This window comes from Pseudomonas sp. stari2 (genome assembly GCF_040760005.1).
Classification (GTDB): domain Bacteria; phylum Pseudomonadota; class Gammaproteobacteria; order Pseudomonadales; family Pseudomonadaceae; genus Aquipseudomonas.
Window position 1 is genome coordinate 2,978,495 of record NZ_CP099760.1, and the last position, 115,343, is coordinate 3,093,837.

The 115,343-nt window shown below is 61.7% G+C and carries 103 protein-coding genes, 1 tRNA gene and 1 pseudogene (2 of these 105 running past the window's edge); 52 read left to right on the forward strand and 53 right to left on the reverse strand.

Features of this window, described 5'->3' with window-relative positions; genetic code table 11:
• A protein-coding gene (locus tag NH234_RS13450; RefSeq protein ID WP_367256961.1) for an ABC transporter substrate-binding protein crosses the window boundary here: on the forward strand, positions 1-471 show its final stretch. It extends 729 nt beyond the left edge of the window; 471 of the gene's 1,200 nt are visible here — the last part of the coding sequence; its start codon lies off the left edge, out of view; it ends in the stop codon at positions 469-471.
• On the forward strand, positions 471-1,235 hold the full coding sequence (locus NH234_RS13455; protein ID WP_367256963.1) for an ABC transporter permease: 765 nt from the start codon (positions 471-473) through the stop codon (positions 1,233-1,235). Before NH234_RS13450 ends, NH234_RS13455 begins: the two co-directional genes overlap by 1 nt.
• Before the next feature lie 80 nt (positions 1,236-1,315).
• Here NH234_RS13455 and NH234_RS13460 read toward each other — a convergent pair whose 3' ends face one another.
• A complete protein-coding gene (locus NH234_RS13460; RefSeq protein ID WP_367256964.1) occupies positions 1,316-2,347 on the reverse strand; it encodes an NAD(P)-dependent alcohol dehydrogenase in 1,032 nt (343 codons plus the stop codon).
• A 51-nt stretch (positions 2,348-2,398) separates the two neighbouring features.
• Positions 2,399-2,644 (reverse strand): hypothetical protein, encoded by a 246-nt coding sequence (locus NH234_RS13465; RefSeq protein WP_085734015.1) that lies wholly within the window; start codon positions 2,642-2,644, stop codon positions 2,399-2,401.
• Between the two features lie 163 nt (positions 2,645-2,807).
• Here NH234_RS13465 and NH234_RS13470 point away from each other — a divergent pair, with 163 nt between their 5' ends.
• The 3 genes from NH234_RS13470 to NH234_RS13480 all read left to right on the forward strand — a co-directional run bounded on the left by NH234_RS13470 (position 2,808) and on the right by NH234_RS13480 (position 4,427).
• Positions 2,808-3,452: an ATPase gene (locus tag NH234_RS13470; RefSeq protein ID WP_085734016.1), complete on the forward strand. Its 645-nt coding sequence runs from the start codon at positions 2,808-2,810 to the stop codon at positions 3,450-3,452.
• Positions 3,453-3,537: 85 nt separating this feature from the next.
• A complete protein-coding gene (locus NH234_RS13475) occupies positions 3,538-3,879 on the forward strand; it encodes a hypothetical protein (protein WP_085734017.1) in 342 nt (113 codons plus the stop codon).
• A gap of 155 nt (positions 3,880-4,034) precedes the next feature.
• Complete coding sequence (locus NH234_RS13480) at positions 4,035-4,427, forward strand: DUF1801 domain-containing protein (protein WP_085734018.1); 393 nt, start codon at positions 4,035-4,037, stop codon at positions 4,425-4,427.
• Positions 4,428-4,477: 50 nt separating this feature from the next.
• Here the strand turns inward: NH234_RS13480 and NH234_RS13485 are convergent.
• The 5 genes from NH234_RS13485 to NH234_RS13505 all read right to left on the reverse strand — a co-directional run bounded on the left by NH234_RS13485 (position 4,478) and on the right by NH234_RS13505 (position 7,791).
• A tRNA-Gln gene (locus NH234_RS13485) sits at positions 4,478-4,552 on the reverse strand.
• 199 nt (positions 4,553-4,751) lie between these two features.
• Entirely contained in the window at positions 4,752-6,215 is a 1,464-nt protein-coding gene (locus tag NH234_RS13490; protein WP_367256967.1) for a GDL motif peptide-associated radical SAM/SPASM maturase, read from the reverse strand.
• 102 nt (positions 6,216-6,317) lie between these two features.
• Positions 6,318-6,896: a DUF1842 domain-containing protein gene (locus NH234_RS13495; RefSeq protein WP_085734020.1), complete on the reverse strand. Its 579-nt coding sequence runs from the start codon at positions 6,894-6,896 to the stop codon at positions 6,318-6,320.
• Positions 6,897-6,938: 42 nt separating this feature from the next.
• On the reverse strand, positions 6,939-7,571 hold the full coding sequence (locus NH234_RS13500) for a DUF1842 domain-containing protein (RefSeq protein WP_085708430.1): 633 nt from the start codon (positions 7,569-7,571) through the stop codon (positions 6,939-6,941).
• A 34-nt stretch (positions 7,572-7,605) separates the two neighbouring features.
• Complete coding sequence (locus NH234_RS13505; RefSeq protein WP_085708738.1) at positions 7,606-7,791, reverse strand: DUF1843 domain-containing protein; 186 nt, start codon at positions 7,789-7,791, stop codon at positions 7,606-7,608.
• Positions 7,792-8,350: 559 nt separating this feature from the next.
• Here NH234_RS13505 and NH234_RS13510 point away from each other — a divergent pair.
• Positions 8,351-9,268, forward strand: a complete 918-nt coding sequence (locus NH234_RS13510) for a LysR substrate-binding domain-containing protein (RefSeq protein WP_085734021.1) — start codon at positions 8,351-8,353, stop codon at positions 9,266-9,268.
• Positions 9,269-9,307: 39 nt separating this feature from the next.
• On the opposite strand, the gene leuD is transcribed toward NH234_RS13510, so the two are convergent.
• From leuD to NH234_RS13560, 10 genes and pseudogenes are all read right to left on the reverse strand, one after another.
• Positions 9,308-9,916: a 3-isopropylmalate dehydratase small subunit gene (gene leuD / locus NH234_RS13515; RefSeq protein WP_085734022.1), complete on the reverse strand. Its 609-nt coding sequence runs from the start codon at positions 9,914-9,916 to the stop codon at positions 9,308-9,310.
• A gap of 3 nt (positions 9,917-9,919) precedes the next feature.
• Positions 9,920-11,340 (reverse strand): annotated as a pseudogene (leuC, locus tag NH234_RS13520) (3-isopropylmalate dehydratase large subunit).
• Between the two features lie 116 nt (positions 11,341-11,456).
• Positions 11,457-11,582, reverse strand: coding sequence for a hypothetical protein (locus tag NH234_RS13525; RefSeq protein WP_367256969.1), 126 nt, complete (start codon positions 11,580-11,582; stop codon positions 11,457-11,459).
• A gap of 134 nt (positions 11,583-11,716) precedes the next feature.
• The gene (locus tag NH234_RS13530) at positions 11,717-13,357 is read right to left on the reverse strand and encodes a BatD family protein (protein ID WP_367256971.1); all 1,641 of its coding nucleotides are present in this window, start codon (positions 13,355-13,357) and stop codon (positions 11,717-11,719) included.
• Entirely contained in the window at positions 13,354-15,090 is a 1,737-nt protein-coding gene (locus tag NH234_RS13535; protein WP_367256972.1) for a tetratricopeptide repeat protein, read from the reverse strand. The genes NH234_RS13530 and NH234_RS13535 overlap by 4 nt, the downstream gene beginning before the upstream one ends.
• Entirely contained in the window at positions 15,087-16,166 is a 1,080-nt protein-coding gene (locus NH234_RS13540; RefSeq protein ID WP_085734026.1) for a VWA domain-containing protein, read from the reverse strand. The genes NH234_RS13535 and NH234_RS13540 overlap by 4 nt, the downstream gene beginning before the upstream one ends.
• The gene (locus NH234_RS13545) at positions 16,159-16,656 is read right to left on the reverse strand and encodes a DUF4381 domain-containing protein (protein ID WP_085734027.1); all 498 of its coding nucleotides are present in this window, start codon (positions 16,654-16,656) and stop codon (positions 16,159-16,161) included. Before NH234_RS13545 ends, NH234_RS13540 begins: the two co-directional genes overlap by 8 nt.
• Positions 16,653-17,597, reverse strand: coding sequence for a DUF58 domain-containing protein (locus NH234_RS13550; RefSeq protein ID WP_085734028.1), 945 nt, complete (start codon positions 17,595-17,597; stop codon positions 16,653-16,655). Before NH234_RS13550 ends, NH234_RS13545 begins: the two co-directional genes overlap by 4 nt.
• A 5-nt stretch (positions 17,598-17,602) precedes the next feature.
• The gene (locus NH234_RS13555; RefSeq protein WP_007913915.1) at positions 17,603-18,562 is read right to left on the reverse strand and encodes a MoxR family ATPase; all 960 of its coding nucleotides are present in this window, start codon (positions 18,560-18,562) and stop codon (positions 17,603-17,605) included.
• Positions 18,563-18,773: 211 nt separating this feature from the next.
• Positions 18,774-19,127: a hypothetical protein gene (locus NH234_RS13560; protein ID WP_085711311.1), complete on the reverse strand. Its 354-nt coding sequence runs from the start codon at positions 19,125-19,127 to the stop codon at positions 18,774-18,776.
• Between the two features lie 504 nt (positions 19,128-19,631).
• Here NH234_RS13560 and NH234_RS13565 point away from each other — a divergent pair.
• Positions 19,632-24,518: an NAD-glutamate dehydrogenase gene (locus NH234_RS13565; protein WP_367256975.1), complete on the forward strand. Its 4,887-nt coding sequence runs from the start codon at positions 19,632-19,634 to the stop codon at positions 24,516-24,518.
• Positions 24,519-24,588: 70 nt separating this feature from the next.
• Here the strand turns inward: NH234_RS13565 and NH234_RS13570 are convergent, their stop codons facing one another.
• The 4 genes from NH234_RS13570 to NH234_RS13585 form a co-directional block, all read right to left on the reverse strand.
• A complete protein-coding gene (locus tag NH234_RS13570; RefSeq protein ID WP_114883578.1) occupies positions 24,589-25,302 on the reverse strand; it encodes an ATPase in 714 nt (237 codons plus the stop codon).
• A gap of 241 nt (positions 25,303-25,543) precedes the next feature.
• Positions 25,544-25,945, reverse strand: a complete 402-nt coding sequence (locus tag NH234_RS13575; RefSeq protein WP_367256978.1) for a cupin domain-containing protein — start codon at positions 25,943-25,945, stop codon at positions 25,544-25,546.
• Between the two features lie 185 nt (positions 25,946-26,130).
• A complete protein-coding gene (locus NH234_RS13580) occupies positions 26,131-26,424 on the reverse strand; it encodes a putative quinol monooxygenase (RefSeq protein ID WP_085711307.1) in 294 nt (97 codons plus the stop codon).
• A gap of 123 nt (positions 26,425-26,547) precedes the next feature.
• Entirely contained in the window at positions 26,548-27,981 is a 1,434-nt protein-coding gene (locus NH234_RS13585; protein WP_367256980.1) for a PLP-dependent aminotransferase family protein, read from the reverse strand.
• A 206-nt stretch (positions 27,982-28,187) separates the two neighbouring features.
• Here NH234_RS13585 and NH234_RS13590 point away from each other — a divergent pair, with 206 nt between their 5' ends.
• Positions 28,188-28,628, forward strand: a complete 441-nt coding sequence (locus NH234_RS13590) for a carboxymuconolactone decarboxylase family protein (protein ID WP_085734033.1) — start codon at positions 28,188-28,190, stop codon at positions 28,626-28,628.
• 9 nt (positions 28,629-28,637) lie between these two features.
• Here the strand turns inward: NH234_RS13590 and NH234_RS13595 are convergent, their stop codons facing one another.
• Complete coding sequence (locus NH234_RS13595; protein ID WP_367256982.1) at positions 28,638-28,952, reverse strand: hypothetical protein; 315 nt, start codon at positions 28,950-28,952, stop codon at positions 28,638-28,640.
• A 150-nt stretch (positions 28,953-29,102) separates the two neighbouring features.
• On the opposite strand from NH234_RS13595, the gene NH234_RS13600 reads away from it, so the two are divergent.
• From NH234_RS13600 to NH234_RS13610, 3 genes are read left to right on the forward strand one after another with little or no spacing between them, the layout of a single operon-like run.
• Positions 29,103-29,822, forward strand: a complete 720-nt coding sequence (locus tag NH234_RS13600) for an STN domain-containing protein (RefSeq protein WP_367256984.1) — start codon at positions 29,103-29,105, stop codon at positions 29,820-29,822.
• On the forward strand, positions 29,819-30,370 hold the full coding sequence (locus tag NH234_RS13605; protein WP_085690346.1) for an RNA polymerase sigma factor: 552 nt from the start codon (positions 29,819-29,821) through the stop codon (positions 30,368-30,370). Before NH234_RS13600 ends, NH234_RS13605 begins: the two co-directional genes overlap by 4 nt.
• Positions 30,371-30,403: 33 nt before the next feature.
• Complete coding sequence (locus tag NH234_RS13610; protein ID WP_367257169.1) at positions 30,404-31,342, forward strand: DUF4880 domain-containing protein; 939 nt, start codon at positions 30,404-30,406, stop codon at positions 31,340-31,342.
• A 141-nt stretch (positions 31,343-31,483) separates the two neighbouring features.
• On the opposite strand, the gene NH234_RS13615 is transcribed toward NH234_RS13610, so the two are convergent.
• Positions 31,484-32,092 (reverse strand): prepilin-type N-terminal cleavage/methylation domain-containing protein, encoded by a 609-nt coding sequence (locus NH234_RS13615; protein WP_367256987.1) that lies wholly within the window; start codon positions 32,090-32,092, stop codon positions 31,484-31,486.
• Complete coding sequence (gene gspH / locus NH234_RS13620; RefSeq protein WP_367256988.1) at positions 32,089-32,541, reverse strand: type II secretion system minor pseudopilin GspH; 453 nt, start codon at positions 32,539-32,541, stop codon at positions 32,089-32,091. Before gspH ends, NH234_RS13615 begins: the two co-directional genes overlap by 4 nt.
• A gap of 133 nt (positions 32,542-32,674) precedes the next feature.
• Between gspH and NH234_RS13625 the strand changes: the two genes are divergently transcribed.
• The 3 genes from NH234_RS13625 (at position 32,675) to NH234_RS13635 (ending at position 35,255) form a co-directional block, all read left to right on the forward strand.
• The gene (locus NH234_RS13625; RefSeq protein ID WP_367256990.1) at positions 32,675-33,106 is read left to right on the forward strand and encodes a type II secretion system protein N; all 432 of its coding nucleotides are present in this window, start codon (positions 32,675-32,677) and stop codon (positions 33,104-33,106) included.
• Positions 33,107-33,374: 268 nt separating this feature from the next.
• Positions 33,375-34,427: a hypothetical protein gene (locus tag NH234_RS13630; RefSeq protein WP_367256992.1), complete on the forward strand. Its 1,053-nt coding sequence runs from the start codon at positions 33,375-33,377 to the stop codon at positions 34,425-34,427.
• A gap of 138 nt (positions 34,428-34,565) precedes the next feature.
• Positions 34,566-35,255: a DUF4145 domain-containing protein gene (locus tag NH234_RS13635; protein ID WP_367256994.1), complete on the forward strand. Its 690-nt coding sequence runs from the start codon at positions 34,566-34,568 to the stop codon at positions 35,253-35,255.
• Between the two features lies 1 nt (position 35,256).
• Here NH234_RS13635 and NH234_RS13640 read toward each other — a convergent pair whose 3' ends face one another.
• Positions 35,257-35,466, reverse strand: a complete 210-nt coding sequence (locus NH234_RS13640) for a hypothetical protein (protein ID WP_367256996.1) — start codon at positions 35,464-35,466, stop codon at positions 35,257-35,259.
• Positions 35,467-35,941: 475 nt separating this feature from the next.
• Here NH234_RS13640 and NH234_RS13645 point away from each other — a divergent pair, with 475 nt between their 5' ends.
• Entirely contained in the window at positions 35,942-36,328 is a 387-nt protein-coding gene (locus tag NH234_RS13645) for a hypothetical protein (protein ID WP_367256998.1), read from the forward strand.
• A gap of 85 nt (positions 36,329-36,413) precedes the next feature.
• Here NH234_RS13645 and NH234_RS13650 read toward each other — a convergent pair whose 3' ends face one another.
• The 3 genes from NH234_RS13650 to NH234_RS13660 all read right to left on the reverse strand — a co-directional run bounded on the left by NH234_RS13650 (position 36,414) and on the right by NH234_RS13660 (position 37,706).
• Positions 36,414-36,824, reverse strand: coding sequence for a hypothetical protein (locus tag NH234_RS13650; RefSeq protein ID WP_367257000.1), 411 nt, complete (start codon positions 36,822-36,824; stop codon positions 36,414-36,416).
• The gene (locus NH234_RS13655; protein ID WP_367257001.1) at positions 36,821-37,294 is read right to left on the reverse strand and encodes a hypothetical protein; all 474 of its coding nucleotides are present in this window, start codon (positions 37,292-37,294) and stop codon (positions 36,821-36,823) included. Before NH234_RS13655 ends, NH234_RS13650 begins: the two co-directional genes overlap by 4 nt.
• Positions 37,295-37,433: 139 nt before the next feature.
• Positions 37,434-37,706: a hypothetical protein gene (locus NH234_RS13660; protein ID WP_085730687.1), complete on the reverse strand. Its 273-nt coding sequence runs from the start codon at positions 37,704-37,706 to the stop codon at positions 37,434-37,436.
• A gap of 375 nt (positions 37,707-38,081) precedes the next feature.
• Between NH234_RS13660 and NH234_RS13665 the strand changes: the two genes are divergently transcribed.
• On the forward strand, positions 38,082-38,369 hold the full coding sequence (locus tag NH234_RS13665; RefSeq protein WP_367257003.1) for a hypothetical protein: 288 nt from the start codon (positions 38,082-38,084) through the stop codon (positions 38,367-38,369).
• Between the two features lie 86 nt (positions 38,370-38,455).
• Here the strand turns inward: NH234_RS13665 and NH234_RS13670 are convergent, their stop codons facing one another.
• Together NH234_RS13670 and gspI are read right to left on the reverse strand one after the other, a co-directional pair.
• Positions 38,456-38,818: a hypothetical protein gene (locus tag NH234_RS13670; RefSeq protein WP_011333718.1), complete on the reverse strand. Its 363-nt coding sequence runs from the start codon at positions 38,816-38,818 to the stop codon at positions 38,456-38,458.
• A 968-nt stretch (positions 38,819-39,786) separates the two neighbouring features.
• Positions 39,787-40,167, reverse strand: a complete 381-nt coding sequence (gspI, locus tag NH234_RS13675) for a type II secretion system minor pseudopilin GspI (RefSeq protein WP_039768915.1) — start codon at positions 40,165-40,167, stop codon at positions 39,787-39,789.
• Positions 40,168-40,313: 146 nt separating this feature from the next.
• Here gspI and gspG point away from each other — a divergent pair, with 146 nt between their 5' ends.
• The 9 genes from gspG (at position 40,314) to NH234_RS13720 (ending at position 62,531) form a co-directional block, all read left to right on the forward strand.
• Positions 40,314-40,772, forward strand: coding sequence for a type II secretion system major pseudopilin GspG (gspG, locus tag NH234_RS13680; protein WP_367257006.1), 459 nt, complete (start codon positions 40,314-40,316; stop codon positions 40,770-40,772).
• An 8-nt stretch (positions 40,773-40,780) separates the two neighbouring features.
• Positions 40,781-41,734 carry a type II secretion system minor pseudopilin GspK gene (gene gspK, locus NH234_RS13685; protein WP_305832720.1) on the forward strand — a complete coding sequence of 318 codons (954 nt, stop codon included), beginning with the start codon at positions 40,781-40,783 and terminating at the stop codon, positions 41,732-41,734.
• Positions 41,731-42,876 (forward strand): type II secretion system protein GspL, encoded by a 1,146-nt coding sequence (gene gspL, locus NH234_RS13690; protein ID WP_367257008.1) that lies wholly within the window; start codon positions 41,731-41,733, stop codon positions 42,874-42,876. Before gspK ends, gspL begins: the two co-directional genes overlap by 4 nt.
• Positions 42,869-43,414 carry a type II secretion system protein GspM gene (gene gspM, locus NH234_RS13695; RefSeq protein WP_367257009.1) on the forward strand — a complete coding sequence of 182 codons (546 nt, stop codon included), beginning with the start codon at positions 42,869-42,871 and terminating at the stop codon, positions 43,412-43,414. The genes gspL and gspM overlap by 8 nt, the downstream gene beginning before the upstream one ends.
• Entirely contained in the window at positions 43,411-45,762 is a 2,352-nt protein-coding gene (gene gspD / locus NH234_RS13700) for a type II secretion system secretin GspD (protein WP_367257011.1), read from the forward strand. The genes gspM and gspD overlap by 4 nt, the downstream gene beginning before the upstream one ends.
• Positions 45,759-47,165 (forward strand): type II secretion system ATPase GspE, encoded by a 1,407-nt coding sequence (gspE, locus tag NH234_RS13705; RefSeq protein ID WP_367257013.1) that lies wholly within the window; start codon positions 45,759-45,761, stop codon positions 47,163-47,165. The genes gspD and gspE overlap by 4 nt, the downstream gene beginning before the upstream one ends.
• Positions 47,165-48,376 carry a type II secretion system inner membrane protein GspF gene (gene gspF, locus NH234_RS13710; RefSeq protein WP_085646838.1) on the forward strand — a complete coding sequence of 404 codons (1,212 nt, stop codon included), beginning with the start codon at positions 47,165-47,167 and terminating at the stop codon, positions 48,374-48,376. Before gspE ends, gspF begins: the two co-directional genes overlap by 1 nt.
• Before the next feature lie 347 nt (positions 48,377-48,723).
• Positions 48,724-49,833 (forward strand): substrate-binding domain-containing protein, encoded by a 1,110-nt coding sequence (locus NH234_RS13715; RefSeq protein WP_085683943.1) that lies wholly within the window; start codon positions 48,724-48,726, stop codon positions 49,831-49,833.
• 197 nt (positions 49,834-50,030) lie between these two features.
• Positions 50,031-62,531, forward strand: a complete 12,501-nt coding sequence (locus tag NH234_RS13720; protein WP_367257016.1) for a filamentous haemagglutinin family protein — start codon at positions 50,031-50,033, stop codon at positions 62,529-62,531.
• Between the two features lie 48 nt (positions 62,532-62,579).
• On the opposite strand, the gene NH234_RS13725 is transcribed toward NH234_RS13720, so the two are convergent.
• The 3 genes from NH234_RS13725 to NH234_RS13735 all read right to left on the reverse strand — a co-directional run bounded on the left by NH234_RS13725 (position 62,580) and on the right by NH234_RS13735 (position 64,250).
• Positions 62,580-62,873, reverse strand: a complete 294-nt coding sequence (locus NH234_RS13725; protein WP_367257171.1) for a type II toxin-antitoxin system RelE/ParE family toxin — start codon at positions 62,871-62,873, stop codon at positions 62,580-62,582.
• Positions 62,854-63,048 carry a stability determinant gene (locus NH234_RS13730; protein ID WP_085730699.1) on the reverse strand — a complete coding sequence of 65 codons (195 nt, stop codon included), beginning with the start codon at positions 63,046-63,048 and terminating at the stop codon, positions 62,854-62,856. The genes NH234_RS13725 and NH234_RS13730 overlap by 20 nt, the downstream gene beginning before the upstream one ends.
• Positions 63,049-63,302: 254 nt before the next feature.
• Positions 63,303-64,250, reverse strand: coding sequence for a transporter (locus tag NH234_RS13735; protein WP_367257018.1), 948 nt, complete (start codon positions 64,248-64,250; stop codon positions 63,303-63,305).
• 211 nt (positions 64,251-64,461) lie between these two features.
• Between NH234_RS13735 and NH234_RS13740 the strand changes: the two genes are divergently transcribed.
• From NH234_RS13740 to NH234_RS13790, 11 genes are all read left to right on the forward strand, one after another.
• Positions 64,462-65,496, forward strand: coding sequence for an AraC family transcriptional regulator (locus tag NH234_RS13740; protein WP_085730701.1), 1,035 nt, complete (start codon positions 64,462-64,464; stop codon positions 65,494-65,496).
• A gap of 56 nt (positions 65,497-65,552) precedes the next feature.
• On the forward strand, positions 65,553-66,440 hold the full coding sequence (locus NH234_RS13745; protein ID WP_367257020.1) for a Dyp-type peroxidase: 888 nt from the start codon (positions 65,553-65,555) through the stop codon (positions 66,438-66,440).
• A 9-nt stretch (positions 66,441-66,449) separates the two neighbouring features.
• Positions 66,450-67,418, forward strand: a complete 969-nt coding sequence (locus NH234_RS13750; RefSeq protein WP_367257022.1) for a Gfo/Idh/MocA family protein — start codon at positions 66,450-66,452, stop codon at positions 67,416-67,418.
• Between the two features lie 95 nt (positions 67,419-67,513).
• Entirely contained in the window at positions 67,514-68,260 is a 747-nt protein-coding gene (locus NH234_RS13755) for a GntR family transcriptional regulator (protein WP_085730704.1), read from the forward strand.
• 1 nt (position 68,261) lies between these two features.
• A complete protein-coding gene (locus tag NH234_RS13760; protein ID WP_367257024.1) occupies positions 68,262-69,992 on the forward strand; it encodes a fumarate reductase/succinate dehydrogenase flavoprotein subunit in 1,731 nt (576 codons plus the stop codon).
• A gap of 25 nt (positions 69,993-70,017) precedes the next feature.
• Entirely contained in the window at positions 70,018-70,263 is a 246-nt protein-coding gene (locus NH234_RS13765) for a ferredoxin family protein (RefSeq protein ID WP_007959413.1), read from the forward strand.
• Between the two features lie 111 nt (positions 70,264-70,374).
• Positions 70,375-71,778, forward strand: a complete 1,404-nt coding sequence (locus NH234_RS13770; protein ID WP_367257026.1) for an ABC transporter substrate-binding protein — start codon at positions 70,375-70,377, stop codon at positions 71,776-71,778.
• A 2-nt stretch (positions 71,779-71,780) separates the two neighbouring features.
• Positions 71,781-72,563: an ABC transporter permease gene (locus tag NH234_RS13775; protein WP_085730707.1), complete on the forward strand. Its 783-nt coding sequence runs from the start codon at positions 71,781-71,783 to the stop codon at positions 72,561-72,563.
• The gene (locus NH234_RS13780) at positions 72,563-73,411 is read left to right on the forward strand and encodes an ABC transporter ATP-binding protein (RefSeq protein WP_085730708.1); all 849 of its coding nucleotides are present in this window, start codon (positions 72,563-72,565) and stop codon (positions 73,409-73,411) included. Before NH234_RS13775 ends, NH234_RS13780 begins: the two co-directional genes overlap by 1 nt.
• The gene (locus NH234_RS13785; RefSeq protein WP_367257029.1) at positions 73,408-74,370 is read left to right on the forward strand and encodes a HEAT repeat domain-containing protein; all 963 of its coding nucleotides are present in this window, start codon (positions 73,408-73,410) and stop codon (positions 74,368-74,370) included. The genes NH234_RS13780 and NH234_RS13785 overlap by 4 nt, the downstream gene beginning before the upstream one ends.
• Complete coding sequence (locus tag NH234_RS13790) at positions 74,367-74,645, forward strand: DUF971 domain-containing protein (protein ID WP_085730710.1); 279 nt, start codon at positions 74,367-74,369, stop codon at positions 74,643-74,645. The genes NH234_RS13785 and NH234_RS13790 overlap by 4 nt, the downstream gene beginning before the upstream one ends.
• Before the next feature lie 22 nt (positions 74,646-74,667).
• Here the strand turns inward: NH234_RS13790 and NH234_RS13795 are convergent, their stop codons facing one another.
• Both NH234_RS13795 and NH234_RS13800 read right to left on the reverse strand, forming a co-directional pair.
• Positions 74,668-75,405 (reverse strand): TorF family putative porin, encoded by a 738-nt coding sequence (locus NH234_RS13795; protein ID WP_367257031.1) that lies wholly within the window; start codon positions 75,403-75,405, stop codon positions 74,668-74,670.
• Between the two features lie 102 nt (positions 75,406-75,507).
• Positions 75,508-77,262 carry an amidohydrolase gene (locus NH234_RS13800; RefSeq protein WP_367257033.1) on the reverse strand — a complete coding sequence of 585 codons (1,755 nt, stop codon included), beginning with the start codon at positions 77,260-77,262 and terminating at the stop codon, positions 75,508-75,510.
• A 103-nt stretch (positions 77,263-77,365) separates the two neighbouring features.
• Between NH234_RS13800 and NH234_RS13805 the strand changes: the two genes are divergently transcribed.
• From NH234_RS13805 to NH234_RS13840, 8 genes are all read left to right on the forward strand, one after another.
• Positions 77,366-78,283: a LysR substrate-binding domain-containing protein gene (locus NH234_RS13805; protein ID WP_367257035.1), complete on the forward strand. Its 918-nt coding sequence runs from the start codon at positions 77,366-77,368 to the stop codon at positions 78,281-78,283.
• A gap of 38 nt (positions 78,284-78,321) precedes the next feature.
• Positions 78,322-78,939 (forward strand): transcriptional repressor LexA, encoded by a 618-nt coding sequence (lexA, locus tag NH234_RS13810; protein ID WP_085730714.1) that lies wholly within the window; start codon positions 78,322-78,324, stop codon positions 78,937-78,939.
• Entirely contained in the window at positions 78,939-79,556 is a 618-nt protein-coding gene (gene imuA / locus NH234_RS13815) for a translesion DNA synthesis-associated protein ImuA (protein ID WP_367257037.1), read from the forward strand. Before lexA ends, imuA begins: the two co-directional genes overlap by 1 nt.
• Before the next feature lie 7 nt (positions 79,557-79,563).
• Positions 79,564-80,979 carry a DNA polymerase Y family protein gene (locus tag NH234_RS13820; RefSeq protein ID WP_085730716.1) on the forward strand — a complete coding sequence of 472 codons (1,416 nt, stop codon included), beginning with the start codon at positions 79,564-79,566 and terminating at the stop codon, positions 80,977-80,979.
• Positions 80,955-84,053 carry an error-prone DNA polymerase gene (locus tag NH234_RS13825; RefSeq protein ID WP_367257039.1) on the forward strand — a complete coding sequence of 1,033 codons (3,099 nt, stop codon included), beginning with the start codon at positions 80,955-80,957 and terminating at the stop codon, positions 84,051-84,053. The genes NH234_RS13820 and NH234_RS13825 overlap by 25 nt, the downstream gene beginning before the upstream one ends.
• A 150-nt stretch (positions 84,054-84,203) precedes the next feature.
• Positions 84,204-84,890 carry a CsgG/HfaB family protein gene (locus NH234_RS13830; RefSeq protein WP_367257173.1) on the forward strand — a complete coding sequence of 229 codons (687 nt, stop codon included), beginning with the start codon at positions 84,204-84,206 and terminating at the stop codon, positions 84,888-84,890.
• A gap of 29 nt (positions 84,891-84,919) precedes the next feature.
• Positions 84,920-85,282: a DUF4810 domain-containing protein gene (locus NH234_RS13835; RefSeq protein WP_085710128.1), complete on the forward strand. Its 363-nt coding sequence runs from the start codon at positions 84,920-84,922 to the stop codon at positions 85,280-85,282.
• On the forward strand, positions 85,279-85,938 hold the full coding sequence (locus NH234_RS13840; protein WP_367257041.1) for a DUF799 domain-containing protein: 660 nt from the start codon (positions 85,279-85,281) through the stop codon (positions 85,936-85,938). The genes NH234_RS13835 and NH234_RS13840 overlap by 4 nt, the downstream gene beginning before the upstream one ends.
• Positions 85,939-85,976: 38 nt before the next feature.
• Here NH234_RS13840 and NH234_RS13845 read toward each other — a convergent pair whose 3' ends face one another.
• The 7 genes from NH234_RS13845 to NH234_RS13875 all read right to left on the reverse strand — a co-directional run bounded on the left by NH234_RS13845 (position 85,977) and on the right by NH234_RS13875 (position 93,271).
• Entirely contained in the window at positions 85,977-86,636 is a 660-nt protein-coding gene (locus NH234_RS13845; protein WP_367257043.1) for a flavin reductase family protein, read from the reverse strand.
• 11 nt (positions 86,637-86,647) lie between these two features.
• A complete protein-coding gene (locus NH234_RS13850; RefSeq protein ID WP_367257045.1) occupies positions 86,648-88,135 on the reverse strand; it encodes an amidohydrolase family protein in 1,488 nt (495 codons plus the stop codon).
• Positions 88,132-89,328, reverse strand: coding sequence for an amidohydrolase family protein (locus tag NH234_RS13855; RefSeq protein ID WP_085730720.1), 1,197 nt, complete (start codon positions 89,326-89,328; stop codon positions 88,132-88,134). Before NH234_RS13855 ends, NH234_RS13850 begins: the two co-directional genes overlap by 4 nt.
• A gap of 85 nt (positions 89,329-89,413) precedes the next feature.
• On the reverse strand, positions 89,414-90,466 hold the full coding sequence (locus tag NH234_RS13860) for an extracellular solute-binding protein (RefSeq protein WP_085730721.1): 1,053 nt from the start codon (positions 90,464-90,466) through the stop codon (positions 89,414-89,416).
• 15 nt (positions 90,467-90,481) lie between these two features.
• A complete protein-coding gene (locus NH234_RS13865) occupies positions 90,482-91,270 on the reverse strand; it encodes an ABC transporter permease (RefSeq protein WP_085695903.1) in 789 nt (262 codons plus the stop codon).
• Positions 91,267-92,184: an ABC transporter permease gene (locus NH234_RS13870; RefSeq protein WP_367257048.1), complete on the reverse strand. Its 918-nt coding sequence runs from the start codon at positions 92,182-92,184 to the stop codon at positions 91,267-91,269. Before NH234_RS13870 ends, NH234_RS13865 begins: the two co-directional genes overlap by 4 nt.
• 1 nt (position 92,185) lies before the next feature.
• Positions 92,186-93,271 carry an ABC transporter ATP-binding protein gene (locus NH234_RS13875; protein ID WP_085730723.1) on the reverse strand — a complete coding sequence of 362 codons (1,086 nt, stop codon included), beginning with the start codon at positions 93,269-93,271 and terminating at the stop codon, positions 92,186-92,188.
• A 140-nt stretch (positions 93,272-93,411) separates the two neighbouring features.
• Between NH234_RS13875 and NH234_RS13880 the strand changes: the two genes are divergently transcribed.
• From NH234_RS13880 to NH234_RS13890, 3 genes are all read left to right on the forward strand, one after another.
• A complete protein-coding gene (locus tag NH234_RS13880) occupies positions 93,412-94,101 on the forward strand; it encodes a GntR family transcriptional regulator (RefSeq protein ID WP_085710119.1) in 690 nt (229 codons plus the stop codon).
• A gap of 131 nt (positions 94,102-94,232) precedes the next feature.
• A complete protein-coding gene (locus NH234_RS13885) occupies positions 94,233-96,344 on the forward strand; it encodes a PAS domain-containing hybrid sensor histidine kinase/response regulator (protein WP_085730724.1) in 2,112 nt (703 codons plus the stop codon).
• Positions 96,345-96,373: 29 nt separating this feature from the next.
• Positions 96,374-99,007, forward strand: a complete 2,634-nt coding sequence (locus NH234_RS13890; RefSeq protein WP_367257050.1) for an excinuclease ABC subunit A — start codon at positions 96,374-96,376, stop codon at positions 99,005-99,007.
• A 70-nt stretch (positions 99,008-99,077) separates the two neighbouring features.
• Here the strand turns inward: NH234_RS13890 and NH234_RS13895 are convergent, their stop codons facing one another.
• The 7 genes from NH234_RS13895 to NH234_RS13925 form a co-directional block, all read right to left on the reverse strand.
• Positions 99,078-101,021 (reverse strand): response regulator, encoded by a 1,944-nt coding sequence (locus NH234_RS13895; protein ID WP_085730726.1) that lies wholly within the window; start codon positions 101,019-101,021, stop codon positions 99,078-99,080.
• Positions 101,011-101,886: an ATP-binding protein gene (locus NH234_RS13900; RefSeq protein ID WP_085730727.1), complete on the reverse strand. Its 876-nt coding sequence runs from the start codon at positions 101,884-101,886 to the stop codon at positions 101,011-101,013. Before NH234_RS13900 ends, NH234_RS13895 begins: the two co-directional genes overlap by 11 nt.
• Positions 101,879-102,889 carry an ATP-binding protein gene (locus tag NH234_RS13905; RefSeq protein WP_367257174.1) on the reverse strand — a complete coding sequence of 337 codons (1,011 nt, stop codon included), beginning with the start codon at positions 102,887-102,889 and terminating at the stop codon, positions 101,879-101,881. Before NH234_RS13905 ends, NH234_RS13900 begins: the two co-directional genes overlap by 8 nt.
• Positions 102,886-103,290, reverse strand: coding sequence for an ATP-binding protein (locus NH234_RS13910; RefSeq protein ID WP_367257053.1), 405 nt, complete (start codon positions 103,288-103,290; stop codon positions 102,886-102,888). The genes NH234_RS13905 and NH234_RS13910 overlap by 4 nt, the downstream gene beginning before the upstream one ends.
• Complete coding sequence (locus NH234_RS13915; protein WP_007959463.1) at positions 103,287-103,649, reverse strand: STAS domain-containing protein; 363 nt, start codon at positions 103,647-103,649, stop codon at positions 103,287-103,289. Before NH234_RS13915 ends, NH234_RS13910 begins: the two co-directional genes overlap by 4 nt.
• 3 nt (positions 103,650-103,652) lie before the next feature.
• Complete coding sequence (locus tag NH234_RS13920) at positions 103,653-104,504, reverse strand: STAS domain-containing protein (RefSeq protein WP_085730729.1); 852 nt, start codon at positions 104,502-104,504, stop codon at positions 103,653-103,655.
• A gap of 243 nt (positions 104,505-104,747) precedes the next feature.
• Positions 104,748-105,269, reverse strand: a complete 522-nt coding sequence (locus NH234_RS13925) for a DUF4142 domain-containing protein (RefSeq protein ID WP_367257055.1) — start codon at positions 105,267-105,269, stop codon at positions 104,748-104,750.
• Positions 105,270-105,473: 204 nt separating this feature from the next.
• On the opposite strand from NH234_RS13925, the gene NH234_RS13930 reads away from it, so the two are divergent.
• Together NH234_RS13930 and NH234_RS13935 are read left to right on the forward strand one after the other, a co-directional pair.
• Positions 105,474-105,716 (forward strand): DUF465 domain-containing protein, encoded by a 243-nt coding sequence (locus tag NH234_RS13930; protein WP_007959466.1) that lies wholly within the window; start codon positions 105,474-105,476, stop codon positions 105,714-105,716.
• A gap of 107 nt (positions 105,717-105,823) precedes the next feature.
• Positions 105,824-105,991 carry a hypothetical protein gene (locus tag NH234_RS13935; protein WP_367257057.1) on the forward strand — a complete coding sequence of 56 codons (168 nt, stop codon included), beginning with the start codon at positions 105,824-105,826 and terminating at the stop codon, positions 105,989-105,991.
• A gap of 77 nt (positions 105,992-106,068) precedes the next feature.
• On the opposite strand, the gene NH234_RS13940 is transcribed toward NH234_RS13935, so the two are convergent.
• The 4 genes from NH234_RS13940 to NH234_RS13955 all read right to left on the reverse strand — a co-directional run bounded on the left by NH234_RS13940 (position 106,069) and on the right by NH234_RS13955 (position 111,063).
• A complete protein-coding gene (locus NH234_RS13940; RefSeq protein ID WP_367257058.1) occupies positions 106,069-107,145 on the reverse strand; it encodes an SMP-30/gluconolactonase/LRE family protein in 1,077 nt (358 codons plus the stop codon).
• Entirely contained in the window at positions 107,142-108,287 is a 1,146-nt protein-coding gene (locus NH234_RS13945; RefSeq protein WP_367257060.1) for an SRPBCC family protein, read from the reverse strand. Before NH234_RS13945 ends, NH234_RS13940 begins: the two co-directional genes overlap by 4 nt.
• Before the next feature lie 109 nt (positions 108,288-108,396).
• Complete coding sequence (locus NH234_RS13950; protein WP_085731251.1) at positions 108,397-109,260, reverse strand: LysR family transcriptional regulator; 864 nt, start codon at positions 109,258-109,260, stop codon at positions 108,397-108,399.
• An 84-nt stretch (positions 109,261-109,344) separates the two neighbouring features.
• A complete protein-coding gene (locus NH234_RS13955) occupies positions 109,345-111,063 on the reverse strand; it encodes a hydrogenase maturation protein (RefSeq protein ID WP_367257062.1) in 1,719 nt (572 codons plus the stop codon).
• Between the two features lie 298 nt (positions 111,064-111,361).
• On the opposite strand from NH234_RS13955, the gene NH234_RS13960 reads away from it, so the two are divergent.
• The 3 genes from NH234_RS13960 to NH234_RS13970 all read left to right on the forward strand — a co-directional run.
• A complete protein-coding gene (locus NH234_RS13960) occupies positions 111,362-111,868 on the forward strand; it encodes a sigma-70 family RNA polymerase sigma factor (protein ID WP_367257064.1) in 507 nt (168 codons plus the stop codon).
• Positions 111,865-112,815: a FecR domain-containing protein gene (locus NH234_RS13965; RefSeq protein WP_367257066.1), complete on the forward strand. Its 951-nt coding sequence runs from the start codon at positions 111,865-111,867 to the stop codon at positions 112,813-112,815. The genes NH234_RS13960 and NH234_RS13965 overlap by 4 nt, the downstream gene beginning before the upstream one ends.
• 91 nt (positions 112,816-112,906) lie before the next feature.
• A protein-coding gene (locus NH234_RS13970) for a TonB-dependent receptor (RefSeq protein WP_367257068.1) crosses the window boundary here: on the forward strand, positions 112,907-115,343 show its 5' portion. Its footprint extends 485 nt past the window's final position; 2,437 of the gene's 2,922 nt are visible here — the first part of the coding sequence; its start codon is at positions 112,907-112,909; its stop codon lies beyond the right edge, outside the window.

A 115,343-nucleotide genomic window follows, 5' to 3' on the forward strand; every position in this document is an offset into this window, starting at 1 on the left:
CAGGATCTGAACAACCGGCCCGAGTGGTCGCAGAAGGTGGTCAATGCCATCGTCAAGGCGCAGCTGTGGACCCGGGACAACCGCGCCGAAGCCGCGAAGCTGTTATCCAGGGACGGCGACAATCGCTATACACCTCACGCCCGGAGCGTATTGGACCGGGTACTGGCGCCGGCCACCGGGGAGCGCGAGCAGTACCTGGTCAGCGGTGCAATCCGGCACCGTCATTGGGATGAACAGCGTATCGACTTTCAACCTTACCCCTATCCCAGTTACACCGAAGAACTGATCAAACGCCTCAAGGACACGTTGATCGAGGGCGACAAAGGCTTCCTCGCCAATCTCGACCCGCAGCACACGGCCAGGGATCTGGTAGACGACCGCTTTGTGCGTAACGCCATCGCAGCGGTCGGCGGGATGAACGCGTTCGGTTTGCCCGAAGGCTTTGAGCGCAGCGAGGAGTTCAGTCTCTGATGAACAAACCGAGTTCACCCATCGCGCATGGGTTGTTGGGTGCGGCAGGATTGCTGGGGTTGTTATTGCTGTGGTGGCTGGGGGTGCATCTGGTCGGTGGGGGCGATGCTCTGGCAGTGCGTTTTTCTCCAGAGGCGACCTTTTCCAGTCTGTTTGAATTACTGGGGCGGGCCGAACTCTACGAGCATGTGCTCGTCAGCCTGAAACGGATCCTGGTCGGCTTGCTGCTGGCCTTGCTGATTGGCGTGCCGTTGGGGCTGCTGATCGGCAGCCACCGACACCTCGAGTCGGCCACCACACCGGCCTTTCAGTTCCTCAGAATGATCTCGCCATTGTCGTGGATGCCGGTGGTGGTGATGCTGATGGGGGTGGGCGACCAACCGATCTACTTTCTGCTGAGCTTCGCGGCGATCTGGCCGATTCTGCTCAACACTGCCGCCGGAGTACGGCAACTCGATCCTCGTTGGCTGCAACTGAGCCGCAGCCTCAGTGCGACTCGCTGGGAAACCTTGCGCAAAGTCATCCTGCCGGGTGTGATCGGCCATGTGTTGACTGGTGTGCGTTTGTCCATCGGTATTCTGTGGATCGTGCTGGTGCCGTGCGAAATGCTTGGTGTCAGTGCGGGGCTGGGGTACTTCATCCTCGATACGCGGGATCGACTGGCGTACTCGGAACTGATGGCGATGGTGCTGTTGATCGGTGTGCTCGGATTTGCCCTCGATGCGCTGGCTCGCGGGTTGCACCGACGCTGGGCGCCAGCTTGATATCCGTGCATGACACGTATGTGCTTGGTGGGTGCACGACAAAAAAAGGCGCGTGAGTTTTTCACTCACGCGCCTTTCATTCATTTGCTGGCGTTCAACACGATCCGATATCGCGCCTTGCCACTGCGCAAATGGTCAATGGCTTCGTTGACCTTGCTCATTGGGAATTCCTCGACCTGCGGCAGGATTTGATGCCGTGCGCAGAACTCCAGCATGGTCGCTGCCGTGCCGGGCGATCCAACCGGCGAGGCGGACAAGGATTTCTGCTGGGGAATCAGGTTGAATACATGCACCGGAATTGCATCGGGCACGATGCCGACGAAGTGCAACCGACCTTTGCCCCGCAGGGTGGCGAGCATGGCCGTCCAGTCAAGGTTGGCATTGGCGGTAATCAGCAGGAAGTCCAGAGTACCGGCAATCGCTTTCAAGGCATTGCTGTCGGTGGAAGCGACGACCTTGTGGGCGCCGAGGCGCTTGGCTTCGTCCTGTTTGCTCAGAGATGAGGTGAACGCCGTGACGTCGCAGCCCCAGGCATTGAGGAACCGCAGTGCCAGATGGCCGAGGCCGCCGATCCCGACGACACCCACCCTGTCCGTGGGTTTGATATCAAATTCGACGAGCGGGTTGAATACTGTGGAGCCTGCACAGAACAGCGGGCCGGCCAATGCCGGGTCGAGGTCTTTGGGCAGTGGCAGTGCCCAGGCCCAATGGGTGCGCAGGCGGTCGGCAAACCCGCCGTGACTGCCGATGATCGTGGGTTTGGCCGTGGCGCAAAGGTGATGCGAGCCTCCCATGCAGGAAGAGCAATGCATGCAGCTGCCCTTGTACCAGCCGATGCCAACCCGCTGGCCGACTTCGAGGCCGCGGACCTGCGGGCCTGCACGCACGATGCGGCCAACCACTTCGTGACCGGGAATGAACGGGTATTGGCTGATGCCCCAATCGTTGTCGATCAGCGACTGGTCGGAGTGACAGACGCCGCAGTATTCCACGGCGACTTCGACTTCTTCATCCCCGAGCGGGCCGGGATCGTAACTGTAACGCTCCAGCGGAGCGCCGGCCGAGGTGGCGGCCCAGCCGGTGAACGTCGTCGGTTCGGTGTTATTGCTCACAGGACACCTCCAGGTCTGGCGCTGCGGACGCAGCCTGAAGAGTCTAGCGTGTCATCGAGCGGGCGCTATCCAGGTGTCCAGCACGCGCCGGTCCAGTTCTTCCCAATCCGCCATGCCCAGCACGCGTGTGGTGTTGAGCCCGCGCAGATAACCACGTAACTGATAGGCCACGGCCCGCACGGTTTCGGAGTCGGCCGCGTCCTGACCCAGCACAGTCTCGTATTCGATGAGGTATTCAGCTACACGGTCGCGGAATTCGGGCAGGACGGCATCGCGGATCAGATCAAAGGTTCGCACGGAAAATCCTCATTTGTTTTCGTTGTGATCGAGTGTGCAGCAGTCTGCACGCTGCGCAACTATTGGTTCAAGTAATAGTGACCATCAAGAAACGCAAGTTCTGCTTTGTGGCCGACAGGCGGAAAATCGCCTCCATCGAAACGCAGCTCAAGGAATTTGCGCGATGAAGACTTTGACCCGACTGGCTTTGGTCGCCCTGCTGATGGGCGGGGTAGCCACCACTGCACCGACTTACGCAGCCGACGCCGGTACGTGCCATTTTCTTCCTATCGGCGGCGCCAGCAGCGGGCTGCAGCACTCGCAAACCGTGGGTGTGCTGTACAGCGAAAATACGCTGGAGAACCAGCAATACCTGGAGCGCTACCACGACGTGGCGGTGAACGGTGCCAAGGATGCGCTCGATGCGCGGATCCGCGAGGCCTTCGTCAACAGTTCCGACCCGGAACTGGCCATCGACTGGTTGATGAGCTCGCTGCAACAGCAGTTTCTCTCGGTGACGGTCTACGACAGCCTGGATCAACTGGTGCAGGCCCATCCGGACGTGGTGGTGATGCTCGACACCCACAACCGTCTGCTGACCCAGCGCAACAGTCAGGTCGAAGCGCGCTTCGCCGCACGTTTCTACGACGCCAACTTGCAATACATCGGCAAGGCCGAAGGTGCGGTGGAAAAACAGATGCCGTCGGTGTGGGTTCACAACAAGGCAGTGCCCGAGATTGCAGCCCAGATCGAAAAACAACGCGACCTGCAATTCAGCGCCTTGAAGCAGTTCGATGATTCGCTCAAGGCCCTGGTGAGTGCAGGCTGAACACTTTTATTAAAACTGCAACGGCCGCGCTCGTGACGCTGAACGTTGCTTGAGAACCGAACCTTTTATTTTCAGGATTTTATCCATGCGTGCCTTTTTTATCCCTGCCATGGCTTCTGCCACTTTGCTGCTGACCGCCTGCGCCTCCGCGCCGAATGACCCGACGCTGACCTTGCAGACGCACAAGACCCCGGCCCAGTACGCCGAATGCGTCGTGCCGAAATTGCAGGGTCATGCGATGAATCCGACGGTCTCCCAGACCCAGCGCAGCTACCGGATCGTGGTGCCGAGCAAGGTGTCGGCCGACAACGTGCTGGAAGCCTACAAGGCACAGGACGGTGGCAAGGTGTTTTTGTACGAGCGCCACTTGCTGGCTTCCAGTTTCATGCCGTCGAGTTTTGAACGGGCAGCCCAGGATTGTCTGTAACGCCTGACAGTCAACGTTTTTGACGATGCTCCTTTGGTTGGCCGCAACCAACCAATTTCTTTGCCCCGCACCTTGCGGGGCTTTTTTTTGCCCGGCGTTTCGGTCATTCGGCGCTACGCTGGAAAGCGAACAAGGTTTCTCGGGAGTAAGGGCCTATGAAGAAAAACAGCATCGACACAGAGGCGGAACAGCCTTCTGCGCTGATCGACGCCAGAATCGCTGAACTGAACGACTGGCGTGGCCAAAAACTGGCCGAGATTCGCGCGATCATTCACGAGGCCGACCCGCAGGTTGTCGAGGAGTGGAAGTGGCGGGGCGTTCCGGTCTGGTCCCACGGTGGCATCATTTGCACAGGGGAGACCTACAAGGCTGTAGTGAAAATGACCTTTGCCAAAGGTGCTGCGCTGGAGGACCCCTCGGGGTTGTTCAATGCCAGTCTGGACGGCAATACCCGGCGGGCGATTGATGTTCACGAACACGACGAGATCGATGCAAAGGCACTGAAAGCACTGGTGTGTTCGGCGATTACGTTGAATACAAGAAAATAATTTGCCGTTGAGGCAGAGATGAAACGGAGGAGGGTGAAACGAGGAAAAAATGGCAGGGGCGGCTGGATTCGAACCAACGCATGGCAGGATCAAAACCTGCTGCCTTACCGCTTGGCGACGCCCCTGTGGCTATTGCTGTCAGTCCGAGAGGACCTCTGCAACAGTGGGCGGCACTTTACCAGCGCTCTTGCATTCTGGGAACCCCTCAGACAAATAAATTTCATGGAAAACAGCTACTTATTTCTCGGAGCGGCCGAAGGGCCGGATTTTCAAGACGTCTCGGCGGTCCAGGCGCCAGAATCCTTCGGGCGCCTGGACCCGATTTCACACCAACGTACTCGGCGCCACCCCCAACAAACCCGTCAACGTGTTCATGATCGCCTGCTGACGGGCGCGGTCCGTCTGGTGCCTGGCCTCGGCGGCAGCGACGTCGGCGTGGCAGTGCGGGCAGATCGATTCGTGTGGGTGGATGTATTGCAGGCAGCTGCGGCACAGCGCCAGTTGCACAGGGATGCGTCCTTCCTCAGGCGCTTTCTGGCCCTGATTGACCCAGGCCAGCTTGATCACCTGGCCACTGTCGCTGACGCTGCTGACCTGCTCGCCGGTGTCGATGCGTTCGGTGATCAGGTCAAAGCGTCCGACAGCAAAAGAGCGCTGCGCCGCGTCTTCGATCTTGACGATGCGCTCGCGCAGTCCGCGTTTCTGCAATTCCAGGGTGCGGTAATGGCAGTATGGATTGTTGCCGGGTTTGCCCAGCAGCGAGTGCGATGTCCAGGTGCAGCCGCCCCGGCACACGTCGTTGTAATAGCAGCTGCGGCAATAGCCCCACAGGTCGTCGACCGAGCGCAGACGGCCGAAGTGAATGCCTTCGCTGTAATGCCAGATATCGTGCAGGCTCATGTTGCGCACGTTGCCGCCGGAGAAACCGACGGTCGCCAGTGACGGGCAGCCTTTCACCGTGCCGTCGGCTTCGAGCGCCAGTACGGTCTGACCCGCCGCGCAGCCGCTCCAGTGCACGCGTTCGTCACCGAAGCCACGCCACAAATGTTCGTAAGGGCCGTAGTAGCCGATGTTGTTGCCGACGTTCATCAACAGGCCGCGATCCACGCCTTCGCGGTACAGGCGCGCGAGCAGCGGCATCACTTCCAGCAATTGATAGGGTTGCAGCAGCAGTTCCGGGTGATCCACGGCATTGCCCATGGCCACGGTGATCTGGATCTGCCAGTGGGTGGCGCCGAGTTCGATGATGGTGTCCATCAACTCCGGCAAGTCAGGCAAGGTGGCCGCACCGATCTGGGTGTTGACGCTCACCGCCAGCCCGGACGCCTTGGCCCGGCGCAGGGTGTCGACCGCCTTGTCGAACGAACCGGGCACGTTACGCACCTTGTCGTGCAACGGCGCGAGCCCATCCAGAGAAATCCCGACTCCGTTGAGTCCTGCATCGACCGCTGCCTGCATCTTCGCCGGCGTCAGATTGCGCCCACCGGTCTGGATCGCGCAGTACATGCCGTGGTCGTGGATGGCCTGGATCAGTTGCGTCCAGTCCTTGCGCAAATAGGCTTCGCCGCCGATCAGGGTGATCTCGCGGGTGCCGAGGGCGGCGAGGGAATCGATGACATCGAGGCATTCACGGGTGTTGAGTTCATCGGGGCGTCGGTGCCCAGCGCGTGAGCCGCAATGCAGGCATTTGAGGTCGCAGGCCAGGGTGATTTCCCAGACCACGTGCACCGGCACGTAGCGTTTTAGATCGGTGTCACTGAGGTAGCGGGCAGGGCGGATGTCTGTCATGGGAGATCCTTGCGCACGATCCTGTGCGCGGCACGATTGGACTGACCTCGATTCGCTGCAGACCGGGCGGGGCCAGCAGTGACCTCGCCCGGGGCCTGCGGTTTAGCGTGCTTCCAGACGCGCGATTTCTGCGTTCAGTTGCTCAAGGGCACTGCGCAATGCGCCCTGATGGGCCAGTTGCTGTTCGCCCTGTTGCACCACGGTTTTCAGCTGCGCCAGATCGCCACTGGTTTGCGCCTGTTGCACGGCCACGGCGTAGAGCGGCTGGAAGTGACGCTCGTGGGGTTGCGGCTCGATGGTCGGCGCCTGATGCACGGCAACGTGCCTCACGTAATGCCACTGGCCGCCCTCGTTGTAACGGTAATCGACAAAGCCGCTGGTCCAGTCGTCGAGGATGCCCTTGAGGCTGAAGGTCTGCGCAATCTGGCTCAGCGGACCGCTCGGGCTGCCATCGAGGGTGAGAATGATGTAATTCTCGGTCGATGGGGTCAGCCGGGCTTCGGAATAGTCGCCCCAGACCCGGGCATGGAAATTGACCGGCGGCCAGGTGCTTTGAAAGACGCTGGCAGCGCCGCTGACTTTTTTACGCACGGTATCGACCACAAGGTCGAGGGTCAGGACTGGTGCGCCGAGCAAGGAATTACTGGCGATGAGGCGGGTATGAAAAAGTCCAATCGACATGGTGCTTACTCCCTTAAGTGAATGGCGGACTCAGTGGTCGAATCAGCGGGCCTGCAACTTGCTGATTTCGCTCTTGGCGGCGTCCAGTGCCTTTTGCAGTTGGGGTTGCTGATCCAGTTGCTGCTGGGCGAGCTTCGCCAGGTTTTTCATCTGGGCCAGGTCGCCGCTGGCGATGGCGCTCTGGATCGGTGCGGCATACAGCGGCAGGATCGGCGGATGCGGAAGAATCACCGGGCCGGGATGGAACGGCTGGAAGACATTCGAGGGCACCTCGACCAGATGGGCCGGCACGTTGTTCAGTTCGTGCCAGCGTTGCCCGTCGAAATACTCGTAATTGGCCACGCCCTCACGCCAGTCGGTGCCGACCACCAGCTGAATCTTGAAGTTCACGATGGAGTTGGAGCCGGGGCCGCCTTCATTGCCCTCGGCGGTAATCAGGATTTTACTGACACCGGGCTTCATGACCGTCAAGTAGGTGTATTCGCCCCAGACATCCGAATCGATGTCCAGCGGAGGATTGGTTGCCTGAGTGATGGCGGAGGTGCCGCTGACTTCATGCTGCGGTGTGGAAACCAGCAGGTTGAGCGCAAGGCTTTGGGCCCCCGGCTGACCCGTTCCGATCCGATAGCTCACGGGGAACAAGCCGACATTTTGTTGCTGAACTGAACCAGACATGTGAATTGCCTCCATTGCAATGTGGTTGATGGCCTTAGTGTTTTTCCAGACGGGAAACTTCTTTGGCCAGTTTTTCGTACGCGGTTTGCAGCTCCTTCGCTTCCGGCTTCGTTGAATCGCGCTGCTTCAACAAAGTCTTCATCTGTTGCAGATCGCCTCCCGTGATGGCGCTCTGGATGGCGACGCCGTAAGGCGGCATGTTGTGTTTTGAGCCAGTCATATCGAGGGTTTCCTCGTGGTGGTTGCCGAACATCCCCTTCAGGCGAGGGGCGTCTTTCCTGACAGGCAGGCGACAGCCAGCGGCAGGAAACACTGGCGACAGTGGTGCCTGGCGAGGTGAAGGCCTGATCCGTCCGGATCCGTCAAATCGTGGTGATTGAATGGGCGCCGATGCGACGCCGTGGGCGTCAGCCGAAACCGTCCGGTCTGCTGTCCGGCCTGCTGCTCGGAGTCGGGAGGCGCGTCTGCCGTGGCAGAGGGCAAGAGAAGTTCGCCTGTACGTTGGTCATCTTTCTGTCCTTGATAGAAAGCAACGAAACACAGGGATAGGTTGTTCACTCATCAAGAGTGCATTAACCCGCAAGCACAAAAACCATCCCTGATTTTTCTTCCAGTGCTGCTGATGGCGTTCGTCGAGAGACGATTGCCCAGTGGCCAGCATATCGCCAGCCACGCAACCCTAGCCCTGTTTACCGGGGCCTGCCAGAAAAAGCGCCGAACGGTCGTGGCCGCTGCTATCCTGCGCGAATCATGAAGCAGGCAGTGGATAAGCGCGCTGTATGAACACGAATCGTGACCAGTTTCCCTTGCCCGAAGACCTAAAGGTCTTCCTCACCGTCATCCGCAAAAACAGCTTCGCCAGCGCCGCCGACGAGTTGGGCTATTCGCCGGCGTACGTCAGCAAGCGCGTCGCAGTGCTCGAAACCACGCTTTCGACAAAACTGTTGCACCGCACCACCCGACGCATTGCACTGACCGACGACGGCGAGCGGGTGCGGATCTGGGCGGAGAAACTGCTGGGTGATTTCGATGATTTTCTCGGCGAGATTGCCCAGGCCCGGCACCAGCCGGCGGGTTCGCTGCACATTTGCAGCAGCTTCGGTTTCGGCCGCAATCACGTCGCGCCGGCGATCAGTGAACTGTCCCGAACGTGCCCGAAACTCGACATTCGGCTCGACGTGTTCGACCGCGTGGTCGATCTGGTGGGCGAGGGCTTTGATCTGGAAATTCTCGTCGGCGATGATCTGCCGGGCCAGCATCTGGCGCGCAAACTGGTGAGCAACCGGCGGGTGCTGTGCGCCACGCCGGGGTACCTCGAACGCCGGGGCACACCGCAATCGCTTGAAGACCTGAAAGACCACGATTGCCTGGTGCTCAAGGAGCGCAACAATTCATTCGGCATCTGGAACCTGACCCGCGACGGGCAAGAAGAATCGGTGCGGGTCAGCGGCCCGTTGTCCTCCAACAGTGGCGAAATCGTGATGGAGTGGGCCTTGAGCGGCGGCGGAATTCTGTTGCGCTCGATGTGGGACGTCAAACCGATGCTCGAACAGGGGCGGCTGGTGCAGGTGCTGGCGGATTACACCCAGAGCGCCAATGTCTGGGCGGTGTACCCCACACGGCTCAGCGAGTCGGCCAAGTTGCGGGTGTGTGTGGAGTTTCTCGAAGAGTATTTCCGCGACTTGTCCGTCGAATGAGAAACCGGGTGGTTCAGTGAGCCACCCGGTTTTTTGTGTTCAGCCCAGCCAGGGATTTTCCGCGAGATGGCGCGCTTCAAACGCGCGAATCTGCCCGGCCCGCTGCAGCGTCGTGCCGATGGCGTCCAGCCCCAGCAACAGTGACTGTTTGCGCAGTTCATCAATCTCGAAAGCGATCCGTGTTCCGTCTGCCAGTTCGATGGTCTGCTCGGGCAGGTTCACACGGACATGCGCGGTCGCCGGAACGCTGATGATGTCGGCAACTTTCTTGAACTGCGCGGCATCGAGCTGAATCGCCAACACGCCGTTGCGTTGACAGTTGTCGTAGAAGATCCCGGCAAACGTGGTGCCGATCAGTGCCCGGATCCCGACCTGCTTCAAACCCCACACCGCGTGCTCACGACTGGAGCCGCAACCAAAATTGGGGCCGGTCACCAGAAACGTGGCGTCCTGCCAGGCCGGTTGATTGAGTACGAAGTCAGGGTTGGGTTCGCCGGAGGCGAGAAAACGCACATCGAAAAACAGCCCCCGATCCAGACCCTGGCGATCAATACCCTTGAGGAACTGCTTGGGCATGATCACATCGGTGTCGATGTTGGCCGCCAGAAACGGCGCGGCGCTGCCGCTGATGGTGGTGAACGGTTGCATGGCTCAAACTCCTGGCGCGAAGGCGCGAACGTCAGTCAAATGTCCGGTAATGGCGGCTGCGGCGACCATTGCCGGGCTCATCAGGTGCGTGCGCGCCCCGGCGCCCTGACGACCTTCGAAGTTGCGATTGGTGCTGGACGCGCAGCGATCACCGGGCGCGAGCACGTCGTCGTTCATCGCCAGGCACATCGAGCAACCCGATTGCCGCCATTCGAAACCGGCGTCGCGAAAGATCTGCGCCAGCCCTTCGTCTTCCGCCTGATCGCGAACCTGCGTCGAGCCGGGCACGATCATCGCCCGCACGTGGGGCGCCACGTGCTTGCCGCGCACCACGCGGCAACGTCACGCAAGTCTTCGATCCGCGCATTGGTGCAGGAGCCGATAAAGGCGTGGCTGATGACCACTTCGCTCAGCGGCGTGCCGGGTGTCAGGCCCATGTAATCGAGGGCGCGTTGCAGGCCTTGGCGCAGAATCGGATCGGGCTGGCTGGCCGGATCCGGCACTCGCCCGCCGACCGGGGCGGCCTGATCCGGGCTGGTGCCCCAGGTGACCATCGGTTCCAGCGCCGAGACATCCAGGCTGACTTCACTGTCGAACACCGCGCCATGGTCGCTGTGCAAGGCTTTCCAGCGCTCGACCGCCTGCTCCCAGATTTCCCCTTTCGGTGCGCGCGGCTTGAGTTGCAGATAGGCGAAGACCTTGTCGTCCGGCGCCATGAACGCTCCGCGAGCGCCGGCCTCCACGGCCATGTTGCAGATGGTCATGCGTGCTTCGACGCTGAGATCGCTGATCGCCGGGCCGGTGAATTCGATGGCGTAACCGGTGGCCCCTGAAGCACCGATCTGCTCGATCAGCGCCATGATGATGTCTTTCGACGTGACGCCCGCACCCATCTCGCCGTTCACCGTCACCCGCATGGTCTTCAGGCGTTTGTAGACCAGGGTCTGCGTCGCCAGCAGGTGCTCGATTTCCGAGGTGCCGATGCCAAAACCGAAAGCGCCCAGTGCGCCGTAAGTGGTGGTGTGGCTGTCACCGGCCGCCACCACCATGCCCGGCAGAATGAAACCCTGTTCCGGCGCCACGACGTGTTCGATGCCCTGACGCTTGTCCAGCACATCGAAAAGCTCGATGCCAAAGTCGCGGCAGTTCTCTTCGAAATACGACACCTGCCGCGCACCGCCGGCGTCGGGCATGGTCGCGATGCGCATCGGCGCCGTGGGGTTCACATGATCGACCACCGCCAATGTCGCAGCGGGCCGCCAGACTTTGCGTCCGGCGTCGCGCAATCCGCTGAAGGCTTGCGGGCTGGTGTATTCGTTGGCGACCTGGCGGTCGATGTAAAGCAGCACGTGGCCCTGATCGTCGAGATCGCAGACGGTGTGGCTGTCGATGTGTTTCTGGTACAGGGTTCTGGGGCTGGGCATGGCGTTGGCTCTTTTCTGTCAGGGGCAAAAAACGGCTACTGACAGAATATTGATCGCAGAAACGGCATCAAGAGCGCTTTGGTGAAGTGGTTGAACACGGAATGTGAGTAATTGCCTCAAGCCTTGGCGCGCATTCCGCGCATCGGGTCGTCGAGCAATTCGAACTGTTCGGCCATGAAGTCGATCAGCATGCGCAGGGATGGCAGCATGCCGTGGTGGCTGGCGAACACTGTGTAGGTCATTTCCGTGCGCGGCGCCCGGTCCGGTTAATGGCGCGTTGGTTGTCGCGGTGAGGTCGATGTCTGCCAGCTCCGGAGCGGAGGGACGGATATCCGCGCCCTCTGCACTTCAGTGCAGACACTGACGATCAGCAGGCCTACTTCGGATAAAGCGGCGGCAACCCGCTATCGCCCACCGGATCCTGCACCCGCTCCGCCGTCGGAATCGTGCGAATCGCGCGCCACAAATCCTCACCCTGCCAATGCTGGCCGGTCTCGCTGTACAGCGCGCCGTTCAAACCGTCGAGTGCGTCGGACAGTGGCACGAAACGGGCGGCCATGTCGGCCAGGGTTTCCGGTTGCTGGCGGGCCCAGGCGTCGAGGGCCTGGCGGGTGGCCTGGGGGTCGTTGGCCTGGCTGGCACGTTTGATGTCGTCGAGCAGGGTGCGCGGACTCGGGCCGGTTTGCGCGGCGCGCAGGATTGCCGGTTGCCAGCGGGCGCGCCACCAGAGGCCGAAGCCGAGCAGGGTGGTGCAGGCCAGGATCAGCGTGCTGAGTTTCCACCACCACAGCGCTTCGCTGTCGGCGGTGTTGAAGGATTGCGCGCTGCCGGCCGGGGTGTCGACCTGCAGGCTCGGGTTGGTCACCACTTGCAGGGTGCGGGCCGGCAGGCTGGTGTGTTCCAGGTGATCTTCGAAGGTGTTCCACCACACCACGTCCACGGTCGGCAGTTCGATCGAACCGCTGCGGCTCGGCACCAGCGCTTCGCGTTCTTCACGGCTGCCGATCAGACCGCGCTCGCTGCTCTGGTTGTTGAGCACCGGTTGGTCCGGGTAGCGACGCAAGCCATTGGCTTCGGTGGCGGGCAGGGCGGGCAGTTGCGAACTGGCCAGGCCTTCGACCTTGAGGGTCAGGCTGCGGGTCAGGGAGTCGCCGACCTGGGTGTGATCCGGTTCCGGATTCCAGCTTTCGCTCAGGCTCAGGCTACGGGCCGGCAGCCACGGCGCGTCGGCCGGATAAGTGATGGGTTTGGGTTTGACCGTCAGCGGGATTTCCGTCGAGGTCACTCGTAACACTTTGCCCGGTTTCGGACCCTGTGCGTTGGCGTCCTTGGCAGGCTGGGTGTCCACCCGCGTGGCACTGAAGGTTTGCGGGGTGATGGTCAGCAAACCGCTGTGCTGCGGGAAGATCGCGTAGCGCATTTCGATCACGCCATGCCGCACGCCGTTGATGTCTTTTTCGTAGGTGCGTGTATCGCCCAGCTGTTCGACTCGTGCATCGGTGATCTGCAACGGGGTGACGCTGCTGTCGTCGTACAGCGACACCGAATGGTAGATGCGCAGGGTCAGGACGGCCTGGGCCTGCACATAGACGCTGGACTGGTCGAGGCTGGACTCGATGAACACCGGGTCGAGCACATTCTTTTCTTCGGTGACGTCGCTTTCCACCACCTGCACGGTGATCGGCTGGCTCTGGGTTTCGCCCAGTTTCAATGACGGAATTTCAACGCTGCCGTTCTGTTTTGGCAGCAGGGTGATGATCCAGCGGGTGGTGGCGCGGTTCTCGTTGTTGAGCGTGTTCAGTTGGTTGACCTGACGCGTGCCGCGCACTTCGAACAGCGGTTCGAGCGGGGTCAGATCAGGCTTGCCGAACTGTGTGACGTCGTTGGATTCGAGGGTGAGTTCCACCGTCTCGCCGGAGTTCAGGCGACTGCGATCCACACTGGCCGTCAGCTCGGCCGCCTGAGCGGTAGCCGTGCAGATCAGCAGGGGTAGCAAGAGAGCGGTGAAACGGGTCATCGAGTGTTTTCCTGATCCTGATGTTGTTGCTGTTCGTACCAGAATTTGCGTCGCAGCAATTCGCCCGGATCGTCCGGGATTTTGCCCAGCCATTGTTCCAGTGCCTGACGCTGCTCGCCTTCGAGGTTGTCCTCGCCGGGGCTAAGCGTCGGGGCCGTGTTCTGTTCCGCGTCCGGTGCGCTGTCCGGCAATTCATCGGGGCCCGGTTGCGGCGGGGTAGTCGGCGGCGGTTCGCTGGCTGACTCCGCAGGCTGGGCCTCACTTTGTGCGTCTTTCTTGATCGCCGGTGGCGGCGCAGTGGCGGGCGGTGGTTCGTCGCCCGGCATATTCTGCTGCGTCGGTTGCTTCTCGGGCTCGCTCGGCGGCGGAGTATTTTTCTGCTTGAGCAGGTTTTCCACCAGCGCCTTGTTGGTCAGCGCCGGGCGCAAGTCCGGCTGCAGCTCCAGGGCCTGTTCGTAGGCGTCGATGGCCGCTTCCAGCTCACCGCTTTTCGCCAGTGCGTTACCACGATTGTAGTGGGCGCGGGCATCGCTGCCCTCGGCGAAGCGCTCGGCGGCGCCACTGTAATCGCCGGCCTCGTACAACGCCAGCCCTTGCCATTGGTGGTCTTCGAAGTGTTGCGCAGCCTCGGCCGGACGCTTCTGTTTCAGCAGATGCAAACCCTGTTGGTCGGGGCGCAGCCACAGGTCTTCGAAATTGAAAGCGTAGCTCGGTTGCGGCAGACAGAAGAGCAGCGGCAGACAGAACAACCAGCCACGGCGCCCGGCGCACGCGGCCAGCAGCAACAACGGCAACAGCAGCCAGTAACCCTGATCGGCCCAAGTGTCGAGACGCAGGGTCTGGCCGTCATTGCGCAGGCTGCGCGGGCCATCGAGCAGGCCGAGGCTGCGCAGATCCGATTCATCCAGTCGTGCACTGTGGTACTCGCCGCCCACCGAATTGAGGAAGGCACCGAGGCCGGGGCTGTCGAGTTGCGGCACGCGGATCGCACCCTGGGCGTCCTTGAGGAAACTGCCGTCCTCCTGAGCAATCGGCGCGCCCTCGGCGGTGCCGATGCCAAGCATCAGCAATTGCGCCGATTGCCCGCTCAACGCATGACGAATGCCCTGGCGTTCTTCATCGGACAACGAAGAGCCGATCAGCAGAATACGTCCCTGGCCCAGCGCGCCTTGTTCCAGCAATGCCAGCGCCTTGCTCACCGCAAGATCAGCGCGATGGCCGCTCTCTGGCATCAGCGATGGTTTGAGGGCGTCGAGCAGATTGCGACTGGTCGCCAGATCATCCGACAGCGGCACCAGCGTGTGGGCGCTGCCGGCATAAACGACGATGGCGGTCTGCGCATCGCTGCGTGCTTTGAGCAGATCGAACAGTTTGCGCCGGCCCTGTTCCAGACGGGTCGGCGGCGAGTCGGTGGCGAGCATTTCCGGGGTCAGTTCCAGCACCACCACCAGCGGATCGGCCGGCTTCTGGCTGGTCTGTTCGACCCGTTCCCAGCTCGGTCCGAGCAGCGCCAGAATGGTCAGCAACCACGCGACACCCAACGCAACCCACGGCAACTTGCTGTCGCGACCGCTGCCGCCACTGAGCAATGCGGCATGGAACGCCGGCGGCAGAATCATCTGCCAGCGTCCGGCGCGTTTCTGCCGGTGCCAGAGCTGCCAGATCAACCAGCCGAGCAGCGGCAACAGCAGCAACCACCAAGGACGGAACCAGTGCGGCCAGAGGGCGATCATCGGCGCCTCCGCAGACGCAAACGCTTGAGGCGCTCGCGCCAGTCAGGCAGGGGGCTTTGCAGATACAGCTCCTTGGTGAACAGGCGTTGCAACGGGTTGTCCGGCCACAATTCGCGGGCGACCAGCAACATGCTCAACAGCAACGCAAGCGCCAGTGGCCATTGATACAAGGCCTGGGCCGGGCGCGCCTGGGTCGGTTGCTGGGCCACCGGTTCCAGTTGGTCGAGGGTGTCCTTGATCGCTTGCAGTTCCTTGCCGTCGCGGGCGCGGAAGTAGCGTCCGCCGGTAGCGTCGGCAATGGCCTTGAGCGCCGGCTCGTCGAGGTCGAGGGTCGGGTTACCGCCAAGCAGTGCCGTGGCACCACTTTCTTCCGGGTCGGCGCCGATGCCGATCGGATAGATTTTCACGCCTTCGTTGGCCGCCAGTTTTGCGGCGGTCAGCGGCTCGATCTCCCCGCCGTTGTTGGCACCGTCAGTCACCAGAATCAGCACGCGGCTCTGCGCCGGGCGCATGCGCAGGCGTTTGAGCGCCAGACCGATGGCGTCGCCAATCGCGGTGTTCTTGCCCGCGATGCCGATCCGCGCTTCGTCGAGCCACACGCGCACGGTGCGCCGGTCAAACGTCAGCGGTGCTTGCAGGTAAGCCTGGCTGCCGAACAGGATCAAACCGACCCGGTCGCCGTCGCGGCTTTCCAGGAAGTCACCGAGCAAATGCTGGACCAGCGACAGGCGACTGACATCTTCGTCGTTCCATTGCATGTCGGGGAAATCCATCGAGCCGGACACGTCCACCGCCACCAGCAGATCGCGACCGCTGGCGGCAATCGGCAGCGGCTCACCGAGCCATTGCGGGCGGGCGGCGGCGATCAGCAGCAACAACCACAGCAGCATGTACGGTGCTTGCTGACGCCAGGCCGGCAGATTGGCCCGGGCGCGGCGGCGGGCGAGGCCTTCGAGGTCACCGAGGAAACTCACCTTCAGCGCCGGCTCGCCGCTGTCCGCCACGGGCAGCACAAGGCGCATCAGCCACGGCAGTGGCAACAGCACAAAGATCCACGGCCAGGCGAACTCAAACATGCTTGCGGATCCACGTGTCGACGGCTTGCGTCAGGCCGGCGATGGCCTTGTCGTCGAGTTTGCATTCGGGCTTGTAGGCGCCTTCCACCAGCACCATCCAGCGAGTCAGGCCGGCGGCAGGGCAACGGTTGTCGAGGAACGCCAGCCATTTGCGCCCGTTGAGGGTGTGGCTCTGGCTGTAGGGGTAATGGTTGCGGCACAGGCGTTTTAGCAGGCCGTTCAGTTGTTGCAGCCAGGCGCCAGCCGGTGCGCCGTCATAGGGTTTGACCATTTGCGCCAGTTCGGCGAGCGCGGCAATGCGCACCGGATCGAGTGGGATCTCGGCGCGCACGACGGGTTTTTTCTTGATCGGAATGAAACGGCGCAGGCGCCACAACGCGTAGCCGATCAGTGGCAGCAGCAAAAGCAGCAGCCACCAGCCCGGCGCCGGCGGCCAGAAGGCAATCGGTGGTGGGGAAATCAGCGGTTGCAGTTGTTCGAGGCCGTTCATCGAACTTTCCCTGGGCGCTGCGGATTAAGGAATTCGCGCATCTGCTCGACCATTTCGCTCTGGGTGCTCAACGGCATCAGCAACACACGCAGCTTCTGCGCGAGCAATTCCCAGCGGGCGATGCGTGCTTCGGCCTGGGCGCGATAGGTCTGGCGCAGGTCGAAGTTGAGGGTGTCGAGTTCCAGTTGCGCGCCGCGTTCGGCAAATCTCAGCAGCCCGGCGGCGGGCAGGGCGTGATCCAGTGGATCGGACAGCGGCAGCATCAGCAGGTCGCAATGACGCGACAGCAGACTCAGTTGCTGCTCGGCGCTGTCGCTCAAGGCGCGCTCGTCACAGATGACGATCACCAGACTGCCCGGACGCAATACTTCACGGGCCCGGCGCAACGCGACACCAAACGCATCGCGATCGGGCTCCCGCTCACTGTGCAGCGACTGATTGACCTTCACCAGCCGATTGAGCAGTTGCAGCAGGCTCTGCTTGCTGCGGCGCGGCTTGATCTCGTAATGCTCGTTGTCGCCGAACACCAGCCCGCCGACCCGGTCGTTGTGGCCCAGCGCGGCCCAGCCGATCAGCGCCGCCGCTTGCGCCGCTAGCACCGATTTGAACATCAGCCCGGAACCGAAGAACAGCCGCGTGCTTTGCTCGACCATGATGAAAATCGGCCGCTCGCGTTCTTCATGGAACAGCTTGGTGTGCGGCTCCTGAGTCCGCGCAGTCACGCGCCAGTCGATGGTGCGTACATCGTCGCCAGCCTGATAGACCCGCACCTGATCAAAGTCGACGCCACGGCCGCGGAATTTCGAGTGATGCAGGCCGATCAGCGGGCTGCGCTGGCTCGGCGTGGAAAACAGCTGCACTTCGCGCACGCGGTGGCGCATCTCGATCAATTCGGCGAGGGAGATGCGGATACCGGGTTCGGACGGCAGGGAGGCGTTCATCGGGGTCAAGCGACGGCTACGACGTCGAGAATCCGTTGCACCACCCGATCCTGATCGATGCCGGCAGCTTCGGCCTCGAACGACAGAATGATGCGGTGACGCAACACGTCGAACAGCACAGCCTGGATGTCTTCCGGGCTGACGAAGTCGCGACCGGCCAGCCACGCGTGGGCGCGGGCGCAACGGTCGAGGGCGATGGAGCCGCGCGGGCTGGCGCCATAGGCGATCCACTCGGCCATTTCCGGGTCGAACTTGGCCGGGTTGCGTGTGGCCATGACCAATTGCACGAGGTATTCCTCCACGGCGTCCGCCATGTACAGACCGAGGATTTCCTTGCGTGCGGCGAAGATCGCCTGCTGGCTGACCCGGCGCTCGGGTTTGGTTTCGCCGTTCAGGGCTTCGCCCCGGGCCTGTTGCAGGATCCGGCGTTCGACAGCCGCGTCGGGGAAACCGATCTTCACGTGCATCAGGAAACGGTCGAGCTGCGCTTCCGGCAGCGGATAGGTGCCTTCCTGCTCAATCGGGTTCTGCGTGGCCATCACCAGAAACAGCGGCGACAGCTCGTAGGTGCTGCGCCCGACACTGACCTGACGCTCGGCCATGGCTTCGAGCAAGGCCGACTGGACCTTGGCCGGGGCACGGTTGATTTCGTCCGCCAGCACCAGGTTGTGGAAGATCGGGCCTTGCTGGAACACGAAACTGCCGGTTTCCGGGCGATAGATCTCGGTGCCGGTGATGTCGGCAGGCAAAAGGTCCGGGGTGAACTGGATGCGATGGAACTGGGCTTCGATGCCCTCGGCGAGCTCTTTGATCGCTTTGGTCTTGGCCAGGCCCGGAGCGCCCTCGACCAGCATGTGGCCGTCGGCGAGCAGGGCAATGAGCAAGCGCTCGATGAGTTTTTCCTGGCCGAGAATCTGCGTTGAAAGAAAGGTTCGCAGCGCCAGCAGCGCTTCACGATGTTCCATCGATGACTGTTCCTGGAAAGGGTGGCCACAGGCGTTCGGATAACGCCGGGGCAGGGGGCGTTACTTTAATCCATCGCAGGGGGTGGCGACTAACGGCATTTTGCGCAAAGTGCGGGAAATGACCGGGGCAATTGTTGGAATTTTGTAGGGTGGGGGAGGTGCGGTGTTCTTTCGGGCCCTTTCGTACGCGAAAGGGCCGGCCCAGAGACCCTCAAATCTGGCTGATAAAGGTGCCAGTACCGTCAAGAATGTTCTTCAGGGTTTCCTCGACCTCGGCCAGATCCACCATGTCCGGGTTATAGGTGATTTCCAGCACATCGTCGCCATTCAGCGCATCGGCATCCGCCGCGGCGATTTCGATCTTCAGCAGGGTTTTGGTCAGGGTGACTTTCACGCCGTCGAGGGTGGACGGTTCGCCATCCAGCGTGATCTCCAGCTCATCCTCGTCCGGATAGCGGCTCATCAGAAACATTTCGCCCTTGTCGCTGTGGCAGCAGAGCATGGCCATGTTGTCTTCTTCGTCGTCGCACGGGTTGACGATCAAAAGGGCGGTGGTCATTTGCATGGGAATTCCTGCCTCGGCGGGCTTGTTGGTCGCAATTGGGCGCGATTCTGCCAGCCTCCGGGAATTTCTGCATGTGAGAGTGTCAGAGGACGTGTCGTGAACGCGACGCAGGTCAATGGTCCATTCCTGGCACGCCTGTACCGTAAAACCGGGGATTCAGACCGGCGTTCTGCCCCATGAATGCTAGTGTTTACCGATGCGCCTGCCCGGGTTTACGTGCCAATGACCGAATATGTCGCAGCACCGCAAGCAGACACATTGTCGCACCCATTAAGCTGCGCAACGGATGAGCACCCGTAAAGACATTGTCGGTATGCCGCACAGTCGTTTTTGCAGATGCCCATTCATGGAAGGTGAATGTGACCTGAGTGTCTCGTCCAGCTTCACCCACCTGTCACCCTGTTTCCTCTGCCCGAGATTCAGGAACAGGGCGACGGAACGCCCCGAAAGGGGTTTTGCACGCGACGCTTTCCATCAATAACAAGCCCAAGCGGAGTACCACAGATGGCGTTCTTCACCGCAGCCAGCAAAGCCGACTTCCAGCACCAACTGCAAGCGGCACTGGCGCAGCACATCAGTGAACAGGCACTGCCACAAGTGGCGCTGTTCGCTGAACAATTCTTCGGCATCATTTCCCTGGACGAGCTGACCCAACGTCGCCTCTCCGACCTCGCTGGCTGTACTCTTTCTGCGTGGCGCCTGCTTGAGCGCTTCGATCACGCGCAACCGCAAGTGCGCGTCTACAACCCCGATTACGAACGTCACGGCTGGCAGTCGACCCACACCGCGGTCGAAGTGCTGCACCACGACCTGCCATTTCTGGTCGACTCGGTGCGCACCGAGCTGAACCGCCGCGGCTACAGCATCCACACCCTGCAGACCACCGTGCTCAGCGTACGTCGTGGCAGCAAGGGCGAGTTGCTGGAAATCCTGCCGAAGGGCACCACCGGCGAAGGCATCCTGCACGAGTCGCTGATGTACCTGGAAATCGACCGCTGCGCCAACGCGGCCGAACTGAATGTGCTGAGCAAGGAACTGGAACAGGTTCTGGGTGAAGTCCGCGTCGCGGTCGCCGATTTCGAGCCGATGAAGGCCAAGGTGCAGGAAATCCTCACCAAGCTCGATAACAGCGCATTCGCCGTCGATGCCGGCGAGAAGAACGAAATCAAGAGCTTCCTGGAATGGCTGGTGGGCAACCACTTCACCTTCCTCGGCTACGAAGAATTCACCGTGGTCGATCAGGCCGATGGCGGCCACATCGAATACGACCAGAATTCGTTCCTCGGCCTGACCAGGATGCTGCGCACCGGTCTGACCAACGAAGACCGCCACATCGAAGACTACGCCGTGAACTACCTGCGCGAACCGACGCTGCTGTCGTTCGCCAAGGCTGCACATCCGAGCCGCGTACACCGTCCGGCCTACCCGGATTACGTGTCGATCCGTGAAATCGACGCCGACGGCAAAGTCATCAAGGAACACCGCTTCATGGGCCTGTACACCTCGTCGGTGTATGGCGAAAGCGTACGTGTCATCCCGTTCATCCGCCGCAAGGTCGAGGAAATCGAGCGTCGCTCCGGCTTCCAGGCCAAGGCTCACCTGGGCAAGGAACTGGCCCAGGTTCTGGAAGTACTGCCGCGTGACGACCTGTTCCAGACCCCGGTCGACGAACTGTTCAGCACCGTGATGTCGATCGTGCAGATCCAGGAACGCAACAAGATCCGCGTGTTCCTGCGCAAAGACCCTTACGGTCGCTTCTGCTACTGCCTGGCCTACGTGCCGCGCGACATCTACTCCACCGAAGTCCGCCAGAAAATCCAGCAAGTGCTGATGGAGCGCCTGAAGGCGACCGACTGCGAGTTCTGGACCTTCTTCTCCGAGTCCGTGCTGGCCCGCGTGCAACTGATCCTGCGCGTCGATCCGAAAAACCGCATCGACATCGACCCGCTGCAACTGGAAAACGAAGTCATCCAGGCCTGCCGCAGCTGGCAGGACGACTACAACTCGCTGATCATCGAAAACTTTGGCGAAGCCAACGGCACCAACGTGCTGGCTGACTTCCCGAAAGGCTTCCCGGCTGGCTACCGCGAGCGTTTCGCTGCGCATTCGGCCGTGGTCGACATGCAGCACCTGCTCAACCTGAGCGAGAAGAAGCCGCTGGCCATGAGCTTCTACCAGCCGCTGGCCGCCGGCCCGCGCGAGCTGCACTGCAAGCTGTATCACGCCGATACCCCGCTGGCACTGTCCGACGTGCTGCCGATCCTGGAAAACCTCGGCCTGCGCGTGCTGGGTGAGTTCCCTTACCGCCTGCGTCACAACAACGGTCGCGAGTTCTGGATCCACGACTTCGCGTTCACCGCTGCCGAAGGCATGGACCTGGACATCCAGCAGCTCAATGACACCCTGCAGGACGCGTTCGTCCATATCGTGCGCGGCGATGCCGAGAACGATGCGTTCAACCGTCTGGTGCTGACCGCCGGCCTGCCATGGCGCGACGTCGCTCTGCTGCGTGCCTACGCGCGCTACCTGAAGCAGATTCGCCTGGGCTTCGACCTTGGCTACATCGCCAGCACCCTGAACAACCACACCGACATCGCTCGCGAACTGACCCGGTTGTTCAAGACCCGCTTCTACCTGGCGCGCAAGCTGGGCAGCGATGATCTGGACGACAAGCAACTGCGTCTGGAACAGGCAATCCTGACTGCACTGGACGACGTTCAAGTCCTCAACGAAGACCGCATCCTGCGTCGTTACCTGGACCTGATCAAAGCGACCCTGCGTACCAACTTCTACCAGACCGACGCCAACGGCCAGAACAAGTCGTACTTCAGCTTCAAGTTCAACCCGCACTTGATCCCTGAACTGCCGAAGCCGGTTCCGAAGTTCGAAATCTTCGTTTATTCGCCTCGTGTCGAAGGCGTGCACCTGCGCTTCGGCAACGTTGCTCGTGGTGGCCTGCGCTGGTCCGACCGTGAAGAAGACTTCCGTACCGAAGTCCTGGGCCTGGTAAAAGCCCAGCAAGTGAAGAACTCGGTCATCGTGCCGGTGGGTGCGAAGGGCGGCTTCCTGCCGCGTCGCCTGCCACTGGGCGGCAGCCGTGACGAGATCGCGGCCGAGGGCATCGCCTGCTACCGCATCTTCATCTCGGGCCTGCTGGACATCACCGACAACCTGAAGGACGGCAAACTGGTACCGCCGGTCAACGTCGTGCGTCATGACGACGATGACCCGTACCTGGTGGTCGCGGCGGACAAGGGCACTGCAACCTTCTCCGACATCGCCAACGGCATTGCCATCGACTACGGCTTCTGGCTGGGTGACGCGTTCGCGTCCGGTGGTTCGGCCGGTTACGACCACAAGAAGATGGGCATCACCGCCAAGGGCGCGTGGGTCGGCGTACAGCGCCACTTCCGCGAGCGCGGCATCAATGTCCAGGAAGACAGCGTGACTGTGGTCGGCATCGGCGACATGGCCGGCGACGTATTCGGTAACGGCCTGTTGATGTCCGACAAGCTGCAACTGGTTGCCGCGTTCAACCACATGCACATCTTTATCGATCCAAACCCGAACCCGGCGACCAGCTTCGTCGAGCGTCAGCGCATGTTCGACCTGCCGCGTTCGGCATGGTCCGACTACGACACCAGCATCATGTCCGAAGGCGGCGGTATCTTCTCGCGCAGCGCGAAGAGCATTGCCATCTCGCCACAGATGAAAGAGCGCTTCGACATCCAGGCCGACAAACTGACCCCGACCGAACTGCTGAACGCCTTGCTCAAGGCGCCGGTGGACCTGCTGTGGAACGGCGGTATCGGTACCTACGTCAAAGCCAGTAGCGAAAGCCACGCCGATGTCGGCGACAAGGCCAACGATGCACTGCGCGTGAACGGCAACGAGCTGCGCTGCAAGGTTGTGGGCGAGGGCGGTAACCTCGGCATGACTCAACTGGGTCGTGTGGAGTTCGGCCTGAATGGCGGCGGTTCCAACACCGACTTCATCGACAACGCCGGTGGCGTGGACTGCTCCGACCACGAAGTGAACATCAAGATCCTGCTGAACGAAGTGGTTCAGGCCGGCGACATGACAGGCAAGCAACGCGATCAGTTGCTGGCGAGCATGACCGACGAAGTCGGTGGTCTGGTGCTGGGCAACAACTACAAGCAGACCCAGGCCCTGTCCCTGGCGGCCCGCCGTGCCTACGAGCGTGCCGCCGAGTACAAGCGCCTGATGAGCGATCTGGAAGGCCGTGGCAAGCTGGACCGCGCCATCGAGTATCTGCCGACCGAGGAGCAGCTCACCGAGCGCGCCGCGACCGGCAAGGGCCTGACGCGTCCTGAGCTGTCGGTGCTGATCTCGTACAGCAAGATCGACCTCAAGCAGCAGCTGCTGGACTCGCTGGTGCCGGACGACGACTACCTGACCCGTGACATGGAAACCGCGTTCCCGCCGAGTCTGGTCAGCAAGTTCGCCGATGCCATGCGTCGTCACCGTCTGAAGCGCGAGATCGTCAGCACCCAGATCGCCAACGATCTGGTCAACCACATGGGCATCACCTTCGTTCAGCGACTCAAAGAGTCCACCGGCATGACCCCGGCGAACGTGGCGGGCGCTTACGTGATCGTGCGCGACATCTTCCACCTCCCGCACTGGTTCCGTCAGATCGAAGCGCTGGACTATCAGGTCTCCGCTGACGTGCAACTGGAGCTGATGGACGAGCTGATGCGTCTGGGCCGTCGCGCTACGCGCTGGTTCCTGCGTGCCCGTCGCAACGAGCAGAACGCTGCCCGTGACGTCGCGCATTTCGGTCCGCACCTGAAGGAGCTGGGCCTGAAGCTGGACGAACTGCTGAGCGGCGAAATCCGTGAAAACTGGCAGGAGCGTTATCAGGCTTACGTGGCTGCCGGTGTACCGGAACTGCTGGCGCGTATGGTGGCGGGGACTACCCACCTCTACACGCTGCTGCCGATCATCGAGGCTGCCGACGTGACTGGCCAGGACCCGGCCGAAGTGGCCAAGGCGTACTTCGCCGTGGGCAGCGCGCTGGACATCACCTGGTACATCTCGCAGATCAGCGCCTTGCCGGTTGAAAACAACTGGCAGGCCCTGGCCCGTGAAGCGTTCCGCGACGACGTCGACTGGCAGCAACGCGCGATCACCATCGCCGTTCTGCAAGCGGGCGGCGGCAACCTGGACGTCGAAGAGCGTCTGGGACTGTGGATGGCGCAACACGACGCGATGATCCAGCGCTGGCGCGCCATGCTGGTGGAAATCCGTGCCGCCAGCGGCACCGACTACGCCATGTACGCGGTGGCCAACCGTGAGCTGAACGACGTGGCGCTGAGCGGTCAGGCGGTTGTGCCTGCTGCGGCGACTGCGGAGCTTGAGCTTGCTTGAGTAGCCGTTGAATGAAAAAGCCCCTGCATTGTGAGATGCGGGGGCTTTTTTTTGCCTGATGGTTTTATCGTTACTGCAAGTTATGTCCTTGTTTGTTATCAAGCATCGACACTTTATCTGTCGGCCTGGTCAACAAATTACTGAGCGACTGGTCAAACTTCTGCAACGCCCTAACCTGAACTTCCTGCTGCTGATTAATATCCGCAACAATCTCCTCCGAACGCTTGAAGTCCGCCCACACCGGCGTCAACTCTTTCGCCTCGGACCCTTTGGCCGTCCCGATGTAATTGAACTTCCCGTCATAGAAGTCCGCACTCACATCGGCCTTGATGTCCGAACTGCGGGAAGTAATCAACTGGCTATGAGTATCGACGATCGCCACCACATCCGGATTGGCCGCACGTAGGCTTTGCATGTCCGGATACACCGTGACCGAGCCGAACTGGCGTTGCAGCGAGGCTTTCACCCAGTCCACGGCCATGTCCGGTTTCGAAGTGGCGACGTAGGCGTCATGGATCGGCTGCACCAATAAACTCTGGCCGAAACCGGTGCCGGCGTTGGCCTGATACTCACGCAGGTATTCGCGGTTGGTCTGGGTGCTCGGGCTGTAGACCACGCCCAGCGAGACACCGGGACCGCTTTTTACCTGAGCGGCGCTGCTGCGGCCGACAGGTTGGGTGAACAGTGTGTCGAGAGAGGAAACCGCTTTGGGGGCGGTAGGAACTGAACAGGCGGACAACGCTAAAACCGATATCGCCAAGGTACTGGCAAAGGCAAGTTTCATGGTGAGTCTCCCGTGAAGCAACTTCAGTCGGAAAGTCAGAGGTGTCGGGGTTGATTAAATGGAACCGGCGACAGTTGCCTCAGACTACTCCCGCGAAGCTGAAAACAACCTGACAATTTGCTGAATGACTGTCATGCAATAGTTTTATTGGCTGTAAGCGTTCTTGACTAATTGCCGCGAGAAATAAAAAAGGCGCAAATCAATAATTTGCGCCTTTTATTTATGGCTGGTTAAACAATCATCAGTTTTTCAATGGGATCAACACTTGCTCTTCCGGCGACAGCACCATGAACACCAGCAACTTCGCAGGTTTGGTTTTGCTGGCGTTTTTCGACACCAGATGTTCGGAACCGGCAGGTTCGTACCAGAACTGGCCCTTCTTGTAGGTGATCGCTTGTTCGCCTTTGACCTGGGAAGTCACTTCGCCTTCGAGCACATAGGCCATGGCAGTGCCGTCATGCTTGTGGGCGATGGAGGACTGGCCGGGTTTGTAGTCGACTTCGATCATCATGGCTTTTTTGCCGGGGACGTTTTTCAGCATCTGGTCCTGCAGGACCGAAACCTTCTCGGAAGCATCGTGGGCCATGACAGCGGCAGAAACAGACAGGGCGAGGGCGGCGGCGAAAATGGGCAGGAGTTTCATGGCGGGTCACCTGTGAAGTGGGGGAGTCGGCTTTCACAGTAGTCCGCGACGTGATGCATTCAAACGGCCAATATTCGGGAAGATCGGGTGACCAATCCGGATTCCCCACAAGCCAGAAAAACCACAGCCTTCGACAGCCTCACAGGTTTTCCCGAGGCTGCCGAAGGCTGCATTTTTCTTGAGTTTTAAACGATAGGAAATGAGTTGAAGTCGACGCTGTTAGCCAGCCGACTATCGATCAAGTCAATAAACCCCTGCGCCTCAGGCCGGTTGAAGTGCGCCTGCATCGCCGCCTCGGATTGCCAGCGAGCACTGACGGTCCAGCGGTGGCTGTCGTCAGGGCAACGGTCGACCAGATAGGAATCGCAGCCCGGCGTTTCGCGAAGGGTTTCGACGATCTTCTGCAACTGCCTGCCCAGCTCTTCGGAGCGGCCGGCCGCAGCCTGCACCTGTACGGTGTTGATCACTTCGTTGGACATTGCTCACACTCCTGAATCAGGCCGGACGAATCCTGCTCATTGAGGGATAACGCCTGTGCAGAATAGGCCTGCACCTCCGGATCACCAATAACCAATCGGCGGGTAATCCGTTAGACCAATCTATCAGGCGACCTGTTGCAGAATGTCGCGCAGGCGGTCCAGCGCAATATCGATATCCAGCGTCTCGATGGCGCCGAAACCGAAGTACATTCCGCTTCTGGCCGGCTGCTGGTAATAGAAGCCGTCGATGGCGTACAGCCCGACTTCGACCTTTTTCGCCAGTTCGATCACCAGCGGCAAGTCGATCGGCACGCGGCAAAACACTGCCATATGGAAGCCTGCGCTCGCCGGTACGGCCTCCAGCCACGGCGACAGGTCGGTGGCCATGCGCGCCAGGATCCGCTCGCGGCGCTGAGCGTAAACGGTGTGACAGCGGCGTATGTGCTTGAGCAGGCAGCCCTCGGCGATGAACTTGGCCAGCGCCCATTGCGGAAGGGTGGAGGCGTGCAGGTCGGTGAGCTGCTTGGCGCGGATCACCGCTTCGAGAATCGCCGGCGGCAGGATCGCGTAACCGAGGCGCAACTCTGGCAGCAGGGTCTTGGAGAAGGTGCCGACATAAGCGACGATGCCGCGCTGATCGAGGTTGTGCAGCGAATCCGTCGGCCGGCCCTCGTAGCGAAACTCGCTGTCATAGTCGTCTTCGATGATAATTGCGCCCAGCTCGTAGGCCCGGGCCAGCAAGGCCTCGCGCCGCGCGTGGCTCATCGGCATCCCCAGCGGGAACTGGTGCGATGGCGTCACATAGATCAACCGTGTGCCATCGGGGATCTGCTCGACCTGAATCCCTTCCGCATCCACCGGCACCCCGACCACGGTAGCGCCATGAGTGCCGAACAGCAGCCGCGCCGGCGGATAACCTGGATCTTCCATCGCCACCAGGCTGCCGGGGCGCAGCAGCACCCGTGCGATCAGGTCCAGCGCCTGCTGCGCGCCGTTGCACACCACGATGTCCTCGTCCTGGCAGTTCACGCCACGAGAAAACGCGATGTGCCGGGCAATTGCATTGCGCAGCGCCGGCAACCCTTCCGCCACGCTGTAAAAACCCTTGGAACCCGCCATTTGCCGCATGGCGTGGGAGACGCAGCGGCGCCAGTCATCGTGGGGGAACTGGCCCTTGCTGGTGGCGCCACCGATGAAGTCGTAGCGCAGCGAGCCTTCCAGCGTCGGGTGGCGCAGGAACACCGGCAGGTTGCACCAGCTCTCGATCACCTCGGAACTGGCCAGCTCGGAATGGCTTTGCTTGCGCTGCACCGGCGTCGAGCGGGCGTTGACGTAGGTGCCTTTGCCGATGACGCCGGTGAGGAAGTTTTCGTAAGTCAGCTGCGCGTAAGTATCGGAAATGGTCTTGCGCGAAATCCCCAGTTGCTCAGCGAGCAAGCGGCTCGGCGGCAGCTGCGTGCCGGCGGCCAGACGCCCGGACTCGATGGCGCCGCGCAGTTGCTGATACAACTGACCGGCCAGATCCTTGCGGCCGTTGATCACAACATGAAGTTCCATACCGACGGGGCTCCTGGGGGCGAATGAGGCTGATTGTGCGCCCGCCAGATTACTCCCGAATGCACGCGGGGCAGAAGTTGCGCGGAGTAAAAACCGGAAATTGGTCAAGGATCAGTGGTCTGCCGGTTTTCCGTGCAATTGGGGCTGTAATGCTGGTCGGCCAGCGCTTACCGTGAAATCACTCTTCTGCTGCCCGAGACCCGCCCATGTCCCCGCGTCTGGATTACTACAGCGCTTCACCCAAAGCCATGAAAGCGATGATTGCCCTGGAAGCGCTGACCAGCAGCCTGAGCATCGAGGCGCCGTTGCTGCACCTGATCAAGATCCGCGCCTCGCAACTCAACGGCTGCGCGTTCTGCACCGACATGCATTCGGTGGAAGCGCGGCGGGCAGGGGAGACGGAACGGCGGCTGTACGCCATCGCGGTCTGGCGTGACAGCGGCTTCTTCAACCTGCGCGAGCGGGCGGCGCTGGCCTGGACCGACGCGGTAACGCTGCTGGCGGAAAGTCATGTGCCGGATGACGTCTATGAGCAAGCGCGAACACAGTTCAACGAAGGCGAACTGGTGGACCTGACCATGGCCGTCAGCACCATCAGCAGCTGGAATCGCCTGGCGGTAAGTTTTCGGCAAGTCCCCAGTGACTGATCTACGAAACTAGTTCGGCGGCCGCTGCGGTTTCACCGACGTGCCAAACGCATTGCCCATCCGCGTACTGGTAGCCGCCGGCGTCGCCAGTCCCACCTGATTCGGCGGGCGCTTGTTGACCGGCACATTCATCGCTTCCTGATTCTTCTGCGCAGCCGCCGCGCCGTCGGGGTTGTTGCCCATCTGCTGGCTCAGACAGTCGTAATTCGGCGCCTTGTAAACGCCCACGCTCACCTCGACGCAACCCACTGCCTGCTCGGCCTGCACGCCGCCCGACAGGGTCAACAACAGCCCGCTCAGCGTCAATGTCCACAGTGATTTCATGTGTGCCTCCTGGCCGGCCCAAAGGGGCCGCTCTGGCTCAAGAGTCTAGTGCAACGGCGGCACCGATCCCGTGATGGTTTTTTTGCAGTGGCCGTCACACCAGATTCATAAACAGCCCTCAGGATGACGGTTTTCAGGGATACATCAGCCGTGCAGCGAGGCCGTGCCAGGGAGGATGTTGTGCGCTCAGCGCTCGTGCGCCAGCTCTGTCTGGGGCTGCTGCTTGGCTTGTTTCTGAGCCGTGCCAGCGCCGACCCGATGCCGGCATCGATGCGCATGACGCTGCACATCCCGGCCCAGGAACTGGCCCGCGCCCTCGATCAGTTCAGCCGCGCCACCGGCATGGCGGTGCTGGTCGACAGCCAGTTGAGTCGTGGTCGACGCTCGTTGGCGGTGGATGGCGAATTCACCGCCGCCGAAGCGTTGCGGCGGATGCTCGGTGGCAGCGGCTTGATGGCCAAGTACAGCCGCGACGACGCATTCACTTTGCAGGTGGCGCAAGTCGAGGACGTGCCGTTGCCGGCGGAGAAACCGACCTCCGCCAGCGCAGCGGTCAACCGCAGTTACGCCACGGCGGTGCAGGCGGCCATCGAGCGCAACCTGTGCCGTTCGCCGCTGACCCGGCCTGGCAGTTTTCGCGCGGTGTTACAGCTGTGGATCGGTCGCGACGGCGTGGTGCAGCACAACCGGTTGGTCACCACCACCGGCGATGTTCGGCGCGATGCAGCGCTGGTAGACAGTTTTCACACGCTCAAAATCGACCGGCCCACACCCGGCGCATTGCGCCAGCCAGTCACCTTGCTGTTGTTACCCGAATCGTCAGGAAAGCGCATGGAATGCACACAATGGGAAGGAGTTTCCGGGGGATGAAAGACGCCGGACAAAGTTCGATGGTCCAGCTGTTCCTGACGTCCTACGAGGACTTTCGGGTGCGCCTGCGACGCCGTCTCGGCTCGGAGGACCTGGCCAACGACGTGCTGCAAGAAACCTGGCTGCGGCTCGACCGCATGGAAGCGCCACCGAACCTGCTGCGGCCCAACGCCTACCTCTATCGCATGGCCCTGAACATCGCCGCCGACCGCCGCCAGGCCGATGCGCGGCTGCTCACCGGCAGCGAAGTTGAAGAACTGCTGCAAGTCAGCGACGAAGCGCTGGACCCGATGCGCGTGGTCGGCGGCCAGAAGGAAATCCAGTCGCTGCTCAGCGCCCTCTACGAACTGCCGGCCCGGCGCCGCCGGATCTTCATCGCCGCACGGCTGGAAGAAGCGCCGCACCTGGAAATCTCCCAGCGTTTTGGCATTTCCACGCGCATGGTCGAGAAGGAAATCAAGGCTGCACTCGGACACTGCGCGGCCAAACTGGAAAGAAAAGTGTTTCAGCGGTTCGGTCGCGGGGCCGGAAAACCGTCTAGTGAATGAAGCTCCCGATCAACCCGTCGAGTACCTGTGCGTTTGAACATCTTCCGTCTGACACCTGCCGAGCCCACGCCTGCCGAGCGTCTGCAAAGCGAAGCCCGCGACTGGCTGATCCTGCTGACCTCCGGCCGCGCCACGGTCGCCGACGCCCGAGCGCTGCGCCAGTGGTGCGCCCAAAGCCCCGAACACGCCCGCGCCTTCGAAGAGTGCAAGGCGTTGTGGCACCTGCTGCAACCGGCGGCGGAAGCGATGCAGGCGCCACGCCGGTTTGGACGACGGGCGTTTCTCGGCGGCGCGATTGCGGCGTCGGCGGCTTTCTTGCTGGTGCGCGGCACGATTCCGGGCGGGTTCTCCGGGCTCGGCGCGGATTACATCACTGAAGTCGGCCAGCAACGCCGGGTCGAACCGGCCGATGGTTTGAGCCTGGAACTGAACACCCAGACCCGCATCAACCAGCGTTCGGTAGATGAGGGCGTGCAAGGCTTTGAACTGGTCAGCGGCGAAGTCGAAGTGCAGACCGCACGCCTGCCGATGGCGATGCAGGCCGGTAGCGGCTGGTTGCGAGCGAGCAGGGCGCGGTTCAACCTGCGCAACCTCGATCAACAGGTGTGCGTGACGTGCCTGGATGGCGCGGTGGATGTGGAAGTCGAAGGTCGCAACCTGCGCCTGGAACCGGGCCAGCAACTGACCTACGACGCACAACGGGTCGGCAGCGTACAAAGCGTCGACACCGCCGCAGTGAGCAATTGGCGTCAGCAGGTGCTGGTGTTCAACGGCACGACCCTCAGCCAGATGATCGACGAGATCAACCGCTACCGCCCGGGCATGTTGCTGTTGCTCAACCGCGAACTCGGCCAGCGCCGCGTACAAGCACGTTTCTCCCTCGACCAACTGGCCGGCGTGGGCGCGCTGATTCGCGATGCCTACGGCGTCAAATGCACCGAGCTGCCGGGCGGCGTCGTAGTCCTCAGCTAACTGACGCAACCCCCACAAACACCCTAAAACCCTGTGGGAGCTGGCTTGCCAGCGATGGCGGCATGTCAGGCAATGATATGTTGGATGTGCAGGCCCCATCGCTGGCAAGCCAGCTCCCACAGGTTTTTGAGGAGGCAGGACTTACTGCAACGGCCCCATCACCTGCCGATACTTCTCCACCCCCTGCGGTGTCTGCCGGGTCAACCGTACCTCCAACCCCAACGGATCCTCCCGCCGATTTCCGCTCAACTGCCGCCACCCCTTGTCCATCTCCCAAACCCGCACCTGCAAATCACTCACCTCATTCAACACCGCCACCCCAGCGGTCGGCGCCGGCAACGGATACCGACTGCGCGCCGGCGCCACCGCGCGATACAACGTATCCCCCTTGAGCCACCAGCGCACCCGCTGCAACGCCCCCGGCTGATCCGCCGCACTGCGAATGATGTCCAGCCGAAACCCCTTGCTGTCACTGCTGCGCACCGTAAGCGCAGGCGGGGCCGTCGCCGGTTCATCCTCAGTGCCAACCTTCTTCGGCTCCGTCAACTCGATCCCGGCGCGCATCTCCACATCCCGCTGCATCTGATTCAACGCCCGCAACAGGCTATCGCTCTGCTCACCGCTGGCCTGCAAATGGCGGTCGGCGCGGGTGACACTGTCCAGCCCCTTCCAGGCAATCAGACTGACCACCGCCATCAACAGAATCGCGACCATCACCTCGATCAGCGTAAAACCTTGTTGTCTGTTCATTGCACGCTGATCCGGCCCGAAGCATCGCGCAGCACACTCAACCGATTGAGCCCGTCAGACAGCGTCAACTGCAGCGGCGGATTGATCCACTCCGCGTTCAGCACCACTTTCTGCTTCGGCTCCACCCGCACCTCCAGCTTCGGACTCTGCCACGGGCGCGGCCGCAACTGCGGGTCCCGCTCGAAATGATCAAAGCCCTTGCCACTGTCACTGCGCCGACTGAACCGAAACCCCTTGCCATCGCTCAACCACGCAATCGGCCGACCGTCGGCGCGGGCCTCGGCCTGAGCAATCTGCAGCAACTGCGCCACGCGCTCGGCGTCCTTGCGCAGCAACTGCAACGGATCGGGCTTGATACTCAAACTGATCGCTGCACTGGCGATGCCGATGATCACCAGCACCACCATCAACTCGATCAACGTAAAACCCTGCTGCCTGCCCCGGTTCATCGAATGCGCACTCCCTTGCGTCCAGCCCCGTCCCAAAAAACCATCCTGCACGGCCAACATGTAAGGCGTGTGAAATAAAACCGTGAGAATTGCCGCGTAGTCTGGTCACCGGGACTAAAAGGAGATTCAGCCCATGAGATTCACCGCACGCTTTTCACCCCCCCAAATCATCCAGGCCGCCGCACTGCTGGCCGCCCTGGCCGGCATCGCCACATGGTCATCCCTGCTCCTGACCACCGCCGAATCCCACACCCCGGCGGCCACGCCGCAACTGCTCGCGGCGCGCAGCGACAATCCGGCGTTGCAATGGTTCTCCAACCGCACGGCGCCGGTGGAGATCAAGGTGAGTGGGGTGATGGCGGGGAGCCGCGGGGCGGTGGCGATCCTCAGCCTCAACGACGGACCGCCGAGGAGTTTTTTGCAGGGGGAGCGGGTGAGTCCTGGGGTGAAGTTGGTGGCGGTGGAGGGGGATGGGGTGGTGATTGAGCAGGGTGGGGAGAGGGTAAGGTTGGGGGTGGAGAGGTTGGGGGATGGGGTGGAGATGCCTGGGTTGGTGAGGCCGTAACTTTATAGAGGGAGCGTGACTTTGGCGTTTCAGTCGGTTGGTGGGTAATGGATCGGCGGGGATGTACTTTACCGCTCTCGGCCAAAAGCGGCCGGTCGTGAATCGCAGCTTCAGGCTAGAGGTGGCTCGCATGGTAGCTGTAGGCTATCATCGATTGGGTTCACAATAATGAACTGTTCAGCCACAGTAGAAGGTGTCGTCGGACTTAACACTTTACTTTGTCTCCAGTCAAATAATCTAAAAACTAATTTTCAGAGGCAATCAAACAATGTTGAACGATGGATTGAATGTAGTAATATCAGGAGATAACTCTGAAAATCAATATGTACAAGTGCCTATAAAGAAAAAAGACTTCGGTGAGTTTATTACCAACTTACTCGGACAGCCTGAAAATATTAGTGGTGTAACGGCAGGAACCTTCGAAGCTTCTCACGAGTGGTTAGTTCATTTGCATTACCTAATTGATCAGCGAATAAAACAACAGTCCTCAAGCGCTCTTGTCGATTTTTCAGCAAAACTAAAATATGACAAAGGGCCGGATCGAAAAATAACAACGATTGATGGGTTGCTTCACTTTAATGAGGCAAAGATTGTTTCAACTAAAAGTATCTCAATTACATGGACGTACCTTGTCAGCTTTCCCAACAAGCCAGCCCCCGAAAAGCAAGAGATTTCAGTTCAGCTTATTACAGAAAGAACTGCAAGCTTAAGCTCTGAGCTTCCGCTTGTTGGTCGAACTATAACGACCTCCACGGGGATAGCTAAGTTTTCGGTATCTCACACTGAGCGAACTTGGGGCGACGATATCGCTTCTTTGTTGGAACGTGAAATAGATACTATTTTTGAAGCGGAAACATGGTTTTCTAGAATTGCTGGATACTCTGTGTTTGTCGTGGCTCTGAGCATGCTGGCTATAGGTATTTTCTTACCTGACTATATTGAGCAGCTCATAAGAGAAAAAGAAGTAGCTGATATTTTTTTAAGTGTTATGCCGGCTGGGGTTGCGCCGGAATCACTTACAATGAATGAGAAGTTAAATCTTGTCATTAAGCTATTGGATCCAACTAATAAGCTTTTTACTGGTCAGGGTTGGTATAAGGGAGTTTCTTTTATTGCCGGAATAGGCTTGTCGGTTGCGACGTTGATAATATTCTCTAGGGAAAATCCTTCGTTTATTTTAATGACTAAGAAGGATAGAGAGGTCGCTTCAAAGCTTAAGGTGTCTAATAATAGGCACTTTATAAAACAAATTGCCTCTTACGCTTTAGCTGTGTCTGCAGGCGTTGTGGGGAATTATGCTTACTACTATTTAAACCTGTAGTAAAGGGGTAGGCCGAAGCTTTGTTAGGTAAGAATAAACCCAAAAAAGGGGATGGATTTATTTTTCGAGAATAGATCAATCCCCTTTGTTTCTATGAAGCAAGCTTTAATATAGGGAATCACAGAATGGAAGCCAGTGATGAATAAATTCGTTCCTCCAGAATTCACCAAAGCTAGCTATAACTGCCCTCATTGCCATGCCTTCGCCGGTATGTCTTGGGAAATGTTGACTACTGCTGGGTTCACTACCCCCACCGGCTTTATTTCCGCGCAATGTCACAGCTGCAGAAAAAGAAACATCTGGCGCTCAAGCGTGATTGATAAAGATTCCTCCCTTACGCTATCAAACATTCTTCGGGCAGACATGGTTTATCCACTTTCAGTGAGCGCAGCACCTGCTCACCCGCAAATGCCAGAGTTGATAAGGGATGACTTTGAGGAAGCCCGCCAGATTGCATCGATCTCGCCCCGCTCAGCTGCTGCTCTGCTAAGACTATGTCTAGAAAAGCTCTGTCAACACCTTACAGGCACAACCAATAAGATAGATACGCAGATTGCTGATCTCGTAGAAAAAGGATTACCCCGTAAGATCCAGCAAGCGTTGGATACAGTCCGGGTTATTGGGAATGAGGCGGTTCATCCTGGAACTCTCGACCTTCGAGATAGCGAGAAATTCGTCTACCCATTATTCCAATTGATCAACCTCATTATTGAAGACCAGATTGCTAGCCCTAGTGCTATCAATGACCTTTTTGATTTGCTCCCCGAGGAAAAACGCAAAGGAATTGAGCAGAGGGACGCACGAAGGAAAGCTGCGGAAGAGAAATGATTTAGTGCGAATGGTTGTTGGAGTTACCTCCTTCATCCATCGCCGTTCCTGTCACATCGATTTTTCCATTTACCTGCAGGTTCCCATTCAAGGTGACCTGCGGGATTTCCAAAGTCGCTGAGGGCGCCTTCACCACCACCGGTTCGCCGGTCTCCACCGTGATGTTCCGCCCACACTTCAACAACAGCGCCCCCACGCAATCCAACGTCATGACCCCGGCTGCACGGTCGTAGGTCTAAACAGTTCTAGGAAAAAGGTGGCTGATTTATTTCCAGAGAATCATCTGGCCGACCTCTCAACCTCATGGAGGCGCCGCTGTGAGGTCTCGACAAACGCCGGCGTTTAATAAGACATCTCCAAACACTCTCTCAGGCTACACACCCTTGCGCCGTTGCCTACAGCTACGCCAGAATCCGCCGGCTTGTGCGCTTTGTACCTGGTCTTTATCGTCTACGTGTCGCTGGTAACCCAGCGACCGGGTTTAGCGACCTGACCAGGTATAAGCTCAACGACGCTCCAGTTTGTCGCAGTTTTTTGCGATGACGATATGGTGGCTGTGCGTGGGAGACCTTCGGGTCTGCCGGGTCTTATACCTCTCGGTTCGCTAACCCACGTACAGCCGCCACCCTTACCTGTTTAGCGACAGGTGTTGGTGGTTCCACCAGGTATAAAAATGGAGCTTCACCATGATCAAACCAACACCCAACCCGCCTGAAACCGACTCGGTTTCCCCCTACGAATCCATCGATTCCAGAAAACTCCACGAAGCCGCCGACCGCGCGCTCGACCATTACCTCTGTCCGCCCGGCTCCACGCCGCCCCCACGTAGAACCCGCGGGATGTATGCCGTGACTGCGGACAACAAAAACGAAGAACTGCTGATTGATGCCAGTGAAACTCTCGCTTCAGCTCAAACCATTGCCCAGAACATCGCCAGTCTGGTGCCGGCTTCGCAGCGTCGGGCGTTGGTGGGCATTGCGCAGTTGATCATGCTCGGGGAGTTGGCGGTGAATCGGGCGTTGGATAATTTGCAATTGCCGGTGAGGCAGACTTTGGGATCACCTGCTGATTAAACAGGTGTCAATTCTGGCGCCTTCGCGAGCAAGCCCGCTCCCAAGGAAAGGGGACTGAATTATTTCATTCAGTCCCCTTTGTTTCTTAACCCGCGTCACCGCTATCTGGTGCTGAAGACTCATCCGGACATTCATCAGCCCATCGCGTTACCGTCATGTCTTTGAGCTGCTCACCCATGGTGTCAACGCGCAAGCAGGCGTCTTTCTTTGAATAGAACAGGATGCAGCGCGAGCTATCAAAAGAGCAGGTATCGAGTTCCAGGAAATCGTGTGCAGCCAGCTCCCTCTCGACGCCACTGTATTCATAGCCATCGCGGGTGTGCATCCGGGTTGGCTTCCATCCTTGTTTGATCAATTTGGATCTGGTCGTCACCAGGCGCTCAGCGACGGCGATGCCTGCTGGCCCGTATTTGTCGTTTGCCGCTTGCGAGCCATCAGCGAATGCGACGCTTGGACCCGTGCAACAAATGGCGATGAGGAGGATCGGGGCCTTCATTTAGCCGTTCTCGTGATTTTTCTTGCAGTGTAATAAATGACGCCTATCAAAAAGTGCTTGAGCTCCCACGCCCAAGCGCCCGCGAGCATGCAGATAACCAGAAAATGAAAATATTGAGCAAATTCTGTAAAGGGCACTTTTTGTGCGCTTTTTCCAACCAGTCCAAGAGTCATCAGGCTGATGCAAAAAGTACTCAAACACCGTAAGGCGAGATAGCAAATGTCTATGATGTTGGTCGTGTACACCCAGCTTTTTGCGGATTCAGAAAACAAGGCAGACCACACCAGATGAAACGCGCTTGCGTAGATGAAGCTCAGGCTTAGGCGTTGCGCCACGTCAACACCGGAACTGAGGTAAAACTCCGAATAGAATTGGTCGAGAGAAATGCCTACCGGACGAAAGAGGTCGAGGAGGGGAAACAGGACAACCCCACCTGCGAGATAGATAGCTACAAAAGCGATGATTTTCATCCTGCACTCCATTGCTCCGTAAACGGCATCGGTTGACGACTTTTCGGCTAGGGCAAGCCGATAGCATAGTCATCCTTGTCACATCCGTTTATTTGGCCTGGGAGCAATGTCTCAAGCCTGACCATTGGCGGCGTCAGGTTCATACCTGGATGTCTTTTTCGAACGCCTGTAGTTGCCTTATCGGGTCCCAACCGCTCGGCGACGCTTGAGCTTCGCTCCACCAAAGCATCCCGCTGGAGACCCATGATCTACGCAATTCAGCATGAGCCGCGGTCGTGTCGTCGTAGCCAAACTGCGTACCGCAGCACGGGCAGATGGCAAACGAAGAGCAGCCCAGTTCGTCGTACGGAGCCTCTTCAAGCCCGGTGTATCCACAAACCGGACAAAGATATGAAACGTTGCCTGCAATCATCCCGACTCCGGATTACTGGCCTATAGGATCTGTTGTCGGCGTGCTCGATGATCTCTGGAGCTTTATTCCGACTCTTTTCAACTGACACCCAAAACGTAAAAAAGGGGACTGATTAGTTCCATAAAATAAATCAGTCCCCTTTGTTTTTGAATTTCTATATGAGACGCGGCACGCTCAGCGCCCATGATGTGGAGAACTTTCCCACTTCACTCAAGCAGAAGCTTGTTTTGATGCAATGGAGTGCAATCTCGTTGCTTTCTGCGATGGCTGTACTGGTTGCTTTGGGGAAATCAGGAGTACTCAAGTGACCGGATGAGGCGCTTGTTCAGCCTCGTTTGAACGCTCGGAGTGGCTACAGACGAAGGCGCCACAAGAATGAAAAAGCATACAATCGTAGCAGCCCTCGCCCTAGTGACCACGCTCTACGTCGGCTACTACGAAGCCCTTGAGGACGGAGACATCGAGACCATTGTCTTCATCAAAAAGCAACCGACGTTTCAGATGAAGTTCTACAACATCCACGCTAACGATGGAGAGATCAGGAAGGTAGAACGCCTGACAGCAGAGGAGCGGGGGTGGATTATTGATTACTGCAGGTATCGCTTGGGAATCGACACAGACCTGAAGACTCAGGATGGCGTCGAGATGTGCCGCAAAAAATAGAAATGCTCATTTGGCCGAGGTCGTCAGTTACAGCTGACAACCTCGGCCATTTTCTTTCCGGCTGTTGATCTAAAGCGCTCAGCCGCTTACGTCTTCACCTCAACATGATCCAACGCCTGATTCACCGCCAGCTCGCTCAACATCACCAACTGCGCAATCCCGATCGCAGTCTTGCGATGAGCAGGCTCCAGCGTGGCCGCAAAGTTGTTGAGCATTTCGCTGGCCGACCCCAGTGATTCGCTGGCGTTGGCGAGCAGAGATTCGGTGTTGTAGGCCGGGTTGGCCAGATACATGGGGTCGTGTTTGTGGTGGCTGCCCATGATGCGTTGTTGCGGGGTGAGGTAGTGGTCGAGGGCGCGTTCGGCGGCTTCGTTGAGGGTTCGGGAGTCGGGGAATTTGTAGGGTGAAACCGGATCGGTTTCGGGTGGGTTTGGTGTTGGCTTGAACATAGATGTAGCTCCATATGGGACTTAAGGAGCCATCACTCTCGCTACCAAACGAGTGGTGGTGGCCATACGAAGGTTGGTAGACCGGCCCATATGGAAAATCCGGCGCGCCCGAGGACGCCCTGCGCATGGCCACCATAAGACAAATGCCGAAAGGGCATCTGCGCTAGGTGACGTTATGCGTCATATGGGAGGTCGGGCTACCAAACCCGATCACTGTTTTTCAGTGACCCGGAAACGATAAGACCCGCACCCCAGACGCACAAGCCGGCGGATTCTGGCGTAGTCGTAGGCAATGACGCAAGGCGTTGTAGCCTTGAGGAAGTAACGCTGAGTGTCTTTAAACGGCATTGAAAAAATCGGTTAAACAGGCTATCGGCACAGCGTCCGTTCGTGCGGTAGAGGAGGGGCCGCCAGTGATTGAGCAGGGTGAAAGACGAACCCAAGAGAATGACCGTTGGTCGTAAACATCCGACTACCTGTCAGATCTGACAGGTGACGCTTCCTGCGATCCTCGATTGAATCACTCCGTCAAACCAATCCCACGAAACGGAGTTACTGACATGTCTACATCCAAGTCCAATGCCACCGTACCCGCGATCCTCTCTATCAGGGATTCCAAGGGTGAAGTACCTCAAAACGGAATAACCTCTGATACCACTGTGAGTGTCGCAGGTCTCTCGGAATCAGGGACGAACGTCGGTGTGTTCGATGGAACAATCTTGAAAGGTAATGTCCTTGCTGACGCAGAAGGCCAATGGTTACTGGCCTTAAGTGGGCTGACCGCGGGCGTGCACAGCATTACCGCCTCTGCTGACGGATCTGTGTCACCTCCCAGAACATTTTCAGTGGTTCAACAGTAGAAAATAGATTCAATGGTTGCGAGTGAAGATCGGGAGATTTGAGGCGCGAGGTCCTCAAGGATCCCGATCTGTTCTCCCTCGGGCCTGGCGTTTTTGAGCAGACCAGAGCTATGGGGTATCCGGGCGGCTGAGCAGTGTTTCAAGCCTCGCCAGCGGCGGCGCTTCCCGGCTGCGGTCAAAGACTTGCACACCAACCTTCAACAACCGCCCATTCTCCGCCCCCCCAATCACCTGCTCACACCGCAACAACAACCGTCCTTGATCACACTCAACCGCCTTAACCCCCATCGGCAATCTCCCTTCCAACCGGAGTTCCGCCATCCGACTCTGCGCCGCAATCATCGCAATCGAACGATCCCGCAAAACCCCGCTGCTCTGCGTCATCAACCCCGCCACACGAACAGCGGCGGACATGGCCACGGCGATGATCGCCAGCGCGACAAGCACTTCAATCAGAGTGAATCCGGCTTGCGGGGAGGGGGTGCGCATCGGGGGCTCGGGCAGTCGGGCAGCCCTTGACGCTAACGCCCGTGCTTGACGGCTTGACGACGAAAACACCCGAGGATTTTCAACATCCCTGACATATCTTCTTGCAACACTGCGCGTCGAATCGAATCAAGCCAGGGAATGACGAGATGGATATCGCGCAATTCAAACAGCCCAGTCGACCGAGCCGGATGCCCCGTGGGCAGCAGGGTTTCACGCTGATCGAGATCATGGTGGTCGTGGTGATTCTCGGGATTCTGGCGGCGATGGTGGTGCCCAAGGTGCTCGACCGGCCGGATCAGGCGCGGGCCACGGCGGCGAAGCAGGACATTGGCGGGTTGATGCAGGCGCTGAAGCTGTATCGCCTCGATCACGGCACTTACCCGAGCCAGAGCCAGGGCCTGAAGGTGCTGGTGGAGCGGCCGGCCGATGCGAATAACAGCAACTGGCGCTCGTACCTGGAGCGCCTGCCGAATGACCCGTGGGGTCGTCCTTATCAGTACCTCAATCCCGGTGCCAACGGCGAGATCGATATCTTTTCTCTCGGCGCCGACGGCCAGCCTGACGGCGACGGCGTGAATGCCGACATTGGTTCCTGGCAGTTGTAAGACCGGTCATGAACAGCCAATCGAACCAGCAGGGGATGGCGATCATCAGTGCGCTGCTGATTGCGGCGGTGGTCGCGGTGATCGCCGCCGGCATGCTGACCCGCCAGAGCGTTTCGACCCGGGCGCTGGAAGCCGAACAACTGCGCGTGCAGGGCCGTTGGCTGTTGCACGGCGGGTTGGAGATCAGCCGGCAATTGTTGTGGGACGCGCGGCAGCGCGATCCGCTGACCCGGCTCGATCAACCCTGGGCGCAGCGCTTGAACACCCAAGGTTTCGAGGGGCGGCTGGAGGACGAGCAGGGCAAGTTCAACCTGCGCAATCTGGTGGCCAACGAGCGGATCGATGACGCGCAGGTGCAGGCGTTCGAGCGCTTGTGCGAGTTGATTGGTGTCAGCAGCGGCTTGAGTCGGCGCATCAGTCAGCGGGTGATCGGCTCTTATCCGCACTTGTTGAATGCCCAAGTGGTGGACAAGCCTGTGGCGAAAAACACCTTCGACAGCGGGCGCGCCACGTCGCCGTCCGCGTCGCGCAAACCGCAGTCGCCGACCTTGCCGATGCTGCGCACGCTTGATGATTTGCGCAGTGTCGACGGGGTCAACGATGCGGTTTTGGCGAAACTGGCGCCGTACCTGACGGTGATTCCGGCGACCACCTGGCTCAACGGCAACACCGCCACGGCGCCGGTGCTGGCGGCTTATGTGCCGGGGCTTTCGCTGGAGCGGGCGCAGGCGTTAATCAATGAGCGCGACGCCGGGCGCTGGTTTATCAATCGCGGGGATTTCGTCAATCGCCTGCGCCTGCCGCAACTGGAGATCACCAGCGTCAAGGTCGGCATCACCAGCGATTGGTTTCGGCTGCGCGGGCAGGCGCGGCGGGATCAGCGGCGGGTGAGCCTCGATGCGTTGTTGCATCGCAGCCAGGATCGTTTGCCGCAAGTGATCTGGTCGCGGGTGGGCGTATGAGCCAGTTGCGCGTGAATTTGCCGCCGCTGGCGGAGCTGGGTCTCGACAGTGAAGTGGATTGTGCGTGGCTGGATCGTCAGGGGCAGGTCACTCGCCAGGAACGCGTGCGGCTCGACACGCTGCCGAAGCAACCGCTGGTGTGCTTTCTGCACCCGTCGGACAGCCTGTTGGCGAGCATCGATTTGCCGCCGCTGCCCGCGAATAAAACTGCTGCGGCGGTGCAATGTGCGGCACAGGCCTTGATGCTCGGCGACAGCGCCGAGATGCACATCGCCCACAGCACTCGCAATGAAAGCGGCCAGGTGCAGATTGCCTGGGTCGCACGCAAGGATTTGCAGCACCTCGGGCAATTCGGCCTGAACCTCAAAGGCCTGTACCCGGCGGCCTACAGCTTGCCGGTGATGGCCGGCGGCGTTGGCTGCCTGCACGACGATCATCTGTTGCTGCGCCACGGCCCGAATGCGGCGCAGGTGCAGCCGATGATCGACGAAGCGTGGCTGCTGGAAACCGGTCTGCCGGCGCACTGGATCGGTGACGGCGCGCCGGAAGCGGTGCAGTCGACATTGCCCGACACGCAGCGAAACGCCGGCCCGTTGCCGAACTGGGGCCTGCACGGCGGCCTCCAGCAACCGGGCACCGAACATCGCGGTTGGGGCAGGGCGCTTGGCTGCTGTGCGCTGGCACTGGCGGTTTGGGTGATCGGTTTGAACCTGTACGCCGCTCGCGAGGCCGGGCAGGGCCAGCAGCTCAAGGCGCAGATGGCACAGCGGGTGAAGCAGGCGTTCCCCGAGTTGCCGGTGATCCTCAATCCGCTGCAACAGGCCCGTCAGCAAATCGCCGCTCGCCAGCAAGGTGCGACGGATGCGCCGGGTCAGGACTTCACGCGGCTGGTGTTGCAGGCCGGCAGCGGTATGCCGTCCATGGCCGGCACGGTGCAGCGGTTGGAGTTTGTCGACGGCGCGTTGCAATTGAGTCTGCTGCCCGAGGCGCGGCGTTCGGGCAATGACAAGGAATGGCAAGACACGCTGGCCCAGGCCGGCATCAGCATCAGCCCGAATGACGACGGTTGGGTCTTGCGCCCGGCCGGCGAGGCGACCGCCGCCACCGACAACGACGACAGCAGCGGAGCCGAAGATGAATAGCCCCTCGCTTGCGAAATACCGCGCCGGTTGGCAGCGCTTCAATGCTCAGTTGCAGGCCCGCTGGCAGCCGTTGGCCGTGCGGGAAAAACGCATGGTCGTCGGCATGGCGGCGCTGCTGTTGGGGCTGTTTGTGTGGGTGGCGTTGATTCAGCCGCCACTGAAGAAGATCGCCGCGTCGCAAGTCGAAACCCCGAAACTGCGCGCCCAGGCCGAAGCGCTGGAAGTGTTGTTGCGCGACGTCAGCGTGCGCCCGGACGGGCAGAACCTCGAGCAGTCGCTGCAGCAGACCTTGCAGGCCAGCGGACTGGGCGGCCATTACCAATTGGCGGCCGCGTCCGCCGGCTGGCAGTTGACCTTCGACGCGGCACCCGCCGACGCCGTGCTCGACTGGCTGCTGAGCCAACCCCGGAATTTTTCACTGCAAGTGGTCGAGGCCCGTCTGCAACGCGCAGACGACGCCGCGACCGATGACACGGCCGGCACTCTGTCGGGCACCGTACGCATGGATCAGGCGCTGGGCGCTAAGGAAGCTTCATGAAGGGGTCAGGGTCCAAACGCATGGCGTTGCCGATGCTGTTGATGGCATTGAGCGCGTGCAGTAACACCACACCATCGAATCAACCGCCGCTGCTGGTGGACAGCGAACTCGGCCGGCCGCTGGCCAACACCCAGCGCAGTGGCGACGCGGTGCTCGACCGCGAGCGCGCGCAGGCTCAGGCAAGACCGGCGCCGAAGCAATTGCACAACATCACCGAGCGCGCCCGCAGTGGCGGTTCGGCGCGGGGCACGACGTTGCCGGCCAATCCGTTGGGCGATCAACCGGTGACGCTGAATTTTGTCGATGCGGATATTCAAGCGGTGGTGCGGGCGTTGTCGCGCTCCACCGGCCAGCAGTTTCTGGTGGATCCTCGGGTCAAGGGCAACCTGACGCTGGTGTCTGAAGGCCAGGTGCCGGCGCATCAGGCTTATGACATGTTGCTGGCGGCACTGCGCATGCAGGGCTTCAGCGTGGTGGACGTGGGCGGCGTGGCGCAGGTGGTGCCGGAGGCTGACGCCAAACTGCTCGGCGGACCGATCTACAGCGCTGACAAACCGGCCGGCAACGGCATGCTCACCCGCACGTTCCGCCTGCAATACGAGAACGCGGTGAACCTGATCCCGGTGCTGCGCCCGATCGTGTCACCGAACAACCCGATCAACGCCTATCCGGGCAACAACACCATCGTCGTCACTGACTACGCCGAGAACCTCACGCGGGTCGCGCAACTGATTCAAGGCATCGACACGCCGAGCGCCATCGACACCGACGTGGTGCAGATCCAGAACGGCATCGCTGCCGATATCGCGCCGATGGTCGCCGACCTGCTCGACGCACCGGGCAACGATCCAACCCAGAAGATCGCGGTGATCGGCGACCCGCGCTCCAACACCATCATCATCCGCGCCGGCAGCCCCGAGCGCACGGAGCTGGCGCGCAACCTGATCTACAAACTCGACAACGCCCAGAGCAACCCGAGCAACTTGCACGTGGTGTATCTGCGCAACGCTCAGGCCGGCAAACTGGCCCAGGCCCTGCGCGGTTTGTTGACCGGCGAGAGCGACAGCGGCACCAGCGACAGTGCGCGTTCGGTGCTCAGTGCGATGGGCAGTTCCACCAACTCGAATGGTGGGCAGAACAGCCAGAGCAGCACGCAAACCAACGGCTCCACTTCGACCACCAACAACGGCAGCACCGGCGGCAGTTACGCCCAGGGCAGCAGCGCCACCAGCGGTAGCGGCAATGCGCCAAGCAGCGAACAGAACGTCGCCTTCAGCGCCGGCGGCGTGACCATTCAGGCGGACGCGACCACCAACACCTTGCTGATTTCCGCGCCGGAACCGCTGTACCGCAACCTGCGTGAAGTCATCGATTTGCTCGACCAGCGCCGCGCGCAAGTGGTGATCGAAAGCCTGATCGTCGAAGTCGGCGAGGACGATGCCAGCGAATTCGGCGTGCAATGGCAGACCGGCAATCTGGCCGGCAACGGCGTGATCGGCGGCGCCAACCTTGGCGGTTCGGGGATCAACGTCAACGGCAAGACCAGTGTCGACGTGCTGCCCAAAGGCCTGAACCTCGGTTACGTCAACGGCACCGTCGACATCCCCGGCATCGGCAAGATTCTCGACCTGAAAGTGCTGGCCCGGGCGCTGAAGAGCAAGGGTGGCACCAACGTGCTGTCGACGCCGAACCTGCTGACTCTGGACAACGAAGCGGCGAGCATTTTTGTCGGCCAGACCATCCCGTTTGTCAGTGGCAGTTATGTCACCGGCGGCGGGGGCACCAGCAACAACCCGTTCCAGACCGTGACCCGCGAAGAGGTCGGCTTGAAGCTCAACGTGCGGCCGCAGATATCCGAGGGCGGCACGGTGAAGCTCGACATCTATCAGGAAGTCAGCAGCATCGACGAGCGCGCTTCGGCGGCTTCGACGTCGGCGGGGATCGTCACCAGCAAACGTGCGATCGACACCAGCATCCTGCTCGACGACGGGCAGATCATGGTGCTCGGCGGTCTGCTGCAGGATGGCTACAGTCAGAGCAACGACGCGGTGCCATGGCTGGGCAGCATTCCCGGGATCGGCGCGCTGTTTCGCAATGAGCGCCGCTCGATCACCAAGACCAACCTGATGGTGTTCCTACGCCCGTACATCATTCGCGACAGCGCGGCGGGGCGCAGCATCACCCTCAACCGCTACGACTTCATGCGCCGCGCTCAGGGCGGTCTGCAACCGGAACGCAGCTGGGCGATGCCGGACATGCAGGCGCCGCAGTTGCCGACCGCTGCGCAGGGCGTGCCGGCACCGGTGTCCGGCCCGCGCGCGACCATCAAAGCGGTGCCGCTGCAATGAGCGCATTGCCTTACGCCTGGGCCAAGGCGCAGCGGATCCTGCTGCGCGACGGCGTGCTGACGGTGTGCCCGTCGACGCCGGGCTGGTCGATCAGCGAGGTGCGCCGGCAGTTCGGTGCGGCCAGGCTTGAGCGGGTGCGCGATGACGAACTCGACGGCTTGCTCGCTGCTGCTTACGCCGATACCGGGAGCGCGGCGGCGGTGGTCGGTGCGGCGGAGAACGAAGTCGACCTCGACCGCCTGATGCAGGACATGCCGGAAATCACCGACCTGCTCGACACTCAGGACGGCGCGCCGGTGATCCGCATGATCAACGCCTTGCTCACCCAGGCGGCGCGGGACGAGGCCAGCGACATTCACATCGAACCGTTCGAAACCCATTCGGTGGTGCGCTACCGGGTCGACGGCACCTTGCGCGACGTGGTCTCGCCGCGCAAAGCGTTGCACGGTGCGCTGGTGTCGCGGATCAAGATCATGGCGCAGCTCGATATCGCCGAAAAACGCTTGCCGCAGGATGGCCGCATTGCGTTGCGCGTCGCGGGGCGGCCCATCGACATTCGTGTTTCCACCGTGCCCACCGGTCATGGCGAGCGGGTGGTGATGCGTCTGCTCGACAAACAAGCCGGGCGCCTGCATCTGGAAACCCTGGGCATGGACGCGCAGGTGCTGGCGAAACTCGATCACCTGATCCGCCAGCCCCACGGCATTGTGCTGGTCACCGGCCCGACTGGTAGCGGCAAGACGACGAGTTTGTATGCGGCGCTGGCGCGGCTCGATGCGAGCACCAGCAACATCCTCACCGTGGAAGACCCGGTGGAGTACGACCTGCCGGGCATCAGCCAGATTCAGGTCAACGCCAAGATCGACATGACCTTCGCCCTCGCGCTGCGGGCGATTCTGCGGCAAGACCCGGACATCATCATGATCGGCGAGATCCGCGATTTGGAAACCGCGCAGATCGCAGTGCAGGCTTCGCTGACTGGTCACCTGGTGCTGGCGACGTTGCACACCAACGACGCGGTGTCGGCGGTCAACCGTTTGATCGACATGGGTGTCGAGCCGTTTCTGCTGGCCTCATCGATGCTCGGTGTTTTGGCCCAGCGTTTGGTGCGGCGCTTGTGCAATCAGTGCAAACAGGAAGACCCGGCGACGCCCGGCACCTGGCGTCCGGTCGGTTGTGCGGCGTGCAATCACACCGGTTACAGCGGTCGCACCGGAATTCATGAATTGTTCTGCATCGATGACGACATCCGCACCCTGATTCACCAAGGGGCAGGGGAGCAGGCGTTGCGCGCGGCGGCGAGCAAGGCCGGGATGTTCAGCCTGCGCGAGGACGGCGAACGCTGGATTCGCAGCGGTGTCACAGCGCCGGAAGAAATCCTTCGCGTGACACGGGACGCCTGATGAATCGCTATCGTTTTGAAGCCGCCGATGCCAGCGGCAAGATCGAATCCGGGCATCTTGAAGCGGAGAGTCAGGGCGCCGCGTTTGGCGTGTTGCGCGGTCGTGGCTTGACGGCGTTGTCGGTGGAGAAGGAAAGCAATGTCTCCCAGCATGGCGGCGGTGGCTTGTTCAGCGCCAAGCTGTCGGACAACGATCTGGCCTGGGCCACGCGACAGCTATCGAGCTTGCTCGGTGCCAGTCTGCCACTGGAAGCGGCGCTGAGTGCCACGGTCGAACAAGCCGAGAAAAAACACATCGCTCACACCCTCAGCGCCGTACGCGCGGACGTGCGCAGCGGCATGCGCCTGGCCGAAGCACTGGCGGCGCGGCCACGGGATTTTCCGGAGATTTACCGGGCGCTGATTGCGGCGGGTGAGGAGTCAGGCGATCTGGCGCAGGTGATGGAGCGGCTTGCGGATTACATCGAAGAACGCAACAACCTGCGCGGCAAGATTCTCACCGCGTTCATCTATCCGGGCGTGGTCGGGCTGGTGTCGATCGGCATTGTGATTTTCCTGTTGAGCTACGTGGTGCCGCAGGTGGTCAGCGCGTTTTCCCAGGCGCGGCAGGATCTGCCGGGGCTGACTTTGGCGATGCTCAATGCCAGTGACTTCATCCGTGCCTGGGGCTGGTTGTGCGCCGGGATCATGGCCGGCGCGTTCTGGAGCTGGCGCCTGTATTTGCGCAACCCGGCGGCGCGCTTGAGTTGGCATCATCGGGTGCTGAAGTTGCCTCTGATCGGGCGGTTTGTGCTGGGGCTGAACACCGCACGGTTCGCCTCGACCCTGGCAATTCTCGGCGGCGCCGGGGTGCCTTTGTTAAGAGCATTGGAAGCGGCGCGGCAGACCTTGTCCAATGATCGCTTGAGCCTGAGCGTCAATGAGGCCACCGCCAAGGTGCGAGAGGGCGTCAATCTGGCGGCTGCGCTGAAAGTAGAGAACGTGTTTCCGCCGGTGCTGATTCACCTGATCGCCAGCGGCGAGAAAACCGGTGCGCTGCCGCCGATGCTGGAGCGTGCGGCGCAAACCCTGTCCCGCGATATCGAACGCCGGGCCATGGGCATGACTGCGTTGCTTGAGCCGCTGATGATCGTAGTGATGGGCGGGGTGGTGCTGGTGATCGTGATGGCGGTGTTGCTGCCGATCATCGAGATCAACCAACTCGTGCAGTAGTTTTTTCAACTTTTTTGCCGGCGCCCGGATCTCACCCGAGCGCGAAAACCAGCATCCTCGGGTTCTCCTTTCTGTCATCTGCAACGGCCCTTCAAGGGCTGTGGCCGATTCCCTCGAAAAGCTTGCCTTAGACACTCCGTACACCCCCCCGGAACACCCGAGAATTACCTCGAAAATCACCTCGCACCTCCCGAGGTTTTTTCCTTTATCTGTCACCGGAAACTGCGAATTTCTCAGTGCGACTTAACCACGGACCCCGCTTGCGAAGGTCAGCGGTGAGTCCTCCCAGTGTCATGCAAGCCTTCCGAAAACCTGTGTTCCCAACCTAGTTGAAAAGGAGATTCTTCATGTTCAAGCGCACTCTGATCGCAGCTTCCCTGACCGTCGCTGCCCTGGCTTCCGCCCAGGCCATGGCTGCCAACGTAACCGGTGGTGGCGCGACTCTGCCTGCCGCTCTGTACAAAGGCTCTAGCAACAGCATCCTGCCAGCCAACTTCAGCTACCTGGGTACCGGTAGCGGCACCGGCAAGACCGCTTTCCTGACCAACAACTCGGCACTGTTCAATACCACCGGTTCGGTCCACTTCGCCGGTAGCGACTCGATCCTCAGCGCTTCGGAAATCAGCACCTACAACACCAACTTCGGCGCTTCGTACGGCCCGCTGATCCAACTGCCTTCGGTGGCCACTTCGGTTGCCATTCCGTACAAAAAATCCGGTCAGACCGCTCTGAACCTGACCAGCGCTCAGCTGTGCGACGTGTTCTCCGGCACTGCCAAGACCTGGGGTCAACTGCTGGGCAACTCCGATGCCACCCCGGTTCGTGTGGTTTATCGCACCACTTCCAGCGGCACCTCGGAAATCCTCACCCGTCACCTGAACAACGTCTGCTCGACCAAGTTCTCGGTCAACTCGACCTTCGCCAACTCGCTGCTGCCAGCCGGCACCACATTGCCATCGAGCTTCGTCGGTGTTGCCAACACTGCTGACGTCGCTGTTGCGGTGAACGCGGTTGACGGTTCCATCGGTTATGTCGGTCCGGACGGCGTGAACGCCAGCAGCAACGCCGTGGTGTCCCGCGTCAACGGCGTGCAGCCGACCCCGGCCAACGTGACTACCGCGCTGTCTTCGGTTGCACTGCCAACCACTCCGTCGAACCCTGCCCAGTGGGCACCGGTTGTCGCCAACCCATCCAGCGGTTACCCGATCGCTGCCTACACCAACCTGATCTTCGGCCAGTGCTACAAGGATGCAACCGTGGCCGCTGACATCAAATCCTTCCTGACCACTCACTACAGCGTGCCGGGCAACGCTGCAGCGACCATCAACCACGGCTTCAGCGTTGTTCCGACCAACTGGAAAAACGCCGTCACCGCCAACTTCATCACCAACACCAGCGGCAACAACCTGGACATCAACAACGCCAGCGTGTGCAACGCTATCGGTCGTCCTTTGTAAGCTTCGCGTTAATCCGCAACACGAATGGCAGCCCTTCGGGCTGCCATTTTTTTTGCTCGTCACGGATGGCCGGGGCGGGCAGTTACACCTCATTCATGAAGTTTGTGTGACATCGGTTCGGTCGCGTCCCTCGCCAACCGCCTATGTCGTAACAGCAGGTTGTCGCCGACCTGCGGCAATCAAAAGGACTCGTAGTGATGCTTGCTCGCCCATCCCGTCGCCGTACCCGCGTTCAGTCGTTAAAACGTGATGCCATAGACCCGGCGCTGTGGCTGCTCAAGCCATTGGCCCAGGCCGTGGCGTTGTGTCTGGTGGCGGGCGGTGCGCAGGCGCAGACGGCGTTCAGTTCGAACTGGTTCGCCGCCAAGGGCGCTGCGCAGCAAGCGGCGGCAGCCCGCCCGAGCAGCGGTGGTTTGCCGGGCATGACCCCGCCACTGGCGCAGCAGCAACGGGCCAATCAACAGCTACAGCGTTCGATACAGACCTTGAACAACACGGTTGCGGCGATTGCTGCGCAACAGGCTGCGCAGGCGGCCGGGCGCGCAGCGGCGCTGGGTTCGGTGCAGGTGGTGCCGGACGGTCTGGGCGCCGGCGGTCTGCAGGTCGATAACAGCCTCGCGCAAGGCTGGCAGAACGCCAAAGGCCCGCAGCAGACCCAGGCCGACGGCAAGACCAACGTGCGCATCGAGCAGACCGCCGACAAGGCGATTCTCAATTGGGAAACCTTCAACGTCGGGCGCAACACCACTGTGGAATTCGCCCAGCAGGCCAATTGGGCAGTGCTCAACCGGGTCAACGATCCGGCCGCTCGCCCGAGCCAGATCCAGGGTCAGATCAAGGGCGCCGGCACGGTGATGCTGATCAACCGCAACGGCATCGTGTTCAGCGGCAGCAGCCAGGTCAACGTGCGCAACCTGGTGGCCGCCGCGGCGAACATCACCGACATTCAGTTCCGTGACCGGGGCCTGTATTTCGACAGCAGTGGCAGCCAGCCGACCTTCACCGACGCTGCCGGCAAGGTACTGGTCGAGCGCGGCGCATCGATCCAGACCGCCGGCCCCGCGACGTCCACCGATGCCGGCGGCTACGCACTGTTGCTCGGCAGCGAAGTGCAGAACGACGGCAGCATCAGCACCGCCAAGGGCCAGACCGTGCTCGGTGCCGGTGACCGCTTCTACATCCGCAAAGGCTCGGGCACCGAGGGCAACGGCTTTTCCACGACCTTCGGCAGCGAAGTGATTCCCGGCTTCAACAACGGCAGCAGTGCCGGCAAGGTCAGCAACAACGGCTTGATCCAGGCCGCCACCGGCGACATCACCCTGACCGGCCACGAAGTCGTGCAGAACGGCGTGCTGCTGGCCAGTACTTCGGTGGCCACGCGTGGCACCATTCACCTGCTCAACCCGGCGACCGATACCAGCGGCAGTGTCACGCTGGGACAGGGCAGTGCCACGGCGATCATGCTCGACAGCAGTGATCTGACCGCACTCGACAGCCAGCAAAAAGCCGCGCTGACCGGCGTCAGCCCCAACAACAAGGTGCGCAGCGACCAGTCGCGCATCGAGATTCAGAGCGGCGGCAGTGTCGAGTTCCAGAATGGCTCGATCACCCTCGCCACCGGCGGCCAGGTGGCCGTGGCGGCAGGGCGGCGCAGTCTGGTGCGCGACGGGGCGCTGATCGATGTGTCCGGGGCCATCGGCGTGAAAGTCGCGATGGAAGCCAACAACATCAAAATCAACGTCCAGGGCAATGAGCAGCGCGACGCGTCGGTCAACCGCGAAAAAGGCGCGCTCAACAGCAATGACGTGTGGGTCGATGTGCGTGAGCTGGTGTATGTGCCGGCGGGCACCAACGGCTATGCGACGGATCGCTGGTACACCGCCGGTGGCTTGCTTGAGGTCGGTGGCTATCTTGGCACTCAGGGCCACAGCATCGGCGAATGGATGGCCCAGGGGGGCGCGGTGAGTTTTGCCGGCAACGATGTGGTCACCGAGAAAGGCTCGTTGATCAATCTGTCTGGCGGCACGCTCGATGTGCAGAGCGGCGAGATCCGCCAGAGCTGGCTGCGTGGCGCCGACGGGCGCCTGTACGAAGTCTCGCGGGCACCGGGGGACATGCTCTACAGCGGACTGTACAAAGGTTATGAGGACAGCAGCGAACGCTGGGGCCAGACCCGCTATTACTACAGCTCGTTGATTGCCCCGCGATCGCGCCAGGAGTCCGGCTATACCGTGGGTCGCGATGCCGGGCAACTGGTGATCGGCACGACCAATGCCGTGCTCGACGGGCAGTTGCTCGGCGAGGTGTATCAGGGGGAGCGTCAGCCCCAGGCGCCGCGCGCGCCGCTGGATGGTTATGTACAGAGCCAGACCGCGCTGGCGCGTCGGGCACAACTGATCGTCGGCAGCTATGACCCCGCCTATGTGGCGGCAGCCGGCGGCTTGCTGTACGGGCTGAATCCTTTGCTCGATCAGGTGCAGATCGGTGGCGAACCGATGCTCGCGGGCGCTGACCGGGATCTGCTGACGGCAGTCTCCGACGCGCGCAAGGGAAAACTGTTCCTCGACGCCGGGCAGCTCAACGGCTTCAGGCTCGGGGCGTTGAAGGTCGCGGCCAAGGATCGCATTACCCTGGATGCCGCGTTGCAGGTCGATGCCGGTGGCGAGATCACCCTGTACGGGCCGGATGTCCAGGTCAATGCCGACCTGAGTGCCCGTGGCGGCAGTATCCGTCTGGGCAACGTGCTCAATCAGTTGCAGACCAGCAGCGTCACCGACACCCGAATCACCCCGGTCGCTGGCAATCCGGAACGGGTCACTGTGGCCCAGGGCGTGCAACTCGATACTCGCGGGCTGTGGACCAATCAACGCACCAACCCCGACGACGCGGCCAGTCTGGCCTGGCTGGACGGAGGGTCGATTTCGATCCGCAGCAGCGGCGATATCAATATCCAGAGCGACAGCCTGCTCGATGTATCTTCCGGCGCGGCGATACTGGCCAACGGCAAGACCCGTGGCGCCAAGGGTGGCAATGTCACGCTGGAATCGGCAGCCAACAGTGCCGCCGGCACTTCGCAACTCACCTTGGATGGCGAGCTGCGCGGTTACGGCGTGACGGGCGGCGGTACGTTGTTGGTGCAAGCCAACAAGGTGATGATTGGCGCGGCTGACGAAGCGCGGGCGAAATCGACGCTGCAACTGGCGCCGAGCCTTTTCAGCAAAGGTTTTTCGGCCTACAGCGTGATTGGCTTGAACGGCCTCGAAGTGGCCCGTGAAACGCAGATTAATGTGACCACGCCGGTCTACCGTTTTACCGACGATGCCGCGAACCAGGTCAGTGGCGGCGATCCGCGCACGGCGCTGGAGTTATGGACACCGACGTTATTCCAAGAGAGCCCGACCAAAGCGCTGTTGACCCAACGTGCTGGCGCCAGCCTGTCGCTGCAGGCCGGTCCGAGCCTCGTGGGGCTGATCGACCCGCGCAACGCCACACTGACCCTCGGCACGGGTTCACGCCTGAGCGTCGATCCTGGGCAACGCATCAACCTGCGCGGGGCGGGGCAGATCACCGTCGACGGTGCGCTGCAGGCCTGGGGCGGCACGATTGATATCCGCCAGCAGCAGTTCGGCAGCATTGACCCGGCTCAGAGCCAGCAGGAAGCGCCGACGCAGGCGCACAACCGGTCAATCTGGATCGGTGAACACGCGGTGCTCGATGTGGCGGGGCGCGCCGCCACGGCGGTCGATGCCTTGGGAAGGGTGTATGGCCAAGTCGGCAAGGGCGGCAGCATCATCATTGGCGGTGAAATCGATTCGAAGAAAGCCACGGCAACTTCGGCCGACGCTTATGTGATCGTGCGCCAGGGCGCGCGGCTTGACGCTTCGGGCACCCAGGCGGTGCTGGACATTGCCGGGCAGGGCCCGACCACGGTTGCCACCGACGGCGGGCGTATTTCCCTGAGTTCCTACAACGGCCTGTTCATCGACGGCGACCTGCGTGCCGCAGCCGGTGGTGCCGGCGCTGGCGGCGGGCGGCTGGACATCGCCCTGGAAACGCCGCTGTACCGCCTCAACACCGCCAGCAACGAGGTCCGTCGACCCCGGGAAATCATCATCGGCCAGGGTGTCGGCAAGACCACCCTGGCGGCCGACCTTGAGCCAGGCGAAGCCGCGCCCATGCTGACTTACGGCAGTGCCCGGCTGAGCGCCGATGCCTTGATGGCCGGCGGCTTCGATCATCTGGGGCTGCTGAGCAATGGCCTGGTTTCGTTCGATGGCGACGTCAACCTGCATTTGAATCAGAGCCTGAGCCTGTATGCCGGCGCGATTTCCCTGGCCGAAGGTTCGAGCGGTAATGCACGGATCAATCTGTCTGCGCCTTACCTGCGGTTGCTGGGGCCGGGCGCGTATTACGACTCCAGCGCCTTTATCCGGCCTCGGGTCATGCACGCGCCGACGCCCGATATCTCGGCGGCGCAGTTCACCGCCAGCGCCAACCTGCTGGATATCGGTAACAGCCTGTCGTTCGGCACCAAGGGCAATATCCTGCAACTCAATGCGCCGGCCCTTGAGGTCGGTCGCCGCAGCTTCGCCGACGTCACACTGGCCAGTCAGGGCGACCTGCGGTTTATCGGCTCTACCACGCAAACCTATGCCGACCTGTGGACGGCGGGTGACTTGAATCTTGGCGCCGCGCAGATTTATCCAGTGAGCGGGATCCACGCCCGGGTGCGCGCCGGCTTCCAGCAGCAGACCGATCCTGGCGACGGCACTTTGCGCATTTTCGCTCAGGGCGGCACGCCGACGGCATTGCCTTACTCGGTGTTCGGCGAGTTGATCCTCGCCGCCAGCCACATTGAGCAAGGCGGGGTGGTGCGGGCACCGCTCGGCCTGATCACTCTGGGTGAGAGCAGCAAGTCGGTGCAGACCCGCGAGGTTGCGTTGTTGCCCGGCAGTCTCACGTCAGTCAGCGCCGCCGGACTGGTCATGCCTTACGGCGGCACGACTGACGGCATCGACTACCGCTATAACGGCAGTCCGGTGCTGTTGAGGGGCATCGTCGGCGCCACGACCGGGGTGGCCGTGCAGTCGCAGTATCTGGATGTCGCGCAAGGCGCGGTGATTGACCTGTCGGGCGGGGGCGATCTGCGCGGCGCCGGTTTCGTCTCCGGGCGTGGCGGCTCCACCGATGCCCGCTACAACCCGCTGGTGCGCAATGCCGCTGACGGCACGTTCAGCCTGCCGGGCCTGGCGAGCAATCCGGTCTACGCAATCTTGCCGGGCAATCAGAGTGTCTATGCCCCGTTGGTCGCCGAGGCTGGCGCGGTCGATCCGCGCATCGGTCAACAGGTCACGATCGGTGCGGGCGTGCCGGGTTTGCCAGCCGGCACCTATACCTTGCTGCCTTCGACGTTTGCCTTGCTGCCCGGGGCGTTCCGGGTCGAGGTCAACGGCCAGGCGGCGCCGGCGGCCATGGGTGGCGCGCTGCAAATGCGCAATGGTTCATGGACCAGCAGCGGCCGGATGTCGATTGCCAATACCGGTGTGCGTGACAGTCTGCCGAGCACGCTGACACTGACGTCAGCCGATGTACTGCGCCGCTATTCGCAATACAACGAAACCAGCTACAGCCAGTTCATCACCAGCGACGCGGTGCGGCGGGGAGTACCACGCGCACTGGCACCGATGGATGGCAAAACCCTCGAGCTGAACCTGCAGCATGGTGAAGAACATGCCATTGCCCTGGATTTCAACGGGCAGGTGCTGTTCAAGCCCGCCGAGGGCGGCGTGACGGGCACGGCCGTTGTGCGCGATCCGTCTTCGGGCATTCTCGAAGTGCTGGGCGCCGGCCATGAGCCGACGCCGGGTTTTCGTGGTGTCTCACTTTACGCCGACAGCCTCAATCGCCTGAATGCCGGACGTCTGGCCATCGGCGCTGCGCCGACCGTGGACTACGGCGCCGGCGGTAATATCGTGACCTTCACCAGCGGCGGCTCGGGCAACGACATCTTCTTGCGTGAGGGGGCGATCCTCTCGGCGCCGGAAGTGCTGCTGCGCACCCATAACATCGGTGGCGGCATCACCATCGAGGCGGGGGCAGGGATCAACACTCTGGGGCGCGGCGAGGTCTCGTTCGACTCCACCAACGGCTTTGTCTATCAGCCGGGACAGGCCAGCCTGTTGCTGGTTTCCAATGGCTGGAACAGTGTGCTTGCACCAGAGAAAGCCGTCGACCGTACCGGTGCCGGCAGTATCCATATCGGCACTTGCACGCTGGCGCCGTACAGCAACCCGGCGATCCTGTATTCCAACGGCAGTATCACCGCCGCCACCGACAACCACTTCGAACTCGATGAGGCAGTGCGTTTCGGCACCCGCCATCTGACCCTGGCGGTCGGCGCGGTCAATGTCGGCAATACACAGGCCCTGAGCGATGCGGCGGGCCGGGTGCCAGTCGGTCTGACCCTGAGCCAGAACGTGCTCAACCGTTTGCTGCAGGGCGACACCCGGTTCGGGGCACCGGCCCTGGAGTCGCTGAACCTGACCGCTCGCGACTCGTTCAACTTCTTTGGCACCACCACACTCGACACGCTGGATCCACAAACCGGCCAGAGCAAACTGCAGAATCTGATTCTGACGACCCCGGCGATCTACGGCCAGGGCGGCAGCGACGACGTAGCCACCTTGCGTACCGCCAACCTGATCTGGAACGGTGCCACCCAGGCGCCGGGAGCATTGGTCAGCGGTGGCGCGGGCACCGGACGCGGCACCCTGCAGATCGAGGCGCAGCGCATCGAATTCGGCTACGGGCCGAATCCGCAGCCCAGCGGTCTGGATCAGAATGACCGTCTGGCGCTGGGTTTTGCCAACGTCAACCTCAGCGCCAGCGAGCGCATCACCGCCAACCACAAGGGCAGTCTTGCGGTGTATCAGGAGCAGGGCGCGTACGACCCGGTCAAGGGTTACGCCTACAGCGGCGGCAGCCTCACGCTGCGCACGCCGTTGCTGACGGGTGAAGCCGCGTCGATCAACACGTTCAAGGCGGGCAATAACCTGACCCTGACCGGCAGCGCTACCGGCGCGGCAGCCGATGCGCTGGGCGCGGAACTGACCCTGGATGCCCGCAATGTTGTCCTCGACAGCCGGATCGCGCTGGCCAGCGGCAAACTGGTGGTCAAGGCCGAGAATGACCTGGCCCTGACCGGCAATGCGCAGCTGGATCTGGCCGGACGCACCTTGCCGTTCAACGACGTCAACAAATACAGCTGGGGCGGCGATGTATCGCTGTTCAGCAACAGCGGCAATATCCGTCAGGCGGCCGGCTCGCGCATCGACCTGTCGGCGCAGAACAATCAGGCCGGCAATCTCAGCGCAGTGGCGCTCGCTGCGGGCGCCGGGGTGGTCGATCTGCAAGGCCGGATCCTCGGCGCCAGCAGCGGTCATTACGATGCCGGCGGCACCTGGGTGCCGTACAAGGCCGGGGGCGTGGAGATTCGTGCGCAGCAACTGGGTGGTGATCTGAATCAACAATTCGCCGCACTCAACCAGCGCCTGAACGACGGCCAGGTGTTCGGCAGCCGCAGCTTCCAGTTCAAACAGGGCGATCTGCTGATCGGCGATGGCCTGCGCGCCGGCGAGGTCAATCTCTCGCTCGACAATGGTCACCTGAGTGTGGCCGGCACGATCGACGCCAGTGGCGAGCGGGTCGGCAGCATTCGTCTGTCCGGCAAAAACGGTTTGACCCTGGGCGGTAGTTCCGTGCTCGACGCTCACGGTCGTGTGCTGCGGGTCGACAGCTACGGCAAGATCATCGATGCGCCGAACCGGGCGATGGTCGAGCTCGATTCCGGGGCCGGGGTGCTGACGCTGGCCTCCGGCGCGAGGATTGATCTGCGCCACGGCACCGATGCCGCGTTGGGCAGTCTGCCCGGACAAAACGATGGGCGGGCACGGGGCACCCTGGAGCTGAACGCGCCGCGTCTGGGCGCCGGTGATATTGCGATCGATGCCAATGGCGCACTGAACATTCAAGGCGCGCGTTCCATTGGCCTCAACGCCGTGCGCCGCTACACGGACGCTCGCGACGGCGTTGATCCGGCAGCGAGCGGCCGGCCGTATCAGGTGATCGATCAGGCGCTGTTCGATCGGATTCATGGCGACAGCGACACCTTCATCAACACGGCACTGAGCAACAGTGACCTGCTGCAACGCAAACTGGCGGGGTTGAACAACGCGACTTACCGCGATGCCTTCCATCTGCGCCCGGGCGTGGAAATCGCCAGCAAGACCGCCGACGGCGATCTGCTGGTAGAAGGCGATATCGACCTGTCGCGCTATCGCTACGCGAGCCTCAACCCGCACACGCAGAAAACTGCGTTGTATGGCTCCGGTGAGTCGGCGAGTCTGGTGATGCGGGCCGGTGGCAACCTCGATATCTACGGCAGTATCAACGACGGTTTCGCGCCGCCATCGGAAACCGTGGATGACGCCGGCTGGAAACTGCTGCCGGGCGTGCAGCCGTTCGGTGGCGATCTGATCGTGCCGGGCAGTGGCGTGACGCTGGCCGAGGGGACGCTGTTCCCGAGCGGCACGACCTTGAACTACGACTTGCCGATCCAGGCGGCCACCTTCGCCAGCGGCACGTTGTTGCCAACCCAGGCGGTGCTGGCCGGTGAGTACACCTTGAATGCCGGCAGCGTGTTGTCCGCTGCCGTACACGATTCGGCGGGCAACTTGCTGTACGCCGCCGGCACGCTGCTCACACAGAACGTGACCTTGCCGATCGGCAGTCGCCTGGGCGCCGGTACCCGTCTGGAGACTGCCACCGCGCTGCAGGCCATGAGCTGGCCGAAAGGCGTGCCGCTGCCGGGCACGCTCGGTGCGGATAACGTGCTTGCCGGGGTCAAATTGAGCGGTGCGCTGGCGCTGCTGCGTGGCTCGCTGATTCCGTCGATGACGGATGTGGTGCTGGCTGACGGTACGGCTTTCATTGAACTGCGCGGTTACACCAACACCACTCAGCAGGGTCGTAACTGGGCCGTGGCGAGCATGTTGCCGGCGGGCAGTACGTCGTGGTCGATGCGTCTGGTGGCCGGCTCCGATCTGGATGCCGCTGACAGCCGTGCGCTGAAACCGCTGACCAGCGACGGCAACCTGCGCCTGGCCGATACCCACTACGGCTTGAAAGTGACCGAGAAAAAACTCGACACGACCTGGGTCGACGGCAACCCGATGGGTTATCCGGAAGGCACGGTGGTCAGCGATGATGAGCTGTATCTGTGTGACGTGTTCCCCGGCGCCTGCCTGGCGCCGGCCAAATTCCTCTGGGTTGAGGGCAACATTGCCGGGATGCCGGCGGGCACCCCGGTGCTCGAGGCCGATCTGTGGTGGTGTGATGCGGACCCGTTTTCCTGTGCGCCGAACAAGGGCGGGATCAGCACCACGACCCACTCGCAGATGTTCAGCGTGTTGCGCACCGGCACCGGCGATCTCGACCTGTTGGCAGCTGGCAACCTGAGCATGGATTCGGCGTTCGGTGTCTACACCGCCGGCACCCAATCGAGCGACGTCGATCCGCGCTACAACCTGCGCCGTGGCACCTTGACCGACAACGGTTCGGTGCTGGGCAGCCAGGGCGCCGATTACGAAAAATGGGTCAATGGCGGTAGCGACAGCCTGTATCAGGCCTGGTATCCGCAGGAAGGCGGCAACCTGACGATCAATGCCGGCGGCTCGGTGTCCGGCGACGCCGTGGGGCGTCGAGGCCTCAACCCCCTGGCCAAGCTTCGCGAGCAAGTTGCCAGCGTCTCGGTGGGCAACTGGCTCTGGCGCCAGGGCACCGGCAACAGCGATGTGCCGACCGCCTGGTGGATCAACTTTGGCAGCTATGCAACCCAACCCCTGCCGGATCAAGGCGCCGATAGTGGCCCTTATCTGGTTGGCTTCACCGGTTTTGGTGCGCTGGGCGGCGGCAACGTCAGCCTGCGCGCCGGCGGCGACGGCGGCATGCTTCGGCCATTGGGCGACAGCGGGTTGAACCCGCGCAGCCAGGGCTTGATCGTCGCGGTCGGCAGCACCGGACGGGTCGGCAGCGACGGCAGCCTGCAATTGACCGGCGGTGGCGACATGGACATCCGCATCGGTGGCTCGCTCAACCCGTCGCTGCAAGCGAGCGTCGGGCGCAGTGGCAACGCCTCACCGAACCATGACTTGCAGGGCGCCTTGATCAACCTGCGCGGCGCGGCGCAGCTGTCGGGCGGGGCGCTCGGCGCAATCAATCTGCAATACGGTGCGGCACCGGCGTTGCAGGATGCGCGCGAAACCCGTGCCTTCGACCCGTTCACCTCGACCCTGGGCATTGCCTCCGGTGGTCTGGTCCTGATCCCCGGTGACTCTGGCATGCGTCTGAGCACGCGTGGCGATCTGGTGCTCGGTGGCGCGGCGGACCCGGGGCGCGTGCGTCTGCAAAACAGCACGCCGTTCACCGATGCCGCTGGCGTCGTGCATGGCGGTGGCGGGCTGGCGGGCTTCTCGCTGTGGACCGATCACACCGCTATCGATCTGTTTTCAGCCGGGGGCAATCTGACCCCAAGCACCCAATTGGCCGAGACCAGCACGGCAGGGCCGTTGACGAATCGCAACAGCTCGCCGAGCGACCTGCGGTTTGTCTATCCGTCGATCTTGCGCGCCGTGGCCGCTCAAGGTTCGATCTATGCCGGCACGTCAGCGGTGTCCGTCTCCAGCGCGTTTCCTGCTGCACCGGCTTATTCGCTGGTGCTGGCACCTTCAGCCGCTGGCCAACTGGAAATGCTCGCCGGCGACTCGATTTACGCCGGCGGCTATGCCATCGATCAGTCCGGTGCCAGCCGGGCCGCCATCGCCACGCCGTTCGCGCCGGCGTTCAGCGGTTATGCACAATACGGCAGCAGCAAGCCGCTCCTGAGCAATTACAGCGTTGATGGCGTGGCACCGAGTCAGAACCTGCGTTATCCGTTGTTTGCGTTCGGCGCCGACACGTATTCGGGCACCAGCGGTGTGCAGGCGCCGGCACGTTTCTACGCATTGGCCGGTGATCTGGTCGGCGTGCGCAGTGGTGAAACCTTGCGCTTCAGCAACTCACTGCGCACCTGGTATGTCGCGGCTGCTCCAGTGTGGATGCTGGCCGGGCGCGATATCGTCGCGGCCGGCACCGACCTCGGCAAACCGACTGCTGCGCCGTCGGATCTGGGCTGGAGCTCCGATGCCATTGCCTCTTCGGGCAATCTGTTTGTTCATAACGGTGCGCGTGATGTTTCGCGGGTCTCGGCGGGGCGCGACATCCTCTACAGCAGCTTCGACATTGCCGGTCCCGGCCTGCTCGACGTCAATGCCGGGCGCAATATCCTTATGGAAGATCGCGCGAGCATCACCAGCCTCGGGCCGATTGTGCAGGGCGATGGTCGGCCCGGTGCCAGCGTGGTGTTGCAGGCTGGCATCGGTGCACAAGGTGCGGATTACGGACGTTTCATCGCCCGCTATCTGAACCGGGACAATCTCGCTGACGCGAATCTGTCCCTTGCTGCACAACCGGGCAAAGTGGTGAAAAACTACCTCGGCGAACTGCAAAGCTGGCTGACCCTGGGATATGGTTTCAGCGGTAGCGAAGAGCAGGCGCAAGCGTTCTTCGCCGCATTGCCGGGTACCGAGCAAGCGATCTTCGCCCGTCAGGTGTACTTCGCCGAATTGCGTGCCGGTGGCCTGGAATACAACGATGTCGATGGTCCACGCAAAGGCAGTTACTTGCGCGGTCGTAATGCCATTGCTGCGCTTTTTCCGACCACCGATGTGGCCGGCAACCCGATCCGTTATGACGGCGACATCACTCTTTACGGAGGCGCCGGGGTCAAGACCCTGTTCGGCGGCGATATCCAGATGCTCACACCCGGCGGTGGTCAGGTGTTCGGCATCGAAGGCGCGGCGCCGCCCTCGACGGCGGGGATCATCACCCAGGGTTCGGGCAATATTCAGCTCTATTCCCAGGGCAGCATTCTGCTGGGGCAGAGCCGGATCATGACGACGTTTGGTGGCTCGATCCTCGGCTGGTCGGCCGAAGGCGACATCAACGCCGGTCGTGGCTCGAAAACCACCGTGGTCTACACCCCGCCGAAACGCGTGTACGACACTTGGGGCAACGTGACACTGTCGCCATCGGTGCCAAGCACCGGCGCCGGTATCGCCACGCTCAACCCGATTGCCGAAGTGGCACCGGGGGATATCGACCTGATCGCACCACTGGGCACCATCGATGCGGGCGAGGCGGGGATTCGCGTCTCGGGCAACGTCAACATCGCCGCGCTGACGGTGGTCAACGCCGCCAACATCTCGGTGCAGGGCAAGGCGACCGGCGTGCCGGTGGTCTCGGCGGTCAACACTGGAGCGATCACTTCGGCCAGTTCCGCTGCGTCGTCGGCAACTCAGGCGGCGGAAGATGTTGCCCGTCAGCAACAAGCCGCATCACGCCAGAACCAGGCCTCGGTGTTCACCGTGCAGGTACTGAGCTTCGGCAACGAACAACTGGCCCCGACCCGCGATGGCGCCAGCCGCACGCCGACACCGGGCTACAACCCCAACAGCCCGGTGCAGGTGCTGGGCGCCGGGGCGCTGGATGAACAGGCGAAACAGCAGCTGACCGAGGAGGAGCGGGGACAGCTGACGTTGTAAAGGGCTCTCGTGTAGTACGCTTCGGGCGGCCGTTTGGCCGCCCTTTTTTTATGGTGATGAGGTTCGTGGGTATTGTCGTCGGGTGTGGACTAACGTCAGTATTTTGATGCGCCCGTTCACTCGATAGACCAGCAGATAGTTTGGATTGACCACCATTTCCCGAGTGCCTGGCGCTCGACCGGATCGGTAACCGTAGGGAATTGATGAAAGCCTTTGCGTTGCTACACCCACCTTGTGCTGCAGAGCCGTTGAAGCGTTTGAGTTGTATTGTTCAATGTAATCGATAATGTCAGCCAGATCGTCCAGAGCTTGATCGCTCCATTCAAGCGGCAGCGCGTCGATTCTTGCGTCTCTCTTCTAATAGCTGATCGAGCCGCACCATGGCTTCCTTGTGGGGAATGCCCGGGCGAGGGTCATCCAGTACAGCCTGCACCTTAGCGCGAAACCAGCGATCGTAGCTCTCGGCCTCTTCTTCGGATTCGAAGTCAGCGTAAAACGGGGAATGCAATATGCTCATAGTGATCTCCGTGATCAATCTCAGCAGTTTAAGGGGGAATTGCCCATTGTCGTCACTGGCAGACGATGTACCCCATGAGCCCTAGAGGAACCATGGGATAACGAAGCCCAGTATCTGCAAGCGCCCCTTTGGAATCTGCCGGACGTTTCCCTCCGTTGTCCGGCAATCTCGATCACCGCTGTAGGCCTATTCCCGCTCTCAGTTTTTCAGGTTTTCAGCCTACAAATCCGCGCGCGTCTTCCTACAAAATGCATTCAGAACGCATAGGGAATACTCACCTTCGCCCACAACATTTCCCCCTCTGGCCGGTTCTCCACGTCGAACTCCTTGGCCCAGCGAATCTCCGCGCTGGCGTATTTGAGGAAAGTGAAGTGCAGTGCCGGGCCGATGGCGAAGACCTTGCCGCGTACGCCGTCGTTCACGTCTTCGCCGGCGAATTGCACGGTGTGGCCGAACTGTTTGTCGTCGGTGGTCTGCTTGAGGTAGTAGCCGTTGACGCCGAGCATCAGGTCGTCGGTGATCTTGTAGCTGGCCGAGTAATCGAAGTGGAAGATCTGCCCGGACTTGTAGTCGGTGTCCTTGTTTTTCTCGTTGAAGCTGTAGGTGGTTTTCATCGACACCTCGGTGCGCTCGGTCGGCAGCCAGGTGAAGGAAAACAGCGGTTTGTAGGTGTAGAAATTGTTGCTGGTGTTGGCCAGGCGGTCGACGCTGTACTCGCCGGTGGGCACGGTGATTTCCACGGCGGCGCCGAGAGTCAGGTTCTTGCCCATGTCCCACAGGATGATTGGCGCGATGGTGGTATCGCCCATGCCTTCGCGGGTGTCGCTCAAGCCGAACACCGAGACTTCCTGCTTGAGCCACGGCTGGGCGATGTAACCGGCCAGACGTCCGCCGAAAATCCGCACCGGGCTCAGGTAGTCGAGACGCGGGATCACGGCCGTGGATTCGATCTCGACGTTTGGCACCTTGCCGCCCAGCGAACTGATGTTGAGCTTCGTCGATTTGTAGTGGTTGTAGTAAAGATTGAAGGCGACCATGTTCTCGGGAAGGCTGTCGACTTCCAGCGGCAGCATGAAGAACCCGTCGGTGCCGGGGCCGATGTTGTCGACGCCGGCTTCGGTGGCCAGCGCCGGCAGGGTCGCGGCGCAGCCGAGCAGGCTCAGCGCCAGTCGTACAGGGAATGTCGCGCGGTTCGGGGTCATGTCCGTCCTCATTATTATTGTGTTTGGGCGCAACGCCGGCACGCAGGGCGCCCGGCCACTATAGAAATAAGCCCTTGGCGCACGACGGGGCAGGGTATTGGCGGACACGGAAGGGGGCTTCTGCGGACACTTCGTCAACCCTGTGCTAACTTCCTTCGACATAACCGGTAACAAAAATAACAATTCAGCGTGATCCGGAATGTCAGCCCCCATGAACGCAAAACTCCAAGACCCCACCTTCGATTTGGCGCTGGTGTCGCCATTTCTGTTGCAGACCCTGGCCGAAGTCGCCGCCAGCAAGGGCCTGGAGCCGCAAAGCCTGTGCCGTGGCCTGGGCTTTGACGTCGAGGATCTGCAGGATCCGTCGCAGCGGATTTCCTATCGCCAGGCCGTGGCCATGATCCAGCGGGCGCTCAAGGCCTTGCCCAATCAGGGGTTGGGCCTGTGGGTCGGTGCGCAGAACGTGCTCGGCACCCTGGGGTTGCTCGGGCACGTGCTGTCGCTGTGCAAAAACTTGCGCGATGCGTTCGAACTGGGGATTCGCCATCAACACACGTCAGGCGGGATCGTGGTGATCAGCGTGGATGTGGTGGGCGAGCAGGTGTACGTCGACGTGGAGTGCCGCTTGCCGTTCGCTGAGGTGCAGATATTCGCCGTCGAAGAGTTTTACGCCAGCCTGCTGGTCTACGGTCGGGCGCTGGTGGGTGAGACGTTCAAGCCGATTGCCGTGGAGTTTGTGCATGCCGCGCCGGATTACGTCGATGAATACCGGCGCCTGCTGGGGCCGGACGTGCGCTTCGGCTGTCTGCACAACCGCATGCTGATCGACGTGCAATGGCTGGATGTGAACCTGCCCAATCACCATTCGCTGGCGTTGCGTCAGGCAGTCAAATTGCTGGAGCTGGAAGCGGCGCAGGTGCATCAGAAGCTCGATCTGATTCAGGCCGTGGAACGCGCCATTGCCCGGGACCTGAGCCGGGGCAGCCACATCGAAAAGATCGCCGGCGACCTGAACATGAGCAGCCGCACCTTGCGCCGGCGGCTGACCGAACACTCACTGACCTTCGAAGCGTTGCTGGAGCAAGTGCGCCAGGCGCGAACCATGAGCCTGCTGGCCAATCCCGACATGCCGATCGAGCGTATTACCGAGGAAGTCGGCTACAGCGACGTGCGCAGTTTTCGCCGCGCGTTCAAGCGCTGGACAGGGAAGAGCCCGAGTGCGTGGCGCAGCGAGTGCGTCATCTGATCCCACACAAATCCTCCGGCTACAGTTAAACTCCGCGCTCTTTCCAAGGAGTCGACATGAGTTACTACCAGCCGGGCATTCTCGCCACCCCAGTTCCGCCGCAAGCACGTCACCTGTTTTTCGCCCTCGAGTCGGTTGAAGCGCTGCCGCAGGCGATCGACAACCTGCTGAACCTGGTGGACGGCAAGTCGGCGGTAGTCGGTTTCGGTGAATCCTTGGTCAAGGCCCTGAATGTGAACATCGATGGCCTGCGCAGCTTTCCGGCGCTGACCGGCGTTGGCGTGGAAAACCCGTCGACCCAGCACGCCCTGTGGGTCTGGCTGCACGGTGTCGACCGCGGCGAGCTGCTCAACCGCAGTACCGCACTTGAGGCCGCACTGGCCCCGGCGTTGCGTCTGGTGCAGATGCAGGAAGCCTTCCGCCACAAGGACGGCCATGACCTCACCGGTTATGAAGACGGCACTGAGAACCCGCACGACGAAGCCGCCATCGCCGCCGCACTGCAAAGTGAAGGCGCCGACGGTCTGGTTGGTGGCAGCTTTGCTGCGATCCAGCAATGGCAGCACGACCTCAAGGGTTTCCATGCACTGTCCGCTGAAGACAAGGACAACATCATGGGCCGTCGCCTGAGCGACAACGAAGAGATCGACGACGCACCGGTGTCCGCCCACGTCAAGCGTACCGCCCAGGAAAGCTTCGCCCCGGAGGCCTTCGTCGTGCGCCGTTCGATGCCGTGGATCGAAGGCGACCGCGCCGGCCTGATGTTCCTGGCGTTCGGTTTCTCCCTCGATGCCTTCGAAGCGCAACTGCGCCGCATGAGCGGTCTGGAAGACGGCATCACCGACGGTCTGTACCGCATCAGCCGGCCGATCACCGGTGGCTACTACTGGTGCCCGCCGCTGCAAAACGGCCACCTCGACCTGCGCGCGTTGCGCATCGGCTAAGGCGTGACGATGAAAGTGGTGCGCTGGGGCATGATCGGTTGCGGCAGTGTCGCCGAACGCAAGAGCGGGCCGGCCTTCTACAAAGCCCCCGGCTCGGCGTTGGTGGCGGTGATGGGGCGACGCCTCGAAGCCGTGTCCGATTACGCCGCGCGTCACGGCATCGCCCGGACTTACACCGACGTCGATGCCCTGATCAATGACCCCGAGGTGGACGCGGTGTATATCGCCACGCCACCCGACAGCCACCACGCTTACAGCCTGAAAGTCGCCGCCGCCGGCAAGCATTGCTGCGTGGAAAAACCCATGGCCCTCAACGCCAGGCAAAGCCGCGAGATGCAGCAAGTGTTTGCCGATGCCGGTCTGCACTTGTTCGTCTCCTATTACCGCCGTTCGTTGCCGCGTTTCCAGCAGGTGCGGCAATGGCTGGAACAGGGTCGCATAGGGGAAGTCCGGCACCTGAGCTGGACGCTGACCAAGGCGCCGTCGCCCAGGGATCTGGATGGCAGCGCCAACTGGCGCACCGATCCGGCGGTGGCCGGTGGCGGCTATTTCGCGGATCTGGCCAGCCATGGTTTTGACCTGTTCCAGTACCTGCTCGGCGATATTGTCGAGGTGGCCGGGTTCACGGCGCGTCAGGCCGGGTTGTACGCGGCGGAAGATGCGGTCAGCGCCAGTTGGCGATTCGCATCGGGTGCGCTGGGCATGGGCTGCTGGAGCTTTGTTGCGGACCGGCGCGAGGATCGGGTCGAGATCATCGGCAGCCAAGGGCGGATCGGCTTTTCGGTGTTCGACGAGCATCCGGTCGAGCTGCGCGCCGATGAGGGCATCAGCCTGGAAATCCCCCATCACGAACACATCCAGTGGCACCACGTGCTGGGCATGAACGCGCAGATTCGCGGCGAATCACTGCATCCGGCGACAGGGGCAGAGGCCCTGAAGATCGATTGGGTCATGGATCAAATCCTCAAGCGCCACTGAAGGCGCATCTAACCTTATGCTCATTCGGTATTTCTCAAGCTTGTCATAACGTCTCTAAGATCACGTCATAACTCGTTATAACAAGTGATCTCGTGATGACCGATAACGTTCTCTCTCTGGGCAGTGTCCCGTTGCACACCCAACTGCGCGACGTGCTGCGCGCCCGCATTCTCGACGGCGAATACCCGCAAGACAGCCAGATGCCGTCTGAAAGCGAGCTCGGCACGCTGTTCAAGGTCAGCCGCATCACCGTGCGCCAGGCCCTGGGCGATCTGCAGAAAGAAGGGCTGATCTTCAAGATCCATGGCAAAGGCACCTTCGTCGCCAAACCCAAGACCTTCCAGAATGTCAGCACCTTGCAAGGCCTCGCCGAGTCCATGACCGGTCGTGGCTATGAGGTGATCAACCGCCTGCGCAGTTTCAAATTCATCGCCGCCGACAAACTGGTCGCCGAGCGTTTGCAGGTTGCCGAAGGCGAAATCGTCGCGCAGATCAAACGCGTGCGCCTGATCAACCGCGAGCCGATCTCGCTGGAAATCACCTACCTGCCCAAAGCCATAGGCGAGCGGTTGGAGAAGGCCGATCTGGTGACCCGCGACATCTTCCTGATCCTCGAAAACGACTGCGGCATTGCCCTCGGCCACGCCGATCTGGCCATCGACGCGGTGCTGGCCGACAGCGACCTGACCCAGGCGCTGAACGTCGAGGCCGGCTCGCCGATCATGCGCATCGAGCGCCTGACCCACGACGCCAACGGCCAGCCGCTGGACTTCGAACACCTTTACTACCGTGGCGATGCGTTCCAGTACCGCCTGCGGATCGACCGGCAAAAAGGGGCGTGACATGACCCGCAATACCTTAGAGCAGGAATACGACATCGTCGTGATCGGCGGCGGCACCGCCGGCCCGATGGCCGCGATCAAGGCCAAGGAAAAGAACAAGGAACTGCGCGTGTTGTTGGTCGACAAGGCCAACGTCAAGCGCAGCGGTGCGATCAGCATGGGCATGGACGGCCTGAACAACGCAATCATTCCCGGCCACTCGACGCCGGAGCAGTACACCAAGGAAATCACCATTGCCAACGACGGCATCGTCAATCAGGCGGCGGTGTACGCCTACGCGACCCACAGTTTCGAAACCATCGAACAGCTCGACCGCTGGGGTGTGAAGTTCGAGAAGGACGAAACCGGCGATTACGCGGTGAAGAAAGTCCACCACATGGGCGCCTACGTGCTGCCGATGCCGGAAGGGCACGACATCAAGAAAGTCCTTTATCGCCAGTTGAAGCGCGCGCGGGTGAGCATCACCAACCGACTGGTCTGCACACGCTTGCTGACCGACGAGGAGGGCGCCGTCAACGGTGTGATGGGGTTTGACTGCCGCACCGCCGACTTCCATGTGATCAAGGCCAAGGCAGTGATCCTCGCCTGTGGCGCGGCCGGGCGACTCGGTCTGCCGTCCTCGGGTTACCTGATGGGCACCTATGAAAACCCGACCAATGCCGGCGACGGCTATGCGATGGCGTACCACGCCGGGGCCGAGCTGGCGAACCTCGAGTGCTTTCAGATCAACCCGCTGATCAAGGACTACAACGGCCCGGCCTGCGCCTACGTCACTGGCCCGCTCGGTGGCTACACCGCCAACAACAAGGGTGAACGCTTCATCGAATGCGACTACTGGAGCGGGCAGATGATGTGGGAGTTCCACCAGGAGCTGGAAAGCGGTAACGGTCCGGTATTCCTCAAACTCGATCACCTGGCCGAGGAAACCATCCAGAACATCGAGGAAATCCTCCACAGCAACGAGCGCCCGAGCCGCGGCCAGTTCCACGCCAATCGCGGCACCGATTACCGCACGCAGATGGTCGAGATGCACATCTCGGAAATCGGTTTTTGCAGCGGCCACTCGGCGTCCGGGGTGTGGGTCAACGAACGGGCGGAAACGTCGGTGAAAGGTTTGTACTCGGCCGGTGACATGGCCGCCGTGCCGCACAACTACATGCTCGGCGCGTTCACCTACGGCTGGTTCGCCGGACATAACGCAGCGGACTTTGTCGCCGGGCGCGAGTTCTCCGCTTTGGATGTCGAGCAGATCGAGAAGGAAAAGGCCCGGGTCTACGCACCGCTGGACCGCGAACACGGCCTGCCACCGGCGCAGGTTGAGTACAAGCTGCGGCGCTTCGTCAACGACTACCTGCAACCACCGAAAGTGACGAAGAAGATGGAAATCGGCCTGCAACGTTTCAGCGACATCGAACGCGATCTCAACGAAATGAAGGCCAACAACGCCCACGAACTGATGCGCGCCATGGAAACCAGTGTGATCCGCGACTGCGCCGAAATGGCCGCTCGCGCCTCGCTGTTCCGCGCCGAAAGTCGCTGGGGCCTCTACCACTACCGCGTCGATCACCCGCAACGGGACGACCGCGAATGGTTCTGCCACTGCCACCTGAAGAAGGGCGAAGACGGGCGCATGATCAGTTTCAAGAAAGCCGTCGAGCCTTACATCATTCCCCTCGATGCCGAGGAAATGCAGGCCTACGACCGTTTGCGGGTTGGCGCTTTCGCCGCTTGAGGCATCACTAGAGAGAGTCTGGACCATGGCCTATCAAGCCCAGGAAATCTTCTTCCGCTCCAATGCTCCCGTCACCGTGGACGAGGACAAATGCATCGCCGAAAAGGGCTGCACCGTGTGCGTCGACGTTTGCCCGATGGACCTGCTGGCGATCAACCCGGCCACGCAAAAGGCCTACATGGCTTTCGATGAGTGCTGGTACTGCATGCCCTGCGAAAAGGACTGCCCGACCGGTGCGGTGAAAGTCGAAATCCCGTATCTGCTTCGCTAAAACGCTATCCGGCAACACCGGACGCCTGCTTCAAGACACCCCCTCGTTTCCCACCGCGCCCTGATCGCGGCGGAGACGAACATCCTATAAATGATTCGAGGGGATTCAACCATGTTGCGTGCAGCAATCGCCGGTCTGGTACTGGCTTCGTTCACCTTGTCTGCTTCGGCCGAAACCATCCGCATCGCCATCGGAACCCAGGACACCACCATCAACTGCGCCGCCGGCGGGCTGTTGATTCGCGAGCTGGGCCTGCTCGACAAATACCTGCCCCACGACGGCGCCTACAAGGACGCCAAGTACGACGTACAGTGGAAGAACTTCACCAGCGGCGCGCCGCTGACCAACGAGATGGTCGCCGGCAAACTCGACTTCGGCGCCATGGCCGATTTCCCCGGTGCGTTCAACGGCGTGGCGTTCGAAACAGCCGGCAAACACAGCCTGTTCATCAGCGTGTTGTCGGGCAGCATCAAGGGCAGCGGCAACGGCATTGTGGTGCCGAGCGCGTCGGGCGTTCAGTCTTTGAGCGAACTCAAGGGCAAGACCATTTCCGTGCCGTTCGCCTCCACCGCCCACGGCATGTTGCTGCGCGCTGTGGCGGAGCAGGGTTGGGATCCGCTCAAGGATGTGAACATCATCGCCCAGCCGCCGGAGGTCGCAGGTTCCGCGTTGCAGGCCGGCAAGATCGACGCCCACGCTGACTTTGTGCCGTTCGCCGAACTGTTCCCGAGCCGTGGTTTTGCCCGCAAGATCTACGACGGCGCCCAGGCCAATGCGCCGACCTTCCACGGTGCGCTGGTGGATCAGGCCTACGCGAAAAAGTACCCGGAAATCGTTGTCGCCTATTTGCGCGCAAGCATCGAAGCCAATCAGCTGCTGGCCGCCGAACCGGAGAAGTACAGCGAACTGATCGCCAAGGTCACCGGTGTCGATGCCGAGGTCAATTACCTGTTCCACGGCCCGCTCGGCGTGCAGACCCGTGACCTGAGCTGGAAACCGGAATATCGCCAGGCCGTGGGCACCGCCATCGACACGCTGAAGCTGCTGAAGAAGGCCGATCGCGGGCTCGATCTGAATACCTTTATCGACGATCAGTACATCCGCGCGGCGTTCAAGGCCTCGAATCTGGATTACACCGCGCAACTGGCCAATTACGCGCAGACGCCGTTGAAGTCTGTCGATGCGGTGACCGGAAAGGCCATTTCGGATTTCAGCCATGTCGCCGAAATCTGGGTGCGCGGTGAGGACAAGGTCCGGCGTTATTCCTCGGCTGAAGAGGCGTTCACGGCGTTGGCCGGCCTGAAGTCGGAAGGCAAGAACATCCGGGCGGTGTATGCCCAGGCGAGTGACAGCGGGATCAAGTTGCTGGCGGAGCAGGCGTGGTTTGCCAGTGATGGGAAGGGGCACCTCAGCGCGTTTTTGTTGAAGGGGCAGGCGCAGCAATTTGCGTCGGAACAGGGAGGCAAGGTGTTTGATTTCACCGATGCCACCGCGCAGGCCGTGGCCAGTCGCTAATCATGAAAATCTCAAAAAAACGCTGGATATCAAGAGCAGCCTCGCTGCTGCTCTGCCTGCTCTTCTGGCAACTAGCCGCCAGCCACCACTGGAACCTCGGCCTGGTCACCTTCGCCAACGTTCCGACCCCATTGGCCGTGATCGAAGCCGCATTGGGCCTGGGCGACTCCGGCAAGCTCATCCAGCACCTTAGCGCGAGCCTCGGCCGGGTCTTCGCCGGTTACCTCGCAGCGCTGATCATAGGCATCGCCCTGGGCCTGGCCATCGGCCGTTCAAAATGGGCTGAAGACCTGCTGCTGCCGCCACTGGAAGTGCTGCGTCCAATCCCGGCCGTGGCGTGGATTCCACTGGCCATTCTGATGTTCCCGTCGTCGGAATTGTCGATGGTGTTCATCACCTTCACCGGTGCGCTGTTCCCGATCCTGCTCAACACCGTGCACGGCGTCGAAGGCGTCGACCCGCGCCTGATTGCCTCGGCCAAAAGCCTGGGAGCCGGGCGCCGGGCGATCCTGTTGGAAGTGATCCTGCCGGGCGCCGCGCCCAGCATCATCACGGGCCTCGCCATCGGCATGGGCACGTCGTGGTTCTGTCTGGTGACCGCCGAAATGATCTCCGGCCAGTTCGGCATCGGTTACTACACCTGGGAGTCCTACACGATTCAGAACTACGCCGACATCGTGGTCGGCATGTTGCTGATCGGCGTGTTGGGCATGGGCAGCAGCCTGCTGATCAAACGCCTTGGCGGCCTGTTCACGCCCTGGCACCGACCACGAGGAAAAGCCTGATGAGCGTGATGCAAGCCCCGGAAGGGCGGATCGACATCCGCCAGTTATCCATCGTCCTCGGCGAGGGCCGGCACGCGTTCGAAGCGGTGCAGGGGCTGGATTGCCAGATCGAGCCGGGCCAGTTCGTGTGCATTCTCGGGCCGTCCGGTTGCGGCAAATCGACTTTGCTCGGCGCGCTGGCCGGGCATCTGCAACCTCACGGCGGGCAGTTGAAAGTCGACGGCGCCGAAGTGTCCGGCCCGTCACCGCAGCGCGGCATGGTGTTCCAGCATCACACCCTGTTCCCGTGGCGCACGGTGCGTGACAACGTCGCTTTCGGCCTGAAGATGCGTGGCATCGGTAAAAGCGAACGCCATCGTGCCGCCGATGACATCCTCAAACTGGTTGGCCTCGAAGGATTCGCCGAACGCTGGCCGGATCAGCTCTCCGGCGGCATGCAGCAACGGGTAGAAATCGCCCGGGTGCTGGTCAACCGGCCACGGCTGTTGCTGATGGACGAACCCTTCGGTGCGCTGGACGCGTTGACCCGCCTGAACATGCAGGAACTGTTGCTGGACATCTGGACGCGGATTCGCACCACCGTGGTGTTCGTCACCCATGACATCGACGAAGCGCTGTTCCTCGCCGACCGCTTGCTGGTGATGAGCGCACGGCCGGGGCGGATCATCGAAGACCTGCGCCTGGACTTCCCACGGCCACGCACCACCGAACTGGTGACCAGCCACGCGTTCTCGCGCCTCAAGCGCCACTGCCTCGATCTGCTGCGCCATGACAACGACCGACCGCTGCCGCGCCTGAACCCGCTCGGTTTGCCTCCTGAAAACGCCTTGCCGAGATTTGCCCTGTGACCTCATTTTTTGCTGTGACCGATAACGAAGACATTCTCGCCCTGCAACCACGACTGACCGCTGATGACGCCGGAGTGCGCCGGATTGCCCTGATCGATCTGGCCGACCTTGAAGAGCCGGATGGCTTGCTCTGGCTGGTTGAGCGGTTGGCCGAAGACCCTGCCGAAGAGGTGCGTGCCGAAGCAGCGCGTCTATTGGAAGCCTGGGAAGACGAACCGGTGGTTGAAGCGCTGTGTCAGGCGCTGACGGATCCGTCGCCGGCGGTGCAGGCTGCTGCGGCTCAGAGCCTGAGCCTGCTCAAGACCGAAGCGGCGGGAAGGGTGATTTTGCCGTGGACCGCTCATGTCGAAACCAGCGTGCGAATTGCCGCGTTTCGGGCCTTGCGCGAATTGCGTTTCCCCGGCGCCGCGCCTGCCGCGATTCAGGCATTGAACGATGCTGATGCGAGTGTGCGTCGCGAAGCCGTTGGTGTGCTCGGCTGGCTCAAACAGCTGGATGCCTTGCCGGCGCTGGCACGCTTGGCCAGTGCTGACCCAGACACCGAAGTACGCCGCGCCGCTACCGGCGCCTTGGGCCTGGCGAGTGGCGCAGATGTGCTGCCCGCCTTGAGTCAGGCCTTGCAGGACGACGCCTGGCAAGTGCGCGAAGAAGCCGCGACAACGCTCGGCAAGGTCGGCCACACCGACGCCGGGCCGGCTCTGATCGAAGCCTTAAGCGACGATTACTGGCAGGTTCGTCTGCGCGCAACCCGCAGCCTTGGCCGTTTGCGTTACGTGCCGGCACTCGACGCCCTGATCGACACCCTCGGTCATCGCATCAGCAACCTGCGCAAGGAAGCTGCGCTGGCGCTGGGCGAGTTGAATGATCGCGGCGCCGTGGCCGCGTTGCAGGCCGCGCAGGACGACGGCGACCCGGAAGTGCGCAAAGCGGTGCGAATTGCCTTGAGTCAGTTGCAATGAATCCGCTGGCGATCGGCAATTCCCAAAGTGAGCACCGGTTGCGGCTGAGCTGGCCGGATGGCCGCGAGCAGCTGCTTGACCATGCCGAACTGCGCCGCCAGTGCCCGTGCTCGCAATGCCGGGCGTTCCGCCTGCGGGGCTCGGCTCCGCTAGTGGATGATCGAGTGCGTGTAATCGAACTCAACCCGCAGGGTTACGGCCTGCAACTGGTGTTCAGCGACGGCCATCAACGCGGGATCTATCCATGGCAGTTCCTGGCGCAACTGACACCGTAGGTTCGCCGCATTCAACCGTGGCTCAGAAGGATTTGCTGACGCTGGCCACCACCGTCGCCGTGCACACATCCTTGAAGCCCCAGTTGCTCAGGCACTGGCTCTGCGACAGGTCGGTGTCGATGTAGCTCAGGCCCAGCACTACGCCGGCCAGGTTGTGGGTCAGTTTGACTTCCCACTCCCGGTAGGATTCTTCGCCATGTCCGGACGCCGAGTACAGATGCGGGTCCTTGAAGTCCATGTTGCCGTAGCGCAGCTTCAGCCCGGAATCCAACGGCAATTCGGTTTCATAGCCGATGTAGCTGTAGAGCGAACTCTGTTTGCTGTCGATGCCCGGCGCATCACTGGAGTAGTACGCCGCGAGTTTCACGCCGTAGGCGCTGAGAATCGAGTACACCTCGCTCTGGTTGAACTGGCTCTCCTTGGGATACGCGTATTTGATGTAGCCCAGATCCAGACTCACGGCTTCGGTCGCCTGCCACAGCCAGCCGGCGTAGTAATCAACTTCCTGACGGGTTTTCAGGCCGCCGCCGAAATCGACGTTCGAACTCCACGCGCCGAGGTACAGGCCGCTGCTGTGGGCCAGGGTCAAACCGGCCTGCACCACGGGATCGTTCTGGGTCTGGGAGATGCCGCGGGTGCGGTAGTCGCTGGCCAGAGTCAGGTCGACCAGCACCGCGAAATCATCGTTCAAGGGAATCGCGTGGCTGCTTAAAGGCAGCAGGCTCAAGGAAGTGAGGGCGAGCAGGGGCATGGCTTTCATGTGAAGTCCCGATGTTGTGATTGTTATGGGCAGGAAGCGGGCAAGGCTGCGCCGAACCCCGGCGGCTGGCGCGGGGGCGGGCAGGGGATACGGCGATCGTTATTAGAGGGTAGGGGCGTAGACCTGACGGCCGGCGAACCAGGTTTGCAGGACCTGAGTGTCATGCAGGGCCTTGTCGTCGACGCTGAACACGTCGCGATCGAGGACGATGAAATCGGCCTGCTTGCCCGGGCTCAGCGAGCCGATTTGTTGCTCCAGGCCGATGGTGCGCGCGGCGTTGACGGTGTAGGCGTAGAACATGGTTTCGCGGTCCAGGCGTTCGTCGGCGTTGAGCACGCCCAACGGCCCGGTGCGGGTGATGGCCTGGGCCATGGCGTTCCACGGATTCGGCGAGGACACCGGCCAGTCGCTGGCGCCAGCAATCGTCGCGCCCTGCTTGAGCAGCGAATGTGCCGGGTATTGATAGCGGAAGGCGAGGGCGCTGACGTAAGGCTTGATCATGTCGGTGGTGTAGTCGTCGGCGCTGGCCCACAGCAGTTGCATCGAGGCAATCACGTTCAGCGGCTTGAAGCGGGCGAATTCCTTGGGATTGACCATTTGCAGGTGGGTGATCGAGTGCGTCACGCCGCTTTGTCGATCCTTGCGTGCCTGGGCGATACCGTTCAGTGATTCACGCACGGCGCGGTCACCGATGGCGTGGATGTGCACCAGCCAACCGCGCTGGTCGATGGCGCTGACCAGTTCGCCGAAGTGCTGTGGATCGATCAGCAGTTCGCCCTGTTTGTGCGAGTTGCTGTAGGGATCGATCATCGCCGCGCTCTGGGCCGGGTATTCGATCACACCGTCAGCGAAGATCTTGATCCCCGGCAGGGTCAGGTTGGGGATGCCCTGAAACTGCCGGCGAACCTTGTCGAGGGTATCGAGATCGGCCGGCACGCTTTTCGGGTTGGCCACCAGCAGTGCGGCGACGTGGGCGGTCATGCCGCCGCTTTCCGACAGGGCCTTGTAGGCCGGCAACACGCCGACGGTTTTCTCGGTGGGCTTGAGGGCGAACACCGGTTCGCCAGGCGCGGCGTTGGCGGCGGGGTCCATCCACGCGGTGATGCCGAGGCTGTTGTTGAAACGCACCGCCGATTGCGCAGCCTTGAGCAGGTCGGCAGGGCTCGGCACCGGCATTTTCGAGGCGACGCGATCCCAACCGGCATCGACCACAAAGCCGTTCGGCTCACCGCTGGGCAGTTTGCCGATGGTGTCTTTTTCGGCTTCCGGCAGGTTTTTGAGCAGCGCGGCGTCGATGCCCGCACGCTTGAGCATCACGTTGTTGGCCCATGCGGTGTGATGATCGCTGCCGGTGAACACCACCGGCACGTCGGCCCATTCGCCGTGGTTGAAGATCTTGCCTAGGGCCTCAGCCTTGGCCCAGTACGCCGAACTCATTCCGGCCACGCTCAACACATCGCCATGCCGGGCCTTGCCGTCGTCACGCCAGTCGCGCAGGCGCTTTTCCAGTTCATCGAGTTCAACTACCTCGTCTTCCATGTTCGCCGAGACCATCTCCAGTCCGCCGAAAATCGCATGGGAATGGCTGTCGATCAAGCCGGGCATCATGGCCTTGCCTTGAAGGTCGATCACTTGGGTGCCGGGTTCGATCAAGGCTTTGATCTGTGCATCGGTGCCGACTTTCAACACCTTGCCGTTCTCCACGGCCAGCGCCTGAACCTGCGGTTGAGCGCGGTCGGCGGTGAAAATCTTGCCATTGAGCAGCACCAGATCGGTAGCGGCCATGGCTTCCATCGAGGCAAAACTCACAGCGGCGATCAGCACATTTTTTGCGAAATGCGGGATGAATCTTTTCATTGAACATTTCCTTGTTATTGCGTCTGATGGCCAGATTAGTGGCTGCCAACGCCCGACAGAACGCCTCCCTCACGAAAAACGTTTTTGCCTGAATGGAAAAAGCATGGACAAGCTGGGTGCACTGAAAATGTTTGTGGTCACCGCGCAGCTCGGCAGTTTCAGCCGCGCTGCCGAGCAACTGGGCAAGACCCCGTCGGCCCTGACCAAAGCGGTCAATCATCTGGAATCCGAGCTCGGCGCGCGGCTGTTCGAGCGCAGCACGCGGCGGATACTGCTGACTGAAATCGGCCGGCTCTATCTGGAAACCGCACGCCAGGTGCTGCAACGGCTGGACGAGGCCAGCGAAGAAATCGAGCAGTTGCAGCATGGCCTGCGCGGCAGCCTGAAAATCACCGCACCGCTGGCTTACGGCCGGGCGTTTCTCGATCAGGTGTGTGACGGCTTTTTGCAGCAATACCCGCAGATCAGCCTGCAAGTGGATTTGTGCGATGAATTCGTCAATCTGCTGGAAAGCGGCTACGACCTGGCGCTGCGCGAAGGGCACGATGATTTGCCGGGGCTGATTGCCCGGGTGGTTGGCAGCAATCGTCTTGCACTTTGCGGAAGCCCCGAATACCTGGCGCGCAAGGGCTTGCCGGTGACGCCTCAAACCCTCGACCAGCATGAGTGGCTGCTGTACCGGCATCCGTTGCTCAGCCGCGAATTCTGGTGGGCCGAACGCGACGGCCAGCGCCTGAGCCTGGCGCAACCGGCGGCGCCGCTGTTGCGCAGTGACAATTACGATTTGCTGCTGGCCAGCGCTTTGGCCGGGCGCGGCTTGTTGCACACGCCGCTGTGGAGCGCCGCGCCGTACATCGCCGACGGGCGACTGGTGCGGGTCATGGCCGATTACGAGATCGACCCGGACAGCTTTGGCCCGCACATTCTGGCGGTGTACCCGAGCCATCGGCGGGCGACGGCCAAGGTTATGGCGTTTATCGACTACATCGCAGAGTTTCTGGCGGAGCGTGGTTTGAGCTGACTGGCGGTGCTTGTCAGGAAATTCCCGCAAGAGTACAAATGTACTCCATGACAAATCTGACTCCCCGCCGTACCGCTATCCTGACCTTTATCCGCGAACGCATCGCCGAACACGGTCAGCCCCCAAGCCTCGCTGAAATCAGCGAGGCTTTTGGTTTTGCCTCCCGCAGCGTGGCGCGCAAGCATGTGCTGGCGCTCACCGAAGCCGGGTTTATCGAGGTCAACCCGCATCAGGCCCGGGGCATTCGCCTGCTCGGGCAGCCGGCGCGGCCGGAACTGCTCGAAGTCCCGGTACTCGGCCGGGTAGCTGCCGGTGCGCCCATCGGCGCCGATGCCGACCTGCACAATCGGCTGATGCTCGACCCCGCACTGTTCTCCCGCACGCCCGACTACATGCTGCGGGTGCAGGGCGACTCGATGATCGAGGACGGCATTCTCGACGGCGATCTGGTCGGCGTACGCCGCAACTCCGAGGCGCTCAACGGCCAGATCGTGGTGGCGCGGCTCGACGGCGAGGTCACCATCAAACGCTTCGAGCGGGTCGGCGATGAGGTTCGCCTGTTGCCCCGCAACCCGGCGTACCAGCCGATTGTGGTGCGTGACGATCAGGACCTGGCCATCGAAGGGGTGTTCTGCGGTCTGGTGAGGCAAGGCTGATGGGTGCCGTCGTTGCGCTGGATACGCTGTTCAATGGCGGCCAGATCTGGAAGGGCCGGCCTGCGCCACCCACCACCAGCCCGCAACCCACCGGGCACGCGGCGCTGGATGCGGCCTTGCCCAGTGGCGGCTGGCCGGAAGCGGCGCTGAGTGAAATCCTCCTGGCCGGGCCCGGCGTTGGCGAACTGCAACTGGTGTGGCCGACGTTGGCGCGTCTGTCGGCGGCGGGCGAGCGCATCGTGCTGGTGGCGCCGCCATTCGTGCCGTACCCGCAGGCGTGGGCCAATGCGGGAGTCGATCTGCGCCAGTTGTCGGTGATCCAGGCCAGCGAACGTGATGCCTTGTGGGCGGCGGAACAATGCCTGCGTTCGGGCAGTTGTGGCGCGGTGCTGTGCTGGCCGCACAAGGCCGATGACCGCGCCTTGCGCCGTTTGCAGGTGGCGGCGGAAACCGGCCAGACCCTGGCGTTCGCGTGGCGGCCATTGAGCGAAGCGATCAACCCCTCGCCGGCCGCGCTGCGCATTGCCATCGATGCCCGCCCGGCGCAATTGCGCGTGCTCAAGTGCCGGGGCGGTCTGGCGCGCAGCGCACCGATCGCCTTCGCTGTGGGGCATTGAGGTCGCCATGCGCTGGGTTTGCATTCTGTTCCCGCAATTGGCCCTCGACGCCGTGCTGCGTCAGCGCCCCGATCCCGAACAACCGTTGGCGCTGCTCAGCGGCCCGGCCCAGCGCCGGGTGCTGCAAGCGGTCAACCCGGCGGCGCGGGCACTGGGCTTGCGTCCCGGGCAATCGATGACCGCCGCGCAGGCCATGAGCAAAGGGTTCACCACCGTCGATTACGACGCGGCTGAGGTCGAGCACTGGCAGCAGTTTCTCGCCGCCTGGGCCTATCGTTTCAGCGCCCAGGTCAGCGTGCATTACCCGCGCACCGTGGTGTTCGAAATCGAATCGAGCCTCGGGCTGTTCGGTTCCTGGACGCAGTTCGAGGCGCGATTACGCACGGAACTGACGGAGCTGGGTTTTCGTCACCGCATCGTCGCCGCGCCCAACCCGGTAGCGGCGCGAATACTGGCCAACGCCTACGACGGATTGGTGGTGCCCGACGGTGAAGCCTTGCGCCATCACCTCGGGCAACTGCCGGTCGATCGCATCGGGCTTGAACCGAGCGTGGCCACGGCGCTGTCGCGCATGGGCCTGCGCAACCTTCATCAGGTGCAGAACCTGCCGCGTCAGGCCCTGGCCCGGCGTTTCGAGGCGCCGATGCTCAAGCATCTGGACACGCTGTTCGGCGCACGGCCGCTGGCGCTGGCGTTCTACCTGCCGCCGGACCGTTTCGATGTGCGCATCGAACTCAATTTCGACGTGCAATCCCATCAGGCGCTGCTGTTTCCATTGCGCCGCCTGACGTCCGATCTGTCGGCGTTCTTGTGCGGGCGCGACAGCGGCGTGCAGCGCTTCGATCTGCACCTGGAACACGCCGGGTTGCCGGACACATTGATCAAGGTCGGTCTGCTCAGCGCCGAACGCGACCCGGCGATGCTCTTCGAACTGGCCCGTGGCCGACTGGAGCAGGTGCAGGTCGAGGCCCCGGTGCGCGGTTTTCGTCTGCGCGCCGAGGATCTGCCGAGTTTCGTGCCGCAGTTTCAGGAACTGTTCGACGACCGTCCGCAGCAGACCTTGCCCTGGGAGCAACTGCGTGAACGCTTGCGCGCACGGCTGGGAGATGAGGCGGTCCAGGGCCTGCGCTTCCAGGCCGATCACCGACCTGAGTGCGCGTGGCAGAACGCCGATGACAAGCAGCCTTGTGCTGCGTTACCCGGCGTGCAGCGTCCGGGCTGGTTGCTGAGTGAGCCGCAGTCAGTACCCGAAGGTTCGGCGCGCATCCTCATGGGCCCGGAACGGATCGAGTCCGGCTGGTGGGACGGTGACGACGTGCGCCGCGACTATTACCTGATCCAGAACCGCGCCGGCCAGCAAGGCTGGGCGTACCGGGCAGTGGGTGAGGGCGGTCCGTTGTGGCTGCAGGGCTGGTTCGCGTGAACCAGGGTTATGCCGAGCTGCACTGCCTGTCGAATTTCAGTTTTCAGCGCGGTGCGTCCAGTGCGCTGGAGCTGTTTCAGCGCGCGAAAAAACACGGCTATCAGGCGTTGGCGATCACCGATGAGTGCACCCTCGCCGGGATCGTCCGTGCCTGGCAGGCGGCAAAATCCGTGGAGCTGCCGCTGATCATCGGTAGCGAAATCCGTATCGAAAACGGCCCGAAACTGGTGCTGCTGGTAGAAAGCATCGAGGGTTATCAGGCGCTGTGCGGCTTGATCACTCAGGCCCGAAGGCGCACGCAGAAAGGCCAGTATCAAGTGCTGCGCGAGGACTTCAGCGAGCCATTGCCGGGATTGCTGGTGCTGTGGGTGCCGGATACGGTCGATGACGTGGAAGAGGGCCGCTGGCTGAAGCAGACCTTCGGTGAACGGCTGTGGCTGGCCGTGCAGTTGCATCGCGGGCAGAACGATCAGCAACGGCTGGCCGCACTGCTGAGTCTGGCGGATGAACTGCAAATTCCAGCCGTGGCCAGCGGCGATGTGCACATGCACGCCCGTGGCCGCCGGGCCTTGCAGGACACCATGACCGCGATCCGCCATCACGTTCCGGTGGCCGAAGCGGGGATGCGCCTGCACCCCAATGGCGAGCGGCACTTGCGCAGCCTTGATGTGTTGAGCGAGTTGTATCCGCAGGCCTTGCTGGACGAATCGGTGAAACTGGCCCGGCGCTGCACGTTCGATTTAAGCCAATTGCGTTATCAGTATCCGAAAGAGCTGGTGCCCGATGGATACTCGGGTCGTTCCTGGCTGCGACAGTTGACTAAACAGGGCATCGCCTGGCGCTGGGAAAACGGCGCGCCCTTCAAGGTGCTGAGGCAGATCAACAAGGAACTGAAGCTGATCGCCGAACTCGGCTACGAAAGCTACTTCCTCACCGTGCACGACGTGGTGCGCTTCGCCCGGCAGCAGAAAATCCTTTGCCAGGGCCGGGGTTCGGCGGCCAACTCGGCGGTTTGTTTTGCTCTGGGCATCACCGAGATCGACCCGGATCGCACCACGCTGCTGTTCGAGCGCTTCATGTCGAGGGAGCGCAACGAGCCGCCGGACATCGACGTGGATTTCGAGCACGAACGCCGAGAAGAAGTCCTGCAATACGTGTTTCGTCGTTATGGCCGCCGTCGTGCGGCGCTGACGGCGGTGGTCAGCACCTATCACGCTGCCGGTGCGGTACGCGATGTGGCCAAGGCCCTCGGTTTGCCGCCAGACCAGATCAACGCGCTGGCCGATTGCTGCGGCCACTGGAGCGATGAAACACCGCCCGTGGAACGCCTGCGCGAAAACGGCTTCGACCCGGACAGCCCGATCCTGCACCGGGTGCTGAGCCTGACCGGGCAACTGATCGGCTTCCCCCGGCACCTGTCGCAGCACCCCGGTGGTTTCGTGATTTCCGAGCAACCGCTGGACACCCTGGTGCCGGTGGAAAACGCCGCGATGGCAGACCGCACCATCATTCAGTGGGACAAGGATGACCTCGATGCGGTCGGGCTGCTCAAGGTGGATATCCTTGCCCTCGGCATGCTCAGTGCGATTCGCCGCTGTTTCGACCTGCTGCGCCGTCATCGCAACCAGAATCTGAGCCTGGCCACGATCCCGCCTGACGACCGCCCGACCTACGACATGATCAGCCGCGCCGACACCATCGGCGTGTTCCAGATCGAGTCCCGGGCGCAGATGTCGATGCTGCCGCGTCTGCGCCCGCAAAACTTCTACGATCTGGTGATTGAAGTGGCCATCGTCCGGCCGGGGCCGATCCAGGGCGGGATGGTGCATCCATACCTGCGCCGGCGAAACAAGGAGGAAAAGGAAACCTATCCGTCACCGGAATTGGAAGTGGTGCTCAAACGCACCCTTGGCGTGCCGCTGTTTCAGGAACAGGTGATGCAGATCGCCATCGTCGCCGCCGATTACAGCCCCGGCGAGGCCGACCAGTTGCGCCGCTCCATGGCCGCGTGGAAACGCCACGGCGGGCTGGAACCGCACAAGGAACGGCTGGCCGCCGGCATGAAGAAAAACGGCTACAGCCCGGATTTCGCCGCGCAGATCTTCGAGCAGATCAAGGGCTTCGGCAGTTACGGTTTTCCCGAGTCTCACGCCGCCAGTTTTGCCTTGCTGACGTACGCCAGTTGCTGGCTCAAGTGCCATGAACCGGCGGCGTTCGCCTGTGCGCTGATCAACAGCTGGCCGATGGGTTTCTACAGCCCGGATCAGATTCTCCAGGATGCACGCCGCCATCATTTGCAAATCCGCCCGGTAGACGTGCGTGCCAGTGACTGGGATTGCAGCCTGGAGCCGATCACCGGCGAGCAACCGGCCATTCGTATGGGGTTGCGGATGATCAAAGGCTTTCGCGAGGAAGATGCCCGGTGCATTGAAAAGGCTCGGGCGAGGGGCGCGTTTGCCGATGTCGCCGATCTGGGCGAACGCGCCGGCCTCGACAGTCGGGCCCAGGCGTTGCTGGCGGATTCTGGAGCGTTACGTGGGCTGGCCGGCCACCGCCATCGGGCGCGCTGGGAGGTGGCCGGGGTGCAGAAACAGCTCGGGTTGTTTGCCGGGTTGCCGAGTCAGGAGGAGCCGGATGTGCTGCTGCCTACGCCGAGTGTCAGCGAAGACCTGTTCACCGACTACGCCACCCTGGGCACCACACTGGGGCCGCATCCGCTGACGCTGTTGCGCGATGAGTTGCGTGCGCGGCGCTGTCGCAGCTCCCGGGAGTTGCTGGAGGTCGAACACGGCCGGCCGGTCAGCGTCGCGGGGCTGGTGACCGGACGCCAGCGCCCGGCCACTGCCAGCGGCGTGACCTTCGTGACCCTGGAAGACGAGTTCGGCAACGTCAACGTGGTGGTCTGGCGTGATCTGGCCGAGCGCCAGCGTCAGGTGCTGGTGGGCTCACAATTACTCAAGGTCGATGGTCGCTGGGAGCGCGAAGGCGAGGTGCGGCACTTGATTGCCGGACGCTTGAGCGATCTCAGCCCGTTGCTCAACGGGATTCGGGTGCAAAGCCGCGATTTCCACTGACAAAACTGCTGATTCGAAAGCCAATTCACTGGCGTCAAAAAAACCTGTCCTCACTGATGGCACTTTGGCATAATGCCGGCCCTTTCCCGATCCCCCACGATTTTTGCCGTGCCGGGACACATCATTTTTCAGAAGGAATGCACAGTGAGAATGATCTCCCGGATGTTGGTCTCGGGCGTTGCGATTGCCGTCCTCGGCACCCTGGCCGGCTCGCTTTCCGGCTGCGCCACCGAAAGCTCCCGCGCACTGCCGGTGGCCAAGGTGGAAAGCGCCACTCGGGCCTGGACCGGTGTCCGTATCCCGATGGCCGTGGGCAAATTCGACAACCGTTCGAGCTACATGCGCGGGATCTTCTCCGACGGCGTCGACCGTCTCGGCGGCCAGGCCAAGACCATCCTGATCACTCACCTGCAGCAGACCAACCGTTTCTCCGTGCTCGACCGCGACAACATGGGCGAGATCCAGCAGGAGGCGGCGATCAAGGGCCAGGCCCAGCGTCTGAAAGGCGCCGATTACGTGGTCACCGGTGACGTCACCGAGTTCGGCCGCAAAGAGACCGGCGATCATCAGCTGTTCGGTATTCTCGGCCGTGGCAAGACCCAGGTCGCCTACGCCAAGGTCAACCTGAACATCGTCAACATCAGCACTTCCGAAGTGGTGTATTCGACCCAGGGCGCCGGCGAATACGCCTTGTCCAACCGCGAAATCATCGGCTTTGGCGGCACTGCTGCCTACGACTCCACCCTCAACGGCAAAGTCCTCGATCTTGCCATGCGCGAGGCGATCAATCGCCTGGTCGATGGCATGAACGCCGGCGCCTGGAAACCGGGCAACTGATAGACGCCCATCGCAAGGAGCAACACACCATGAATCTGTCCCTGTCTCGGTCGCTGATGGCCCTGACCGCCAGCGCCTTGCTGGCCGGTTGCAGCAGCCCGCAAACCCTGTACCAGTGGGAAGGCTACCAGCCACAAGTCTACGAATACTTCAAAAGCGAAACGCCGAAAGAGGCCCAGGCCGAAGCGCTGGAAGCCGATCTGCAAAAAATCCGCGCCAGTGGCAAGCCCGTACCGCCGGGTTACCACGCACACCTCGGTCTGCTGTACCTGAGCATGGGCAAGGACGATCAGATGGTGCAGCAATTGCGCACAGAGAAGACCCTGTTCCCCGAGTCCGGCACCTACATGGACTTCTTGCTCAAGAACGCCAAGACCGGAGACGCCAAATGATCTCCCGTGCCTTGAAACTGCTGGCCGCCGGCCTGGCGCTGACCGTTCTGGGTGGCTGCGTCGCACCGAAAACCGTGGACTATTCGGCGTACAAGCAAGCGCGTCCGAAGTCCATTCTGGTGCTGCCGCCGCTGAACACCTCGCCGGACGTCAAGGCGTCCTACAGCCTGTTGTCGCAAGTGACGTTCCCGCTGGCCGAGGCCGGTTACTACGTGCTGCCGATTACCCTGGTCGACGAGACGTTCCGCCAGAACGGCCTGACCACGCCGGATGACATCCATCAGGCGCCGGTCAACAAACTGCACGAAATCTTCGGTGCCGACGCGGCGCTGTACATCACCGTCAGCGAGTACGGCACGCGCTACATGGTGATCAGCAGCGAAACCGCAGTGACCGCCAGCGCCAAACTGGTGGACCTGAAAACCGGCGTCACTTTGTGGACCGGTGCAGCCCGGGCGTCGAGCGAAGAGGGCGGCAACAACAGTGGCGGCGGCCTGATCGGCGCGCTGATCACTGCTGCGGTAAAACAGATCGTCAACAGCTCCAGCGATGCTGGCTACCCGATTGCCGGTGTGGCCAGCAATCGACTGCTGTCGGCCGGACATCCGGCAGGCCTGCTGTATGGGCCACGGTCGCCGAAGTACGGCACTGACTGATTGACCTGTCACGGCAGCCCACCTCGGTGGGCTGCTTTTTATTTGGCAGGCCAGAACCGCTCGCCACCCCCCGGCGCCTCCGTCCACGCTTGCAACGAGCGGGTCGGCAAATCGAAGTAATCCCGGGTCCGCGCATAACCATGCCCACCCATGCGCCCAATCGCATCCAGCCCCAATTGATCGATGTACAGGGTTTTCGGGTCGATCAACTCGTCGCGCACATGCGCCATCAACACCTCGCCAAAGATGATTTCACGCGACTGGCCGATGTTCAGCGCCATCATCCGCCGACACTCCAGTGCCACCGGTGCCTCGCCGATTCGCGGACATTTGACCGAAGTGCCGGGGATCGCCGTCAGGCCGGCAGCCGTCAACTCATCGAAGCCCGGCGCGAACGGCACGGCGCAGACGTTCATGGCTTCCACCAGTGCATCGTTGACGATGTTGACGGTGAACTCCTGGTTCATCTGGATATTGCGGGTGGTGTCCTTGGGGCTCTGGTCGCCGTAGTTCTCGACACCGAGCGCGAGAATGGGCGGGTCCGCCGACAGCGCATTGAAGAAGCTGAACGGCGCCGCATTGACCCGGCCGTCGCCGTCGATGGTGGTGACCAGGGCAATCGGGCGCGGCACCACGCTGCCGATCAGGATCTTGTATTTTTCCCGTGGGCTCAGTTGGCTGAAATCGAAGCTGTGCATGGCAGTGTTCTCTAAAGAAGTGGATCGATGGCGCTCAACGGCGCTTCGGCGCTGTAGTCGTCGGCGAAGGGAATGGCCGGCCGGAACAGGGTTTTCCAATCCGGTCGGCCAAAGGCCCGGTCGCTGTGGCTGCGCATCAGTTTTTCGTATTGGCGCTGGGCCTGGCGTTGCAGAGTGGGGTAGTCGACGCCGTTGACCTGACCGTCGTGCATCACGCAGCGACCGTCGATGTAGCTGGCGATGCAGTCGTCGCCGCGCCCGGCCAGCAGCAGGTTTTTCAGTGGGTCGAACAGCGGGCCCAGATGCAGACCACGCAGGCTGAATACGGTGATGTCGGCTTTGGCCCCCGGTGCCAGACGCCCGAGATCGTCACGACCCAGCGCCTTGGCGCCGCCGAGGGTGGCGGCGTTGTACAGATCGAGGCTGCTGGTCCGCGCCGAGCCGCCCTCCTTCAATCGAGCGATGTTCAGACCGTGGCGCATGTTTGCCAGCAAGTCCGCCGGCCAGGTGTCGGTGCCGAGGGCGAAGTTGATGCCTTGGGCGCGATAGCGGCCGAATGAATTCAGCGCCTCGCCGTCGCGGGCAAACACCAGCGGGCAGTGCACCAGACTGGCGCCACCGTCGATGACCCGTTGCAGATCATCATCCCCCGAGGTGTAGATGCCGTGGGGCAACAGGCTGCGCGGGGTGAGCAGGTCGAGTTGCTGCAACCAGCCCAGCGGCGAGGTGCCGCGCAACTGTTCGACCATCGCCACTTCGCCAAGCGCCTGACAGCAGTGCAGACGCATCGGTGCATTCAGCTCGCGGCTCAATGCAGACGTACGCTGAAGCAGCGCCGGGGTGCAGGTCTGGATGCGATCCGGCAGCAGCGCACCGCGAATCAGCCCCGCGTGTGCGCCATCGAAATCCTTGAAAAACCGTTCGGCCGCGTCCAGTCCATCCAGACCGCGCGCCTCATCCCAGTGATGGGCGAGGGTGCCGTCGGCGCGCCAATAACTCATGCCGCTCATGTAGCAAGGGCCGAGATACGTGCGCAGCCCCAGTTCGCCCGCCACATTGGCCACAGCGGCGAACTCGTCGTAGGTCTCCGCCCATTCGCGGTAATACATCGAGGTGATCGGCATCGCCGTGGTGATGCCGTTGCGGATCAACTGGGTAAAGGCGTAGCGGTACTTGAAGACCTCTTCTTCCCGGCTGAACGACTCACGCGGGCCGCTCGCCAGATACTCCGCCGACCACATGCGGCCCATGGCGCGTTCGTCGCCGTTGTCCAGGGTCAGTACCGTGGAATCGAGATCGCCGAGGGCATCGAGGTCAATGAAACCGGGCCCGATCAGCGCATTGCCGTAATCGATCCACTGATCCACCGGCTCTTGATAACCGCGCCCGACAAATTCGATGCGCGAGCCGGCGAACACCACTTCGCCGTCACGCCACAGCACATGCTGCGTGCCGTCGAAACCGATCACGCAACTGGCCTTCAGGCCGATCCGTTTCACAGACGACTGCCCAGCAAACGACCGCCACTGGCAATCAGTTCACCGCCGCGATAGACCTGACGCATCGGCCGCGCGACCACGGCTTCGCCAAGGGTTTCGACCGGCATAAGCAGAAAGTCCGCCGGCCGGCCGATGTCGAAGCCGTAATCCTTGATCCCCAATGCGCGCGCACCGTTGACCGTTGCCGCGTCGAACGCCGCCGCCAGTTCATCGTCCTTGCCCAGGTCAAAACGGAACGCCAGCAACATCGCTCGTTCGAGCATGTCGCCATTGCCCATTGGCGACCACGCATCGCGGATGCCGTCGGAGCCGAGGCACACGTTGACGCCCGTCTCGCGCAGCGACAGAAACGGCGGCACCGCGCAGTCGGCCGGTGCCGAACTCATCAGCGAAATCCCCAGCGCGGCAAGGCGTTCGGCGACCGGCTTGACCTGGCTCCACGGCAACATGCCGAGGCAATAGGCATGGCTGATCATCACCCGGTTCTGCAGGTTGAAGCGCTCGGTGTAATCGGCGATCCGGGCGATCTGCCACAGGCCCAGTTCACCTTTGTCGTGCAGGTGAATATCGACGCCACGCTGAAAGTCGCGGGCCAGGTTGAACACGAAATCCAGTTGCGCAATCGGGTCGTTGTCGATGCCGCAGGGATCGAGTCCGCCGACGTTTTCCACGCCCAGGGCCATGGCTTCGCGCATCAGTTCGGCGGTGCCGGGGCGACTGATCAGACCGGTTTGCGGGAACACCACCAGTTGCAGGTCGATCAGGTCGTTGTAGCGTTCGCGCAGCTGTTGCATGGCTTCGACGTGACGCAGGCCGAATTCCGGATCGATGTCGACGTGGCAACGCATCGTCAGTGAACCTCGGGCGATGCAGTTTTCCAACAGCGCACCGGCCCGTTCGGCGATCGGCGCTTTGACTTCGCGCAGGACGCGGCGCTCGTTGCTGATGTAATCCTTGAGCGTCGGGCCCGCGCTGTTCGGGCGCCAGGGCTGGCCGTACAGGGTCTTGTCGAGGTGGACGTGGCTTTCCACCAGCGGGGCGGTCAGGAGCTGGTTCTGGCCGTCGATGTCGGTGGCGGCCAGTGGAGCATTGGAGGCCGGGCGGCGTTGGGTGAACTTGCCGTTTTCGATCAGCAGGTCTTCGGCAGGGGCGCCGTAGGCGCGGATGTTTCTGAGCCAGCGGGGGTGGGACATTTCATACCTCTGTTTCCATGTTGTCTGGGCGGGCCTCATCGCTGGCAAGCCAGCGATGGCCGCGACGCGGTCTCAAGTCAGGCGATCAACCTTTGAGCTTCGACCAGATCCGATCCTGCAGCTCCCGCGCCTTGTTGCTGCATTCCTTCTCCGGCCGCAGCCGGGAGGCGTATTCCTCGGGCATGTTGATCGCGTCCATGACCTTCCATTTCGCATCCAGCAACTGATCGCTCTGAATCCCGTTGGCATAGGCAATCGCGTTGGACACGGCCGCCGCGTTCTCGGGTTTCATCATCCAGTCGATAAAGATCTTCGCGTTACCCGGATGCGGGGCGCTTTTCGGTACGGCGAAGTTGTCCTGGAACATCGCCAGGCCTTCTTTCGGGTACACGTATTTGATCGTGCTCTTCTGCAAGGTGGCGCGGGCTGTCGAGCCGTTCCAGTTCTGCATCATGATCACTTCGCCCGAAGCCATACGGTCGACGGTGTTGTCGGAGCTGTACATCTTCAAAAACGGTTTCTGCTTTTGCAGCAGTTCGAGGATGCGCTTGGCGTCCTGCGGGTTTTCCGTGCATTCGTCGACGTTCAGGTAATGGCTGGCGGCATTGATCACGCTGCTGGAGGTGTCGAGGGCGGCGAGCTGGCCTTGCAGTTCCTTGCGCGGCTCGAAGAATTCTTTCCACGAGTCGTCGAGCTTGCCGCCCGGCACCCGGGCGCTGTCATAGGAGAAACCGGTGGTGCCCCACAGGTACGGCGCCGAATATTTGCGGCCCGGATCGAAGCTCGGATCGCGGAACGGCCCTTTGACGTACTGGAAGTTGTTCAGGGTCGGAGCGTCGATTTCCAGCAGCAGGTCCTGTTTGATCAGCGTCTGCATGATCGACTGCGACGGCACGATCACGTCATACGCCGCGCCGCCGGCCTGCAACTTGGCCAGCAGGGTTTCGTTGCTGTCATAGCCGTCCATGGTGACCTTGATCCCGGTCTCCTTTTCGAACTTGGCCAGCAGGTCTACCGGGTAGTAATCGGTCCAGTTGTAGAAGAACAATTCCTTGGGCTCGGCGGCATGGGCGCTGAACGCGGTGAAACAACTCAAGGCCAGACCGGATACTGCCAGACGCATGTTTTTCACTTTCATGAGAACGCTCCAGGTTTATTGTTGTTTGCCGCGTTGGCCGAGCCAGAAGGCCAGCACCACGAGAACGATGGAGATCACCAGCATCAGGGTTGAGATCGCGTTGATCTCGGGCGTCACGCCGGCCTTGATCGCCGAAAAGATGTACACCGGCAACGTGGTCGAACCAGGGCCGGCGACGAAGAAGGTCATGATGAAATCGTCGAGGCTGACCACGAACGCCAGCACCGAACCGGACAACACCGCCGGCCACAACAGCGGCAGCGTCACGCGGCGGAACACTTGCCATGGGTTGGCGTACAGGTCGTTGGCGGCCTCCAGCAGGCTCTTGTCCAGATCGTTCAGGCGTGCGCGAATTGGCAGGTAGGCGAACGGAATGCAGAAGCCGATGTGCGCGACAATCACCGTCATCAGGCCGAGCTTGATCCCTAGCGCCATGAACAGCAGCAGGGTCGCCACGGCGGTGACGATCTCCGGCAGGATCAGCGGCAGGTTGATCCCGCCTTCGACCATTTTCTGCCCGTAGAACGGCCGGTACGTCGCCAGCGCTGCGAGCAGCGCAATCGCCGTGGCGCACACGGTGGCGATGGTCGCGACGATGATCGAGTTCAGCGCGGCGGTCTGGATCGAAGGGTTGGCCAGGATCCGTCCGTACCAGGCGAACGAGAACTCGGTCCACACCGTCGCCGAGCGGTTGGCGTTGAAGCTGTAGACGATCAACACCAGGATCGGCACGTACAGATAGGCGAGGATCAGCAGGCTGATTTCCCGGGTCGCCGGGAGTTTTTTCAGGTGCAGAGAGATCATGCTTTCGCTCCCCGGTTCAGGGTTTTCACCGCGTTGCGGCTGTAGAGGGCGTAGAGCACCAATGACAACAGCAGAATCCCCAGCAGCAGGAACGACAGCGAACTGCCCAGCGGCCAGTTGCGCGCAGTGCCGAATTGCTGCTGGATCAGGTTGCCGATCATCAGGGTCTTGCCGCCGCCGAGAATCGCCGGGGTGATGAAGGCGCCGAGGCTCGGCACGAACACCAGCAACGCGCCGGCAATCACGCCGGGCATCGACAGCGGCAGGATGATCCGGCGCAGTGCGTGCCAGCGGTTGGCGCCCAGGTCATAAGCGGCTTCAACCAGACGCCAGTCGAGTTTTTCCAGGGTCGAGTAGATCGGCAGGATCATGAACGGCAGGAAGCTGTAGACCAGACCGACGCTGACCGCGAAGTCGTTGTAGAGCAGGGTGATGCCGCCGGCACTCGGGAACAGCGCGTTAAGGCTCTGGGCGACCCAGCCCTGTTCGCGCAGGATGATCAGCCACGCGTAGTTGCGGATCAGCAGGTTGGTCCAGAACGGAATGGTGATGAGCAACACCATCAGGTTGCGTCGGCGCGGGGTCAGGCTCGACATCCACAACGCCACCGGAAACCCGAACAGAAAGCACAACACGGTGGTGCCGCCGGCCTGGAACACCGAGCGCAACAGTGCCTGGGCGTAGACCCAGTTCAGTTCCAGCTCGCCGTCGAAACCTTCCTGGAAAAACAGCTGCACGTAACTCTGCAACTGCCATTGCGCCTGCCAGTCGACGCCGCCGTAGGTGTTGCGCGGCAGCAGGCTGATGTAACCCATGATCCCCAGCGGAATGGCGATCAGGGCGAGCAGGGTCAACACCACCGGGCTGAGCAACAGCGCGCGGTTGAGGGAGGGGGAAGTGCTGCTGACGCTCATCTCAGGCCTCCATCAACAGGCAGGCCTGGGGTGGCAGGCGCACCGCCACGGGCTCGCCGACCGCACGACAAGCGCTCAGGCCTTCGTTGTTTTCCCGCAGCATGACTTTTATGTCGTTGTTCAAGCGGCACTGGTACAGCGTTGCAGTGCCGACATACAGCACGGCCTCGATCACCCCGCGCAGATGATGGGGTTGATCCGCCGCGACCAGTTGCGAACGCTCGGGACGAAACGCCAGTTGCACGCTGCTGCCATTGACGCCTTGTGGCGGGCAGGGGATTTCCACCGGCATGCCGTTGGGCACGAAGAGGTTCTGGTTGTGCTCGCCGCGCTTGAGCTGGCCAGGGAGGAAGTTGATGTCGCCGATGAACTGGGCGACGAAGCGGTGCTGCGGGCGTTCATAGATGTCGGTCGGGGTGCCGATCTGCAGGATCTTGCCGGCGGACATCACCGCAATCCGGTCGGACAGGGTCAGGGCTTCTTCCTGATCGTGGGTGACAAAGATGAAGGTGATCCCGGCTTCCTGTTGCACACGCTTGAGTTCGACCTGCATTTCCTTGCGCAGCTTCAGGTCCAGCGCCGACAGCGGCTCGTCGAGCAACAGTACTTTCGGTTTCGGCGCCAGGGCCCGGGCCAGAGCCACGCGCTGCTGCTGGCCACCGGACAGTTCCGCCGGTTTGCGCCCGGCCAGGTGCTCCATCTGCACCAGCGCGAGCATCTCGTCGACCCGTCCGGGGATCGTCTTGCGATCAAGACCCTGCATCTCGAGGCCGAAGGCGATATTCTGCGCGACACTCATGTGCGGAAACAGCGCGTAACTCTGGAATACCGTGTTGACCCGACGCTTGAACGGCGGCAGGTGATTGACCGTTTCACCCGCCAGACGGATCTCGCCGTCGCTGACGTGTTCGAATCCGGCGATGGTGCGCAGCAAGGTGGTTTTGCCGCAGCCCGAGGGGCCGAGCAGGGTGAAGAATTCATTGTCGGCGATGTTCACCGAGACATTGTCGAGGGCTGGCGCGAGGCCGGGATCGTCGGAGTACCGTTTGGAGACATTACGCACTTCAATTGCTATTGGTTGACCCATAATGGTGCAATCCTCTAATTATTGTATGCAATATCTGAATGCAATTTAGAAATACCCGGATTAATCTGCTTGCGCAACCCCCCATTTCCCAGACTGAGTCTCTCGTCGGGCAGCGTTGCCAGCATTGAAGGAGCTGTTGAATGACCGAGAAGAAAACGGAAACCACGGTCGACCGCGTCTACCAAGGGGTTTACGAGGCGATCAGCAAGCGCTCGCTGCGTCCGGGAATGAAACTGGGCGAGGCGTCGCTGGCGGAATTGTTCAATGTCAGCCGCACGTCGGTTCGCGCCGCGCTCAAGCAACTGGAGGCCGACGGACTGGTCACCACCGAGCCCAATAAAGGTGCGTCGGTGTCGCTACCCAGCGATGAAGAGATCCGTTCGCTGTTCGAAACCCGGCGTCTGATCGAGATCGGCATCGTCACCGAGCTGTGCCGGCGCAAGGACTCCGCCGCGATGCAGGATCTGCGCGAGCATCTATTGCTGGAAGATGAAGCCCACGCAGCCGGCGACCACGAGCGGTTGATTCACCTGCTCGGCGAGTTCCACCTCAAACTGGCCCGCAGCCTGAACAACCCGGTGTTGCTCGACTGGTTCCAGAAGCTGATATCCCGCGCCTCGCTGTACGCCGCCGCGCTGGATGACGACAGCCACGAAGCTTGCCGCGACGACGAACACTTGCGCCTGATCGAATACATCGAGGCCGGCAACCAGAGCGCGGCGATCGAGCTGACCTGTATGCATCTGGATGGCATTCAGAAGGCGATTCTTGATGTCGCTGCCAAGCTGAAAACCGGTTATCACCCGCTCAAGCACTTGATCGAGGTGTGAATTCCGGTCGCCAGTGAAATCAGCTATACCTCTAATGAAACCATTGCCCCCCGCAAGGCTCGAAACAGACGGGCGTGACGTCACTGGACGTAGCGACATATCGGACAAACCATAAGGCGTTGGATCAAACGATGCAGTTCTTATCCGATAGCCACGGGTGTGACGGCTGGCAAGGCGAGATGGCCGGACGCATCCGTGCGTTCGACTGGAGCGGTACGGATCTGGGCCCCCTCGAAACATGGCCGGCCAGCCTGTGCAGCACGGTGCAGTTGATGCTCGCCTCGCCGTTGCCGATGGTCATGCTCTGGGGCCATGCCGGTTACATGATCTACAACGACGCCTACTCGCGGTTCGCCGGCGGCCGGCACCCGTATCTGCTGGGTGTGCCGGTGGAACTGGGCTGGCCGGAAGTCGCTGATTTCAACCGGCATGTGGTCGACACATGCCTGGCTGGCGGTACGCTGTCCTATCGCAACAAAGAACTGGTCCTGCTACGCGCCGGCGTTCCCGAAGATGTCTGGATGGACCTTTATTACAGTCCGGTCGCTGACGATGCGGGAGTACCTTCCGGCGTGATGGCGATGGTGGTGGAAACCACCGAACTGGTGCTGTCAGAACGCCTGCGCCAGGCTGCCGAAGACGCCTATCGCGCCGACAATGAGCGAGTGCGTCTGGCGCTGAATGCCGGGGCATTGCTCGGTTCATTTGTCTGGGACGTGAGAAACAACGTGCTGTCGGCGGACGAGCGCTTTGCCCGGACCTTTTCCTTCCCGCCGGATCAGGACCTGACCAACCTGCCGCAGCACATTGCCGAAGCGCACATTCATCCCGATGACCGCGTCTGGGTGCAGGAGTGCGTCGAAAACTCGGTACGCACCGGCGAGCCCTACAACGCCGAATACCGAGTGATCCGCGCTGACGGCAGCCATTCATGGGTGCTGGCAAGCGGCTGTTGTGAGTTCGATGAACAGGGCCAGCCGTTCCGTTTCCCCGGGGTACTGATCGACATCCATGAACGCAAGACCGCTGAAGAATCCCTGCTTAAATTCACCCGAAACCTTGAGCAGCGCGTGGCTGATGAAGTGGAAGCACGCCTCAACGCCGAAGAGCAATTGCGCCAGTCGCAGAAGCTCGAAGCCATCGGCGGCCTCACCGGCGGCGTGGCTCACGACTTCAACAACCTGCTGCAGGTGATCGCTGGCAACCTGCACCTGTTGGCGCGGCATGAGCCGAACAACGCCAATGTGCAACGCCGGGTCAGCGCGTCGCTGGCGGCGGTCGAGCGCGGCGCCAAGCTGTCCTCGCAACTGCTGGCGTTCGCCCGGCGTCAGCCGCTGTCGCCGGCGGTGTGCGATCCACGGCAAATCTTCGAAGGTGTCGGCGAATTGCTGCAACGGGCACTGGGAGAAACCATTCAGATCGACGTGCAGTTGCCCGTAGAACCGTGGCACATCAACGTCGATCGTAATCAACTGGAAAACGCGATTCTCAATCTGGCGATCAACGCCCGGGATGCCATGAAGGGCGAGGGCACCATCGTCCTCGGCGCCACCAATACTTCACTGGATCGGGCGTTCTGCGCCGGCAAGGGCATTGTGCCGGGGGATTTCGTGCGGGTCTCGGTCAGCGACAGCGGCGTGGGCATTGCCCCGCACATGCTGGAACAGGTGTTCGAGCCGTTCTTCACCACCAAGGCCGACGGGCAGGGCACGGGCCTCGGATTAAGCATGGTGTTCGGTTTTGTCAAACAGAGCGGCGGGCATGTCGAGATCGACAGCCAGATCGGCGAGGGTACGCGGGTTCAGTTGTATTTCCCGCGCAGTTTGCGGCCGCTGATCGATGAGACGCCTGACGTGCGCCGTCAGCAGGCCGGTGGCAATGAAACGATTCTGGTGGTCGAGGACAACGAAGCCGTACGCACTTCGGCGGTGGAGCTGTTGCGCGAAGAAGGCTATCGGGTATTGATCGCCGGTAATGGCGATGCGGCCATGCAGATGCTGCTGGAAGGCGCCCGAGTCGACCTGATCTTCACCGACGTGGTCATGCCCGGGCTGATCAAAAGCTCCGATCTCGCCGCCTGGGCCAAGGTGCAAATGCCGCCGGTGGCCGTGCTGTTCACCTCCGGCCACACCCGCGACATCATCTCGCGCAATCACCAGCTCAGCCCCGACACTCATTTGCTCGGCAAGCCCTACGGGCCGGAAGCGTTGTTGCAGATGATCCGTGCGGTGCTGAGTGCCTGAGCAATTCTTCTTCAGACCAAGGTTGGCCAATGACTTCCAAGCGCAGCTCCAGTTCCACCGCCGGCATGGTCCGGGTGCGCGGTGCCCGCGAACACAATCTGCAGAACGTCGACGTCGATATTCCCCGGGATGCGCTGGTGGTGTTCACCGGCGTGTCCGGGTCGGGCAAGTCGTCGCTGGCGTTCTCCACCTTGTATGCCGAAGCGCAGCGCCGCTATTTTGAATCGGTAGCGCCCTACGCGCGGCGGCTGATCGACCAGGTCGGCGTGCCGGACGTCGACTCCATCGACGGTCTGCCACCGGCGGTGGCGCTGCAACAGCAACGCGGCACGCCCAGTACACGCTCGTCGGTGGGCAGCGTGACCACGCTGTCGAGCCTGATCCGCATGCTGTATTCCCGCGCCGGGAGTTACCCGCCAGGCCAGCCGATGCTGTACGCCGAGGATTTTTCACCGAACACGCCGCAAGGTGCCTGCCCGGAATGCCACGGATTGGGTCGGGTCTATGAAGTGACCGAAGCCTTGATGGTGCCCGATCCGGAGCTGACCATCCGCCAGCGCGCCGTGGCGTCCTGGCCGCTGGCCTGGCAGGGGCAGAACCTGCGCGACATCCTGGTGACCATGGGCATTGATGTCGACATCCCCTGGCGCAAACTGCCGAAAAAACAGCGCGACTGGATTCTGTTCACCGAAGAGACGCCAACGGTTCCGGTATATGCCGGGCTGACGCCGGAAGAAACCCGTGTGGCTCTGGAACGCAAGATGGAGCCGAGCTATCAAGGCACCTTCACCGGCGCCCGACGCTACATCCTGCATACGTTTACCCATTCGCAAAGTGCGCTGATGAAGAAGCGCGTTTCGCAGTTCATGCTCGGCAGCCTGTGCCCGTTGTGCGATGGCAAACGCCTGAAACGCGAGGCGCTATCGGTAACGTTTGCCGGCCACGACATCGGCGAGTTGTCGCGGATGCCGCTGCTGCAAGTCGCCGAGGTCTTGAAACCGGTGGCGGACGCGAGCTGGCTGGAACACGCCGATGAAACCGGCGAAACCCTGACCCACGGCCAGACCCGCGAAGCCCACCAGCAGCGTGTCGCCCATGGCGCCAGTGGCCACGCCAACGCGCCAGACGTGCGCCATACGCCCAACCTGTCGCTGGAAAAACGCCTGGCGGCACAGCGCATCGCCGAGGACCTGCTTGAGCGGGTCAGCACCCTGACCGATCTCGGTCTCGGTTATCTGGCGCTGGAGCGCAGTACGCCGACTCTCTCGTCCGGGGAGTTGCAGCGCCTGCGCCTGGCCACGCAACTGGGCTCGCAACTGTTTGGTGTGATTTACGTGCTTGATGAACCCTCCGCCGGTCTGCATCCGGCCGACGGCGAGGCGTTGTTCGATGCCTTGCAGCGGCTCAAGGCTGACGGCAACAGTGTGTTTGTGGTCGAGCACGATCTGGACACCATGCGCCGCGCTGACTGGTTGATCGATGTCGGCCCGGCGGCGGGCGAGAAGGGCGGGCAGATTCTCTACAGCGGTCCGCCTGCCGGGCTTTCAGCCATCGAGCAGTCGCAGACCCGCGCCTATCTGTTCGCCGAACAGCAACGGCCGACCCGCACCGCGCGTAAACCGTCGGGCTGGCTGAAGCTCGATGGCGTCACGCGCAACAACCTCAACAACCTCAGCGCCGAATTTCCGTTGGGCTGTTTCACTTCGGTCACCGGGGTCTCCGGTTCCGGCAAGTCGAGCCTGGTCAGCCAGGCGCTGCTGGAACTGGTCGGCGTGCAGCTCGGGCGCAGCGCCAGTGACGCTGAACCGGAAGAACTCAATCTGGAAGACGATACGCCGACCGCCAGCACCGGCCAGGTCAGCGCCGGGCTGGAGTCGATCAAGCGTCTGGTGCAGGTCGATCAGAAGCCCATCGGCCGCACGCCACGCTCCAATCTGGCGACCTACACAGGGCTGTTCGACAACGTGCGCAAGCTGTTCGCCGCCACCCCTCAGGCGCAAGAGGCGGGCTACGACGCCGGGCAGTTTTCCTTCAACGTCGCCAAGGGCCGTTGCCCGACTTGCGAGGGCGAGGGGTTTGTCAGTGTCGAGTTGCTGTTCATGCCGAGCGTCTATGCGCCGTGCCCAACCTGTCATGGCGCACGTTACAACCCCGAGACGCTTGCGGTTCAGTGGCAGGGGTTGAGCATTGCTCAGGTGCTGCAATTGACCGTGGACGAGGCGGTGACGGTGTTTGCCGAGCAACCGGCGATCCGCCGCTCACTGGAAGTGCTGCGCGATATCGGACTCGATTACCTGCGCCTCGGTCAACCGGCGACCGAGTTGTCCGGAGGCGAGGCGCAGCGGATCAAACTGGCCACCGAGCTGCAGCGCAATGCCCGTGGTGCAACGTTGTATGTGCTGGACGAGCCCACTACCGGGCTGCACCCGCGAGACGTCGACCGCTTGCTGGAGCAACTGGACAATCTGGTGAGCGCAGGGCACACGGTGATTGTGGTCGAGCACGAAATGCGCGTGGTGGCGCAGAGCGACTGGGTGATCGATATCGGTCCGGGTGCTGGAGATCAGGGCGGCAAAATCGTCGTGGCCGGTACGCCGCAGAAAGTCGCCGCGAACAAGAAGAGCCGGACTGCGCCGTTTCTTGCCCGGGCGTTGAGCTGCTGATTGCAGCGCCTTGGCCGGCCTCATCGCGGGCAAGCCCGCCTCCAAAGGGGGAGGCGTTTTGTGCGGCGTATCAGGCGCCGTCGAGCGTACGGCGCACCTTGTCCAGCAATTCACTGATCTGGAACGGCTTGACCAGCATGTCCATGCCGGCACCGAGAAACACCTGACGGTTGATCGCGGTTTCCGCGTAACCGGTCATGAACAGGATCGGCAATCCTTCGCGCCAGCCGCGGGCAACGTCTGCCAGTTCGCGACCGCTCATGCGTGGCAGGCCAACGTCGGTCAGCAGCAGGTTGATCGAGGGCTCATTCTGCAGGCGTTCCAGCGCGGTTTCGACATCGCCGGCCTGGGTGCAGCGGTAACCGGCGTCTTCCAGCACTTCGGTGACGAACAGCCGCACCGACGGCATGTCCTCGACGATCAGCACATGCTCGCCGGAACCTTGCGGGTCGACGGCTGGCGGCACCAGATCGACGGCCGTCGGGTCGCTGGTGGCCGGCAGCATGATGGTCACTTCGGTGCCGCGCCGGGCGACGCTGCGGATGTGTGCATCGCCGCCGGACTGACGGGCGAAACCGTAAATCATCGACAACCCCAGACCGGTGCCCTGGCCCAATGGCTTGGTGGTGAAAAACGGGTCGAACACCTTGTCGATCAAGCTGTGCTCGATGCCGGTGCCGTCGTCGCGTACCGACAGCGCCACGTAGGAGCCATCGGTCAGGTTCGGGTCGCCGTGGGAGTACGCCGCATAGGTGCTGACCCAGATATTGCCGCCTTGCGGCAACGCATCCCGAGCATTGATGATCAGGTTGAGCACGGCGCTTTCCAGTTGAATCGGATCGACCAGGGCGATGGCCGGTTTGCTGGTCAGCTCAAGCTTGAGGGCGATGCGTTCGCCGATGGTGCGCACCAGCAACTCTTCGAGCGAGCGCACGTGATCGTTGATGTCCACCGGCCGGGTGTCCAGTGGCTGTTGCCGGGCAAAGGCCAGCAGGCGATGGGTGAGTGACGCGGCGCTCATCGCCGAATTCAGCGCGGCGTCGGCGTAGAACTGCACCTTGTCGAGACGGGCGTCGGCGACACGTTTCTGGATCAGTTCCAGGCTGGCGATGATCCCGGTCAGGAGGTTATTGAAGTCATGGGCGATGCCGCCGGTGAGCTTGCCCAGCGCGTCCATTTTCTGCACTTGCAGCAATTGAGCTTCGGCCCGTACCCGGTCGGCGACTTCCTTGGCCAGTTGCGTGGTGGTGTCGTCCAGCTGTGCCAGGTGCGAGCGTTCACGGTGACGGTGTTCGGTGACGTCTTCGACGAACACCAGGCTCAGTTCCGGCGTACGGTACGGGGAAATCTGCCACTGGGTTTCGCGGATTTCGCCCTGCACGCGCATGTTCAGCGTGCCTTTCCAGCGTTCTCCGTCCACCAGCCGCAGACGCAATTCCTTGAGGATGGCGCCCTGATCTTCGGCAAAGCACTCGTCGAGGATCTGCGCGTCGCGGTTGTCCTGGATCAGTTGGGCGAAGGCGTGGTTGCACTCGTGGACTTTCAGGGTTGCATCGATGACCGCAATCGGCGCCGAGACATTGACGAAGATTTCCCGGAAGCGTGCCTCGCTTTCGCGCAGGGCGTTCTCCGTGTCACGCACCCGCAGTAGGGTGCGCAGGGTCGCGAGCAAAACATCGGGATCGACCGGGTGAATCAGGTAGGCGTCAGCCCCGGCGTCGAGACCGGTGATGATGTCGCCGGTCTGGATCGACGCCGCCGACACATGGATCACCGGGAGCAGGGCAGTGCGAGAGTCGGCGCGCAGTTCACGGACGATGTCGAAACCGCTCATGTCCGGCAGGTTGACGTCGAGAATCAACGCATCCAGTGCTTCGCTGGCGATCAGCGCCAGACCTTCGCCACCGGTGCCGGCCTCCAGCACTTCGTAGCCATGGCGCTCCAGTCGTCGGCGCAAGGCATAGCGGGTGGCGACGTTGTCGTCGACGATCAGCAGGCGGATGTCATGTTTCATCGACGTTCTCCAAAGCGATCGCCAGCGGGATGATCACGAAAAAGGTCGAGCCGATGCCCGGTGCGCTGTCCATGCCGACTTCGCCACCCAGCAGCGCCGCAAAGCGCTTGCACAGGGACAACCCGAGCCCGGTGCCGCGCAGGCGTTTTTGCAGCGGTGAATCGACCTGTGAAAAGTCTTCGAACAGGGCGCCGTGCAACTCCGGGGCAATGCCGATGCCGGTGTCGCTAACTGCGAAACGCACCTTGTCCTGACCTTCAAGCCGTGCCGAAACCCGGACTTCGCCACGAGTGGTGAATTTCAGCGAGTTGGAGATGAAGTTGCGCAGGATCTGCGCCAGCTTCTTGTCATCGGTGTACAGGCGCGGCAGGCCCACCGGCTCTTCGAAAATCAGGTCCACGGCTGTAGCGTCGACAATCGGCCGGAACATCCCGCGCAACGCCGCGAACAGGTCGAACATGTCGAACCATGCCGGGGAAATGGTGATGCGCCCGGCCTCGATCTTCGCCAGATCGAGCAGGTCATCGACCATGTCGCTGAGTTCGCGGGCGGCGCTGCTGACGAACGCAACCTGCTTGTGCTGTTCGGGACTGAGCGGGCCGTCGAGTTCATCGGCCAGCAGGCTGTTGATGCTCAGGATTGAACCCAGCGGCGTACGGAATTCGTGGCTCATGTACGACAGGAAGCGGCTTTTCAGGTCCGACGCCTGGCGCAATTGCTCGGCCTGGATGTCGAGTTCGGCGTACAGGGCCAGTACGCCCTGATTGGTTTCGTCGAGTTCTTCGCGCAGCGCGGCGGTTTCGCTCTGCAATTGGGCGATCAGCGCTGATTGCTCGGCACTGTTCAAGGTCGGGGACTCAGCCATGGGCGGCCTCCAGGGCAACGACCAGCACCGTTACATCGTCACGCCCGCGACTGAAGTCGCGGTGCAGGATGCTGGCTATCACGGCGGGATGGCGGTGCACCAGGCCGGGGTAGTCTTGTAGGTTCCAACGGGACTGCAAGCCGTCGCTGTACATGATCAATAGATGTCCATTCACGTGAGCATAGTCAAAGGGCTGGGCTTTTCGGTATTGGCCGCCGACGATCCCCGGGTGCGAGGCCAGTCCGCGGGACTTGTCGGCGGTCACCAGACTGGCGCTGATGTTGCCGACACCGGCAAAGGTCAGGCTGTCGCGCGCGCCATGGAACTGCGCAAATGCGACGGCACCACCACGGGTGCCGATCATTTCCCGGTGCAGGTCTTCCATCAACTGCACCGGGGCGGCGAACGGGGTCAGGGCAAAGGCTTTTTCTCCGGCCCGTCCAGCCCGTTCCGCATCTTCGCCGTGGCCTAGACCATCGACGATCAGTGCGCTGAAGTCTTGCCCGTTGAACGCCAGATGCCAGACATCACCGCACGCGGGATCGTTGTGCAGTGAATGCTGACTGACTCCGAAGCGCATGTCGGGCAGGCTGTCATAGCGCGAGTAGAGGCGTGCCAGCAACACGGCGCCCCGAGCGTCGGAGTAGACGTCGAAGACTTCAGCCTGTCGGGATATTGTGCCGAGGCCGATACCGTGGGTGCCTCCCGTGGAAAAACCGTCGGTCAGACAGTCCTGCAGATCGAAGCCATTGGCCCTGTCGACCGCCAGCATCTCGATGCCGGACCCGCCAGCTCGGGGCAGGGCACGCAGGTGCAGTTCGCCGCGCCCGGCGTGCTTGAGCACATTGCTGGCGAGTTCCGTGGCCACCAGCGCTACGCGTCCGGCGTCGTGCTCGTCGAAGCCGTGCTGCTCGGCAAGTTTCTGCGCGATGCGCCGGGCGTGACCGATCTGACTGTTCTCTTCGATCAACAACACCTGGGTCAGTGACCCGCTGATATTCATGTCCATCGTGTGATCGTTATGCGCGTGCCTTGGCCAGGCGCGGTGTCCAGCTCGAACTCGTCCACCAGCCGCTTGGCACCGGTCAGGCCCAGGCCCAGACCGCTGCCGGAAGTCCAGCCATCGGTCATCGCCAGTTTGATGTCGGCAATGCCCGGGCCTTCATCGCGGAAGGTCAGGCGCAGACCGACCTTGTGGTTGTCGTCGAGGATCTGCCAGTCCATGTCGCCACCCCCGCCATACACCATGGTGTATGGCGCCAGCTCGCTGACGGCGGTCACCAGTTTGGTCAGGTCGATCAGGCGCATGCCACATTCGGTGGCCAGTTTGCGCGCCAGTTGCCGGGCGAGCACCACGTCTTGTTCGATGTTGATCGGTTGCGTACCGCTGCTGCGCACCGTCATTGCTGGCGTACCCGTTCCTGAAGCAGTTTCATGCCGCGCTCGACGTTCAACGCGGTGCTGACGCCGGGCAGGTTGAGGCCGAGTTCGACAAGCGTGATCGCCACCGCCGGCTGCATGCCGACCAGCATGGTTTCGGCGTCCATGATTTTCGAAAGGCCAGAGATCGTGCCGATCATCCGGCCGATGAACGAATCGACCATGTCCAGTGCCGAGATATCGATCAACACCCCGCGCGCCGAAGTTTTGCTGATGCGCTCGGACAGATCGTCCTGCAGGGTGAGGGCGAGTTGGTCATGCATGTCGACCTGGATGGTCACCAGCAGGAAGTCGCCCATTTGGAGAATCGGGATACGTTCCATCGCTTAAACCGTCTTGGCGAGAGTGATGCCCAGGCGGGTCAGGGCCAGTTTCAACGCATCGGCCAGGTTGGCCTTGGTCACCACGCCTTGCAGGTCGAGGCCAAGGTGCACGATGGTCTGGGCAATCTGCGGACGCACGCCGCTGATGATGCAATCGGCGCCCATCAGGCGGATCGCGGTGACGGTCTTGAGCAGGTGCTGGGCGACGAGAGTATCGACGGTCGGCACGCCGGTAATGTCGATGATGGCTATTTCCGAGCCGGTGTCGACGATGCGTTGCAGTAGCGATTCCATCACGACCTGGGTGCGTTGCGAATCGAGGGTGCCGATCATCGGCAGCGCGAGGACGCCGTCCCAGAGTTTGACCACCGGTGTGGACAGCTCCAGCAGTTCTTCCTGCTGACGCTTGATCACCGCTTCACGGGACTTCTGGAAGGTGCGGATGGTGTGCATGCCGAAGGCATCGAGCAGTTCGGAGATTTCCCAGAGCTGTTCGGCGAGCAGGGCGGGTTGATCCTGGTAATGGTTTTGCAACAAGGCAAACAGCGGGCGTTTGAGCGAGAAAATGAAACTGGCGGTTTGTTGCGAGTCCTGACCAAGCAGGGCGCGGCTGTAGGAGAGCTTTTCGAGGAACTGGCGGGTAGCCTCCCAACCCGGTGCGGCAATGTTGGTACCGCTGTCGTTTTCCAGCCCCGTGACCACCAGTTGCAGGAATTCGCTGGTCTGTTGCTGCACGTCGTGGTCTTTGAGGTTGCGGGTGGCACCGCTGTCGACCAGCCCTCGAGTCCATTCATCCAGCAGTTGTGCCTGTTTGTTTTTCATCGCACCAAGTGTGCTGTTCTGCAGTGCTGCCATGTGCCTGTTGCTCCGTCGCGAATGAGGGGCCGGTTTGCAGGAAAACGACCGGCGCGAAATGAATGACATTTGCCGTATGAAATAGTTGTTCGTTCCTGCGCGGATATTTTTGACCTTCCGCAAGGAGCGTTCCGGTAACTCTAGTCGGCATGGGTGGCGGCGGAGGTTTTTTGGCGGGTTTCGGGGGGGGCAGAAATGAAAGGGCCGCATCCTCTGGATGCGGCCCTTTTGCGCGGTTGGCGTTTATTTGCTTGGGTGTTTGGCTTGCAGTTCCTTGGCGGCGGCCAGGTGTTTTTCCAGGCCGGGCAGCATTTTCTGGGCAAAACCCTTGAGTTCTGTGGCGCCCTTGACCTGGTCGTCGGTCACGGTGCTCGCCTGTTTCTCGAACAGTTTGATGGCTTCTTCGTGAGCTTTGACCTGATTGTTGGCGTAGGCGGCATCGAAGGACTCATCGCGCATGTCGAGGATCTTTTCCTTGGCTTGTTTGACCAGCGTCGTGGAGTCCGGGACCTTGATGTCGTGGGCCTGGGCGATTGTGGCCAATTCATCGTTGGCCTTGCCATGGTCGGTGATCATCATGTTGGCGAAGGCCTTGATGTCGGCCGATTGGCTTTTCTCGAGCGCCAGGCGACTGGTTTCGATTTCAGCGATGCTGCCGGCAGCCGCGTTATCGACGAAGTCATTGTCGGTGGCGGCAAAGGCCGAGCCCATGCCGGTGCTCAAAACCACGGCCAGAAAAAGATGACGCAGATTGAATCCGTCCATTGGTGTTTCTCCACACAGGTATTTTGGGGGGTACTCAATGGAGATGCGCCGGCGGGCGAAGGTTTTATTGCATTTGCGAAAGGGCGACGAACGGGCACCGCTGGTCTGACAGGTGGTCGACAGAACCGGTCAACCGAGGCCATTCTGATAACTGGCCAGCGCAATCGGTCGCGTTGGCTGCCGATCAACTGACGGAGGTGTTCCATGCCGGTGACTCATGATCTGTTACAGGACTTGAAACTTACAAAGGAAGAGATCCAGCAACGACGCACCGCGGATCCACATCTGGATGCACTGATCAACAAGTATTCTCAGGCGGACGCCGAAGTCGTCAAGGCCGAGACCGCGACCTCGGATGCGCCCAGCGATGACACGTTGAAGAAACTCAAAGAGAAACGTTTGCAGGTCAAAGACAAGATCGTCGAGCAGTTGCAGGCGCGAACCTGACCGTCAGTCGCGCCATTGATCTTCGATGGTGCACGACTGGAACGACAGCCACGACGGCACCTCGAATGTACAGAGTCTTCACTTAGCGACTCTTTGCGAGGTGCCTTATGAATCCCAAATTCCCCAGTGAGGAGCAGGGTACATTCGACCCGGTTCCCACGCATCCCGAGCCCAACAGTCCGGCGCATACCGTCCGCCATCCTGAGGAGGAACGCAAGATTGCGGATGTGCCGGAAGATGAGGACCCGGAAAAATTTGATCGATCCAACAACTGACCGTCCGCCATCGCTGGCTCGTCGGCCCGCCGCATCGCAGCGATGGCGCCCGCTGATTCAATACGAATTTCAGGCCTTCATTTCAAGGCTGCATCCAGCGGCATCCGCACCATGTGCGTGGCCTTCAGTGAACCGAAATACAACCAGTCGCCATACTCGCGCGCCGTGGTGATCGGCGAGTAATTGCCGGCGCTGGCATCCTGCAGATTGGCAATCACCTTGCCGTCCAGATCCAGTCCCAGCACAAACCCGCGTTTTTCCAGCGGTTTGGGCAGGACGGTCATCGCCCGCACGAGCATCTTGCGCACGAACGGATGCCCGGCGGTGCGATCCAGCAGCGGATTGCGCGGCGTGTACAGCGCCACCCAGAAACGATCCCGACCATTGAACGCGAGGTTGTCGGGCAGGCCGGGCAGGTTGTCGATGAACAGGTCATGGGTGCCGGCCTTCGGCCCGGTCAGCCAGTAGCGGCTGATGCGGTAGGCACCGGTTTCGTTGACCAGCACATAGGCGTCATCCGGGCCGAGGGTCACGCCGTTGGCGAACTCAAGCTTGTCGAGCAGGACGCTGGTCTTGCCGGTCTGGAAGTCATAGCGCAGCAGACGCCCGTCACCGCCGTGCTCGATGATCGCTTCGCCGTCATGGCCGTAACCCCAGCGACTGGAGGCATCGCTGAAGTAGGCGTAATGCCCGGACTTGTCGATGGCCACGTCATCGGTAAAACCGAACTTCAGGCCATTGGCTTCGGTGGTCAGCGCGGTCAGTCGGCCCTGAGCATCGAGGGACAGCAAACCCTTGACCCCGTCGGCGATCACCAGCAAGCCATTCGGATGCCGCGCCAGTCCCAACGGCCGGCCGCCGGTATCGGCCAGCACTTTGCGTTGCTGACCGTCGAGGCTGGTACGGATCAGGCGCCCATCGTGCAGCCCGGTAATCAATGCGCCGTCCTCCAGCAGCAGGGCTTCCGGGCCTTCAATGTCGCTGGGGCCGACCTGTGCTGCGCTTTTCAGACGCTGATTTTCGGCATAGATGCCTTCGGTCAGCGACGGTGCCGGTTGCGGTGTCCACGCCACCGGTTCGACCTTGGTCGGCATCAGCAGCAGAAAGGCCAGAATCACGACGATCAGCAGCAAAATCAAATGGCGCAATTTCACACGTGAGCTCCCGCGAGCGCCAGATGCCGGGTCGCCCTGTCGCGCAGGGCCAGCATCGAGGCCGCCGATTCACGTTCGATGCGGCGCTTGAGCAGCAACTGATTGGCGATGCGCATGCCCAGACTTTCGAAGCGGTAATCAAGAGTGCGCACGAAGGCCGTTCCTTCCCCTGCGGCCGAGCATTCGTAAGTCAAATGCAACGACAGCCCATGATCGCCCTGGGCCCGGGCACACCAGCGCCGACCCGGCAGGTATTCGGTGACTTCCCAGCTCAAATGCCCCTCGCGGCCACCGGCATGAATGTCTTCCTCGAAACGCGCACCGGCATGCAACGGGCCGGCAGGGCCGTCGATTTTCAGCGAAGACGGATGCCATTCCGGCCAGCGGCTGACGGTGGCGGCGTAGGCGAGCACGGCAATCGGCTCGCCGGCGATGTCGATCGGATGCTGCATGCGGGTCATGGACGTTCTCGAATCGGTCAGAGGGGCGGGTTCCGGTTCCCAGTAGAGGGTGCCGAACAGGTAATCCATCAACGGCAGGACAATGTTGAAATTGCGCTCCTGCATGCGCTCGCGCCGATGATGCAACTCGTGCAGGCGGCGCATGTGGCGGATCCACGGCAGGCGGCTCAGCGGGTTTTGCGCCGGCAAGTGCTCGCAGGCGTGAAACACTTCATAGGCCAGGTAACCCAGCACCATGCTGCCGCCGAACAGTCCGGCGACGTTGGCGTTGACCTGTGAGAAAAGCCACCACAGGGGCAGGGTGATCACCAGTGTGTGCACCACGATCAGCCACGCCGGAAACAGGATCACCCGCCAGTCGCGGGCGCTGTCCCAAGTCATGTGGCCGGGGGTGAAGAAGCTGTGATGGTCGCCGGCATGGCGGGCGTAAAACATCTTGGCGAAGGCTTTCTTGTGATGCCCGAGGTGGCGGTGTACCACGTACACGCCGAAGTTGAAGAACAGCAGGGTCAGCGGCACGGCCAGCCATTCCAGTGGACGCACCTGATGCGCGCTGCTCCAGAACGCGCCGATCGCCAGCACGCCGAACAGCAGCACGAAGACGCCGTGCAGCCACGGGTTGTACAGAGGATGAATCGCCGCGCGATAGCGGCTGCGAAAAGCCTCGGTGGTCTGCCTCACTGCGGTCACCTGCGGAGATTGTTGTTATCCCGGCAGATTAGCCGATCCCGCCGTTTGTGCAGGGTCTACCTTGAGGTCACAACTGCCATGCTCCGGTGCATAGCGGTCGTCAGCTCAACGGGTTCCAGCGCTGCGACCAGTCATCATCGGCCTTGATCACTTCGCGCAGCAGATCGAACGCCTGTTGCAAGGTTGCCGAATCGCGGTCGCGGGAATAGACGAGATAGGTCGGATAACCGAATTCCGGGGCTTTGGTGACGACTTCCAGCGCGCCGCTTTCCAGATAGGTGCGAACGACGCGGGTGCGGAAGTAGCCGCTGCCGCCGTTTTCCAGAATGTATTGCAAGGCCAGCGGGCCGAGGTTGAAGCTCAGGGCTGCCTTGGCCTTTTCCGGCAGCGCGGCGTCGTGCTGCCGGCGGAAGTCGGTGCCCCAATCGATGTACACGTAAGGAGTGGGGCGGTTGGGCGTTCGGACCAGAATGAGTTTCTCTTCCAGCACTTGTTCGACCTGCAACCCCGGCCAGTATTCCGGTTGGTAGACGAGCGCGGCATCAAGTACGCCGAGTTCGAGCTGACGCAGCAGGTTCTCGCCGTCGCGGATGTCCATGCGCAGGGCATGGCTGGGGATTTTCTCGCGCAGTTCGGCGGCCCAACTGAGCATCAGGGGGTTGCACAGGCTGACCTCGCCACCGATGTGCAGCACGTTGTCGTAGCCTTCGGGCAGCGGCAGGTCGCGGCGGGCGGCTTCCCAGGTCTGCACCAGTTGATTGGCGTAGACCACGAAGGCCTCGCCATTGGCAGTCAGGCGCGCACCGGCGCGATTGCGCACGAACAGCGTGCTGCCCAACTGGCTTTCGAGCTTTTGCACCCGGGCGGTGATGGCGGTCTGGGTGACGAACAGCTTCTCGGCCGCCGCAGCGAGGCTGCCGTGGCGGACGATTTCCAGAAAGGTGCGGGCGAGGTCGATGTCCATGGGCGGGCCGGCGGTTGAGGTGCCGGCATTGTAGGCGCAGGCTCGCGATCGCGTCATCGTGCAATCGCGAGCTTGCATCGGGACTCAACCGGCCAACTCTGCCTCACGCATCCGCGCCCAATCCTCCACCAACCGCGCCGGCGTGCAGCACGTCTTGCGCTTGTAAACAAAGTTCCGGCACTTCTCGGAGAACTGATTGCGGTTGTACAGCATGTCTTCCTGCATCTCTTGCAACTCGGTTTCGCGGCATTGGCGGATCAGCTCATGATCAACCCGCAGCTTGCGTTTACGCACCGCCGCATACGTCGGATCGGTCAGCACCGAATTGGCTCGTTGCAGCAGCCACAAACCAAACTCGTCCGGGCAGCGCGGGCCGATTTCCTGAACCATGCCCAGTTGCAATGCCTGAGTGGCGCTGACGGGCAGGCAGGCCTGAGTCAGTTGTTCGGCCATGGCGGGGCCTACGGCGCGGGGCAGGCTGTAGGTCCAGTATTCCGAGCCGTACAGGCCCATGCTTTTGTAATGCGGGTTGAGCACGATATCGGCGCGGGCGAACACGATGTCAGCCGCCAGGGCGAGCATCACGCCACCGGCGCCGGCATTACCGGTAACGCCGCTGACCACCAGTTGCCGCGCACTGAGCAATTCTGCGCAGACATCATCGATGGCCTGGATATTGGCCCAGGCTTCGGCGCCCGGATCTTCGGCGGCTTGAATCACGTTCAGGTGCACACCGTTGGAGAAACTGCCGCGTCCACCCTTGATCAACAGCACTTGAGTGTCGCGGGATTTGGCCCAGCGCAGGGCTTCGACCATGCGATGGCACTGCTCGGTGCTCATGGCGCCGTTGTAGAACTCCAGAGTCAGCTCGCCGACATGCCCGGACTCACGATAGCGGATCGGCTGATATGCCTCATCGCTGAACGGCGCGTTGGCGATCGACCAGTCCAGCACCGGCACGTTCGCCAGTTGTCCGGCCAGCACATGCCGCGCCGGACGCTTGAAGGTTTCTTCACCCGGTTGCGGTTTGCGTCGCAGCGAGCCGATCCACAGGCTGTGATCACCGGTGGCCACCAGCACCGCATCGTCGTGTACCGCGAGGATCTCGCCGGGGATGCCGGTGCGCTGATCGAGGTGCGCGTCGTAGACGTAATACTGACCGCCGGCGAGACTGGCGAGCACGCCAGGCTGGCCGTCCGCCGCGTCGATGCAGCGTTTGATGAATCGCGAGCAGTCGTGCCAGCTGAAGGTGCGGTCGTCCTGTTTCATGTTCGGTTGCAGGCAGCCGCGAACCTTGGGATCGGTGTAGTCCAGGGGCACCGGGACGAAGCCGTCGATGAATTTCTCCACCACTTCGCGGATGCAACGGATCGCCGCGTCGCTGACCTGGCCGTTGTACAGCTCGGATTTGCGCAGGCCCGTCGGCAGGTTGAATTCGCAGGTGGCCCAGACCGGGCCGGCGTCCATTTCTTCCACCGCTTGCAGGGCGGTCACGCCCCAGGACGGCAGCTCACGCATGATCGCCCAGTCCAGCGCGCTGGCGCCGCGATCACCGACGATGCCGGGGTGAATGATCACCACAGGACGTTGCGGATTGCTCCACAGCGCATGGGGAACACGATCCTTGAGGAACGGGCAGATCACCAGGTCGGCGCCGCTGTTTTCGATCTGTTCGCAGACGGCGGTTTCGTCGGTGAACAATACGACGCTGGGCGAATGGCCCGCCTGACGCAGGTCCAGCCAGGCACGTTGAGTCAGACCGTTGAACGCCGACGACAAAAGAATGATGTTGAGTGATCGCATGATTGCTCTTCCTTGAAGGGTCAGCCGCAGGCTCTCGGTGAGCCGTCCGTGGCTATCGATGGAGGCGCAAGGTTAGAGACTGGCGTGGCCGGCGCCACTGATCGAGATCAACGTTGTGTCAGCCAATGTTGCCGTGGCGACAAAGCGTCTTATGCTCAATGGTTTGCATATCCTGATTTTTTATTACTTCAAATGTCCGCGACGCTATTGCACAGTCGCAGCCCTGATCAACGCCGGACGATCCCGGCGTATCCATGGATTTTCGCAGCGGGTGGAGCCCGTTTTCAGGGAGTAAGGCATGGGGAGTCACAACCCGCATTACCAGGTCATCGGGCAAATGTTCCAAAAGGACTACCGATGGTTATGCGCCGCAGTCAGCCGTACCCTCGGCTGCCCGCACAGCGCACAGGACATTGCTTCGGAAACCTTTCTGCGGGTGCTGGCATTGCCTGACCCGCTGGCGATTCGCGAACCCCGCGCGCTGTTGACTACGATTGCGCGACGGTTGGTCTATGAAGGCTGGCGCCGACAGGATCTCGAGCGCGCCTATCTGCAAAGCCTGGCCCTGGCGCCAGAGCCGGTGCATCCGTCACCCGAAGAACGGGCGTTGGTGATCGAAACGTTGCTGGCGGTGGATCGCTTGCTCAACGGTCTGTCGGCCAAGGCCAAGGCTGCGTTTCTCTATCACCAGCTCGATGGCCTGACCTATAGCGAAATCGGCGAACGCCTTGGCGTCTCCACCAGTCGCGTGCAGCAGTACATGGTCGAAGCCTTCAAACGTTGCTATCAGGCGATGCAGGTATGAGACCGGACGAAACGCTGATCGACGAAGCAGCTCAATGGATGGCGCTGTTGCAATCGGGGGATGTCAGCCTACAGGAGCGCGCAGCGTTCGACGCCTGGCGTGCGGCGGATCCACGGCATCAGCAAATCATCGAGCAGATGGGCGGCGGGCTGAGTCTGTTGCATCATTCGAACCTGCGCGGCTTGCCCCGTGAGAGTGTGCTGCACAGCCTGAATGCGCCTTCCAGCAGTCGCCGCCGATTCATCAGCGGCAGCCTGAGCGTGCTCGGCCTCGCGGTGCTGGCCGGGTTGCTCGGGCGACGTTTTGGCTGGTTGCCCGAGGCCGGCGAGTTGTCGACCGGAACAGGCGAGCGACGTGAATTCACCTTGGAGGATGGCAGCACCCTGACGCTGAACGCCCGCAGCCGCGTGGTGCCGCGATTCGACAGCGCAGAGCGTCTGCTGGCCCTGCGCAGCGGGGAACTGCTGATCGATGTGGCGAGAAATCCGGCCCGGCCGTTTGTGGTCGAAACCGAACACGGGCGGATGCGCGCCCTCGGTACGAAATTCCTGGTGCAGCGTGGTGAAGATTCGACGCGGCTGGTGATGCTGCACTCGCAAGTCGAAGTGGTCACTGCCAGCGGCGCGCGGCAAGTGGTGGGGGCGGGCGAGAGCTTGCTGTTCAACGGTCAGGAAATCCTCGCGCTGGAACGCAGCAAAGGGCAGGAAAGTGCATGGGTCCAAGGGCGACTCGAAGTGCGCGACCGCCCCCTCAGCGAAGTCATCGACAGCCTGCGCAGTTACCGTCGCGGCATTCTGTACCTGAGCCCCGACGTCGCCGGTCTGCGCCTCAGCGGCCTCTATCCGCTGGACGACAGCGACCGCACCCTGCAGTTGCTCGAACGCTCGCTGCCGATTCGCGTGACCTGGCACAACTCCTACTGGGTGAGCATCGAGGCACGGTTATAAAACCATAACTTCCTGGTCTATCCGCGACCCTATAAAAAGCGCCGGCCCGCTGCTCATTCCCTGCAGACGCCTTCAACAGGGAAGCCCCTCGATGTTCTCATTCAAACAACAATCAACCCGCCTGACGCTGGCCGCCGCGCTGGCGATGGGCATCGTTCCTTCGGCCGTTCTGGCGCAAGACACGGCGGCTCAGGTCTTCACCTTCGACATTGCTGCGGGTCCACTCGATGAGGTGCTGTTGGACATTTCGCGGCAGACCGGCGTACCGATTTCCTTCAGCCAGAATCTGGTCCAAGGCAAGCGCAGCAATGCGGTGCGCGGTGCGTTGGGTGGCCGGCAGGCGGTGGAGAAGGCGTTGCTCGGCAGCGGTCTGCAAGTCGATCAGGGCACTCAAGGGTTGAGCATTCGCCAGGCCGATGCGCCAGGCGCCGCACCGGTCAAGGCTGCCGCCGTGGTGCCCGCCAACAGCGCCGATTACCGCATGGAAAAGGTCACGGTCACCGGCTCGCGCATCGCCCGCGCCCAGTCCGATGGGGCGACACCGGTCAACGTCATCACCCACGAAGAAATGGAAGCGCGGGGCTACAAGAACGTCTATGACGCGCTCGCCACGCAAACCCAGAACACCGGCATGACCCAGGGCGAAGACTACGGCAACACCTGGCAGCCGGCCGCCAGCGCCCTCAACCTGCGTGGTCTTGGCCCCAACCACACGCTGGTGCTGATCAATGGCCGGCGGGTCGCCGATTACCCGACGCCGTACGACGGCAAGGTCAACTTCACCAACCTTGCGAACATTCCGTCGGCGATCATCGACCGCATCGAAATCCTCAGCAGCGGCGCCTCGGCGATCTACGGTTCGGATGCGATTGCCGGGGTGGTGAACATCATCCTCAAGGACAAAATGAATGGCGTCGACGTCAACCTCAAGGGCGGCACCAGCGAGCGCGGCGGCGGTGACAACCAACGCTTGCAGATCAGCGGCGGCGGCAGTTGGGGCGACTTCGATGGTTTGTTCGGACTTGAGCTGACCAATCGTGATCCGATCTGGGCTGATGACCGAGGTTTCATGCAGAGCGGGCCGCTGGCAGATGTCGGTTACCGTCGCGACCTGAGCAACAACCGTTATCTGGGACCGGGCTGCGGCGCCTACCAAGGCACGTTCGACAACAAGTTGTTCAACAGCGGCGGGCGCTGCCGCACCGACCAGATGTACAACGATTACTGGACGATCCAGACGCAAAAGGAAAACTACGACGGCTACACCCGCGGCACCTGGCATTTCAGCGACAGCGGTCAGGTGTTCGCCGACCTGATGTATGGCCTCGATCACATCCAGAACAACACCCGTGGCCCGTCCTTCACGTCGCCGGACTTCATCAACCAGAACAGCGGCAATCTGGAACGTTGGTATCGGCGTTTCGGCGAAGAGGAAATCGGCGGGCGCACCAGCAACAACAGCAAGTGGCGCGATACGTCATGGACAGGAACCCTCGGGCTGTCGGACAAGATCGCCGACACTGGCTGGCGGTATGACTTGGCGGCCAATCGCTCGGAATACAAAAGCGTGCGCACCACACGCTATACGCCGCTGTCGTCGATCCAGGACTTTTACCTCGGCCCGCAGCTCGGTACACGCGGCGGCTACCCGGTATTTTCCCCAGACGCCTCGCGTCTCGACCGGCCGTTGACGCCACAGGAATGGGAGCAGTTTCGCGGCAACCTGACGCAGAGCAGCAAGTCGGTGTCTACCAGCTACAACGCCTCGGTCAATGGCGATCTGTTTGACCTGCCGGCCGGCCCGGTTGGATTTGCTGGCGTACTGGAAGCAGGCAAACAGCAATACCGCATCGATCCGGACGACAGCCTCAACGATGGCAGTTTTTATGGCGTGACCCCGGCGCAAAGCTCCGGCGGTTCGCGCAAGCGATACGCGGCGGGTGGCGAGTTCAGCATTCCAGTCACTGACACGGTGCTGGCGACAGCGGCGGGGCGCTGGGACCAATACAAGTTCAGTGGCCGCACCGAGCAGCAGAAAACCTACAACCTTGGCCTGGAATGGCGGCCGATCACCAGCCTGTTGTTGCGCGGCAGCTACGGCACCAGTTTCCGAGCGCCCGACCTGAACTACATCTACCAGTCCGACAGCAACGGCTACTACCCTGCGCAGATTGATTACTACGGTTGCAGCCAGGGCGTGGAAGGCGCCTGTGATCGCGGGCGTGTCGATTACACCCAGAGCGGCACGGCGGATCTGGCATCCGAACGCGGAAAGTCCTGGACCTACGGCTTTGTCTGGTCGCCGTCGCGCAACTTCGACTTCTCCACCGACTTCTGGCGCGTGGAAATCGATGACCTGCTGACCACCGTCGACGAAAACCGCCTGTTGCAGGAAGAGAACGAATGCCGCAACGGCACTCAGGACATCAATTCGGCCAACTGTCAGTCCACTCTGGCACGCGTCGATCGTAATCCCGGCAATGCCGCCATCGATCCCAATCAGTTGCAGCGAGTACGGGTCAATGCGA

Bases quoted from the DNA above. Each gene is read 5' to 3' on its own strand.
- NH234_RS13455 (WP_367256963.1), top strand. From the start codon at position 471: ATGAACAAACCGAGTTCACCCATCGCGCATGGGTTGTTGGGTGCGGCA.
- NH234_RS13470 (WP_085734016.1), top strand. From the start codon at position 2,808: ATGAAGACTTTGACCCGACTGGCTTTGGTCGCCCTGCTGATGGGCGGG.
- NH234_RS13475 (WP_085734017.1), top strand. From the start codon at position 3,538: ATGCGTGCCTTTTTTATCCCTGCCATGGCTTCTGCCACTTTGCTGCTG.
- NH234_RS13480 (WP_085734018.1), top strand. From the start codon at position 4,035: ATGAAGAAAAACAGCATCGACACAGAGGCGGAACAGCCTTCTGCGCTG.
- NH234_RS13490 (WP_367256967.1), bottom strand. From the start codon at position 6,215: ATGACAGACATCCGCCCTGCCCGCTACCTCAGTGACACCGATCTAAAA.
- NH234_RS13495 (WP_085734020.1), bottom strand. From the start codon at position 6,896: ATGTCGATTGGACTTTTTCATACCCGCCTCATCGCCAGTAATTCCTTG.
- NH234_RS13500 (WP_085708430.1), bottom strand. From the start codon at position 7,571: ATGTCTGGTTCAGTTCAGCAACAAAATGTCGGCTTGTTCCCCGTGAGC.
- NH234_RS13505 (WP_085708738.1), bottom strand. From the start codon at position 7,791: ATGACTGGCTCAAAACACAACATGCCGCCTTACGGCGTCGCCATCCAG.
- NH234_RS13510 (WP_085734021.1), top strand. From the start codon at position 8,351: ATGAACACGAATCGTGACCAGTTTCCCTTGCCCGAAGACCTAAAGGTC.
- leuD (WP_085734022.1), bottom strand. From the start codon at position 9,916: ATGCAACCGTTCACCACCATCAGCGGCAGCGCCGCGCCGTTTCTGGCG.
- NH234_RS13525 (WP_367256969.1), bottom strand. From the start codon at position 11,582: ATGACCTACACAGTGTTCGCCAGCCACCACGGCATGCTGCCATCCCTG.
- NH234_RS13530 (WP_367256971.1), bottom strand. From the start codon at position 13,357: ATGACCCGTTTCACCGCTCTCTTGCTACCCCTGCTGATCTGCACGGCT.
- NH234_RS13535 (WP_367256972.1), bottom strand. From the start codon at position 15,090: ATGATCGCCCTCTGGCCGCACTGGTTCCGTCCTTGGTGGTTGCTGCTG.
- NH234_RS13540 (WP_085734026.1), bottom strand. From the start codon at position 16,166: ATGTTTGAGTTCGCCTGGCCGTGGATCTTTGTGCTGTTGCCACTGCCG.
- NH234_RS13545 (WP_085734027.1), bottom strand. From the start codon at position 16,656: ATGAACGGCCTCGAACAACTGCAACCGCTGATTTCCCCACCACCGATT.
- NH234_RS13550 (WP_085734028.1), bottom strand. From the start codon at position 17,597: ATGAACGCCTCCCTGCCGTCCGAACCCGGTATCCGCATCTCCCTCGCC.
- NH234_RS13555 (WP_007913915.1), bottom strand. From the start codon at position 18,562: ATGGAACATCGTGAAGCGCTGCTGGCGCTGCGAACCTTTCTTTCAACG.
- NH234_RS13560 (WP_085711311.1), bottom strand. From the start codon at position 19,127: ATGCAAATGACCACCGCCCTTTTGATCGTCAACCCGTGCGACGACGAA.
- NH234_RS13565 (WP_367256975.1), top strand. From the start codon at position 19,632: ATGGCGTTCTTCACCGCAGCCAGCAAAGCCGACTTCCAGCACCAACTG.
- NH234_RS13570 (WP_114883578.1), bottom strand. From the start codon at position 25,302: ATGAAACTTGCCTTTGCCAGTACCTTGGCGATATCGGTTTTAGCGTTG.
- NH234_RS13575 (WP_367256978.1), bottom strand. From the start codon at position 25,945: ATGAAACTCCTGCCCATTTTCGCCGCCGCCCTCGCCCTGTCTGTTTCT.
- NH234_RS13580 (WP_085711307.1), bottom strand. From the start codon at position 26,424: ATGTCCAACGAAGTGATCAACACCGTACAGGTGCAGGCTGCGGCCGGC.
- NH234_RS13585 (WP_367256980.1), bottom strand. From the start codon at position 27,981: ATGGAACTTCATGTTGTGATCAACGGCCGCAAGGATCTGGCCGGTCAG.
- NH234_RS13590 (WP_085734033.1), top strand. From the start codon at position 28,188: ATGTCCCCGCGTCTGGATTACTACAGCGCTTCACCCAAAGCCATGAAA.
- NH234_RS13595 (WP_367256982.1), bottom strand. From the start codon at position 28,952: ATGAAATCACTGTGGACATTGACGCTGAGCGGGCTGTTGTTGACCCTG.
- NH234_RS13605 (WP_085690346.1), top strand. From the start codon at position 29,819: ATGAAAGACGCCGGACAAAGTTCGATGGTCCAGCTGTTCCTGACGTCC.
- NH234_RS13615 (WP_367256987.1), bottom strand. From the start codon at position 32,092: ATGAACAGACAACAAGGTTTTACGCTGATCGAGGTGATGGTCGCGATT.
- gspH (WP_367256988.1), bottom strand. From the start codon at position 32,541: ATGAACCGGGGCAGGCAGCAGGGTTTTACGTTGATCGAGTTGATGGTG.
- NH234_RS13625 (WP_367256990.1), top strand. From the start codon at position 32,675: ATGAGATTCACCGCACGCTTTTCACCCCCCCAAATCATCCAGGCCGCC.
- NH234_RS13630 (WP_367256992.1), top strand. From the start codon at position 33,375: ATGTTGAACGATGGATTGAATGTAGTAATATCAGGAGATAACTCTGAA.
- NH234_RS13635 (WP_367256994.1), top strand. From the start codon at position 34,566: ATGAATAAATTCGTTCCTCCAGAATTCACCAAAGCTAGCTATAACTGC.
- NH234_RS13640 (WP_367256996.1), bottom strand. From the start codon at position 35,466: ATGACGTTGGATTGCGTGGGGGCGCTGTTGTTGAAGTGTGGGCGGAAC.
- NH234_RS13645 (WP_367256998.1), top strand. From the start codon at position 35,942: ATGATCAAACCAACACCCAACCCGCCTGAAACCGACTCGGTTTCCCCC.
- NH234_RS13650 (WP_367257000.1), bottom strand. From the start codon at position 36,824: ATGAAGGCCCCGATCCTCCTCATCGCCATTTGTTGCACGGGTCCAAGC.
- NH234_RS13655 (WP_367257001.1), bottom strand. From the start codon at position 37,294: ATGAAAATCATCGCTTTTGTAGCTATCTATCTCGCAGGTGGGGTTGTC.
- NH234_RS13660 (WP_085730687.1), bottom strand. From the start codon at position 37,706: ATGATTGCAGGCAACGTTTCATATCTTTGTCCGGTTTGTGGATACACC.
- NH234_RS13665 (WP_367257003.1), top strand. From the start codon at position 38,082: ATGAAAAAGCATACAATCGTAGCAGCCCTCGCCCTAGTGACCACGCTC.
- NH234_RS13670 (WP_011333718.1), bottom strand. From the start codon at position 38,818: ATGTTCAAGCCAACACCAAACCCACCCGAAACCGATCCGGTTTCACCC.
- gspI (WP_039768915.1), bottom strand. From the start codon at position 40,167: ATGCGCACCCCCTCCCCGCAAGCCGGATTCACTCTGATTGAAGTGCTT.
- gspG (WP_367257006.1), top strand. From the start codon at position 40,314: ATGGATATCGCGCAATTCAAACAGCCCAGTCGACCGAGCCGGATGCCC.
- gspK (WP_305832720.1), top strand. From the start codon at position 40,781: ATGAACAGCCAATCGAACCAGCAGGGGATGGCGATCATCAGTGCGCTG.
- gspL (WP_367257008.1), top strand. From the start codon at position 41,731: ATGAGCCAGTTGCGCGTGAATTTGCCGCCGCTGGCGGAGCTGGGTCTC.
- gspM (WP_367257009.1), top strand. From the start codon at position 42,869: ATGAATAGCCCCTCGCTTGCGAAATACCGCGCCGGTTGGCAGCGCTTC.
- gspD (WP_367257011.1), top strand. From the start codon at position 43,411: ATGAAGGGGTCAGGGTCCAAACGCATGGCGTTGCCGATGCTGTTGATG.
- gspE (WP_367257013.1), top strand. From the start codon at position 45,759: ATGAGCGCATTGCCTTACGCCTGGGCCAAGGCGCAGCGGATCCTGCTG.
- gspF (WP_085646838.1), top strand. From the start codon at position 47,165: ATGAATCGCTATCGTTTTGAAGCCGCCGATGCCAGCGGCAAGATCGAA.
- NH234_RS13715 (WP_085683943.1), top strand. From the start codon at position 48,724: ATGTTCAAGCGCACTCTGATCGCAGCTTCCCTGACCGTCGCTGCCCTG.
- NH234_RS13720 (WP_367257016.1), top strand. From the start codon at position 50,031: ATGCTTGCTCGCCCATCCCGTCGCCGTACCCGCGTTCAGTCGTTAAAA.
- NH234_RS13730 (WP_085730699.1), bottom strand. From the start codon at position 63,048: ATGAGCATATTGCATTCCCCGTTTTACGCTGACTTCGAATCCGAAGAA.
- NH234_RS13735 (WP_367257018.1), bottom strand. From the start codon at position 64,250: ATGACCCCGAACCGCGCGACATTCCCTGTACGACTGGCGCTGAGCCTG.
- NH234_RS13740 (WP_085730701.1), top strand. From the start codon at position 64,462: ATGAACGCAAAACTCCAAGACCCCACCTTCGATTTGGCGCTGGTGTCG.
- NH234_RS13745 (WP_367257020.1), top strand. From the start codon at position 65,553: ATGAGTTACTACCAGCCGGGCATTCTCGCCACCCCAGTTCCGCCGCAA.
- NH234_RS13750 (WP_367257022.1), top strand. From the start codon at position 66,450: ATGAAAGTGGTGCGCTGGGGCATGATCGGTTGCGGCAGTGTCGCCGAA.
- NH234_RS13755 (WP_085730704.1), top strand. From the start codon at position 67,514: ATGACCGATAACGTTCTCTCTCTGGGCAGTGTCCCGTTGCACACCCAA.
- NH234_RS13760 (WP_367257024.1), top strand. From the start codon at position 68,262: ATGACCCGCAATACCTTAGAGCAGGAATACGACATCGTCGTGATCGGC.
- NH234_RS13765 (WP_007959413.1), top strand. From the start codon at position 70,018: ATGGCCTATCAAGCCCAGGAAATCTTCTTCCGCTCCAATGCTCCCGTC.
- NH234_RS13770 (WP_367257026.1), top strand. From the start codon at position 70,375: ATGTTGCGTGCAGCAATCGCCGGTCTGGTACTGGCTTCGTTCACCTTG.
- NH234_RS13775 (WP_085730707.1), top strand. From the start codon at position 71,781: ATGAAAATCTCAAAAAAACGCTGGATATCAAGAGCAGCCTCGCTGCTG.
- NH234_RS13780 (WP_085730708.1), top strand. From the start codon at position 72,563: ATGAGCGTGATGCAAGCCCCGGAAGGGCGGATCGACATCCGCCAGTTA.
- NH234_RS13790 (WP_085730710.1), top strand. From the start codon at position 74,367: ATGAATCCGCTGGCGATCGGCAATTCCCAAAGTGAGCACCGGTTGCGG.
- NH234_RS13795 (WP_367257031.1), bottom strand. From the start codon at position 75,405: ATGAAAGCCATGCCCCTGCTCGCCCTCACTTCCTTGAGCCTGCTGCCT.
- NH234_RS13800 (WP_367257033.1), bottom strand. From the start codon at position 77,262: ATGAAAAGATTCATCCCGCATTTCGCAAAAAATGTGCTGATCGCCGCT.
- NH234_RS13805 (WP_367257035.1), top strand. From the start codon at position 77,366: ATGGACAAGCTGGGTGCACTGAAAATGTTTGTGGTCACCGCGCAGCTC.
- lexA (WP_085730714.1), top strand. From the start codon at position 78,322: ATGTACTCCATGACAAATCTGACTCCCCGCCGTACCGCTATCCTGACC.
- imuA (WP_367257037.1), top strand. From the start codon at position 78,939: ATGGGTGCCGTCGTTGCGCTGGATACGCTGTTCAATGGCGGCCAGATC.
- NH234_RS13820 (WP_085730716.1), top strand. From the start codon at position 79,564: ATGCGCTGGGTTTGCATTCTGTTCCCGCAATTGGCCCTCGACGCCGTG.
- NH234_RS13830 (WP_367257173.1), top strand. From the start codon at position 84,204: ATGATCTCCCGGATGTTGGTCTCGGGCGTTGCGATTGCCGTCCTCGGC.
- NH234_RS13835 (WP_085710128.1), top strand. From the start codon at position 84,920: ATGAATCTGTCCCTGTCTCGGTCGCTGATGGCCCTGACCGCCAGCGCC.
- NH234_RS13840 (WP_367257041.1), top strand. From the start codon at position 85,279: ATGATCTCCCGTGCCTTGAAACTGCTGGCCGCCGGCCTGGCGCTGACC.
- NH234_RS13845 (WP_367257043.1), bottom strand. From the start codon at position 86,636: ATGCACAGCTTCGATTTCAGCCAACTGAGCCCACGGGAAAAATACAAG.
- NH234_RS13855 (WP_085730720.1), bottom strand. From the start codon at position 89,328: ATGTCCCACCCCCGCTGGCTCAGAAACATCCGCGCCTACGGCGCCCCT.
- NH234_RS13860 (WP_085730721.1), bottom strand. From the start codon at position 90,466: ATGAAAGTGAAAAACATGCGTCTGGCAGTATCCGGTCTGGCCTTGAGT.
- NH234_RS13865 (WP_085695903.1), bottom strand. From the start codon at position 91,270: ATGATCTCTCTGCACCTGAAAAAACTCCCGGCGACCCGGGAAATCAGC.
- NH234_RS13870 (WP_367257048.1), bottom strand. From the start codon at position 92,184: ATGAGCGTCAGCAGCACTTCCCCCTCCCTCAACCGCGCGCTGTTGCTC.
- NH234_RS13875 (WP_085730723.1), bottom strand. From the start codon at position 93,271: ATGGGTCAACCAATAGCAATTGAAGTGCGTAATGTCTCCAAACGGTAC.
- NH234_RS13880 (WP_085710119.1), top strand. From the start codon at position 93,412: ATGACCGAGAAGAAAACGGAAACCACGGTCGACCGCGTCTACCAAGGG.
- NH234_RS13885 (WP_085730724.1), top strand. From the start codon at position 94,233: ATGCAGTTCTTATCCGATAGCCACGGGTGTGACGGCTGGCAAGGCGAG.
- NH234_RS13890 (WP_367257050.1), top strand. From the start codon at position 96,374: ATGACTTCCAAGCGCAGCTCCAGTTCCACCGCCGGCATGGTCCGGGTG.
- NH234_RS13895 (WP_085730726.1), bottom strand. From the start codon at position 101,021: ATGAAACATGACATCCGCCTGCTGATCGTCGACGACAACGTCGCCACC.
- NH234_RS13900 (WP_085730727.1), bottom strand. From the start codon at position 101,886: ATGGCTGAGTCCCCGACCTTGAACAGTGCCGAGCAATCAGCGCTGATC.
- NH234_RS13905 (WP_367257174.1), bottom strand. From the start codon at position 102,889: ATGAATATCAGCGGGTCACTGACCCAGGTGTTGTTGATCGAAGAGAAC.
- NH234_RS13910 (WP_367257053.1), bottom strand. From the start codon at position 103,290: ATGACGGTGCGCAGCAGCGGTACGCAACCGATCAACATCGAACAAGAC.
- NH234_RS13915 (WP_007959463.1), bottom strand. From the start codon at position 103,649: ATGGAACGTATCCCGATTCTCCAAATGGGCGACTTCCTGCTGGTGACC.
- NH234_RS13920 (WP_085730729.1), bottom strand. From the start codon at position 104,504: ATGGCAGCACTGCAGAACAGCACACTTGGTGCGATGAAAAACAAACAG.
- NH234_RS13925 (WP_367257055.1), bottom strand. From the start codon at position 105,269: ATGGACGGATTCAATCTGCGTCATCTTTTTCTGGCCGTGGTTTTGAGC.
- NH234_RS13930 (WP_007959466.1), top strand. From the start codon at position 105,474: ATGCCGGTGACTCATGATCTGTTACAGGACTTGAAACTTACAAAGGAA.
- NH234_RS13935 (WP_367257057.1), top strand. From the start codon at position 105,824: ATGAATCCCAAATTCCCCAGTGAGGAGCAGGGTACATTCGACCCGGTT.
- NH234_RS13950 (WP_085731251.1), bottom strand. From the start codon at position 109,260: ATGGACATCGACCTCGCCCGCACCTTTCTGGAAATCGTCCGCCACGGC.
- NH234_RS13955 (WP_367257062.1), bottom strand. From the start codon at position 111,063: ATGCGATCACTCAACATCATTCTTTTGTCGTCGGCGTTCAACGGTCTG.
- NH234_RS13960 (WP_367257064.1), top strand. From the start codon at position 111,362: ATGGGGAGTCACAACCCGCATTACCAGGTCATCGGGCAAATGTTCCAA.
- NH234_RS13965 (WP_367257066.1), top strand. From the start codon at position 111,865: ATGAGACCGGACGAAACGCTGATCGACGAAGCAGCTCAATGGATGGCG.